110 protein-coding genes and 1 pseudogene (2 of these 111 cut by a window edge) are annotated in these 111074 nt (G+C 61.5%); 55 read left to right on the top strand and 56 right to left on the bottom strand.

Annotation, left to right across the window (positions count from 1 at the left end; all coding sequences use genetic code 11):
- From AC3WKX_RS00780 to AC3WKX_RS00755, 6 genes are all read right to left on the bottom strand, one after another.
- Window positions 1-464, bottom strand: the 5' portion of a protein-coding gene (locus AC3WKX_RS00780) for a CDP-6-deoxy-delta-3,4-glucoseen reductase (protein WP_003213981.1). Its footprint begins 505 nt before the window's first position; 464 of the gene's 969 nt are visible here — the first part of the coding sequence; it begins with the start codon at window positions 462-464; its stop codon lies off the left edge, out of view.
- Window positions 464-1930, bottom strand: coding sequence for a 4-hydroxy-3-polyprenylbenzoate decarboxylase (gene ubiD, locus AC3WKX_RS00775; RefSeq protein ID WP_008438879.1), 1467 nt, complete (start codon window positions 1928-1930; stop codon window positions 464-466). Before ubiD ends, AC3WKX_RS00780 begins: the two co-directional genes overlap by 1 nt.
- 89 nt (window positions 1931-2019) lie before the next feature.
- Complete coding sequence (locus tag AC3WKX_RS00770) at window positions 2020-4005, bottom strand: acyltransferase family protein (protein ID WP_102604079.1); 1986 nt, start codon at window positions 4003-4005, stop codon at window positions 2020-2022.
- A gap of 156 nt (window positions 4006-4161) precedes the next feature.
- On the bottom strand, window positions 4162-5421 hold the full coding sequence (gene rho, locus AC3WKX_RS00765; protein ID WP_008438874.1) for a transcription termination factor Rho: 1260 nt from the start codon (window positions 5419-5421) through the stop codon (window positions 4162-4164).
- 234 nt (window positions 5422-5655) lie between these two features.
- On the bottom strand, window positions 5656-5985 hold the full coding sequence (trxA, locus tag AC3WKX_RS00760; RefSeq protein WP_003213989.1) for a thioredoxin TrxA: 330 nt from the start codon (window positions 5983-5985) through the stop codon (window positions 5656-5658).
- Window positions 5986-6106: 121 nt separating this feature from the next.
- Complete coding sequence (locus tag AC3WKX_RS00755; RefSeq protein ID WP_008438871.1) at window positions 6107-6802, bottom strand: FadR/GntR family transcriptional regulator; 696 nt, start codon at window positions 6800-6802, stop codon at window positions 6107-6109.
- Between the two features lie 255 nt (window positions 6803-7057).
- Between AC3WKX_RS00755 and AC3WKX_RS00750 the strand changes: the two genes are divergently transcribed.
- The 4 genes from AC3WKX_RS00750 to AC3WKX_RS00735 are packed head-to-tail and all read left to right on the top strand — an operon-like array spanning window position 7058 to window position 9905.
- Entirely contained in the window at window positions 7058-7843 is a 786-nt protein-coding gene (locus tag AC3WKX_RS00750) for a transporter substrate-binding domain-containing protein (protein ID WP_003213993.1), read from the top strand.
- 22 nt (window positions 7844-7865) lie between these two features.
- Window positions 7866-8534: an amino acid ABC transporter permease gene (locus tag AC3WKX_RS00745; RefSeq protein WP_003213995.1), complete on the top strand. Its 669-nt coding sequence runs from the start codon at window positions 7866-7868 to the stop codon at window positions 8532-8534.
- A complete protein-coding gene (locus AC3WKX_RS00740; protein ID WP_003213996.1) occupies window positions 8531-9181 on the top strand; it encodes an amino acid ABC transporter permease in 651 nt (216 codons plus the stop codon). Before AC3WKX_RS00745 ends, AC3WKX_RS00740 begins: the two co-directional genes overlap by 4 nt.
- A complete protein-coding gene (locus tag AC3WKX_RS00735; protein ID WP_003213999.1) occupies window positions 9168-9905 on the top strand; it encodes an amino acid ABC transporter ATP-binding protein in 738 nt (245 codons plus the stop codon). Before AC3WKX_RS00740 ends, AC3WKX_RS00735 begins: the two co-directional genes overlap by 14 nt.
- 4 nt (window positions 9906-9909) lie before the next feature.
- Here AC3WKX_RS00735 and AC3WKX_RS00730 read toward each other — a convergent pair whose 3' ends face one another.
- The 4 genes from AC3WKX_RS00730 to AC3WKX_RS00715 form a co-directional block, all read right to left on the bottom strand.
- Window positions 9910-10500 (bottom strand): DUF1120 domain-containing protein, encoded by a 591-nt coding sequence (locus AC3WKX_RS00730; RefSeq protein WP_102604078.1) that lies wholly within the window; start codon window positions 10498-10500, stop codon window positions 9910-9912.
- Window positions 10466-12895 (bottom strand): fimbria/pilus outer membrane usher protein, encoded by a 2430-nt coding sequence (locus AC3WKX_RS00725; protein ID WP_488656211.1) that lies wholly within the window; start codon window positions 12893-12895, stop codon window positions 10466-10468. The genes AC3WKX_RS00730 and AC3WKX_RS00725 overlap by 35 nt, the downstream gene beginning before the upstream one ends.
- Before the next feature lie 82 nt (window positions 12896-12977).
- Window positions 12978-13694: a fimbria/pilus chaperone family protein gene (locus AC3WKX_RS00720; RefSeq protein WP_207241471.1), complete on the bottom strand. Its 717-nt coding sequence runs from the start codon at window positions 13692-13694 to the stop codon at window positions 12978-12980.
- A 123-nt stretch (window positions 13695-13817) separates the two neighbouring features.
- Complete coding sequence (locus tag AC3WKX_RS00715; protein ID WP_102604076.1) at window positions 13818-14477, bottom strand: DUF1120 domain-containing protein; 660 nt, start codon at window positions 14475-14477, stop codon at window positions 13818-13820.
- Between the two features lie 472 nt (window positions 14478-14949).
- On the opposite strand from AC3WKX_RS00715, the gene ppx reads away from it, so the two are divergent.
- Entirely contained in the window at window positions 14950-16452 is a 1503-nt protein-coding gene (gene ppx / locus AC3WKX_RS00710; protein WP_003214007.1) for an exopolyphosphatase, read from the top strand.
- 186 nt (window positions 16453-16638) lie between these two features.
- On the opposite strand, the gene ppk1 is transcribed toward ppx, so the two are convergent.
- Both ppk1 and hemB read right to left on the bottom strand, forming a co-directional pair.
- Complete coding sequence (gene ppk1 / locus AC3WKX_RS00705; RefSeq protein ID WP_003214009.1) at window positions 16639-18867, bottom strand: polyphosphate kinase 1; 2229 nt, start codon at window positions 18865-18867, stop codon at window positions 16639-16641.
- Window positions 18868-18885: 18 nt separating this feature from the next.
- A complete protein-coding gene (hemB, locus tag AC3WKX_RS00700; protein WP_003214011.1) occupies window positions 18886-19899 on the bottom strand; it encodes a porphobilinogen synthase in 1014 nt (337 codons plus the stop codon).
- A gap of 229 nt (window positions 19900-20128) precedes the next feature.
- On the opposite strand from hemB, the gene AC3WKX_RS00695 reads away from it, so the two are divergent.
- A complete protein-coding gene (locus tag AC3WKX_RS00695; RefSeq protein WP_003214015.1) occupies window positions 20129-20767 on the top strand; it encodes a DedA family protein in 639 nt (212 codons plus the stop codon).
- Here AC3WKX_RS00695 and AC3WKX_RS00690 read toward each other — a convergent pair.
- Window positions 20748-21983 carry a sterol desaturase family protein gene (locus tag AC3WKX_RS00690; protein ID WP_003214017.1) on the bottom strand — a complete coding sequence of 412 codons (1236 nt, stop codon included), beginning with the start codon at window positions 21981-21983 and terminating at the stop codon, window positions 20748-20750. The genes AC3WKX_RS00695 and AC3WKX_RS00690 overlap by 20 nt on opposite strands.
- Window positions 21984-22098: 115 nt before the next feature.
- Between AC3WKX_RS00690 and elbB the strand changes: the two genes are divergently transcribed.
- A complete protein-coding gene (gene elbB / locus AC3WKX_RS00685; RefSeq protein WP_003214018.1) occupies window positions 22099-22764 on the top strand; it encodes an isoprenoid biosynthesis glyoxalase ElbB in 666 nt (221 codons plus the stop codon).
- Here the strand turns inward: elbB and AC3WKX_RS00680 are convergent.
- Together AC3WKX_RS00680 and AC3WKX_RS00675 are read right to left on the bottom strand one after the other, a co-directional pair.
- Window positions 22761-23213 carry a YaiI/YqxD family protein gene (locus AC3WKX_RS00680; protein ID WP_003214020.1) on the bottom strand — a complete coding sequence of 151 codons (453 nt, stop codon included), beginning with the start codon at window positions 23211-23213 and terminating at the stop codon, window positions 22761-22763. The genes elbB and AC3WKX_RS00680 overlap by 4 nt on opposite strands.
- Window positions 23214-23215: 2 nt before the next feature.
- The gene (locus AC3WKX_RS00675; protein WP_008439302.1) at window positions 23216-25111 is read right to left on the bottom strand and encodes a cytochrome c/FTR1 family iron permease; all 1896 of its coding nucleotides are present in this window, start codon (window positions 25109-25111) and stop codon (window positions 23216-23218) included.
- 306 nt (window positions 25112-25417) lie between these two features.
- Here AC3WKX_RS00675 and AC3WKX_RS00670 point away from each other — a divergent pair, with 306 nt between their 5' ends.
- From AC3WKX_RS00670 to AC3WKX_RS00655, 4 genes are read left to right on the top strand one after another with little or no spacing between them, the layout of a single operon-like run.
- Complete coding sequence (locus tag AC3WKX_RS00670; protein ID WP_003214023.1) at window positions 25418-26815, top strand: COG3014 family protein; 1398 nt, start codon at window positions 25418-25420, stop codon at window positions 26813-26815.
- A gap of 10 nt (window positions 26816-26825) precedes the next feature.
- On the top strand, window positions 26826-27197 hold the full coding sequence (locus AC3WKX_RS00665; RefSeq protein ID WP_003214024.1) for a YcfL family putative periplasmic lipoprotein: 372 nt from the start codon (window positions 26826-26828) through the stop codon (window positions 27195-27197).
- Between the two features lie 35 nt (window positions 27198-27232).
- Window positions 27233-27820: a penicillin-binding protein activator LpoB gene (gene lpoB, locus AC3WKX_RS00660; RefSeq protein WP_003214026.1), complete on the top strand. Its 588-nt coding sequence runs from the start codon at window positions 27233-27235 to the stop codon at window positions 27818-27820.
- A gap of 3 nt (window positions 27821-27823) precedes the next feature.
- Entirely contained in the window at window positions 27824-28567 is a 744-nt protein-coding gene (locus AC3WKX_RS00655) for a penicillin-binding protein activator LpoB (RefSeq protein WP_102604075.1), read from the top strand.
- Window positions 28568-28709: 142 nt separating this feature from the next.
- Here the strand turns inward: AC3WKX_RS00655 and AC3WKX_RS00650 are convergent, their stop codons facing one another.
- The 3 genes from AC3WKX_RS00650 to AC3WKX_RS00640 all read right to left on the bottom strand — a co-directional run bounded on the left by AC3WKX_RS00650 (window position 28710) and on the right by AC3WKX_RS00640 (window position 31931).
- Entirely contained in the window at window positions 28710-29342 is a 633-nt protein-coding gene (locus AC3WKX_RS00650; RefSeq protein WP_008439306.1) for a LysE family transporter, read from the bottom strand.
- Between the two features lie 115 nt (window positions 29343-29457).
- Window positions 29458-30021 (bottom strand): mechanosensitive ion channel family protein, encoded by a 564-nt coding sequence (locus AC3WKX_RS00645; protein WP_008439307.1) that lies wholly within the window; start codon window positions 30019-30021, stop codon window positions 29458-29460.
- Window positions 30021-31931: an ATP-binding cassette domain-containing protein gene (locus AC3WKX_RS00640; RefSeq protein ID WP_003208841.1), complete on the bottom strand. Its 1911-nt coding sequence runs from the start codon at window positions 31929-31931 to the stop codon at window positions 30021-30023. Before AC3WKX_RS00640 ends, AC3WKX_RS00645 begins: the two co-directional genes overlap by 1 nt.
- Before the next feature lie 50 nt (window positions 31932-31981).
- Here AC3WKX_RS00640 and AC3WKX_RS00635 point away from each other — a divergent pair, with 50 nt between their 5' ends.
- Complete coding sequence (locus tag AC3WKX_RS00635; protein ID WP_102604074.1) at window positions 31982-32443, top strand: TIGR02444 family protein; 462 nt, start codon at window positions 31982-31984, stop codon at window positions 32441-32443.
- Here AC3WKX_RS00635 and AC3WKX_RS00630 read toward each other — a convergent pair.
- Window positions 32440-33552, bottom strand: coding sequence for an AlgP family protein (locus AC3WKX_RS00630; RefSeq protein WP_102651161.1), 1113 nt, complete (start codon window positions 33550-33552; stop codon window positions 32440-32442). The two genes, AC3WKX_RS00635 and AC3WKX_RS00630, sit on opposite strands and share 4 nt — an antisense overlap.
- Before the next feature lie 192 nt (window positions 33553-33744).
- Here AC3WKX_RS00630 and AC3WKX_RS00625 point away from each other — a divergent pair, with 192 nt between their 5' ends.
- Window positions 33745-34410, top strand: a complete 666-nt coding sequence (locus AC3WKX_RS00625) for an FKBP-type peptidyl-prolyl cis-trans isomerase (protein ID WP_008439319.1) — start codon at window positions 33745-33747, stop codon at window positions 34408-34410.
- A gap of 53 nt (window positions 34411-34463) precedes the next feature.
- On the opposite strand, the gene rsd is transcribed toward AC3WKX_RS00625, so the two are convergent.
- The 7 genes from rsd to AC3WKX_RS00590 form a co-directional block, all read right to left on the bottom strand.
- The gene (rsd, locus tag AC3WKX_RS00620; protein WP_102604072.1) at window positions 34464-34922 is read right to left on the bottom strand and encodes a sigma D regulator; all 459 of its coding nucleotides are present in this window, start codon (window positions 34920-34922) and stop codon (window positions 34464-34466) included.
- 206 nt (window positions 34923-35128) lie between these two features.
- Complete coding sequence (locus AC3WKX_RS00615; protein WP_102604071.1) at window positions 35129-35650, bottom strand: disulfide bond formation protein B; 522 nt, start codon at window positions 35648-35650, stop codon at window positions 35129-35131.
- Window positions 35651-35887: 237 nt separating this feature from the next.
- Window positions 35888-37129: a heme biosynthesis protein HemY gene (locus AC3WKX_RS00610; RefSeq protein WP_003208828.1), complete on the bottom strand. Its 1242-nt coding sequence runs from the start codon at window positions 37127-37129 to the stop codon at window positions 35888-35890.
- A 5-nt stretch (window positions 37130-37134) separates the two neighbouring features.
- Entirely contained in the window at window positions 37135-38253 is a 1119-nt protein-coding gene (locus tag AC3WKX_RS00605) for a uroporphyrinogen-III C-methyltransferase (protein WP_003208826.1), read from the bottom strand.
- 18 nt (window positions 38254-38271) lie between these two features.
- A complete protein-coding gene (locus AC3WKX_RS00600; protein WP_102604070.1) occupies window positions 38272-39039 on the bottom strand; it encodes a uroporphyrinogen-III synthase in 768 nt (255 codons plus the stop codon).
- Complete coding sequence (hemC, locus tag AC3WKX_RS00595) at window positions 39036-39977, bottom strand: hydroxymethylbilane synthase (RefSeq protein ID WP_008439333.1); 942 nt, start codon at window positions 39975-39977, stop codon at window positions 39036-39038. The genes AC3WKX_RS00600 and hemC overlap by 4 nt, the downstream gene beginning before the upstream one ends.
- A gap of 138 nt (window positions 39978-40115) precedes the next feature.
- On the bottom strand, window positions 40116-40862 hold the full coding sequence (locus AC3WKX_RS00590) for a LytR/AlgR family response regulator transcription factor (RefSeq protein WP_003208820.1): 747 nt from the start codon (window positions 40860-40862) through the stop codon (window positions 40116-40118).
- A gap of 562 nt (window positions 40863-41424) precedes the next feature.
- On the opposite strand from AC3WKX_RS00590, the gene argH reads away from it, so the two are divergent.
- Window positions 41425-42819, top strand: a complete 1395-nt coding sequence (argH, locus tag AC3WKX_RS00585) for an argininosuccinate lyase (RefSeq protein ID WP_102604069.1) — start codon at window positions 41425-41427, stop codon at window positions 42817-42819.
- A gap of 145 nt (window positions 42820-42964) precedes the next feature.
- On the opposite strand, the gene AC3WKX_RS00580 is transcribed toward argH, so the two are convergent.
- Window positions 42965-43624, bottom strand: coding sequence for a glutathione S-transferase family protein (locus tag AC3WKX_RS00580; protein ID WP_102604068.1), 660 nt, complete (start codon window positions 43622-43624; stop codon window positions 42965-42967).
- A 125-nt stretch (window positions 43625-43749) separates the two neighbouring features.
- Here AC3WKX_RS00580 and AC3WKX_RS00575 point away from each other — a divergent pair, with 125 nt between their 5' ends.
- The 3 genes from AC3WKX_RS00575 (at window position 43750) to AC3WKX_RS00565 (ending at window position 47437) form a co-directional block, all read left to right on the top strand.
- Complete coding sequence (locus AC3WKX_RS00575; protein ID WP_003208814.1) at window positions 43750-44034, top strand: hypothetical protein; 285 nt, start codon at window positions 43750-43752, stop codon at window positions 44032-44034.
- Window positions 44035-44182: 148 nt separating this feature from the next.
- Window positions 44183-44431 (top strand): TIGR02647 family protein, encoded by a 249-nt coding sequence (locus AC3WKX_RS00570; RefSeq protein WP_003208812.1) that lies wholly within the window; start codon window positions 44183-44185, stop codon window positions 44429-44431.
- A gap of 168 nt (window positions 44432-44599) precedes the next feature.
- Window positions 44600-47437 (top strand): class I adenylate cyclase, encoded by a 2838-nt coding sequence (locus AC3WKX_RS00565; protein WP_102604067.1) that lies wholly within the window; start codon window positions 44600-44602, stop codon window positions 47435-47437.
- On the opposite strand, the gene rnk is transcribed toward AC3WKX_RS00565, so the two are convergent.
- The 3 genes from rnk to cyaY form a co-directional block, all read right to left on the bottom strand.
- Window positions 47434-47844, bottom strand: coding sequence for a nucleoside diphosphate kinase regulator (gene rnk, locus AC3WKX_RS00560; protein ID WP_003208808.1), 411 nt, complete (start codon window positions 47842-47844; stop codon window positions 47434-47436). The two genes, AC3WKX_RS00565 and rnk, sit on opposite strands and share 4 nt — an antisense overlap.
- A 131-nt stretch (window positions 47845-47975) precedes the next feature.
- Window positions 47976-48194, bottom strand: a complete 219-nt coding sequence (locus AC3WKX_RS00555; protein ID WP_003208805.1) for a DUF1289 domain-containing protein — start codon at window positions 48192-48194, stop codon at window positions 47976-47978.
- Window positions 48195-48196: 2 nt separating this feature from the next.
- Complete coding sequence (cyaY, locus tag AC3WKX_RS00550; protein WP_003208803.1) at window positions 48197-48529, bottom strand: iron donor protein CyaY; 333 nt, start codon at window positions 48527-48529, stop codon at window positions 48197-48199.
- Window positions 48530-48768: 239 nt separating this feature from the next.
- Here cyaY and lptM point away from each other — a divergent pair, with 239 nt between their 5' ends.
- The 6 genes from lptM to AC3WKX_RS00520 are packed head-to-tail and all read left to right on the top strand — an operon-like array spanning window position 48769 to window position 53349.
- Window positions 48769-48930 carry an LPS translocon maturation chaperone LptM gene (gene lptM / locus AC3WKX_RS00545; RefSeq protein WP_003208801.1) on the top strand — a complete coding sequence of 54 codons (162 nt, stop codon included), beginning with the start codon at window positions 48769-48771 and terminating at the stop codon, window positions 48928-48930.
- Window positions 48931-48939: 9 nt separating this feature from the next.
- Window positions 48940-50187: a diaminopimelate decarboxylase gene (gene lysA / locus AC3WKX_RS00540; protein WP_008439346.1), complete on the top strand. Its 1248-nt coding sequence runs from the start codon at window positions 48940-48942 to the stop codon at window positions 50185-50187.
- 4 nt (window positions 50188-50191) lie between these two features.
- Window positions 50192-51022 carry a diaminopimelate epimerase gene (dapF, locus tag AC3WKX_RS00535; protein ID WP_008439347.1) on the top strand — a complete coding sequence of 277 codons (831 nt, stop codon included), beginning with the start codon at window positions 50192-50194 and terminating at the stop codon, window positions 51020-51022.
- Between the two features lie 13 nt (window positions 51023-51035).
- Window positions 51036-51752 (top strand): DUF484 family protein, encoded by a 717-nt coding sequence (locus tag AC3WKX_RS00530; protein ID WP_003208796.1) that lies wholly within the window; start codon window positions 51036-51038, stop codon window positions 51750-51752.
- 2 nt (window positions 51753-51754) lie between these two features.
- Window positions 51755-52654, top strand: a complete 900-nt coding sequence (gene xerC / locus AC3WKX_RS00525) for a tyrosine recombinase XerC (protein WP_008439350.1) — start codon at window positions 51755-51757, stop codon at window positions 52652-52654.
- A complete protein-coding gene (locus tag AC3WKX_RS00520; protein WP_102604066.1) occupies window positions 52651-53349 on the top strand; it encodes an HAD family hydrolase in 699 nt (232 codons plus the stop codon). Before xerC ends, AC3WKX_RS00520 begins: the two co-directional genes overlap by 4 nt.
- Window positions 53350-53604: 255 nt before the next feature.
- On the opposite strand, the gene sutA is transcribed toward AC3WKX_RS00520, so the two are convergent.
- The 4 genes from sutA to glnK form a co-directional block, all read right to left on the bottom strand.
- On the bottom strand, window positions 53605-53931 hold the full coding sequence (gene sutA, locus AC3WKX_RS00515) for a dormancy-specific transcriptional regulator SutA (RefSeq protein WP_003208791.1): 327 nt from the start codon (window positions 53929-53931) through the stop codon (window positions 53605-53607).
- Between the two features lie 103 nt (window positions 53932-54034).
- Window positions 54035-54460, bottom strand: coding sequence for a secondary thiamine-phosphate synthase enzyme YjbQ (locus tag AC3WKX_RS00510; protein WP_003208787.1), 426 nt, complete (start codon window positions 54458-54460; stop codon window positions 54035-54037).
- A gap of 209 nt (window positions 54461-54669) precedes the next feature.
- A complete protein-coding gene (locus tag AC3WKX_RS00505) occupies window positions 54670-56010 on the bottom strand; it encodes an ammonium transporter (RefSeq protein WP_008439352.1) in 1341 nt (446 codons plus the stop codon).
- A 34-nt stretch (window positions 56011-56044) separates the two neighbouring features.
- Entirely contained in the window at window positions 56045-56383 is a 339-nt protein-coding gene (gene glnK / locus AC3WKX_RS00500) for a P-II family nitrogen regulator (protein WP_002555808.1), read from the bottom strand.
- A 422-nt stretch (window positions 56384-56805) separates the two neighbouring features.
- Between glnK and AC3WKX_RS00495 the strand changes: the two genes are divergently transcribed.
- On the top strand, window positions 56806-57066 hold the full coding sequence (locus AC3WKX_RS00495; RefSeq protein ID WP_003208783.1) for an accessory factor UbiK family protein: 261 nt from the start codon (window positions 56806-56808) through the stop codon (window positions 57064-57066).
- A gap of 52 nt (window positions 57067-57118) precedes the next feature.
- Here the strand turns inward: AC3WKX_RS00495 and cfa are convergent, their stop codons facing one another.
- A complete protein-coding gene (cfa, locus tag AC3WKX_RS00490) occupies window positions 57119-58201 on the bottom strand; it encodes a cyclopropane fatty acyl phospholipid synthase (protein ID WP_003208781.1) in 1083 nt (360 codons plus the stop codon).
- 263 nt (window positions 58202-58464) lie between these two features.
- On the opposite strand from cfa, the gene AC3WKX_RS00485 reads away from it, so the two are divergent.
- The gene (locus AC3WKX_RS00485; protein WP_003208779.1) at window positions 58465-59373 is read left to right on the top strand and encodes a LysR family transcriptional regulator; all 909 of its coding nucleotides are present in this window, start codon (window positions 58465-58467) and stop codon (window positions 59371-59373) included.
- Between the two features lie 97 nt (window positions 59374-59470).
- Window positions 59471-60967 (top strand): YifB family Mg chelatase-like AAA ATPase, encoded by a 1497-nt coding sequence (locus AC3WKX_RS00480; RefSeq protein ID WP_087693705.1) that lies wholly within the window; start codon window positions 59471-59473, stop codon window positions 60965-60967.
- Here the strand turns inward: AC3WKX_RS00480 and AC3WKX_RS00475 are convergent.
- Window positions 60954-61538 (bottom strand): TetR/AcrR family transcriptional regulator, encoded by a 585-nt coding sequence (locus AC3WKX_RS00475; protein ID WP_003208775.1) that lies wholly within the window; start codon window positions 61536-61538, stop codon window positions 60954-60956. The two genes, AC3WKX_RS00480 and AC3WKX_RS00475, sit on opposite strands and share 14 nt — an antisense overlap.
- Window positions 61539-61652: 114 nt before the next feature.
- Between AC3WKX_RS00475 and AC3WKX_RS00470 the strand changes: the two genes are divergently transcribed.
- Window positions 61653-62576 carry an ABC transporter six-transmembrane domain-containing protein gene (locus AC3WKX_RS00470; protein ID WP_008439408.1) on the top strand — a complete coding sequence of 308 codons (924 nt, stop codon included), beginning with the start codon at window positions 61653-61655 and terminating at the stop codon, window positions 62574-62576.
- Window positions 62577-62693: 117 nt separating this feature from the next.
- Here the strand turns inward: AC3WKX_RS00470 and AC3WKX_RS00465 are convergent, their stop codons facing one another.
- Both AC3WKX_RS00465 and AC3WKX_RS00460 read right to left on the bottom strand, forming a co-directional pair.
- Window positions 62694-64670: a methyl-accepting chemotaxis protein gene (locus AC3WKX_RS00465; protein ID WP_008439409.1), complete on the bottom strand. Its 1977-nt coding sequence runs from the start codon at window positions 64668-64670 to the stop codon at window positions 62694-62696.
- 178 nt (window positions 64671-64848) lie between these two features.
- Window positions 64849-65769 carry a LysR substrate-binding domain-containing protein gene (locus AC3WKX_RS00460; protein ID WP_003208769.1) on the bottom strand — a complete coding sequence of 307 codons (921 nt, stop codon included), beginning with the start codon at window positions 65767-65769 and terminating at the stop codon, window positions 64849-64851.
- Between the two features lie 152 nt (window positions 65770-65921).
- Here AC3WKX_RS00460 and AC3WKX_RS00455 point away from each other — a divergent pair, with 152 nt between their 5' ends.
- Window positions 65922-67325 carry a NorM family multidrug efflux MATE transporter gene (locus tag AC3WKX_RS00455; protein ID WP_102604065.1) on the top strand — a complete coding sequence of 468 codons (1404 nt, stop codon included), beginning with the start codon at window positions 65922-65924 and terminating at the stop codon, window positions 67323-67325.
- A gap of 128 nt (window positions 67326-67453) precedes the next feature.
- On the opposite strand, the gene AC3WKX_RS00450 is transcribed toward AC3WKX_RS00455, so the two are convergent.
- Window positions 67454-69124 carry a putative bifunctional diguanylate cyclase/phosphodiesterase gene (locus tag AC3WKX_RS00450; RefSeq protein WP_008439412.1) on the bottom strand — a complete coding sequence of 557 codons (1671 nt, stop codon included), beginning with the start codon at window positions 69122-69124 and terminating at the stop codon, window positions 67454-67456.
- Between the two features lie 267 nt (window positions 69125-69391).
- Between AC3WKX_RS00450 and rep the strand changes: the two genes are divergently transcribed.
- Window positions 69392-71401: a DNA helicase Rep gene (rep, locus tag AC3WKX_RS00445; RefSeq protein ID WP_008439414.1), complete on the top strand. Its 2010-nt coding sequence runs from the start codon at window positions 69392-69394 to the stop codon at window positions 71399-71401.
- Window positions 71402-71458: 57 nt separating this feature from the next.
- Window positions 71459-72031, top strand: coding sequence for a xanthine phosphoribosyltransferase (locus AC3WKX_RS00440; protein ID WP_008439415.1), 573 nt, complete (start codon window positions 71459-71461; stop codon window positions 72029-72031).
- A gap of 130 nt (window positions 72032-72161) precedes the next feature.
- Here the strand turns inward: AC3WKX_RS00440 and AC3WKX_RS00435 are convergent, their stop codons facing one another.
- The 6 genes from AC3WKX_RS00435 to dadA all read right to left on the bottom strand — a co-directional run bounded on the left by AC3WKX_RS00435 (window position 72162) and on the right by dadA (window position 78267).
- The gene (locus AC3WKX_RS00435; protein WP_003208758.1) at window positions 72162-74084 is read right to left on the bottom strand and encodes an acetyl-CoA hydrolase/transferase C-terminal domain-containing protein; all 1923 of its coding nucleotides are present in this window, start codon (window positions 74082-74084) and stop codon (window positions 72162-72164) included.
- Between the two features lie 135 nt (window positions 74085-74219).
- Complete coding sequence (locus AC3WKX_RS00430) at window positions 74220-74636, bottom strand: c-type cytochrome (protein ID WP_003208757.1); 417 nt, start codon at window positions 74634-74636, stop codon at window positions 74220-74222.
- A gap of 182 nt (window positions 74637-74818) precedes the next feature.
- A complete protein-coding gene (locus AC3WKX_RS00425; RefSeq protein WP_003208755.1) occupies window positions 74819-75367 on the bottom strand; it encodes a cupin domain-containing protein in 549 nt (182 codons plus the stop codon).
- Window positions 75368-75483: 116 nt separating this feature from the next.
- Window positions 75484-76560 (bottom strand): alanine racemase, encoded by a 1077-nt coding sequence (gene alr, locus AC3WKX_RS00420; RefSeq protein ID WP_003208753.1) that lies wholly within the window; start codon window positions 76558-76560, stop codon window positions 75484-75486.
- An 80-nt stretch (window positions 76561-76640) separates the two neighbouring features.
- Window positions 76641-76994, bottom strand: a complete 354-nt coding sequence (locus AC3WKX_RS00415; RefSeq protein ID WP_003208752.1) for a RidA family protein — start codon at window positions 76992-76994, stop codon at window positions 76641-76643.
- Entirely contained in the window at window positions 76966-78267 is a 1302-nt protein-coding gene (dadA, locus tag AC3WKX_RS00410; RefSeq protein WP_003208750.1) for a D-amino acid dehydrogenase, read from the bottom strand. The genes AC3WKX_RS00415 and dadA overlap by 29 nt, the downstream gene beginning before the upstream one ends.
- Window positions 78268-78423: 156 nt before the next feature.
- On the opposite strand from dadA, the gene AC3WKX_RS00405 reads away from it, so the two are divergent.
- On the top strand, window positions 78424-78912 hold the full coding sequence (locus AC3WKX_RS00405; RefSeq protein WP_003206849.1) for an Lrp/AsnC ligand binding domain-containing protein: 489 nt from the start codon (window positions 78424-78426) through the stop codon (window positions 78910-78912).
- A 38-nt stretch (window positions 78913-78950) separates the two neighbouring features.
- Here AC3WKX_RS00405 and AC3WKX_RS00400 read toward each other — a convergent pair whose 3' ends face one another.
- The gene (locus AC3WKX_RS00400) at window positions 78951-79304 is read right to left on the bottom strand and encodes a YkgJ family cysteine cluster protein (protein ID WP_008439419.1); all 354 of its coding nucleotides are present in this window, start codon (window positions 79302-79304) and stop codon (window positions 78951-78953) included.
- Between the two features lie 115 nt (window positions 79305-79419).
- Between AC3WKX_RS00400 and AC3WKX_RS00395 the strand changes: the two genes are divergently transcribed.
- Window positions 79420-80712: an NAD(P)/FAD-dependent oxidoreductase gene (locus tag AC3WKX_RS00395; protein ID WP_003208746.1), complete on the top strand. Its 1293-nt coding sequence runs from the start codon at window positions 79420-79422 to the stop codon at window positions 80710-80712.
- A 1-nt stretch (window position 80713) separates the two neighbouring features.
- Here AC3WKX_RS00395 and AC3WKX_RS00390 read toward each other — a convergent pair whose 3' ends face one another.
- Window positions 80714-80950 carry a DUF1127 domain-containing protein gene (locus tag AC3WKX_RS00390; protein WP_102604064.1) on the bottom strand — a complete coding sequence of 79 codons (237 nt, stop codon included), beginning with the start codon at window positions 80948-80950 and terminating at the stop codon, window positions 80714-80716.
- 165 nt (window positions 80951-81115) lie between these two features.
- Here AC3WKX_RS00390 and AC3WKX_RS00385 point away from each other — a divergent pair, with 165 nt between their 5' ends.
- Both AC3WKX_RS00385 and AC3WKX_RS00380 read left to right on the top strand, forming a co-directional pair.
- A complete protein-coding gene (locus AC3WKX_RS00385) occupies window positions 81116-82540 on the top strand; it encodes an aminotransferase-like domain-containing protein (RefSeq protein WP_008439421.1) in 1425 nt (474 codons plus the stop codon).
- Window positions 82541-82602: 62 nt separating this feature from the next.
- A complete protein-coding gene (locus AC3WKX_RS00380; protein WP_102604142.1) occupies window positions 82603-84165 on the top strand; it encodes a phospholipase D family protein in 1563 nt (520 codons plus the stop codon).
- 124 nt (window positions 84166-84289) lie between these two features.
- Here the strand turns inward: AC3WKX_RS00380 and AC3WKX_RS00375 are convergent, their stop codons facing one another.
- Window positions 84290-85432 carry an MFS transporter gene (locus AC3WKX_RS00375; protein ID WP_102370161.1) on the bottom strand — a complete coding sequence of 381 codons (1143 nt, stop codon included), beginning with the start codon at window positions 85430-85432 and terminating at the stop codon, window positions 84290-84292.
- 156 nt (window positions 85433-85588) lie between these two features.
- Window positions 85589-87082, bottom strand: coding sequence for an aldehyde dehydrogenase (locus tag AC3WKX_RS00370; RefSeq protein WP_003213259.1), 1494 nt, complete (start codon window positions 87080-87082; stop codon window positions 85589-85591).
- A gap of 230 nt (window positions 87083-87312) precedes the next feature.
- On the opposite strand from AC3WKX_RS00370, the gene AC3WKX_RS00365 reads away from it, so the two are divergent.
- Window positions 87313-87675 carry a cupin domain-containing protein gene (locus tag AC3WKX_RS00365; protein WP_003213261.1) on the top strand — a complete coding sequence of 121 codons (363 nt, stop codon included), beginning with the start codon at window positions 87313-87315 and terminating at the stop codon, window positions 87673-87675.
- Window positions 87676-87745: 70 nt separating this feature from the next.
- Here AC3WKX_RS00365 and rpmG read toward each other — a convergent pair whose 3' ends face one another.
- Together rpmG and rpmB are read right to left on the bottom strand one after the other, a co-directional pair.
- Window positions 87746-87901 carry a 50S ribosomal protein L33 gene (gene rpmG / locus AC3WKX_RS00360; protein WP_003176906.1) on the bottom strand — a complete coding sequence of 52 codons (156 nt, stop codon included), beginning with the start codon at window positions 87899-87901 and terminating at the stop codon, window positions 87746-87748.
- Window positions 87902-87912: 11 nt separating this feature from the next.
- Entirely contained in the window at window positions 87913-88146 is a 234-nt protein-coding gene (gene rpmB, locus AC3WKX_RS00355; RefSeq protein ID WP_003213263.1) for a 50S ribosomal protein L28, read from the bottom strand.
- A 458-nt stretch (window positions 88147-88604) separates the two neighbouring features.
- Between rpmB and AC3WKX_RS00350 the strand changes: the two genes are divergently transcribed.
- Complete coding sequence (locus tag AC3WKX_RS00350) at window positions 88605-90197, top strand: ABC transporter substrate-binding protein (RefSeq protein WP_008439424.1); 1593 nt, start codon at window positions 88605-88607, stop codon at window positions 90195-90197.
- 28 nt (window positions 90198-90225) lie between these two features.
- Here AC3WKX_RS00350 and radC read toward each other — a convergent pair whose 3' ends face one another.
- Entirely contained in the window at window positions 90226-90900 is a 675-nt protein-coding gene (gene radC, locus AC3WKX_RS00345; protein WP_087693709.1) for a RadC family protein, read from the bottom strand.
- Window positions 90901-91030: 130 nt separating this feature from the next.
- Between radC and coaBC the strand changes: the two genes are divergently transcribed.
- The 4 genes and pseudogenes from coaBC (at window position 91031) to argB (ending at window position 95299) form a co-directional block, all read left to right on the top strand.
- A complete protein-coding gene (coaBC, locus tag AC3WKX_RS00340; protein ID WP_008439425.1) occupies window positions 91031-92239 on the top strand; it encodes a bifunctional phosphopantothenoylcysteine decarboxylase/phosphopantothenate--cysteine ligase CoaBC in 1209 nt (402 codons plus the stop codon).
- Between the two features lie 5 nt (window positions 92240-92244).
- On the top strand, window positions 92245-92700 hold the full coding sequence (dut, locus tag AC3WKX_RS00335; RefSeq protein WP_003213270.1) for a dUTP diphosphatase: 456 nt from the start codon (window positions 92245-92247) through the stop codon (window positions 92698-92700).
- 252 nt (window positions 92701-92952) lie between these two features.
- Window positions 92953-94374, top strand: a pseudogene (locus AC3WKX_RS00330) (phosphomannomutase/phosphoglucomutase); the annotation flags it as partial.
- 19 nt (window positions 94375-94393) lie between these two features.
- On the top strand, window positions 94394-95299 hold the full coding sequence (gene argB, locus AC3WKX_RS00325; RefSeq protein WP_003213275.1) for an acetylglutamate kinase: 906 nt from the start codon (window positions 94394-94396) through the stop codon (window positions 95297-95299).
- A 168-nt stretch (window positions 95300-95467) separates the two neighbouring features.
- Here argB and pyrE read toward each other — a convergent pair whose 3' ends face one another.
- A complete protein-coding gene (gene pyrE, locus AC3WKX_RS00320; protein ID WP_003213276.1) occupies window positions 95468-96112 on the bottom strand; it encodes an orotate phosphoribosyltransferase in 645 nt (214 codons plus the stop codon).
- A gap of 82 nt (window positions 96113-96194) precedes the next feature.
- Between pyrE and crc the strand changes: the two genes are divergently transcribed.
- Window positions 96195-96974, top strand: coding sequence for a catabolite repression control protein Crc (crc, locus tag AC3WKX_RS00315; protein WP_003176915.1), 780 nt, complete (start codon window positions 96195-96197; stop codon window positions 96972-96974).
- 58 nt (window positions 96975-97032) lie between these two features.
- On the opposite strand, the gene AC3WKX_RS00310 is transcribed toward crc, so the two are convergent.
- Both AC3WKX_RS00310 and rph read right to left on the bottom strand, forming a co-directional pair.
- Window positions 97033-97401: a DUF4870 domain-containing protein gene (locus AC3WKX_RS00310; RefSeq protein WP_003213278.1), complete on the bottom strand. Its 369-nt coding sequence runs from the start codon at window positions 97399-97401 to the stop codon at window positions 97033-97035.
- A gap of 22 nt (window positions 97402-97423) precedes the next feature.
- Window positions 97424-98146 (bottom strand): ribonuclease PH, encoded by a 723-nt coding sequence (rph, locus tag AC3WKX_RS00305; protein ID WP_003213280.1) that lies wholly within the window; start codon window positions 98144-98146, stop codon window positions 97424-97426.
- Window positions 98147-98363: 217 nt separating this feature from the next.
- Between rph and AC3WKX_RS00300 the strand changes: the two genes are divergently transcribed.
- The 6 genes from AC3WKX_RS00300 (at window position 98364) to AC3WKX_RS00275 (ending at window position 103668) form a co-directional block, all read left to right on the top strand.
- Window positions 98364-99227, top strand: coding sequence for a YicC/YloC family endoribonuclease (locus AC3WKX_RS00300; protein WP_102604063.1), 864 nt, complete (start codon window positions 98364-98366; stop codon window positions 99225-99227).
- A gap of 11 nt (window positions 99228-99238) precedes the next feature.
- The gene (gene gmk / locus AC3WKX_RS00295) at window positions 99239-99859 is read left to right on the top strand and encodes a guanylate kinase (RefSeq protein WP_003213284.1); all 621 of its coding nucleotides are present in this window, start codon (window positions 99239-99241) and stop codon (window positions 99857-99859) included.
- A gap of 167 nt (window positions 99860-100026) precedes the next feature.
- Window positions 100027-100290, top strand: coding sequence for a DNA-directed RNA polymerase subunit omega (rpoZ, locus tag AC3WKX_RS00290; protein ID WP_003176920.1), 264 nt, complete (start codon window positions 100027-100029; stop codon window positions 100288-100290).
- A 60-nt stretch (window positions 100291-100350) separates the two neighbouring features.
- The gene (gene spoT, locus AC3WKX_RS00285; protein WP_008439435.1) at window positions 100351-102456 is read left to right on the top strand and encodes a bifunctional GTP diphosphokinase/guanosine-3',5'-bis pyrophosphate 3'-pyrophosphohydrolase; all 2106 of its coding nucleotides are present in this window, start codon (window positions 100351-100353) and stop codon (window positions 102454-102456) included.
- Between the two features lie 24 nt (window positions 102457-102480).
- Window positions 102481-102861 carry a RidA family protein gene (locus AC3WKX_RS00280; protein ID WP_003213288.1) on the top strand — a complete coding sequence of 127 codons (381 nt, stop codon included), beginning with the start codon at window positions 102481-102483 and terminating at the stop codon, window positions 102859-102861.
- Between the two features lie 63 nt (window positions 102862-102924).
- Window positions 102925-103668, top strand: coding sequence for a hypothetical protein (locus AC3WKX_RS00275; protein ID WP_003213290.1), 744 nt, complete (start codon window positions 102925-102927; stop codon window positions 103666-103668).
- A gap of 43 nt (window positions 103669-103711) precedes the next feature.
- Here AC3WKX_RS00275 and AC3WKX_RS00270 read toward each other — a convergent pair whose 3' ends face one another.
- On the bottom strand, window positions 103712-104563 hold the full coding sequence (locus AC3WKX_RS00270) for an SDR family oxidoreductase (protein WP_102604062.1): 852 nt from the start codon (window positions 104561-104563) through the stop codon (window positions 103712-103714).
- 188 nt (window positions 104564-104751) lie between these two features.
- Between AC3WKX_RS00270 and exbB the strand changes: the two genes are divergently transcribed.
- From exbB to recG, 8 genes are all read left to right on the top strand, one after another.
- Complete coding sequence (exbB, locus tag AC3WKX_RS00265; RefSeq protein ID WP_102604061.1) at window positions 104752-105738, top strand: tonB-system energizer ExbB; 987 nt, start codon at window positions 104752-104754, stop codon at window positions 105736-105738.
- A gap of 6 nt (window positions 105739-105744) precedes the next feature.
- On the top strand, window positions 105745-106170 hold the full coding sequence (exbD, locus tag AC3WKX_RS00260) for a TonB system transport protein ExbD (protein WP_003213296.1): 426 nt from the start codon (window positions 105745-105747) through the stop codon (window positions 106168-106170).
- Window positions 106167-106916, top strand: a complete 750-nt coding sequence (locus AC3WKX_RS00255; RefSeq protein WP_003213297.1) for a TonB family protein — start codon at window positions 106167-106169, stop codon at window positions 106914-106916. Before exbD ends, AC3WKX_RS00255 begins: the two co-directional genes overlap by 4 nt.
- Before the next feature lie 167 nt (window positions 106917-107083).
- Complete coding sequence (locus tag AC3WKX_RS00250; RefSeq protein WP_003213299.1) at window positions 107084-107419, top strand: cupredoxin domain-containing protein; 336 nt, start codon at window positions 107084-107086, stop codon at window positions 107417-107419.
- A 3-nt stretch (window positions 107420-107422) separates the two neighbouring features.
- Window positions 107423-108241: an FTR1 family iron permease gene (locus tag AC3WKX_RS00245; RefSeq protein WP_008439439.1), complete on the top strand. Its 819-nt coding sequence runs from the start codon at window positions 107423-107425 to the stop codon at window positions 108239-108241.
- A 19-nt stretch (window positions 108242-108260) separates the two neighbouring features.
- Window positions 108261-108791 (top strand): iron transporter, encoded by a 531-nt coding sequence (locus AC3WKX_RS00240; protein WP_003213303.1) that lies wholly within the window; start codon window positions 108261-108263, stop codon window positions 108789-108791.
- A gap of 114 nt (window positions 108792-108905) precedes the next feature.
- Entirely contained in the window at window positions 108906-109826 is a 921-nt protein-coding gene (locus AC3WKX_RS00235; protein WP_003213305.1) for a hydrogen peroxide-inducible genes activator, read from the top strand.
- Window positions 109827-109834: 8 nt separating this feature from the next.
- Window positions 109835-111074, top strand: the 5' portion of a protein-coding gene (recG, locus tag AC3WKX_RS00230) for an ATP-dependent DNA helicase RecG (protein WP_102604141.1). Its footprint extends 836 nt past the window's final position; the window shows 1240 of its 2076 coding nt (coding positions 1-1240); its start codon is at window positions 109835-109837; its stop codon lies beyond the right edge, outside the window.

Raw genomic sequence — 111074 nt, 5'->3', positions numbered from 1 at the left:
TGCAATTCCAGCTCGCGCCCGGCGTGGGGCGCCGAGGCCAGGGAGAACGCCGACTTCTCGCCGTTTTCCCGCTCGATCATCAGGTATTGCCCGGCGTGGTAGCGCACCGCCTTGCCGGCTGGTGCCCGCAGGCGTACGCGCCATACGTCACCGCCCACCTCGACGCATTCACTCAGTTGGCAAGACAGTTTGCGCACCGGCAATTCTCCCGGCGCCAGCACGCCATCCCACAACACAATGCAATCTTCCAGCGGTTCGGCAATGCAGGTATAGAACTCGCCATGGTCACGCACCTCACCGGCTTGCTGCACCCGGCCTTCCACCAGCAGCGCCGCGCACACGTGGCACACGCCATTGCGGCAGGCCTGGGGGCAATCGTAGCCCAGGCGGCGCGCGCCCTCGAGGATCCGCTCGCCGGGCGTCAGTTCAAGTACCGCACCGGAAGGCTGCAGGGTTACACGCATCAATCTATTCCTAATTCTTTCCAGAGCGCATCGACACGGGCAGTGACCGCTTCGTCCTTGACGATCACGCGGCCCCATTCGCGGGTGGTTTCACCCGGCCATTTATGGGTGGCGTCCAGGCCCATTTTCGAGCCGAGGCCCGATACCGGGGAAGCAAAGTCGAGGTAGTCGATCGGTGTGTTGTCGATCATCACCGTGTCGCGCTTGGGGTCCATGCGCGTGGTGATAGCCCAGATCACGTCGTTCCAGTCCCGGGCGTTGATGTCGTCGTCGGTGACAATAACGAACTTGGTGTACATGAACTGTCGCAAAAACGACCACACACCCAGCATTACCCGCTTGGCGTGGCCGGGGTACGACTTCTTCATCGTCACGATGGCCATGCGATACGAGCAGCCTTCGGGCGGCAGGTAGAAATCAGTGATTTCCGGAAACTGCTTTTGCAGGATCGGCACAAACACTTCGTTCAACGCCACGCCGAGGATCGCCGGCTCATCCGGCGGACGGCCGGTGTAGGTGCTGTGGTAGATCGGCTTGATCCGGTGGGTAATGCGCTCGACGGTGAACACCGGGAAGCTGTCGACTTCGTTGTAGTAGCCGGTATGGTCGCCGTAGGGGCCTTCATCGGCCATCTCGCCGGGGTGAATCACGCCTTCGAGGATGATTTCGGCGGTGGCCGGCACTTGCAGGTCGTTACCGCGGCATTTCACCAGCTCAGTGCGATTGCCGCGCAACAGGCCCGCGAAAGCGTACTCGGACAGGCTGTCGGGCACTGGCGTGACGGCGCCGAGGATGGTCGCCGGGTCGGCGCCCAGGGCCACGGAAACAGGGAATGGCTGGCCGGGATGCTTTTCGCACCACTCACGGAAATCCAGCGCGCCGCCACGGTGGCTCAGCCAACGCATGATGACCTTGTTGCGGCCAATCACTTGCTGACGGTAGATGCCGAGGTTCTGGCGGTCCTTGTTCGGGCCCTTGGTGACGGTCAGGCCCCAGGTGATCAGCGGGCCGACGTCGCCAGGCCAGCAGGTCTGCACGGGGAGCATGCCGAGGTCGACATCCTCGCCTTCGATCACCACTTCCTGGCAAACCGCGTCTTTCACGACCTTGGGGGCCATGGCGATGATCTTGCGGAAGATGGGCAGCTTCGACCAGGCGTCCTTGAGCCCCTTGGGTGGCTCAGGCTCCTTGAGGAAGGCCAGCAGCTTGCCGATCTCGCGCAGTTCGCTGACCGACTCGGCGCCCATGCCAAACGCCACGCGGTCGGGAGTGCCGAACAGGTTGCCGAGCACCGGGATATCAAAGCCCACCGGGTTTTCGAACAGCAGCGCCGGGCCCTTGTTGCGCAAGGTGCGGTCGCAAATCTCAGTCATCTCCAGGACCGGGGAAATCGGCACCTGGATACGTTTCAACTCTCCGCGCTGCTCAAGTTGCTGCACGAAATCCCGAAGATCCTTGAATTTCATTAACCATGCCACCCGTAAAATAGGCGTACATCCTACCTGCTCTTACGGTCGCTGGCAGCTTATTGAGCAGCATTGCCGACGACACAGACTCAAAGAGCCGATGCCTGGGTTTCATCGCGCAAGGCTTTGAACAAGGGTTCAAGAAACGCCTCGACATACCGCGAACCAACCGCCGAGAGGTGATTGTCGTCGGTGTACAGCGACTGACCGTCCAGTTCCACCCGGCACCAGTCATTCGCACTGCATAACTTGGGCGCCGGATCCATGACCTTTACCCCGGGATCAGCCGCCGCCATGCGCTCGAATACGCTACTGATATAGGCCTGGCGCTGGAGGTGCTCATCCAGGGGCATGCCTTCTTTGTCGGTGGGCCGGCCGAGCATCGCCAGGCGACTCAGGCGGTAAGGCGGACTGAATTCCTGCAGGGGGACTTCCTTGACCAGCCACACCCGATGGCCGCTGGCGCGCAATTGCTGCACAAGGGCGCCGAGACTTTCAGCGAAGCGCCGCTCGGCGAAGGCGCGGTCATAGGTTCCGGTCGCCGGGTCCAGCAACGAAGCCTCGGTATCACCATCGCGCTGCCCATAGACATACAGGCTCCAGCGCGCCACCAGCACCACGTCGCTAAAGGTTTCCTTGCCGAGCAGTTGCGTGACCTGCTGGTTAAAGGCCAGGCAGCCCGGAACGCTTTCCTTGCGATTAAACGGCAGGCAACCGGCATAACCTGCCTGCGTGACGCTGACACCGTACTTGCTGGCGCCGTCTCGCAACGCCGGAACCAGCGCCGTGGCATGGCTATCGCCCCAGACCAGCGCGCGCGTCGGCGCGGACTGAGGCCCGAAATGACAAAATCCATGGTGGCGATTTTTCCCACCATCCACCAGGCAGGCCATAAGGTCCGGGCTCCACTCGCGCGCCTGGGCAAATTGCAGCGCCTCGGGCGACAGGCGCCAAGGCAAGCCCTTCGTCAAGACCAGGCCTTTGCCGAGCAGTCCCACCCCAAGCAGCGCGATACCCGCCGCCACCAGGATTTGCTTGCGCCCTGCCAACAGCCGACGTTCACGGAACGGCGCCTCGACAAACCGCCAGGACGCATAACCCAGCACCAGGCTCAACACAAACAGTGCACCAAGCTCCCACGGGCCCAGCCCGTCGACACTGGCGTACTTGCCAAACACGTACACCGGCCAGTGCCACAGGTACCAGGAGTAGGAGATCAGGCCAATCCCCACCAGCAAGCGGCTACCCAGCAGCTTGCTCATCAGGGTAGTTTGCTGGCCGTTGGCCCAAATCAGGCAGACCACGCCCACCACCGGCAACAGCGCTGCGGCGCCGGGAAACGGCGTGCTCGGGTCATACGCGAAGACCGCCAGCAGGATCAGGCCGAGGCCGGCAAGGCTGACGGCCTGCGCCAACGCCGGGCTGGCGCGGTACTCGCGTACCGGCATTACCGCCAGCATTGCGCCCGCCAACAGCTCCCAGGCACGCATCTGCAGCAGGAAAAAGGCTCTTTCCGGAGCGTGGGCCACCGCCCATGTACTCATGCCGAATGACACCAGCAACAATACGAACAGCGCCGTGCGCCAATATTTGAGCCGGCTCGACAGCAGTGTCAGCAGCAGTGGGAAGAGGATGTAGAACTGTTCTTCAACCGACAATGACCAGGTATGCAGCAACGGTTTGATATCGGAGGCCACATCAAAGTAACCGTCCTGACGCATGAAAAACAGGTTGGAGATAAACACCACCTGGTTATGTATCGAGCGCCCCAACTCGCTGTAATCCTTGGGCGCCAGCAGGAACCAGCCCACCACCAGCGCGCCGAGCATCATCACGAACAGTGCCGGCAGGATACGCCGCGCTCGCCTGGCCCAGAAGCTGACAAAACTGAAACGGCCGGCCTCACGCTCGCGCCAGATGATCGAGGTGATCAAGTAGCCGGAGATCACGAAAAACACGTCGACGCCGACAAAGCCGCCGGTAAAGCCCGGTACACCAAAATGAAACAGCACAACAGCGAGCACAGCTATGGCACGCAGGCCGTCAATGTCCCTGCGATAAGCGAGAATGGTCATAAAATCTTGTAATTTGCCTGATCGGATGGACAGCGAGTGTAGTCACACACGCGAATTTGTTTCTAAACAGACACACACTAAAGCCAAACCTCCTTTTCCAGAAACAAAAAAAATGGCGCCCCATGGGGCGCCATCCTTTTTGACCGAAGCGTCGTGTTACTTGCGCTTCATCGACAGGAAGAACTCGTCGTTGGTCTTGGTGGTTTTCAGCTTGTCGATCAGGAACTCGATGGCCGCAACTTCGTCCATCGGGTGCAGCAGCTTGCGCAGGATCCACATGCGCTGCAGTTCGTCATCGGCGGTCAGCAACTCTTCGCGGCGCGTGCCGGAACGGTTGATGTTGATGGCCGGGAACACCCGCTTCTCGGCGATACGACGGTCCAAAGGCAGTTCCATGTTGCCGGTACCTTTAAACTCTTCGTAGATCACTTCATCCATCTTCGAACCGGTTTCAACCAGTGCGGTGGCGATGATGGTCAGCGAGCCGCCTTCTTCGATGTTCCGCGCAGCGCCGAAGAAACGTTTCGGTTTCTCCAGGGCGTGGGCATCGACACCACCGGTGAGCACCTTGCCGGAGCTTGGGATCACGGTGTTGTAGGCACGGGCCAGACGGGTGATGGAGTCGAGCAGGATCACCACATCTTTCTTGTGTTCGACCAGGCGCTTGGCCTTCTCGATCACCATTTCGGCAACCTGCACGTGGCGGGTTGGCGGCTCATCGAACGTCGAGGCAACCACTTCGCCGCGCACGGTGCGCTGCATTTCGGTTACTTCTTCCGGACGCTCATCGATCAGCAACACGATCAGGTGAACTTCAGGGTTATTACGGGCGATGTTCGCTGCGATGTTCTGCAGCATGATGGTCTTGCCGGCTTTCGGCGGGGCCACGATCAGGCCGCGCTGGCCTTTGCCGATCGGGGCACACAGGTCGATGACACGACCGGTCAAGTCTTCGGTGGAACCGTTGCCGGCTTCCATCTTCATGCGCACGGTCGGGAACAGCGGCGTCAGGTTCTCGAAGAGAATCTTGTTTTTCGCGTTCTCGGGACGATCGTAGTTGATCGTGTCGACCTTGAGCAGAGCGAAATAACGCTCGCCTTCCTTTGGAGGGCGGATCTTGCCAACGATGGTGTCACCGGTGCGCAAGTTGAAGCGACGGATCTGGCTCGGCGAGACGTAGATATCGTCTGGGCCGGCGAGATAGGAAGCGTCTGCAGAGCGGAGGAAGCCGAAGCCGTCCTGGAGAATCTCCAGCACGCCATCACCGGAGATTTCCTCGCCGCTTTTCGCGTGCTTTTTCAGCAGGGAGAAAATCACGTCCTGCTTGCGCGAACGGGCCATATTTTCTATGCCCATCTGTTCGGCCAATTCGAGCAGTTCGGTAATCGGCTTTTGCTTGAGTTCAGTCAGATTCATATAGGAATGACGTAATCATTTATGGAGGGGGGGAAATTAAGCTTTTGGCTTAATGAGGCCGCGCCGCAGAGAAGGCGACAGGATCGCGTACTAATCGAAAAGGAGAGCGTCGGCGACGGCTTGCAGGGGGCAGTGGAGAAACCAGTGCGGGGCCGAATGTACCACCTGAGTTTCAGAGCGTCTAGCCCTGTTTCACGAAAAAGCCCCGCAAATTGCGGGGCTTTTTGAGGACGCTTAGATATTGGCGTCGAGGAAAGCTTGCAGCTGGGACTTCGACAGCGCGCCGACCTTGGTGGCCTCGACGTTGCCGTTCTTGAACAGCATCAGGGTCGGGATACCACGCACGCCGTGCTTGGCCGGAGTTTCCTGGTTGTCGTCGATGTTCAGCTTGGCAATGGTCAACTTGCCTTCGTAAGTGGTGGCAATGTCGTCCAGGACCGGAGCGATCATTTTGCAAGGACCGCACCACTCAGCCCAGTAGTCAACCAGCACCGGGCCCTGGGCCTTCAGTACTTCGGCCTCGAAGGTCGCGTCGGTGACGTGCTTGATAAGATCGTTGCTCATGGATGTCTCCGGGTTGTAAGCAAAAAAAACGTTGCCCATCATAGCCGCCCTTCCCGCGTTCAGGAAGCTGCAGCTGATTGACTCTTCCTATGATGGCGCATGAGTTTGGGTATAGCCCAACTCATGGGGTTACGGGAGTGATGAAGGCAATCCCTGTACGCAACGCCGCGTTACGCACATGTTCCTGCATGCTTTTCTGCGCCGCCCCGCTGGCGCGTCGGGCCAGGGCACGGAGGACCTTGCGGTGCTCCTGCCAGGTCTCCATGGCCCGCTCCGGCCGGATGAACGGTAGTTTCTGGCTCTCCAGGAACACCTCGGCACTGGCGCTGAGGATGCTCACCATCGCCTGATTGCCGCTGGCCAGCAGGATGCGCCGGTGGAATTCGAAATCCAGCCGGGCGGCTGCCTCGAAATCACCGGCCTTCAGCTCCTTGCGCATCGCCTCGACGTTATCTTCCAGGATGTCCAACTCCCCGGTGGTCAGCGTCACCGCCGCCAGCCCCGCCGCAAAACCTTCCAGCGCGTAGCGCAGTTGAAAGATATCCAGCGGCGTCGCCTGCGCCGTAAACGGCCAGGCCAACCCCGGCAGCTCTTCGACTGCTTGCACGAACACGCCTTTGCCCGGCTGCACACTTACCACGCCCAAGGCACTGAGTGACGACAAGGCTTCACGCAAAGAGGCCCGGCTCACGCCCAATTGCAGCGCCAGATCGCGCTGGGAGGGCAACGCATCACCCGGCCCGAAGCCCTCGTCAGCGATCAATTTGCGGATGGCCTGTAGCGCCACTTCCGGTACGGCTTGGGCGATGGAATTCATAAGAAACTCAGGTTTCCAGTCAACTGAGCGGCTAGTTGTAAAGCTATTCGCAGCGCCCGGCAAGCCACGCCCCAAAGGGGCTCGCGCGGTTTTGACGGCGCTCGAAAAGGGTGCAGAAAACCCAGTAACTGTTCAGACCAGTAAGACCGCCAAGACTCAACAGCCACCGGCTCTGGCGCGAAATACGGCGGTGCTGGCATGGGCTGTGCACTGGCAAAAACCGGAAAATCCTTTCGTCCTTTTCGGAGAGTCGCCATGACCAAGCGTTGCAGCGCCCTGCTCACTGCCCTGTTTGCCAGCCTGATGCTGAGCCAGGCGCCCGCCCAGGCCAACGGTCTGGACGATATCGTCGCCCGTGGCACCCTCAAGGTGGCCGTGCCTCAGGATTTCCCGCCGTTCGGCTCGGTCGGCCCGGACATGAAGCCCCGCGGCCTGGACATCGACACCGCAAAGCTTTTGGCCGACCAGCTCAAGGTCAAGCTTGAACTGACCCCGGTCAACAGCACCAACCGCATCCCGTTCCTCACCACCGGCAAGGTCGACCTGGTGATTTCCAGCCTGGGCAAGAACGCCGAGCGCGAGAAGGTCATCGACTTCTCCAAGGCCTACGCGCCCTTCTACCTCGCCGTATTCGGCCCTCCCGATGCGCCGATCAGCACCGTTGACGACCTCAAGGGCAAAACCATCAGCGTGACCCGTGGCGCCATCGAAGACATCGAGCTGACCGCCGTGGCGCCTAAAGAGGCGACGATCAAGCGCTTTGAAGACAACAACTCGACCATCGCCGCCTACCTCGCCGGCCAGGTGGACCTGATCGCCAGCGGCAACGTGGTGATGGTGGCCATCAGCGAACGCAACCCCAAGCGCGTGCCGGCACTGAAAGTGAAGCTCAAGGACTCGCCGGTGTACGTGGGCGTGAACAAGAACGAGCCGGCGCTGCTGGACAAGGTGAACCAGATCCTGGTCGCGGCCAAGGCCGACGGCAGCCTGGAAAAGAATGCATTGCAGTGGCTCAAAGAGCCGCTGCCGGCTGATCTCTGAGCGCGGTAACGAGGGTTAGCCTATGGCCTATCAATTCGACTTTGTGCCGGTCCTGGCCAATACCGATCTGTTGCTGCGCGGCGCGCTGTTCACACTTGAACTGACCGCCATCGGTGCAGTACTGGGCGTGGCGCTGGGAATCGTCGGCGCCGTGGTGCGGGCGTGGAAGATCCAGCCGTTCAGTTGGATCTTCGGCGTGTACGTCGAGTTGATCCGCAACACGCCGTTTCTGGTGCAGTTGTTTTTCATCTTCTTCGGCCTGCCGTCCCTCGGCCTGAAAATCACCGAATGGCAGGCGGCAGTGCTGGCGATGGTGATCAACCTGGGGGCGTACTCCACCGAGATCATCCGCGCCGGGATCCAGGCGATCCCCCGCGGGCAACTGGAAGCGGCGGCCGCGCTGGCGATGACACGTTTCGAGGCGTTCCGCCATGTGGTGTTGCTGCCCGCGCTGGGCAAGGTCTGGCCGGCCCTGAGCAGCCAGATCATCATCGTGATGCTCGGCTCGGCGGTCTGCTCGCAGATCGCCACCGAGGAACTGAGCTTTGCCGCCAACTTTATCCAGTCGCGCAACTTCCGCGCCTTTGAAACCTATGCGCTGACGACCCTGGTCTACCTGTGCATGGCGCTGATGATCCGCCAATTGCTGAACTGGATCGGCCGGCGCTATGTCATGAGGAACGCCCGATGAGTGATTTTTCGTTCTGGGACATCGTGCGCAACCTGCTCACCGGTTTGCAGTGGACCTTGCTGCTGTCGCTGGTGGCGTTCATCGGCGGCGGCGTGATCGGTTTGCTGGTGATGACTATGCGCATCAGCACCAAGGCGTTCCCGCGCAATGTCGCCCGCACCTATATCGAACTGTTCCAGGGCACGCCGCTGTTGATGCAACTGTTCCTGGTGTTCTTCGGCATCGCCTTGCTCGGCGTGGACATTTCGCCCTGGCTGGCGGCGGCGATTGCCTTGACCCTGTTCACCAGCGCCTACCTGGCCGAAATCTGGCGTGGCTGCGTCGACTCCATCGCCCACGGCCAATGGGAGGCGTCCGCGAGCCTGGCCCTGAACCCGCTGGAGCAATTGCGCTACGTGATCCTGCCCCAGGCCCTGCGCATTGCCGTGGCGCCAACCGTGGGTTTCTCGGTGCAAGTGGTCAAGGGCACCGCCGTGACCTCGATCATCGGCTTCACCGAGCTGACCAAGACCGGCGGCATGCTCGCCAACGCTACCTTCGAACCCTTCATGGTCTATGGCCTGGTGGCGCTGGGTTACTTCCTGCTCTGCTACCCCTTGTCCCTCAGTGCGCGCTACCTGGAAAGGAGACTGCATGCCTCTGCTTAGAATTTCCGCCCTGCATAAATATTACGGCGATCACCACGTACTCAAGGGCATTGACCTGAGTGTCGAAGAAGGCCAGGTGGTGGCGATCATCGGTCGCAGCGGCTCGGGCAAATCCACCCTGCTGCGCACCCTCAATGGCCTGGAGTCGATCAACGACGGCGTGATTGAAGTCGACGGCGAATACCTCGACGCCGCCCGCGCCGACCTGCGCACCCTGCGGCAGAAAGTCGGCATGGTGTTCCAGCAGTTCAACCTGTTCCCACACCTGACGGTGGGCGAAAACGTCATGCTTGCGCCGCAAGTGGTGCAGAAAGTGCCGAAAGCCAAGGCCGCACAATTGGCGCGACAAATGCTCGAGCGCGTTGGGCTGGGGGAGAAGTTCGACGCGTTCCCCGATCGTTTGTCCGGCGGCCAGCAGCAGCGGGTAGCAATCGCCCGGGCACTGGCGATGTCGCCCAAAGTGCTGCTGTGCGATGAAATCACATCGGCCCTGGACCCGGAGTTGGTCAACGAAGTGCTCAGCGTAGTGCGCCAACTGGCCAAGGATGGCATGACACTGATCATGGTCACCCATGAGATGCGTTTTGCCCGGGAAGTGGGTGACAAGCTGGTGTTCATGCACCAGGGCAAGGTGCATGAAGTGGGCGACCCGAAAATCCTGTTTGCCAATCCGCAGACCGCCGAGCTGGCCAACTTCATTGGTTCGGTGGAGCGCACGGACTGAGGCATCAAGCCCCGGGCGCCCACTCAAAACCGCCCTGCCCCTCAAATGTCGTTTCATCCCTGACGGCCAGCAAAGCCTCAGGCAGGTAGGTCTCGACGTTGACCAGGGCGGTGAAGCGGCGCCCATGCACCGGCATACCCGCTACGTGTGCAACAAGCCTATGGCCCGGCAGCAATCGTCCGGTCGCCGGCTCTTCAGACAGGTGCGGCATTACCAGCTCAACGGATTTTCCATCGACTTGAGCGGACTGCAGGCTCAGGGTGAAATGCCCCTGGCGCCCAAACCGAAAGCCCTCCAGGCCTGCGGGTACGCCCGTAAAGCGCAGCGCCATGGATACCGGCACCTCACAGGCCATGCTCAGGCGAAGCGTGCGCTTGCCCAGCGCGATCTGTGGGTGGCCCCGCTCGGCTTGGCGAACCAGACCGTAATCAACCCGGGGCTGGCTCAAGGACACCTGGCAGTTATCTGCCCGCGCCTCATTGGCCAACACCACGACAAACAGCAGCAGGTAAAGGATAAGCCCATGACGCAGGCGTCCACCGTCAAAAGGCCCCACCGGCTCAGAGGGTACGGCAGACCGCCGAACCTGTTTCATAGAATTTGTCGTCATTGGATTCTGGCTCAAGGTTCAGTTGCAACAAGCAGGTGCTTGAATCTGGCAAGGAGATGTTCAGCGCTCGCGACTCATCCAGGCTGTTAAGGAAGACCATGCCCTCGCCCACGACGCTGGTCAGGAAAGCATTGTTGCTGTCGAAAACCGAGGCTCCCTGGGGCAAGGGTTGGCCGTGCGCGTCACGGACCTCAAGCAATACACGGCGCACTTTCACTACTTCGAAATCGATCGTGTTGAAAGAACCGCGTCCGGCCGCAAGGACCTTGGTGCCGTTTTTCAGATCGATGCGCTTGGGCAGGGATTGGGTTTGCACCTCGACATTGCTGCTGCGGTAGGCAGGCAGGCTGGCGATCACCGCCTGCCCGCGGTAGTCAGTCCAGACCGGCCCCTGCGGCGTCGAAACCTTGGCTGCCCCGACATTACCCACCGAGACAATTCCAAAGGTGTCCTGGACGGCATAGGGCGAGAACGTCATGCCTCTGTCGTGGACCACCACGCCGCCCTGCAATTGGCCGGTATACCCGGTGCTCAATGAATCATGTCGCACACCCAACCCTATCTGGGTGTAACGCGGCATGGCATTCACGCGGGCGTGAACAGCCTGTGTACGGCTCGCCTGCTCACGCGCAACCCCCACTTCATAGTTCACATAGTCGTTGACCCGATCGCTGAAGGCGGTCCCAAGATCGAACCTGTCGCCCCGCCGACTGGCATACGAGGTGACGCGGCGATCCCCACCGAACGGCACGGTGACCTGCAACCGAAGCGAAAGCCCCTTATCCGACACATCGCTGCGCTCGTCTCGAACGGTGTTCTTGACCTTGCGCGGTCGAGAGCCGCCCACCCGGGAATCCGCAATCAAAGCCACCTGGGTGCCATTGAACTGCTGGTTCCATGAGGCGAATACGTGTTCGGCGGAGCGATCATCAAATTGCGAGCTGCGGGAATAACTGACGGAAAAGCCTCCCAGGGACGGGTCGACCCAACTCAAACCTACCGTGTATTGGTCCTTGAAGCGGGCATCCCGCTGGTCACGCCGCGTCGACTGCCCCACTTCCAGTACTTCGCGATAATCCCGCGTCTGGGTAGTGGCACTCGACGTCATTTCAATGCCGGCGAACAGCGGACTTCCCACGGTGACTGAGCTGCGAGCCCCGGTAACTTCGTCCCGGCCATCGCGAGACAGGTTCTGGCGCACGCCAACCGAAAGGTGCTGGAAAAAAACACTGCTCCACACGCCACCCGCCGCCTGGTATTCGTCGGTACTCAACAGGCCGAATCCCAGTGACGAGTTGCGCCCCAATCCCCAGGTCCCACTGCCCATCGCCACGACCGGAGGCTCCCCGGCACCCGGATTTGCCCCGCGCACCTTGCCCAGGGAGAAGTAATAACCGGGCTCTATCGGTACCGCCCCCGCAAAGGACGCGGCAGGGACGGTGAACCCATGCCTGCCACCGCGAGTGCCAATGACACTGACCTCAAGATCGCTGGTGCCATTGAGTATGGGTAATCCGGTCAACGTGAACGGGCCTTCCGGTACCAGTGTGGTATGGATCAACACCCCGGCCTGGCGCACCTCGACCCGGGATGGGCTCTGGGCCAAACCTTCGACCACCACGCTGCTGCCACCCGGACTGCGCGATTGGCCATCCGGCGAGAGCTGGAAACCCGACAGCTGTAACCCACCGAACACCGGGTTGTTGCTGGAAATCTGCCCGACCTGGAAGGTCGACTTCAGGGGCGCGAAATCGCGTTGGGCGTAGGCATTCACATGCTCGCTGCTGCGCTTGCCGTTATCGGAGACAAAGAATTGGCGGCTTCGGACGATCCAGTTGCCGATATTGAATCCCGCCTCGGTGTAGGCCGAAACCGAGCGGGAAGAGCCGCTGTTGAAGCGCTCTTCGAATCCCTGCACATCGTAATTGAACAAGGCTGCCGTGCCGCCCTGGGAGAAACTGCCGACATCCCATTCGGCCTCGCGCATTGACTGAGTAGGCACCACCAGCGATACCTCATCGCTGCCGGGGCGCAACTTGACGATGGTCGCGGGGTAAGCACCGAGAAAGTCATGACACGCCTGGTCGGGCGCGATACCCGGCCGAATAATCGCGGCTGGCAACCGCAACCCGGCCTTGTCCAGCAGGACCGGGGTAAAACACAACTGCCCCTGGTAGTCGAAGCGTGCCTCCACCAGGCCCAATGAGGTGCCGTTGACCTGCAGCCCCACCACGTGCACGCCCTCGCGGAATCGCGCAGCACTGCGAAAATAATGGGCAACCTTCGGGTCGATCCCGTTCGCCGACAAGACCGCCAGATCAAAACCCGATCCGAGCTCCAGCGCGTAGGCGGGAAGGCTCCACAGCGTTGCCAGGCCGATACAAGTCCGGGAAACCGAGGTTCGAATGGGTCGTACAGAGAGGCTCCAATCGTTTGCATGGGTAGCATTTCTCATAGACCGCTCAACCCGCCTCGACAACAACGGAGGCTTCGTAGGCGGTTGCCGAATACCCGTAGACCGTCGCCGGCTGAATCTCGACACCACTGACCTGGGCCACCGCCTCTTCGATGCGGGTCGATAACACTTCGCCAGGCAGGATATAGGTGCGCGGCAATATCGCCGGGTGCCTCGACGGCAGCAGGTGCACCTCCAGCCCCATCCGGACCACGTAGGCACTGTCGTTATGAACCGTCAGCCGATTACCCCGCAGCTTCCACTTCAGCAACTTCCATGGCTCCTGATGCCGCGGCAAGCCCTGGGGATGCAGGATCAGCGGTAAGTCCTGTCGAATGGTCACTCCAATGGTCGAGCGCCCTTCGGCGCGCGCCTGCGGAATACCTTCAAAGGTGACGCGCTTCAATCGCTGAGTCTTGAGCGGCTGCTTCAAGGTACTGATAAACCGCACAAGTTGTGTTTCGCCCGGTTCGACACGGGCGATAGGAGGCGTAACGATCAAGAGTGTCTCCGGATCTTCCGGGACGTTTTGAATGACTGTGTGAAGTAAAGCAGGGCCAGCGTCCGTATTTTTTACGTTGATCGTCGCTTCACCGTTCTCTTCATAAAGAATAACAACGGATGTTTCCGGCTCCATTCCATCCGCTCTTACACTGCCAGAAACCAAAAAATAAAGATTCGCACACCAGAACAGAGCATTAACTGTATTTAAAAGACGACTCATCGAACTCTACCCGCAACCAGATAACGCACCGTTGACAATCACGAAATACCTATACGCATATAAAGAGCCAGCACGAAGCCACGGTGCGCGACCGCCTGCTAAATGCTGGCCATGTTTATAGAGTTAGATTCGAGTTACTACCAAAGTAGCAGCTCCATTCAATTGAATATCCCTGCTGAGATCCAGTGCATCGCCGCGATTGATCACAGCCTTGACTACGAGAGTGCCGGTAACGGAAGAGACCGCGGCTGGAGTTGTGTTGTTATTACGGCTCCAGGAGTGCTGGTAAGGAGATTTTTCGACCTTGCCGTCACTGGTGCTCCAGGCACCGCCGGAGCTTGTCCTTCTAAGCGGGTACAGCGTAGCGCCGACAGTGGTCAAGGTGGCGAGCCTGATCGAATAGCCACCGGTATTCCTGGTTCCGACCGCGCCAAGACCAAAGTTGTGGTTGTCGGTGAAGCCGGTTCCCAGGATCCCCCTTACGACACTGTTTGTTTGTGAGTCAGTAACGGACAGTGCCATCTGGGCAGCCGCCGCACCACAGTTGACGTTTAACGGCAGCGACTTTTCCGGCAGAGGATAGAAAGAGGTCAGCGGAATGCTCGACGCATTGATCGTACCGTAATCAACGGTGCCGCCTGTGGCGCCGAGGTTTACCGTGCATGCAGCTGGTTTAATGGTTCCGGTGACTCTCAGGTTCCCGGCACCACTTGTATTTGCTTGAGCACCCATGCTTACCGCCAGGCCAACGACCACTATTGCCAAACCAAATGTTCTGTTCATGTTCATCCTGTCACTGAAGTTCTCAGGTGCATGTGGTTCGCCGGGCTATCCCATGCCCAACTGCTATCAACCTTGATAGGCAAACTACAAATAGTTAACACCACGGCTTAATTGCCGAGTGACAGTCTCTCTCGTAAACACCCGAAGAAAGAATGAGACGACGCCTGAACTAGTGTCAGAGCGGTAAAAAAACAATGTCCCCTTAGATCATCCTTGCAGTAGTCCTGACTTAATTATCGACTGGAACAAATAACCCAGCCATGTAGGCATATTCAGGAAGCCTATTAAAGCTGGAGATTTCCATTACTCCACTTGCCCTACGGAACAATCGCCAGGCGCATCAAGAATCGCCCTACATATCCTGCAGATTTTCCTCCAAGACACCGATGAGCGAATTCCGGAAGCACTACGCGTTGGCGTCAGCGGTTGATCGTGGCACGATGGCGAGGTTATCGACCGAGACCCCTTAACCATGCCGCAATCCCAAGCCAAGAATCTGTCCCTGATCGCCGCCATCGACCTGGGCTCCAACAGCTTTCACATGGTCGTGGCCAAGGCCCAGAACGGCGAAATCCGCATCCTTGAGCGGCTCGGCGAGAAAGTACAGCTGGCTGCCGGGATCGACGACGAGCGTCAGCTCAATGAAGAATCCATGCAGCGCGGGCTCGATTGCCTGAAGCGCTTTGCCCAACTGATCAACGGCATGCCCCCGGGCGCCGTGCGGATCGTCGGCACCAACGCCCTGCGCGAAGCCCGCAACCGGGGCGAGTTCATCCGCCGCGCCGAGGAGATCCTCGGGCACCCGGTAGAGGTCATCTCCGGCCGCGAGGAAGCACGCCTGATCTACCTCGGCGTGTCCCACACCCTGGCCGACACTCCGGGCAAGCGCCTGGTGGCCGACATCGGCGGTGGCAGTACCGAATTCATTATTGGCCAGCGCTTCGAGCCGCTGCTGCGCGAAAGCCTGCAAATGGGCTGCGTCAGCTACACCCAGCGCTATTTCAAGGACGGCAAGATCACCCCGGCCCGCTACGCCCAGGCTTATACGGCGGCGCGGCTGGAGATCATGAGCATCGAGCACGCCCTGCACCGCCTGACCTGGGATGAGGCCATCGGTTCGTCCGGCACCATCCGCGCCATCGGCCTGGCCCTCAAGGCCGGCGGCCATGGCACTGGCGAGGTCAACGCCGAAGGCCTGGCCTGGCTCAAGCGCAAGCTGTTCAAGCTGGGGGATGCCGAGAAGATCGACTTCGAAGGCATCAAGCCTGATCGCCGCACCATTTTCCCGGCGGGCCTGGCGATTCTCGAAGCGATTTTCGACGCCCTCGAACTGCAACGCATGGACCACTGCGATGGCGCCCTGCGTGAAGGGGTGCTCTACGACCTGCTGGGCCGTCATCATCATGAAGACGTCCGTGAGCGCACCCTCAGCTCGTTGATGGAGCGTTACCACGTCGACCTGGAACAGGCGGCGCGGGTTGAACGCAAGGCGCTGCATGCTTTCGACCAGGTCGCAGCGGACTGGGACCTGGAAGACGGCGTGTGGCGTGAACTGCTGGGCTGGGCGGCCAAGGTCCATGAAGTGGGGCTGGACATCGCCCACTACCATTACCACAAGCACGGCGCCTACCTGATCGAGCACTCGGACCTGGCGGGTTTCTCCCGTGAAGACCAGCAGATGCTCGCGCTGCTGGTACGCGGCCACCGCCGCAACATCCCCCGGGACAAGTTTGCCGAGTTCGGTGCCGAGGGCATCAAGCTGATTCGCCTGTGCGCGCTGCTGCGGTTTGCGATCCTGTTCCACCACATCCGTGGTACCCAGGAAATGCCGCAAGTGGTCCTGCGGGCCAATGCCGACAGCCTGGACGTGGTATTCCCGAAGAACTGGCTGGATGAAAACCAGCTGACCCAGGCGGATTTCGCCCAGGAAGCCGAGTGGCTGACGCGGGTTGGGTTCACGCTGAACGTGCGCTGATATGAGTGGGTGACGCGGAGCGTCACAGGATGTATTCCCACGCAGAGCGTGGGAACAATCCAACGCCACAAAACAAATGTGGGAGCGGGCTTGCTCGCGAAAGCGGAGTGTCAGTCAACAGATTCATCGACTGATCCACCGCTTTCGCGAGCAAGCCCGCTCCCACATTTTTGACCGCGTCGGTTTTTAGTTCACCGTCAGAATCGGGCTGCCCAGCTTCTCCAGCAACGTCGCCTGGGCGCTGCGCGGGTTCTGGTTGCCGGTCGGGGTGTTGCGCACGTAGCGCCCGTCCGACTGCAGGCTCCAGCTGTGGGTGTTATCGGTGAGATAACTTTCCAGCTCCTTCTTGACCCGCATGATCAGTTTCTTGCCTTCCACCGGGAAGCAGGTCTCCACACGCTTGTCGAGGTTGCGCTCCATCCAGTCGGCACTGGAGAGGAACATCTGCTCCTCGCCGCCATTGAGGAAGTAGAACACCCGCGTGTGCTCCAGGAAGCGCCCGATGATCGAACGCACGTGGATGTTATGGGATACCCCGGCGATGCCCGGCCGCAGGCAGCACATGCCACGCACCACCAAATCGATACGCACACCCGACTGGCTGGCCTTGTACAGCGCGCGGATGATCTTCGGATCGGTCAGCGAGTTGAACTTGGCGATGATGTGCGCCGGCTTGCCTTCGAGGGCGAACTGGGTCTCGCGGGCAATCATGTCGAGCATGCCCTTCTTCAGGGTGAACGGCGCGTGCAGCAGTTTCTTCATGCGCAAGGTCTTGCCCATGCCGATCAACTGGCTGAACAGCTTGCCGACGTCTTCACACAAGGCGTCGTCGGAGGTCAGGAGGCTGTAGTCGGTGTAGAGCTTGGCGTTGCCGGCGTGGTAGTTGCCGGTGCCCAAGTGGGCGTAGCGCACGATCTCACCGGCTTCGCGGCGCAGGATCAGCATCATCTTGGCGTGGGTCTTGAAGCCGACCACGCCGTAGATCACCACCGCACCGGCGGCTTGCAGACGGCTGGCCAGTTGCAGGTTGGACTCTTCGTCGAACCGCGCCCGCAGTTCGATCACCGCCGTCACTTCCTTGCCGTTACGCGCGGCGTCTACCAGCGCATCGACGATTTCCGAGTTGGCGCCGGAGCGGTACAGGGTTTGGCGCACAGCCAGCACGTGCGGGTCCTTGGCGGCCTGGCGCAGCAGGTCGACCACCGGGGTGAAGGACTCGAACGGGTGCAGCAGCAGAATGTCCTGCTTGCTCACCACACTGAAGATGTTCTCGCTGTTTTGCAGCAGTTTCGGGATCTGCGGGGTGAACGGCGTGTATTGCAGCTCCGGGTGGCTGTCCAGACCAGTAATGCTGAACAGGCGCGTCAGGTTCACCGGGCCATTGACCTGGTACAGCTCGGTCTCGCTCAGGTTGAACTGCTTGAGCAGGTAGTCGGACAGGTGTTTCGGACATGTGTCCGCCACTTCCAGGCGCACCGCATCACCGTAGCGACGGGAGAACAGCTCGCCGCGCAGGGCGCGGGCCAAGTCTTCGACGTCTTCGGAGTCCAGCGCCAGGTCGGCGTTACGGGTCAGGCGGAACTGGTAGCAGCCCTTGACCTTCATGCCCTGGAACAGGTCATCGGCGTGGGCGTGGATCATCGACGAAAGGAATACATAGTTATCGCCAGCGCCCCCCACCTCTTCCGGTACCTTGATGATCCGTGGCAACAGGCGCGGTGCCGGAATGATCGCAAGGCCCGAGTCGCGACCGAAGGCATCGATACCTTCCAGCTCGACGATGAAGTTCAGGCTCTTGTTCACCAGCAGCGGGAACGGGTGCGTCGGGTCGAGGCCGATGGGGGTGATGATCGGCGAGATTTCGTCGCGGAAGTAGCGGCGCACCCAGGTCTTGATCTTGGTGGTCCAGTGCCGGCGCCGGATGAAGCGCACGTGATGCTTTTCCAGTTCCGGCAGCAGGATGTCATTGAGGATCGCGTATTGGCGGTCCACGTGGCCGTGTACCAGCTCGCTGATGCGGGCCAGGGCCTGATGCGGTTGCAGGCCGTCGGCACCGGCTTGTTCACGGGCGAACGTGATCTGCTTCTTCAGGCCGGCGACACGGATCTCGAAGAACTCGTCCAGGTTGCTGGAGAAGATCAGCAGGAATTTCAGCCGCTCCAGCAACGGATAGGACTCATCCAGTGCCTGTTCCAGCACGCGGATGTTGAATTGCAGTTGTGACAGCTCGCGATGGATGTACAGGCTGCTGTCATCCAGGTTGGTAACCGCAACCACCGGTACCGGCGCGGCAGCGGGCGCTTCGGCCACCACGGCAGGCGGGGCCGGCTCCAGCTCCGGCGGGGTCTCGGTAGCTTGTTCGACCACCGGGTGAGCGTCTTTTACGGCAACTTCTGTGAGTCCTTCGGTATTCATCGAGTGTTCCTGTGAGGGCTAGTGTTGCTCTCTAAGCAATTGGGCAGCGCGGGCGGCGAAGTAAGTCAGGATGCCATCAGCACCCGCGCGTTTAAAGGCAGTCAGGGATTCAAGGATCACCCCTTCACTCAACCAACCATTCTGGATCGCGGCCATGTGCATGGCGTATTCACCGCTGACCTGATAGACAAAGGTCGGCACCTTGAATTCCTCTTTGACCCGATAAAGGATGTCGAGGTACGGCATCCCGGGCTTGACCATCACCATGTCGGCGCCTTCGGCCAGGTCCGCGGCCACTTCGTGCAGGGCTTCGTGGCTGTTGGCCGGGTCCATCTGGTACGAGGCCTTGTTGGCCTTACCCAGGTTCAGCGCCGAACCCACCGCATCGCGGAACGGGCCGTAATAGGCGCTGGCGTACTTGGCCGAGTAGGCCATGATGCGCACGTTGACGTGACCGGCCAGCTCCAGGGCTTCGCGAATCGCCTGGATGCGACCGTCCATCATGTCCGAGGGGGCCACCACCTGGGCGCCCGCTGCGGCGTGGGACAAGGCCTGTTTTACCAGCGCATCAACGGTGATGTCGTTCTGAACATAGCCTTCTTCGTCGAGAATGCCATCCTGCCCGTGGGTGGTGAACGGGTCCAGCGCCACATCGGTAATCACCCCCAGCTCCGGAAAGCGTTCACGCAAGGCGCGGGTGGCGCGCTGGGCGATGCCGTCGGGGTTCCAGGCTTCGGCGGCGTCCAGGGACTTGAGCCCGGACGGCGTGACCGGGAACAGCGCCAGCGCCGGAATCCCCAGTTCAACCCAGCTCGCGGCCTCTTCGAGCAGCAAATCAATGGTCAAGCGCTCCACGCCCGGCATCGACGCCACCGCTTCCCGACGATTTTCACCGTCCAGCACAAACACCGGCAGGATCAGATCATTCACCGTCAGCACGTTTTCACGCACCAGGCGCCGGGAAAAATCATCACGACGGTTGCGACGCAGACGAGTGGCGGGAAACAGGCGGTTGGCGGGGGTAAAGCTCACGGCAGACTCCTGAGCCCGGCTTGACGGGCGAGCGTGACAGTTATAAGCGGCCATTATGACGAAGGAATTACAGTTGTGGTTAGCTCATGCGCCGTAAGGCAACCGGCGTGCGACCTGTAGTCGCATTCGTCGTTTATGTAGGAATTGTTCACTTCGTGACACATCTCGATACTTTCATGAATGTTCACGAAGGCGTAGGCTGCGCGTTCATTTCGCCAGCACCCAGACCATGCTTCAACAATTTCTGCATGACTTCGGCTACTTTGCGCTGTTCCTAGGCACCTTCTTCGAAGGCGAAACCATCCTGGTTCTCGCAGGCTTCCTGGCGTTCCGTGGATACATGGATATCAACCTGGTGGTGGTCGTTGCCTTTTTCGGCAGCTACGCCGGCGACCAGTTGTGGTACTTCCTGGGACGCAAGCACGGCCGCAAACTGTTGGCGCGCAAGCCGCGCTGGCAACTGCTGGGCGACAAGGCCCTGGAGCATATTCGCAAGCACCCGGACATCTGGGTGCTGAGCTTCCGGTTTGTCTACGGTTTGCGCACGGTGATGCCGGTGGCCATTGGTTTGTCGGGCTACCCGCCGGGCCGCTACCTGTTGCTCAACGGGATTGGCGCCGCCGTGTGGGCCGCTGCGCTGGGCGCTGCGGCTTACCATTTCGGCGCGGTACTGGAAGGCATGCTGGGCAGCGTCAAGAAATACGAGCTGTGGGTGCTGGGCGCACTGCTGGTGCTGGGCCTGGGCTTGTGGATTCGCCGGCGCGTCAAGAACGCCCGCCTGACCCGCGAAGCCTGTGCCGCCGAGAAGGTTCGCCTGGCGGCCGGCGAACCTGAAAAAGCCGAAAAGCCTACGACGCCAGTCGAGTAAGCCGGTCTCTGCAACAGTAGAGGCCGATGCCGCTGAGCAAGCTGTAACTGACCAGCCCCAGCCAGCCCAACGCGCTGGCCGGCCACAGCCCCACCAGCGGCGCCAGCCACACCAAAGGCACATTCAGTGCCAGGCGCACCAGCTCAGCCTTCAACGCCCACGGGCGATTCTCCAGCGCCACCCCCAGGGTGAACAACCCCAATGCCATCGCGCTCCAGCCCAACACCAGGGCAGCGGTCGGCAAGCCCTCGCCGAAATTCATCAGGTAGCTGCCAAAACCCACGTACGCGGCAAACTGCAGCGCGATGTAAATCTGTTGGCGCCCATCCAGCGGCACCTCGAACTTGCGGAACTGGCTCAAGTCCGGCTTGGCCATCGGGTACTTTGCCGCCACATCCGCCGGGCGCCAACCGGTGCGCATGAACCAGATCCGCAGCTTGTCCCACCCACTTTCGGTGCGCCGTGCATCACTCCACAGCTGCGCATAAAACTGCAGGTTGGCCCACAGCGGGTTCCAGCTGGCCAAGGGCGTGGTCACGCCAAAGATTACCGGCTCGTTATCGTCTTCTTCCTGGAAGGAGCCAAACAGGCGGTCCCAAATAATGAACACCCCGCCGTAGTTGCGATCCATGTAGAGAGCGTTCTGTGCATGGTGGGCCCGATGATTGGACGGCGTGACGAAAAACCACTCGTACCAGCCGAGCTTCGGCACATGCCGCGTGTGCACCCAGAATTGATACAGCAGGTTGAGGGACGCCACGCTGATAAACACCACCAGCGGCACGCCCAACACGGCCAGCGGCAAGTAGAAGATCCAGCTCAGCAGGAAGCCGGTGCTGGTCTGGCGCAAGGCGGTGCTGAGGTTGTAGTCCTCGCTCTGGTGATGCACGGAATGCGCGGCCCAGAGGATGTTGCGCTCATGGCCCATGCGATGCAGCCAGTAGTAGCAGAAGTCATAGAACACAAAGGCGAACACCCAGGTCCAGACGCTCTGGGCCGACAGCTCGATGATCGCCAGGTGCTTGAGGGCGAAGGCGTAGGTGAGGATGCCCACCCCTTTGGTCAGCAGCCCTGTGGTGGTGGACAGCACGCCGGTGCTGAGGCTGTTGATGGCGTCGGCCACCCGGTAGTTGCGTTGGCCGCGCCGGTAGTCGGCCAGCAGCTCGACCACGATCAAGGCAATGAAAAACGGTACCGCGTAAGGGACGAAGTCCATGGGCAAGTCCGGTCAATTATTGTTACATCTAGAGTAGGTGTAGCGGCTGGATATCCCATTGGCAATGAGTGACAAATGAGTAGACATTTAACGCCATGAATCAGGAGAAATGCCCATGAGCAAAAAGATTGCAGTGATCCTTTCCGGCTGTGGCGTGTACGACGGTGCCGAGGTTCATGAAAGCGTGATCACCCTGCTGCGCCTGGACCAGCGCGGCGCCGAGGTGCAGTGTTTTGCGCCGAACATTGCCCAGTTGCATGTGATCAACCACCTGACGGGCGAGGAGATGCCCGAGTCGCGCAATGTGCTGGTGGAGTCGGCGCGCATTGCCCGTGGCGAGGTGAAGGATATTCGTGAGGCCAACGCCGAGGATTTCGACGCACTGATCGTGCCCGGGGGGTTTGGCGCGGCGAAAAACCTGTCGAACTTTGCCGTGGAAGGCGCCGGGTGCAGCGTCAACCCGCAGGTGCTGGAACTGGCCGAGGCGTTTGCCGAAGCGGGCAAGCCCGTCGGGCTGATCTGCATCTCGCCGGCGCTGGCAGCGAAGATCTATGGCCCAGGCGTGACCTGCACCATCGGCAATGACGCCGACACCGCAGCCGCCATGGACAAGATGGGCGCCACCCACCAGGAATGCGCGGTCGACGACATCGTCGAAGACAAGGCGCGCAAGCTGGTGAGTACCCCGGCCTACATGCTGGGCAAACGTATCAGCGAAGTGGCGTCAGGCATCAACAAGCTGGTGGACCGGGTGCTGGAACTGACCCACGAGAACGATTAGGCCTTCATCAGCCGGGTCAGAATCCGATCCAGCGAATTGGCAAACGCCTGCTTGTCCTTGTCCCCATGGGGCGGCGGGCCACCGCCCATCTGGCCCTGTTCCCGCAGATCGGTGAACAGGTTACGCACCGCCAGCCGCTCGCTCATGTTCTGCGGGCTGAACTCCTTGCCTCGTGGGTCGAGCGCAGCCACGCCATTCTTCACCAAGCGGTCGGCCAACGGCACATCGCTGCAGATCACCAGGTCACCGGGCACGGCGTGCTCCACCAGGTAGTCATCGGCCGCGTCCGGGCCGCTGGGCACCACGATCAACTTCACGCACGAGAAGCTCGGCTTGATCTGGCTCTGCCCGGCCACCAGCACCACTTCGAACTGGCGCTTGAGGGCGAACTTCACCACCTGATCCTTGGCTGCCCGGGGGCAGGCGTCTGCATCGATCCACACGCGCATGGTTAAGCCACCACCCGGCGCTTTTCAGCCAGCCGGCTGCGACCGTACAGCACCACAATCGCCAGGATCGCCACAGCCTGGGCGCTCAGGGAATAGGCATCGGCGTGAATGCCCAGCCAGTCGAAGTCAAAGAACGCGACCGGCCGGGTGCCGAAGATCCCGGCTTCCTGCAACGCCTTGACGCCATGCCCGGCGAATACCACCGACAGCGCGCACAGCAACGCCGCGTTGATGCCGAAGAACAGCGCCAGCGGCAGTTTCGCCGAGCCCCGCAGAATCACCCAGGCCAGGCCCACCAACAGCACCAGCGCCGTGGCGCCACCGGCCAATACCGCGTTGTGCCCGGCAGGGCCGGCCTGCAACCACAGGGTTTCGTAGAACAGGATCACTTCGAACAGCTCGCGGTACACCGAGAAGAACGCCAGCATCGCAAAACCGAAGCGCCCGCCACCGCCTACCAGGCTGCTCTTGATGTAGTCCTGCCAGGCGGCCGCGTGACGGCGGTCGTGCATCCACACCCCGAGCCACAGCACCATCACGCTGGCAAACAGCGCCGTGCAGCCTTCCAGCAACTCGCGCTGGGCGCCGCTGACGTCGATCACATAAGCCGCCAACGCCCACGTCGCCAAGCCGGCCAACAGCGCCAGGCCCCAGCCGACGTTGACGCTGCGCACCGCCGATTGCTGGCCGGTGTTACGCAGGAACGCGAGAATCGCCGCCAACACCAGGATCGCTTCCAGGCCTTCGCGCAGCAGGATCAGCAAACCGGAGATGTAGCTCAGGGACCAGCTCAAGCCATCGCTGCCCAGCAGGCCGGCCGACTCGGTGAGCTTGCCCTTGGCCACATCCAGGCGCTGCTGCACTTGCTCGATCGGCAAGCCGTCCTGCAATGACTGCCGGTAGGCCATCAGGGCCTTTTCGGTGTCCTTGCGCACGTTGGCATCAACGTTATCGAGGGAGCTTTCAACCAGCTCGAAACCTTCCAGGTAGGCGGCTACCGACAGGTCGTAGGCCTGCTCGTGCTCGCCATTGCGGAACGCGGCGAGGCTTTTGTCGAGGGTGGCCGCGGTGTAATCAAGCAACTGCGCCGGGCCACGCTTGACCTGCGGCGGTTGGGCGCGCTGGGCGCGGAAGGTGGCAACTGCGCCGGGACCTTCGGCAGCCAGCACTTCGTTGGGGGTCTGGCGCGCGAGGTCGGCGAGGTTGAAGGACTTTTCACTGTTCGCGGCAGCCGGGTCGGCGGTGAAGCCGGCGATATAGGTCGCCAGGTCCCAGCGCTGGCGGTCGTCCAGTTGATCGGCAAACGACGGCATGTCGGTGCCTTCCACGCCCAGACCCAGGGTGTTGTAGATCGCGTAGAGGCTCAAGCGATCGAGGCGTGCAGCGTCCCGCAGGTTGGCGGGCGGCGGCGTCATGCCCACGCTTGCGGGGCCATCGCCGGCGCCTGTGGCGCCGTGGCACACCGAGCAGTTCTGCGCGTACAGCGGCGCACCGCGCGTCGGATCGGGGGTAATGGCCGGGGCCTGGCTGACTTCATAGGCCACTGCCAACTTGGCGCCCAATTGCCGGGCCTGGTGCGCAACCACCGCGCCGTCCTGATGGGCCGTTACGGCGGCCAGCAGTTCATCCACGCCTTTGATCAGTTCGGCGCGCTCGGGCTTTTCCGGTAGATCGGCCACAAGCCCCTGCAACACCCCGAGAAACTCTACCTGTTCACGATATTCGGAATCATCGATAACCTTGCCCGCCTCCACTGTCGGGGGGTAGTCCGCACCGATGTAGTCCAGTAAATGCAGGGCTTGGGGCGCGCCCTCGGCAGTTGCAGCCAGCAGGTTGAAACTGCACGACATCAACGCCGGCAGCACCAGCCAGGCAAGAAAACGGAAGGGGGCAATCATGAATGGATCTCAAATGGAAATACGAAGTAACACATTGTCAAACCTTACGGGGTTTGACTCAAGTTGTAAGTGATGTGGGCCTGGGTTTACCAAGAGGCGGATGATGGCCTCGTTACCGGAAAATGGATCCAAAAGGCCATTGTTTTGCCAGTAATCGGGCTTATAATGCCGCGCCTTCGTTATTGCGAAATGGCATTTACGCTCCTCTTTTTATGAGGAATTGGCAGGATGCAACGCCTTCCTGCCATTGGTGATTCGGCCCGACCAGCACATTCGGCCGATTACGTTCAGGGAAGAAGCTCTTCGATGGCATCTCGCGCCTTTACCTCGCTCGCGCTCGCGGCAGTGACCTTGCTGTCCGGTTGTTCGATGTTTCGCAGCTACGACACCGAGCTGCAAGCCACCAATCAGCAGTTGGCCACCGGCAACGTCGACGCCGCGCTGACCCTGCTTGAGAAGAACAACACCGGCGACGACAAGGACCTTCTCTACTACTTCGAAAAGGGTGAGTTGCTGCGTGCCAAGGGCGACCTGACCGGCAGCCAGGTCGCCTGGCGCAGCGCCGACCTGCAAGTCTACAAGTGGGAAGAGTCGGTCAAGTTCGACACCGACAAGTACCTCGCGCAGTTCGGCGCCTTCCTGGTCAATGACAAGGTCCGCCGTTACGAAGGCTACGACTACGAAAAGGTCATGCTGACCACCCAGATGGCCCTCAACCTGCTGGCGCTGAATGACTTCGACGGTGCCCGCACCGAGATCAAGAAGACCCACGAACGCGAAGCGGTGATTGCGGACCTGCGGGACAAGGAATACCTCAAGAGCGAAAACGAGGCCGAGCGCCAGGGCATCGCAACCCAGTTCAAGGACCTGCGCGGCTACCCGGTGGAAAGCCTCAACGCCCCTGAAGTGGTAGGCCTGAAGAACAGCTACCAGAGCGCGTTCAGCCACTATCTGGCCGGCTTCGTCTACGAAGCCCTGGGCGAAAAAGACCTGGCCGCACCGGGTTATCGCAAGGCCGCCGAACTGCGCCCCAACACACCGCTGCTGGAACAGGCCCTGCTCGACCTGGACAAATCCAAGGTCGGTGCGGACGAGACTGACGTGCTGATCGTGGTGCAAAGCGGCCTGGCGCCGGCCCGCGACTCGATTCGCCTGCCGTTGCCGATCCCCATCGACGGCCACCTGGTGATCACGCCACTGTCGTTCCCGGTGATCAAGCCCGACACCTCGACCGCGCCCTTCGCCCAGATCGGTGTCGACGGCCGGCAACAGAACCTCACTGCCCTCAACAGCACCACCGCCATGTCCCGCCGCGCCCTGCGGGATGACATGCCGGGGATCATCCTGCGCACCACCGTGCGCGCCGTCACTCGCGGCATCACCCAGAACAACCTGAACAAGACCAACCCGATGGCGGGCCTGGTACTCGGTATTGCCTCGGCCGTCACCGAAGGCGCCGACACCCGCACCTGGCGCACCCTGCCGGACATGACCCAGGTGACACGCCTGCGCCTCAAGCACGGCGAGCACCAGGTCAGCCTGCCCAACGCACTGGGCGGCACGCTGGTGACGGTCAAGGCCGATCAGCGCTACCAGGTGATCACCCTGCGCGTGGTCGGCAACCAGGTCTTCGCCGGCGGTCTTGCAGCCCACGTGGTGCAGAACAATCCGCCCCAGGCCGTCGCCACTCTCAAACAACCTTAAGGAGCACGCTATGCGTCATTTCATCCTCGGCGCCCTGGCGCTGATCCTGCTGGCCGGTTGCGCCACCCCGCCACCGCCGGAACCCGGAAGCGCCGCGAGCAAGATCGTGGTGATGGGCAAGTTCAAGGGCATCGCCGTCGGCGCCATCCGGGTCGCCCGGGAAAACGGCTTCCTGACCGCCAAGGTGCAGTTGAGCAACATCACCAGCAGCAACCAGATGATGTATTACCGCTTCGCCTGGCTGGGTGCCGACGGTTTCCCGGTGGGTGATGAAGAGACCTGGAAGGTGCTGAACCTCTACGCAAACCAGGCGACCTTCCTGCCGGCCATCGCCAACCTGCCCCAGGCTGCCGACTTCCGCCTTGAAGTGAAGACGCCTTGATCCACCCACTCATTCAGTTTCAGAGAGACATCCCCATGTTTGCACGCTTCTCGTTCCTCGCCGTGGTGGCCGTCCTGGCCAGCGGCTGCGCCAACACCTCGCCAGTCCTGGGCGGTAAAAACATCAGCTACGGCGACAGCAAGGCCGTGGAACTGGTGACCAACGAGTTCGGCTCCACCGACCTGCAGATGATCGCCGAAAGCATGACCCGCTCCCTGGCCCAGTCCGGCATCCTGCAAGGCCGCCCGGTGGTGCAGGTGTATGACGTGAAGAACAAGACCAGCGAGTACATCGATACCCGCGAGATCACCACGTCGATCAAGACCCAGCTGATGAAGACCGGCACCGCCCGCTTCGCCAGCGACAACACTGACATGCAAAGCCAGGTCGACCAGCTGAAGCTGCAGAACCAGAGCGGCCTGTATAAGAAGTCGACCGTCAGCAAGACCGGCAACATGGTCGCCGCCAAGTACCGCCTGGAAGGCTCCATCAGCTCCATCGTCAAGCGCAGCTCGGACTACAAGGACGTGTTCTACAAGTTCAGCCTGCAACTGGTCGACGTCGAAAGCGGCCTGGCCGAATGGATGGACGAAAAAGAAATCCGCAAGACCACGGAGCGCTAAGCAATGCGTGCATGGATCGGCATGATCGGCCTGCTGTGCGCCTTTGGCGCCTCGGCCGCACCGAAGATCGCGGTAACCGACCTGGCCTACGAGGCTCGCGTGGAGGAGTACATCCACCAGGTCGCGGCCAGCAATAATTTCCAGGCCAGCGCCTACAACGCCAGCGGCGCCTCGAGCTACAGCGAATACGAAAGTCGTACTAGCTACATCGAGCAGACCGAGCTGCGCAAGTTCAGCGGCGACATCAAGGGGGAAATCCTCAAGTCGCGGCAGTTCCAGCTGGTGCAGGGCACGCCTTACACCGCGGACGCCAAGGGCGATGTGTATGACGTGATCAAGCGGATCAAGGCCGGTAACTTCAAGGGTGCGGACTACGTGCTGTTCGGCACCTTGTCGGATATCGACTTCACCCAGGACGTCAACGCGCTGGACCACACCAACAGCTACTCGGCGGTGCTGGGCCTGACGCTGGTGGCGGATTTCAGCCTGATCAACACCCGCACCTTTGAGATCACCTCGGCGTTTACCGCCATGGGCGAAGGCCAGGACACCAAGCTGGTGAACAACCGTGACGTGCGCGTGAGCCTGAACCGGCCTCGCGTGGTGCGGGAAGTGTCGAAGGCGTTGGGCGAGGATGTGGCGCGGCAGTTGGCCGAACAACTCGGCGGTGGTTATCAGGAAGCACCTGGACAGCCTGCATTGCGCAATAACCTGCCACGGGATGAAGCGCCGAAGATCCTGCGCTGAACGAAAATCCCGCTACCGACATAAAACCAATGTGGGAGCGGGCTTGCTCGCGAATGCGGTGGGTCAGTCAATACATCTGGTGACTGACACTGCGCATTCGCGAGCAAGCCCGCTCCGACATTTTTTGATCCGGTTTCGTCAGTTACGCCGTTGCGCGATGCAGACTTGCGAGAAAGCCCGCCGCACCAACAAACAACCCGGCAAACGTACGGTTCATGCGTTTCTGCTGCTTTGGTGTGCGCAACAGGCGCAACACTTTCGAAGCCAGCCCGGTGTAGCCGGCCATCACGATCATGTCCACGCAGATCATGGTCGCGCCCAGGATCAGGTATTGGTTCAGCAGCGGCGCCTGCGGGTTCACGAACTGCGGCAGCACCGCCAGCATGAACACCAGGGCCTTGGGGTTGCTGGCGTTGACCAGGAACCCGCGGAACATCATCGCCATCGGCTTGCCGATCGGGCGAATCGCCCCGTCATCGCTCAGGTCGGTTGGCAGCGCGCGCCATTGCTTGATGGCCAGGTACACCAGGTACGCTACGCCAAACCATTTGATCGCATAAAACGCGGTGGAGGATGCGGCAAGAATCGCCCCCAGGCCGCCAGCGACCACGGCGATTTGCATCGCCAGGCCCAGTTGCAGGCCCAGGGCATTCCAGTAACCACGCAGGAAACCGTATTGCAGGCCGCTGGACATCGACGCAATGGCACCGGCGCCAGGGGAAAGACTGATGATCCAACTGGCCAGGAAAAAGGCCAGCCATGTGTCGAGCGCCATTACACACCTCAGAGCTTAGTTTGCTGAATGTTTCTAAACTAACGCTGCCGGCTGAGAAATGGCTAGAAAAATTTTGGGGTGCGCCTTTGTGGCGAGGCAGCTCCCTCGCCACAGGTTAAGGCAGCACGTCGCTGCCGCGCCAACGGCGCACCGAGCGCTGGAAGAACAGGCTGTTGGGCACTTGCACCATGACACTGCCGGTTCCGGCCTCTTCCACTTCGATCAGCGTGGTGTAGAGCAGGTTGATCGCCACCACCCGGCCTTTGACGCCGGGCTTGTCGACGGTGTCCACCAACTCGACCACATCGCCCAGGCGGAACGGCCCGACGGTGAAGATCAGGATGGCGCACAGCAGGTTGGACAACACCGACCACATGGCGAAGAACGCCACCGCGGCCACCGCCACAAAACCCGACAACGCCGTCCACAACACCGTGGCAGAGACGCCCAGGCGCTCCAGCACGAAGATCAGCGCGCTGCCCATGATCAGCCAGCGCAGGCCGCCGCGCAGCGGCATCAGCAACTGCGGCGGGAACGGATAACGTTCCCCCAGGCGGTTCAGGCATTTGGCGACGAAACGCTGGGCGAGATAGCCGGCCAGCAGGATCAGCAGAATCTGTACGGCCACCCAGATCGGCGCGATCCATTGGGCCGGCAGCGGCAGTTGCAGCGCTTCCATCAGGACAGCGCCTCCAGCTCCGCTTGCAAGGATTCCAGCAGTTCGAGGGCTTCCATCCAGGTCTCCTCCAACTGCGCTTCACGTACCTTGAGCTTGGCCTGTTCGGCCAGCAGGTCGCGCAATTCATCCTTGCGGGCCGGCTCGTAGACGGCGCTGTCACCCAGGCTGGTTTCGATCTTCGCCAGCTTCTCGTGGATCTTGCCCAATTCGGCTTCCAGCTTGTCCGCTTCACGCTTGTGCGGGGCCAGTTGCTGACGCAATGCAGCCGCGGCCTGGCGCTGGGCCTTCTTGTCGGTCTTGTCCGGGTTGACCGGCGTGTTGCTGACCGGCGCGTTGCGCAGGCGGTAGTCCGACAGCCAACGGGCATAGTCTTCCAGGTCGCCGTCGAATTCCTCGACCTTGCCGTCAGCCACCAGCAGGAAGTTATCCGTGGTGCTCTTGAGCAGGTGGCGATCGTGAGACACCACCAGTACCGCGCCGCTGAATTCCTGCAGGGCCATGGTCAACGCCAGGCGCATTTCCAGGTCGAGGTGGTTGGTCGGTTCGTCGAGCAGCAACAGGTTTGGCCGGTCCCAGGCGATCAGGGCCAGGGCCAGGCGGGCCTTTTCGCCACCGGAGAAATTCAGCACCGGCTCGTCAATGCGCGCACCACGGAAGTCGAAACCACCGAGGAAGTCCCGCAGGGTCTGTTCGCGTTCGGTCGGCGCCAGGCGCTGCAGGTGCAGCAGCGGGCTGGCCTTGGCGTCGAGGGAATCCAGCTGGTGCTGGGCGAAGTAGCCCACCACCAGGTTCTCACCGCGCACCAGGCGGCCGGCCAGGGGCTGCAATTCGCCCGAGAGGTTTTTGATCAAGGTCGACTTGCCCGCGCCATTGGGGCCAAGCAGGCCGATCCGCGCGCCAGGGGTGAGCTGCAACTTGACCTTCTCGAGGATGGTCTTGTCGCCATAGCCCAGGCGGGCATCGGAAAGGTCCAGCAACGGGCTGGAGATTTTCACCGACTCGCGGAACACAAAGTCGAACGGTGAATCGACGTGGGCCGCCGACAGTTCTTCCATGCGCTCCAGGGCCTTGATCCGGCTCTGGGCCTGACGGGCCTTGGTGGCCTGGGCCTTGAACCGGGCGATGTAGCTTTCCATGTGCGCGCGCTGCGCCTGCTGCTTCTCGTAGGCCTGCTGTTGCTGGGCCAGGCGTTCGGCACGGGCGCGTTCGAAGGCGCTGTAGCCACCGCGGTACAGGGTGATTTTCTTCTGGTCGACGTGGGCAATGTTGTCCACCACGGCGTCGAGGAAATCCCGGTCGTGGGAAATCAGCAGCAAGGTGCCCGGGTAGCTTTTCAGGAAGTCTTCCAGCCACAGGATCGCATCGAGGTCCAGGTGGTTGGTCGGTTCATCGAGCAGCAACAGGTCCGAGGGGCACATCAGCGCCTGGGCCAGGTTCAGGCGCATGCGCCAGCCACCGGAGAAGTCGGCGACCGGGCGGTCCATCTGTTCGTTGGTAAAGCCAAGGCCGGCAAGCATCTTGCGCGCACGCGCGTCGGCGGTGTAGCCGTCGGCGCTGTCCAGTTCCGAGTGCAGGCGGGCCTGTGCGGCGCCGTCCTGGGCTTTCTCGGCCTCGGCGAGGTCGTGTTGCACCTGGCGCAGGCGCAGGTCGCCATCGAGCACGTAGTCGATCGCAATGCGGTCGAGGGTGTCGATCTCCTGGCGCATATGGGCGATGCGCCAGTCGGCCGGCAGCAGACAATCCCCGGAGTCGGGAGTCAGCTCACCCAGCAGCAAGGCGAACAACGTGGATTTGCCGGCGCCGTTGGCACCGATCAGGCCGGCTTTGTGACCGGCGTGCAGGGTCAGCTCGGCGTCTTCGAGAAGACGTTGCGGGCCACGCTGTAATGTTAGGCTTTGAAGTCGGATCATAATGGCGGCGGAGTCTACCAGCTTCGTTGGCCGCTGGCTTGGGTGTGAATATGTGCGCTGACCTGTGGAGCTTTGCCCTCTCGACCTACGCCCGCTCGGGCGTCGAGGACGCGTGCCTGCGCTTGCAGGCGCAAGGGGCTGATGTGTGCCTGGTGTTGTGCGGGTTGTGGCTGGAGCAGCGGGGTGTGGCGCCGGAAACGTCGCGTTTGCAGGCACTGCGGCAGATCGCCGGGCCGTGGCAGGCGGAGGTGGTCGGGCCGCTGCGGCAAGTACGCACGCAATGGCGGGCCATGGCGCAGCAGGATGTTGAGCTGGGAGCGTTACGGGAGCGGGTCAAGGCTTTGGAATTGGATGCAGAAAGGCTGCTGCTATCACGCCTGGAAGGTGTGGCGCAGCATTGGCCGATGGCCGAGGTGAATCATCAAGCATGGGTTGAAGGACTGGCGGCCGAAGCCGCCAACCTTGACCACGACGCGCTGCATCAGCTGCGCGCCGCGGTTACCGGCACTTAGGAAGCGCTGGTTGGGGTGACGCTTGGCGCTGCCGGTGCAGGCGTGCTGCTGGCCGGAGCGGTTGGCGCTGTGGTGCTGGCAGCAGGTGCAGCCGGGGTCGCAGGCTTTGCAGCTGGAGTAGCTGGTTTGGCTGGTGCTGGCTTGGCGGCGGCTGGTTTGGCAGCTGGTTTGGCAGCAGCAGGTTTGGCGGCCGGCTTGGCAGCTGGTTTCGCAGCAGCAGGTTTAGCGGCCGGCTTCGCGGCTGGTTTTGCAGCAGCAGGTTTAGCGGCTGGCTTCGCAGCTGGTTTTGCAGCAGCAGTTTTAGCGGCTGGCTTGGCAGCTGGTTTTGCAGCAGCAGTTTTAGCGGCTGGCTTCGCGGCAGGTTTTGCAGCAGCAGGTTTAGCGGCTGGCTTCGCAGCTGGTTTCGCAGCAGCAGTTTTAGCAGCTGGCTTGGCGGCTGGTTTCGCAGCAGCGGTTTTAGCAGCTGGCTTCGCGGCTGGTTTTGCAGCAGCGGTTTTAGCGGCTGGTTTGGCAGCTGGTTTTGCAGCAGCGGTTTTAGCAGCTGGTTTTGCAGCTGGTTTTGCAGCAGCAGTTTTAGCCGCTGGTTTGGCAGCCGATTTAGCCGGTGCTTTTGCCGCAGGCTTGGCCGCAGCTTTCGCAGGTGCCTTGGCGGCGACTGCTTTGCTGGCTGGCTTCTTCGCTGCGCTGGCTGCAACGGCCTTAGCCGGAGCACGGGTGCTCAGCACTTTGCCTACAGCTTCCTTCACACGACCAACACCCTGGGCCAATTTCAGGCTCTCGGAAGCATCACGCTTGAGTTGGGAAATGTAGGTGCGGGTTTCGGATTGACGATCCTTGAGGGCGTCGAGCAAGTCCTCAAGTTCTTTGACGGCGTCCTTGGCCTTGGCTTGTGCCTTGGCTTTGCCAGCGGTCGCTGCGCCTTGCAGTTTGGTGCGGGATTTGTGCAGTTTTTCCTGAGCCTTGCCGCGTTGTTTTTCAAGCTTGGCGAGCAACTTCTCAGCATCAGCCAAGGCTTGTGAACAGGCGCTTTCCAAATGTTCGAGCAGGCTGCCCGAAAGTTGTTGGAGCAAATGCAACGGGGTATTTACAGGCTTCTGTTTGGCCGACATGGTTTACCTCCTGGCTGACGTGGGTGCGGCTCATACTAGCCCTCTGCTCTTACCGCCGCTAGGGCATGTTGACAGTATCGATTGGCTTGCGTTGCACCGCACGAAAATTCTTATTGATATAACGAAAATCCACGCCACTTTTTAAGCATTCACACTGGCATAATCCATCGCACTTTCGGCTGGAGAACGCCCATGTCGCGTTACCTTTTTTTAGTGTTGAGCGTGGTGCTTTGCGTGGCCAACGCAAGCGAGAAATCCCCCTCCAAAGATGACCACGACCTGGCCTACAGCCTGGGCGCGAGCCTGGGTGAGCGCCTGCGCCAGGAGATGCCTGGGTTGCAGGTAGAGGCGCTGATCGACGGACTCAAACAGGCCTATCAAGGTAAGCCACTGGCCCTGGACGACACACGCATCGAACAGATCCTTGCCCAGCACGAAGCACAAAACGCGCCGGACAATCGAGCACCACAAAGTGAAAAGGCACTCGCTGCCGAGCAACAATTTTTAGCCAGTGAGAAATCCAAAAGTGGTGTGCGTGAATTGGCAGACGGCATCCTGCTGACCGAACTGACCCCTGGCAGCGGGAAGAAACCGGCGGCCGATGATCGCGTGCAAGTGAATTATGTTGGGCGGTTACCCGACGGGACCGTCTTCGACAAGAGCACACAACCTCAGTGGTTTCGCCTGGACAGTGTGATCAGTGGCTGGCGCAGTGCGTTGCAACAGATGCCGGTGGGCGCGAAGTGGCGCCTGGTGATTCCATCCGACCAAGCCTATGGCGCTGATGGCGCAGGCGAACTGATCCCGCCTTATACGCCGCTGGTATTCGAGATCGAATTGCTGAAGGCGGGCGCCTGAGCCCAAACGAAAAACGGTGCGCAATGCGCACCGTTTTCTTGTGTCGGGGGGAGTCAGGCCTTAGCCGTCAACTCTTCCTTGTGAGCGTTGTGCAGCACTTCGATCAGGCAATCTTCCAGCTCGAAACGCTCGTGAAGCAAACCACCCAGCTCTTTGAATTTTTCTGCAACGCACTGGCCGGCATCACACAGGTCGTTGAACGCCAGCAGCTTCTCGGTGATGACATCGATGCGCGGGTAAATCGTCTCCGCCAAATCGAGGCCACGTTGATCGTCGAAAGCCTCGGCCTCTTTGGTCAACTGCTCGTAGACACCGAAGTGCCCCGCCGATACGTAGTCCACCAATACGCCGCAGAATTCCTGCAATGGCTTGCGGTTCTCGCTGAGCGCTTCGGGCTTGGCACCGAGAGCATCAAAGGCCCGAACCAGTTCGTGACGCGCTTTCAACCAACCATCGATCAGCTTGTGCACCCCACCCCAGCGTTCCTGAGCATTCTGACAACTTTCCAGCATGATGATCTCTCTTCCCTATAGGGGCGCCGCACGCTGCCCGCGCAACACTTCAAGGTTAAAGCGGCAACCGGGCAAAGGTGCATCGAACAGTCTGTTTCAATAACGCGTGCGGGCCAGATTATGCCCGCACGACTATGTCATCAAGGTACGCAGGAGAGAAAGTTCATACAAGTGTTTAATCCCTTCCTACAACCTGCGGTTACCTGTCAGTGCCGTGCAAGGCCAAAACGCTGGCTCAGCAGCAACCGCGAGAACTGCGCGATGCCAAGGATCAGCATCGCCACGAAGAACAGCAGGCTCCACTCGGGAATACTCAAGTCGAACAGCGTCCAGTTGATTTCCACGCAGTCGACGGTGCCCTTGAAGATCAAGGCCAACGTCTCTCTCAGCGACAGGTTCTCGATCATGGATTGAAGGCCGGGCCAACAGGCAGGCAACTGTTCCGGCGGCGTATTTTGCAGCAGCACCTGGCGTACGGCGGTAATGGCGCCCAGCACTGCACACCCCATGCTCGCCGCCCAATACAGGTAGATCCCGGACCGCTTCGGCCCATGAATCGCCGCCACGAGATTGATCAGCGTGAAGGCAGCCACAAGAATTCGTTGCACCTGGCACAGGAAACAAGGCCGCAAAAACGCGGCGTATTCCAGGTAAAAGGACGCGCCCAGCGTCAGCGCACCAGCCAGGAACGCCAGGAGGAACAGGGAGCGTGAGGGGGCCAAAGACATTGTTTATCCGCAACGCAAGAGATAGGTAGTTACGGTAGAGGAAAGACCTTACCCCTTTCAATACGCCCCAGAGCAGACGATTCCGCGAGAGCGTAGGGATATCCCGTCAGAAGGCGAGCGATTAAACGCGCGTCTACGTAGGAGTTTACTACAAGCCGTATTGACTACAGCTATTGGGCGTTATTGAAGGGTTGGCCACCAGACAATTCTGAGGCAACCCTTACTCTGTTTCCTACTTCAAACCCGTGCCGGCACCGGCAGCGGTGACGCCAGCAAACGCTTGTCCAGCAAGCCCAGGCCTTCCTGGAACAACTGGTTGCTGCGCTCGGTGTCGCCCAACTGCGCCAGCAGGCGTGCCAGCTCGGCGCAGGCCTCAGGGTTGCGCTGCACCTGCAGGCTGCTTTCAAGGTAGTCCCGCGCCTTGCCCCACAAGCTGTTTTGCAGGCACAGGCGCCCCAGGGTCAGCAGCAGGCTGGCATCGCCTGGATGGTCCTTGAGCCAGCCTTCGGCGAACTTCAACTGCTTCGCCGGATCGCTGCCACGCAGCAGCCCGTAGAGCCGGATCAGATGACTGTCGTACTCGCGCTTGAGGGCACCGCGCAGCACTTCTTCGGCCTTGGCGTCCGCGCCCAACTGGCGCAGTTGTTCGGCGTACGCCAGCACCAGTTGCGGCTCCTGGCGCTGGGCCGAAGTCAGTTGTTGCCAGGCCAGCTCCAGGGATTGCTGCCCGGCCTCGCCCTGCTCTTCGCGCTGGGCAGCCAGGGTCAGGTTCTCGCCCCAGGCGCGTCGCTCCAGGTCGGCCAACTCGGCAGGCGGCAACACCTTGTCCTTGCGCAACTCCGGCAACAGCCGGATTACCGAAGACCAATCGCCACGCTGTTGATACAGCCGCTGCAGTTGGCGCAATACCTGGACGTTATGCGGATGACGCTCATGCATGGCCTGCAGGGTGACCAGGGCGCCATCGGTGTCACCGCGGTCCATCTGCAACTGCGCATGACTCAAGGCTACCGCGAGTTCGGCCTGGGGCTGGCGCTCAAGCGCGCGTTCCAGCAGGCCATCCGCTTCCTCATAACGGCCCTGTTCGTTGGCCGCACGGGCCGCGCCGAGGTAGTAGAGCAATGGCTGGCGTTCGGCTTCGGCCGCACGGTGCAAGTGGCGCTCGGCACTGGCCCAGCGCCCTTCGGCGAGGTCCATCTGGCCCTGCTCGATGGCAACCTGGACCCGACGGCTGCGGTTGCGCCGCGACCACGGATTGACCACGCCACCCGAGGTCAGCACCAGGCCCAGCAGCACCCTGGCCAAATAGATCACCAGGCCGATGGCAAACAACGCCACCAGCGTCGACCACAGCCCGGACTCGTAATGCAGCACATGGGGATAGGTAATCAGCACGTAGCCGGTATGTTTCGAAATGCCCACGGCCAGTGCCAGGGCGATCGCAATCGCCAGCACCAGGATCACATAGAAGCGCTTCATCGGCTTTACTCCTGGGTCGCCGGCTTGCCAGCGGAAGCCTTGGCTTCCTCGGCAGACAGGTGGCGACGGTCAAGGTAAGCCTGCACGGCAGCCAGGCTCGCGGCCAGGTCCGGCGTGACCACCGAGACGGCCTTGGGCTCAAGCTCGGCAATACGGGCCAGCATGGCTTTGCTTTGCGGGTTGTCTTGATTGAAGTTGTCCTGCAACACGCTGCGAGCCTCGCCCAGGGATCGGCTGTACACCGCCGGCTCGCCGTTGAGCGCCGCCCATTGCGCCTGCTCAAGTGCAAGGCTCAGGGCCAGGCGCACCTGGTTCAGGCCTTGCCCTGCCAGGAGCGGGCGAATGTTGTCATCAGGATTGAAGTCGATGCGGAAATACCGCGAGATCTGCGCCCACCACTGACTCCAACGGCTGTCCGTGTCGGTGGTCGGACGCCCATCATTGGCCGCTTCAGGGAGTTGGTATTCCGGCGCGATGGCCGCCAACTGCACGACCTGATCGCGCAATGCCGCCAGTTGCAGGTACAGCCCGGTACGGTCCGGCTGTTCGATATTGCGCAACGCGGCGAGGCTCTTGGCCAACTGCTCACGGGCGGCGTAGGAGCCAGGGTCACTTTGTTCGCGGAGGATTTCGTCAGCGCCCTGGACCAGTGCCTGGGCACTGTTGATGTCCTGCAAGGCGGAAAGACGCAGGCTGGCCAGGCGGATCAAGTGCTCGGCCTCGGCCAGGCGCCAGTCCTGGCGGCTGGCCCCCAGCACGGTTTCCAGGCGCTGGCTCAGGCGTTGTTGATCACCCTGCAATTGCGCCACCAGCCGGCGACGCTCTTCCAGCTCATCGGCGCCGGGCAGTTGCCCCAGACGGGCCGACAGCTGCTGCTGGCTCTGCTTGAGGCTCTGGGATTGGTCGTCCAGGGTTTGCACTTGGCCCAGCTGTTGCTGGCTGCTCGCCTGCAGTGCGCGGACCTGCCAGATCCCCCAGCCACCGGCGGCAACGCCGGCGGCGCCGAGCAACAAGGCCACGATGGCCAGGCCGTTGCCACGGCGCGGGGCGGTGGTGACCGGTGTCTCAACAGGCGCATCAAGCGCGGGCTGAGCTTCATCTTTAGGCAAGGCTGTTTCGCTCACGTATCCATCCTTTGCGTATTAGAGAGTGGGAACGGAAACACTCCGTAACGCCACTAACAAAGCCGCGGCACTGGCGCCACGACAATCCACAACTTCTTGCGCGCCAGCGGCACGCGCCATCTCGGCGACTCGCGGGCTGGGCACGAACAACGGCAGCTGTGCCACCTGGGGCCAATCTGTACCGGCCAGCGCTTGCAGGTGTAAAAAACCCTGCCCACTGCTGACCACCACGCCGTTCAAGCGTTCCACGTTTATGCGCTGGGTCAGCGTTGCACGGTCGTAGTCCGGCAGGAAACGGCGATACAACTCCAGATAGTCGACACTAGCACCTTGCTCGCGTAAACGCTCAGCCAGCAGCTCTCGCCCGCCCTCGCCCCGCAGGATCAGCACCCGGGCGCCGGGCTTCGAGATAGCCTCGCGCAAGGCGACCAGTTCAAGCAAGGCTTCACTGTCGTCGCCGTCGTGGGGATAACTGACATCAAGGCCATGCTCGGCCAACACCTGCGCCGTAGCAGCGCCGACACTGAACCACGGTAACGCCGGCGGTTGCGGCCAGTGTTGAGCCAACAACTGCAAGCCCAGGCGCGCGGCCGGCTTGCTCACCACGATCACCGCGCAATAGCGGTCCAGCTCGCGAAAGACCGCCTGTTGTTCAGGCGTGACAGGCAGCGCTTCAATCTCCAGCAACGGCAGGCTGCTGCTGAAAATACCTTCTTCGGATAACGTCGCCGCCAGGGCCGCCGACTCCTCGGCAGGCCGCGTCAGCAGCACACGCCATTGCATCACTGCGGCCCGGCCTCGCCGTACACCGCTTGCAGAATGGCACCGGCGCCTTTTTCCAGCAGTTCCTCGGCGACCTTGATACCCAGGCTGGTGGCCTCGCTTTGCGGCCCGCGAATCTCTGCGGTGAGCAACAACCCACCACTCGGGTCGCCCACCAGGCCACGCAGCCAGAGGTTCTCGCCCTCAAGCACGGCGTAACAGGCGATCGGTACCTGGCAGCCACCGTTGAGGTGCTTGTTCAGGGCACGTTCGGCGGTGACGCGAATTTCGGTGTCCTGGTGATCCAGCGGCTTGAGCAGCGCATGAATTTCGCTGTCGGCGGTGCGGCATTCAATGCCCACAGCGCCCTGCCCGCCGGCCGGCAAGCTGTCTTCGACGCTGATGGCCGAGGTGATGCGGTCTTCAAAGCCCAAGCGGATCAAGCCGGCTGCCGCGAGAATGATCGCGTCATATTCACCGGCGTCGAGCTTGGCCAGGCGAGTATTGACGTTGCCCCGCAGGAAGCGGATTTGCAGGTCCGGGCGGCGGGTCAGCAACTGCGCCTGGCGACGCAGGCTGGAGGTGCCGACGACGCTGCCCAGCGGCAGCTCATCCAGGGAGGCGTAGGTATTGGAAACGAAGGCATCGCGGGGGTCTTCGCGCTCGCAGATGCAAAAAAGGCCCAGGCCTTCGGGGAAGTCCATGGGCACATCTTTCATAGAATGCACGGCGATGTCGGCTTCGTTCTCCAGCAGAGCGGTTTCCAGTTCCTTGACGAACAGGCCCTTGCCGCCGATTTTCGACAATGGCGAATCAAGCAGCTTGTCGCCGCGACTGACCATGGGCACCAGGGACACCTTCAGGCCAGGATGAGCCTGCTCAAGGCGTGCTTTGACGTATTCGGCCTGCCATAAGGCCAGGGCGCTTTTACGGGTGGCGATGCGGATTTCGCGAGAGGACATGGATCAATCCGTACTGAATAGATACGGCAGATAATAACAGCTCAGGCAAATGCGCTTTGATTTGAATCAGCAAGTGCGGGGCCTCCCTGGCCGCGTCGCACCGGGATATGGGCGGTGAAGCTCGCCTCGGCCCTCGGGCTAAAGCTGCTGCATCATCTTGCGCACGCCGGCGACATGGCGCCGGCTGACGATCAACGCGTCACCGTTGAGGCCCTTCAGGAACAGCTGAAAATGCCCAAGCGGCGTGCGCTGCAGGCGCTCGATGCGCTCCCGTGCCACCAGCGCATTGCGGTGGATGCGCACAAAGCGGTCGCCAAATTCGTCTTCCAGCGCCTTGAGTGGCTCATCGAGCAGCACTTCACCAGCCTCGTGACGCAAGGTCACGTACTTGTGATCGGCGATGAAGTAGACCACCTGGTCCAGGGGAATCAACTCGATGCCCTTGCGGGTACGGGCGCTGATATGGCTGCGTGGCCCATTGCCGCCCTGGGCTGCGGGCTGGGTCAAGGCTGCCAGTTGGACACGATTGGGACGCTCGGCCTTTTTCAAGGCGCGAAGCAACGCATCGGCATTGATCGGCTTGACCAGGAAACTGGCGCCGCTGGCATCCAGGGCCTCGGAAGAGAACTCATCCTGGGAGGCGCACAGCACCACCGAAGGCGGCGATTCTCGCTCGCTCAGGCGGGCAGCCACCTGCAAGCCATCAAGGCCCGGCATGCGGATGTCGAGCAACACGACGTCCGGCTTGAGGCTGTCAATAAGGGCCAAGGCTTCCTCGCCACTGGTGGCGCTCGGCTCAAGGACATTGTAACCCTCGAGTTCACTGACCAAACGGCTCAGTCGCTCGCGGGCTTGGGGTTCGTCATCAACGATCAGGACATTCATATTGCGCTGGATTCCTGCGTGAGTCTCGCACAAGGATAGCGTAGACAGGTGCGGTGACTTCCGTCACGGCGATCCACGCTAAGACTAGCGCGAGCGGCAAAAAGTGCCCCGAGAGTGGCACCAATATTTACCCGGACCTGTTCAATCGCGCCCAAAGCCTGCTGCCTTCGGGCATCGTCGTAGGGTTTGCTGATACACAATACGAACACCCCCTCTCTAATGGATAGCCTGGAGTTCGACCTCATCGCCCGGCATTGGTGCAGTGCACCTTCTGTCAGCGCGAAGCTCTATCAGTGCAACTGTAGACGCTGGCGAAGACGATATTGCTCAATCGTCAAATATCGTTTCAATAAACACGCTTTGTTTGACCAAGGACCGCAAGTTTCCCCCCCGATCGGTCCTGGCTCCAGTCTCGTCCTGCGCGAGTCCGGGGGCAAGGCACTTAGCCATCTTGGAAACAAATAAAAATGCCCCGCCCCGGCATCGTCGCCTCCGGGGGCAACCCTGTTATTATCGGCGCCACACTTTCATGCCCTCTTTCCAGCAGATCACGAGCGAATCCATGAGCACCGACAAGACCAACCAGTCCTGGGGCGGCCGCTTCAGTGAACCCGTCGACGCCTTCGTCGCGCGCTTCACCGCCTCCGTCACTTTCGACCAGCGCCTCTACCGCCACGACATCATGGGCTCGATCGCCCACGCCACGATGCTGGCCAAGGTCGGCGTGCTGACCGACGCCGAGCGCGACAGCATCATCGACGGCCTGACCACCATCCGTGGCGAGATCGAAGCCGGTACCTTCGACTGGCGCGTCGACCTGGAAGACGTGCACATGAACATCGAGGCCCGCCTCACCGACCGCATCGGTGTGACCGGCAAGAAACTGCACACCGGTCGCAGCCGTAACGACCAGGTGGCTACCGATATCCGCCTGTGGCTGCGGGACGAGATCGACCTGATCCTGGCAGAAATCACCCGCCTGCAAAAAGGCCTGCTGGAGCAGGCAGAGCGTGAGTCCGGCACCATCATGCCCGGCTTCACCCACCTGCAGACCGCACAGCCTGTGACCTTCGGCCACCATCTGCTGGCCTGGTTCGAAATGCTCAGCCGCGACTACGAGCGCCTGGTGGACTGCCGCAAGCGCGCCAACCGCATGCCTCTGGGCAGCGCTGCACTGGCTGGCACCACCTACCCGATCGACCGCGAATACACCGCGCAGCTGCTGGGTTTCGACGCCGTGGGCGGCAACTCCCTGGACAGCGTGTCGGACCGTGACTTCGCCATCGAATTCTGCGCCGCGGCCAGCATTGCGATGATGCACTTGTCGCGCTTCTCCGAAGAGCTGGTGCTGTGGACCAGCGCGCAATTCCAGTTCATTGACCTGCCGGACCGCTTCTGCACCGGCAGCTCGATCATGCCGCAAAAGAAAAACCCCGACGTGCCGGAGCTGGTACGCGGCAAGAGCGGCCGTGTATTCGGTGCGCTGATGGGCCTGTTGACCCTGATGAAAGGCCAACCGCTGGCCTACAACAAGGACAACCAGGAAGACAAGGAACCGCTGTTCGACGCCGCCGATACCCTGCGCGACTCGTTGCGTGCCTTTGCCGACATGATCCCGGCGATCAAGCCCAAGCACGCCATCATGCGTGAAGCGGCCCTGCGCGGTTTCTCCACCGCCACCGACCTGGCGGACTACCTGGTACGCCGTGGCCTGCCGTTCCGCGACTGCCACGAGATCGTCGGGCATGCCGTGAAGTACGGCGTGGACACCGGCAAGGACCTGGCGGAAATGAGCCTGGAAGAACTGCGCCAGTTCAGCGACCAGATCGAGCAGGACGTGTTTGCGGTGCTGACCCTGGAAGGCTCGGTGAATGCCCGTAACCATGTCGGCGGGACTGCGCCGGCGCAGGTGAAGGCTGCCGTGGTTCGCGGCCAGGCATTGCTCGCCAGCCGCTAACCCAAAGGTAAGTACCCCGGCAAACAAGGGCGAACACTGAACCTGTGGCGAGGGAGCTTGCTCCCGTTGGACTGCGCAGCAGTCCCATTTTTGGGGCCGCTCCGCTGCCCAACGGGAGCAAGCTCCCTCGCCACAAAAGCAGTTTTTATTTCTTCGCAGCAATCATCGCCATAAACGCCGGCATCGCCGCTTCCTTGTCCGCCGCCACCCGCTGGGCATTCGGCAGCGCCTGCAAGCGCTCCAGCAACGCCTTGGCCTTCGGCAACTCAGCCAACAGATCCAGCCCGAACAGCTTCCCGGCCACGGCACAGGCCAGGTCCACGCTGTACACAAAATACAAATCCGCAATCGTGAAACTGTCCCCCGCCACATACGGCGCAAACTTCCCGTGCCGCCCCAGCGATGCGATCCCCAGCAATAACTCCGCCCTGGACTTTTCCTTGATCGCCTCCGGCACCGGCATTCCGAAAAACGCCTCGGCAAAACACGCCCGGGCCGGCAACTCGATGTACAGCTCGATTTCCCTGCACAACGCCAGCACCTGGGCGCGCTGGAACGGCTCGTTCGGCAGCAGCGATCGCCCGCCCTGGGTCTGTTCGAGGTATTCGAGGATCACGCTGGTTTCGTTGATAAACCCTTGCTCGACACCCAGCACCGGCACCTTGCCCCGCGGGCTCACGGCCAGCGCTTCCGGGGTTTGGCCTGCGTAGAACGGCACCTCTTCGAAGGGCAGCCCTTTCTCCAGCAGCGCCAGTTTGACCATGTTGTAGTAGTTGCTGACCGAAAATCCATAAAGCTTGAGCATCACAAAGCCTCCAGGCCGTGTACGGGGTTGGCAGCAGTGGTTATAGATCGGGAGGCCGCGCCTGGCCAGCAGCATCAGCCGAGTGAATGGGGGTAGACTGGCGCCCTTTCCTCCAGGAGCCTGCCATGAGCGAGCCAACCGATATCGACAACGACGAAGAAGAGTTCGCCGAGACCACCTTGATTGAAGCGATCGAAAACCAGATCGAAAGCGACAACCCGCCCGCCGCCAAGGCCACGTTCAACAAGCTGACCCTGGTGGGCTACGAGCGCGAAGACATCCTGCAAATGATGGCCCACGTCCTCGCCATCGAAATTGACGCGCTGCTCGAAGAAGATCGCGCCTTCAATACCGAATGGTATGAAACTGCGTTGCGTGCGCTGCCGGAGCTGCCGCCCGAGAAGCAATAAGCCTCACACCGCGCTGGCCAGCAAACTCTTGCTGGCCACAATCCTGCCCCACATCAACACCGCATGAGTTCCGACTGGACAGCTCGCCCAAGTGCGTTCACCTTATGGCTGCTAACGTCTAAAAATTCCTAGAAAGTCTGGAGTCCTTATGTCGTATACCCCTGAGTTGGTTGCCGAACTGGAAATCCTTGCACTCTTCAACCTGGGCAGCTCCCAGGAAGGTCTGAAAGTTCATCAGACTGCCGCTCCCACTGCCATTGCCGCCGCCCGGCGCCTGTTTGATAAAGACCTGATCGACCAGCCAGACGGTGGTTACCTCACCAGCCTCGGCCGGGACGCTGCCGAACACGCACAAAGCCTGCTGACTATTCTGACGACCGCCAAAGAAGCCGCCTGACACCTCGTATCGCCCACGGGATCCTCTTTTCACGGATTCCGCGGGCATTCCCGCGCCCGGGATAAAATTCCGGCGTCAAAAACAAATTCCCTCTAAACCTCCTACGCTACTGGCTGTAAACTCCCACACGGCCGCCCACGTCGGGCCCTGCGAGCCACCGAGTTCGACATGACCCGCACCCACGAAATCCGCCCCGACCTGGACGAAGGCATCGACCGCAAGGTGCTGGCCCAGTTGCGCGCGCGGTTTCTGGCCCTGAACGAAGGCCGCATGGCCCGGGCCGTCGAAGGGCTGACGCCACGCCAGCAAAGCGTGTTGACCCTGCTGCCGCTGTTTTTCCACGTGAATCACCCGCTGTTGCCGGGCTATGTGTCGGGCAGCACGCCGGCCGGCCTGTCGAATTTTGAACCCGACGCGCAAGCCTTGGCCGAGGCCCAGCGCCTGACCCGCACGTTTTCCTACAAGCCCCGCCACGGCAACCCACCGCGGCCGATTCATGGCCTGTTCCTGATGGGCAGCCTGGGCACCCTGGCCCAGGCCGATCAAAGTGATATGGACGTGTGGGTCTGCCATGCGGCCGATCTCAGCGAGAACGAGCTGGCCGAGTTGCGCAAGAAATGCCAACTGCTCGAAACCTGGGCCCTGAGCATGGGCGCCGAGGCGCACTTCTTCCTGATCGAGCCGACGCGGTTTATCCAGGGCGAGCGCGACACCCAACTGAGTTCAGAAGACTGCGGCACCAGCCAGCATTACCTGCTGCTGGACGAGTTCTACCGCACGGCCATCTGGCTGGCCGGGCGCACGCCGATCTGGTGGCTGGTGCCGGTGTACGAAGAAACCCGCTATGCCGACTTCACCCACGCGCTGATTTCCAAACGCTTTATTCGCGCCGATGAAACCCTCGACCTGGGCCACCTGGCACACGTCCCGCCGGGTGAATTTATCGGTGCCGGCTTGTGGCAGTTGTTCAAGGGCATCGAATCGCCCTACAAATCAGTACTGAAACTCCTGCTGACCGAGGTCTACGCCAGCGAGCACCCGAAGGTGCAGTGCCTGAGCCTGCGCTTCAAGCGCGCTGTGTTTGCCAATCAGCTGGACCTGGACGAGCTGGACCCGTACATCGTCGTCTACCGCCGGATCGAGGAGTACCTCAAGGCCCGTAATGAGCCGGAACGCCTGGAACTGGTGCGGCGCAGCCTGTACCTGAAGGTCAACCGCAAGCTCAGCGCGGGCCAGCGCACCGGGTGGCAGCGTTTGCTGCTGGAGCGCCTGGCCAGCGAATGGGGTTGGGACCAGCGCCAACTGGCCCTGCTGGACAGCCGCAGCCAATGGAAAGTCCGCCAGGTGGCCTCCGAACGCCGGGCGCTGGTCAACGAGCTGAACTACAGCTATCGCTTCCTGACCCAGTTTGCCCGAACCGAACAGACCGTCAGCCTGATCAACAAGCGCGACCTCAATGTGCTGGGCCGGCGCCTGTACGCCGCCTTCGAGCGCAAGGCCGGCAAGGTCGAGTTCATCAACCCCGGCATTGCGCCCGACCTTGCCGAAGACACCCTGACCCTGGTGCAGTCGCCCAACCGCAAAGAGCCCGGCCAGCATCATTGGGGCTTGTACAACGGCAGCCTGACCGCCCTGGAATGGGAGCACTTCGCGCCGATCAAGCGCAGCCGCGATTTGCTGGAAATGCTCACCTGGTGCCACCGCAACGGCGTGATCGACAGCAGTACCCGCCTGGCGCTGCATCCCGGCAGCAGTGACATGACCGAATTCGAGCTGTTCAACCTGCTGGGCAGCCTGCAACAAACCGTCGTCCTGCCCCTGGCCAGCGTCGATGAAGACCGCCTGCTGCGCTCGGCAGTGCCCGAGGAAGTGCTGCTGCTGATCAACGTCGGCGTCGACCCGCTCAAGCATCACCGGGACTTGAACATCCTGATGACCACCGAGCGCACCGACTCCCTGAGTTACGCGGGTGTACGGGAAAACCTGGTGCTGACCCTGGACCAGGTCACGCTCAACAGTTGGAACGAGGTGATGGTCAGCCGCTATGACGGCTCCCACGCGCTGCTCGATTGCCTGCGCGACTACCTCAATCAGCTACCGCCCAATCACTTGCCGCGCTTGCGGGTGCGCTGTTTCTGCCACAACCGCGCGCAGTTCATTGCCCAGCGCGTGGAAGAAATCTTCGACACTGCGCAAAACCTGCTGCTGGGCCAGGAAAACCATCGCTACCTGGTGCAGGTGCAGCAGCACTACCACGTGATGGAGCTGACACCCGGCCAGGCCAACCATGTGTCACTGGCGACCCAGGACGCGCTGATCGCCTACCTCAGTGAGGAACTGGCCAGCTACAGCCCGCTGCACCTGGACACCATGGCCCTGGAAGACCACGACCTGGCGCTGCTGCTGCCCATGGGCCTGCCCGACTGTGTGCAGGTGTTCTACCGGATCAACGACGGAGTTGCCGAGCTGTACGTGCTGGATGAGTTCAACGCGCTCTGGCAGCAGCGCCTGCCGTTCCACGACGAGCAAAGCCTGTTGGTGCCGTTGCAGCGCTTCCTGCAGTCGATCATTTATCGCCGCGACGCGCTGCTGCCGCTGGACCCGCAACAGCCCTTCGGCGCGGTGCAAATCCTGTATTACCAGCTGTTGCCGTCAGGCAGCGGCCGTGCACGGCGGGCCGAACCGCGCCCAGCGCCGCAAACCCCGGCCAACAAGCCGTTCTACGACGTGCAGGCGATTATCGGCAAGGCAGCACCGGGCCAGGTGGGGATCACCTTGTACTGCAATCAACGGGAGTTTTCCGAGCTGGAATTTGGCGACCAACTGTTTGCGGTGGTCGCCCAGCAAATCGTCGGGCAACGCCGGGAAGCCGAGCGTTACCGCTGCTACATCACCGATCTGGACCTGTCCGGCCTGCTCGGTGATGTTCAAAGCCCGAGCAATCTGTACCTGCGCTACAAGGCTGATCTGGAACTGGCGCTCAATGAAGCGCTGAACCAGGTTTAGAGAGGAAAGGCGCCACCGTCTTTCGGCTGGCCTTCGACGCCGAGCAATTCAAGCTTGAGGGTCTTGCCACCCGGTGCTGGCCAGTCGATGTGCTGGCCGACTTGCAGGCCCAGCAATGCACTGCCCACCGGCGCCAGGATCGAGATTTTGCCTTCGTCGGCGTTCGCGTCCTTGGGGTAGACCAGGGTCAGGTGATAGTCCTTGCCACTGCCTTGTTCACGGCAATGCACGCTGGAGTTCATGGTCACGACAGATGCAGGCACTTCATCGTGGCCAACCACTTCTTCGGCGCGGTCGAGTTCGTGTTGCAGGGCTTCAACGCCCGGCGACGCCTCGCCGACACGGTCGATCAGTTGCTCAAGACGCTGCACGTCAAGACGGGTGAGGATGATGGAAGGTGCGGTCATGATTCAGGCAGACTCCTTTTTTCTGCACAAAAAAGCAAAACCCCGCCAGGAAAAGGCGGGGTTCTCACGGACCTCGATGAGTTGAGGTGTATCCGGACACTACCACAGCACAATAAATAAACAAGACGGCCTCAGGCGCAGGTCCTGCGCTGCTCGGCCTGGGCGACGATCACGCGGCGTCGCGCATCGTCGGCAGAGCGCCATTCGCGGATGTCTTCCACATGACGGAAGCAACCGAGGCAGACTTTGTGCTCATCCAGCCGACATAAACTGATACAAGGTGACGGCACCGCCGGGCTGACATTGCTGAACAGCGGCTTGGGCGGGCGTACGGGAACGGGCTGCGTCACGATCAGATCTCGTCGAAGTCCAGCTCGACGCCGGCTTGTTCCTGGGTGAGACGCGCGAGCATTTCGCTCAGCAGCTCATCGGTGGTGTCGTGGGTCCAGCGTTTTTCTTCTTCATCGTAATCGAAGTGAAAACCACCGGAACGCGCCGCCAGCCATAGCTGACGCAGGGGCTCCTGGCGGCTGAAAATCAATTGGGTGCCATTTTCAAACTTGACGGTGAGCACACCGGCCGAGTTCTCCAGGTCCACATCCAGACCGCTGTCGTCGAAAATATCCTCCAGCGCTTGCTGGGTCGCATCCACCAGGTCGTGAAAACGCGCTTCGGTCAAACTCATTGTGGGAACCTCGAAAAGTGTCTGGTCTCGCTCAAGCGCCGCACAATACGGACGCGCCATCATGATTGCAAAGGATACCGATTTCATTACCCGCAGCTGCGTGAATTATCCCTGATTGGTGTAAGCACAATCGCGACAAACTCGGCAAAGCCCCGCCGGACGGGTATTTCGGCGCATAGGCAATCCGGCGGGTGGTCGGTATACTCGGGCGCAATTAATGCATATTCAAGGATTTCGCCATGAAGCGCCTGATCTCTTCCCTTGCTGCGCTCGTCGCGGTCGCTTGCCTCGTTAGTGCCTGTGGTCAAAAAGGCCCGCTGTATCTGCCCGATGACAGCAAAGACCCGAATGAACAGGCGCAATCGTCGCAAACCAAAGCGCACAAGCACGACACCTACTAAGGGAACATCATGGACGCTTTTAACTACCGGGACGGCGAGCTGTTCGCGGAAGGTGTCGCGCTGTCCGCCATCGCCGAGCGCTTTGGTACCCCGACCTACGTGTACTCCCGTGCCCACATCGAAGCGCAATACCGCTCCTTTGCCGATGCGCTGGAAGGCACGCCGAGCCTGGTGTGCTTCGCCGTAAAAGCCAACTCCAACCTGGGTGTACTCAATGTCCTGGCGCGCCTGGGCGCCGGTTTCGACATCGTGTCCCGGGGCGAGCTTGAGCGTGTACTGGCCGCCGGCGGCAAGGCTGACAAAATTGTGTTCTCCGGTGTCGGCAAGAGCCGCGAAGACATGCGCCGCGCCCTGGAAGTTGGCGTGCACTGCTTCAACGTCGAATCCACCGACGAGCTGGAGCGCCTGCAAGTGGTGGCCGCCGAGATGGGCGTTCGCGCGCCGATCTCCCTGCGGGTCAACCCGGACGTCGACGCCGGCACTCACCCGTACATTTCCACCGGTCTCAAAGAGAACAAGTTCGGCATCGCCATTGCCGACGCCGAGGACGTGTACATCCGCGCCGCGCAGTTGCCGAACCTGGAAGTCCTGGGTGTCGACTGCCATATCGGCTCGCAACTGACCAGCCTGCCACCGTTCCTCGACGCCCTCGACCGCCTGCTGGCGCTGGTCGACCGCCTCGGCGAGTGCGGCATCTACCTGCACCACATCGACCTCGGTGGCGGCGTGGGTGTGCGTTATCGCGATGAAGAGCCGCCGCTGGTGTCCGACTACATCAAGGCCGTGCGCGAGCGCCTCGAAGGCCGCGACCTGACGCTGATGTTCGAGCCGGGCCGCTACATCGTCGCCAACGCCGGCCTGCTGCTGACCCAGGTCGAGTACCTCAAGCACACCGAGCACAAGGATTTCGCCATCGTCGACGCGGCGATGAACGACCTGATCCGTCCGGCGCTGTACCAGGCCTGGATGAATGTGACGGCCGTCAAGCCACGCGCAGGCGAAGGCCGCAGCTACGATATCGTCGGCCCGATCTGCGAGACCGGCGACTTCCTGGCCAAGGAACGTCAGCTGGCCCTGGAAGAAGGCGACCTGCTGGCCGTGCATTCGGCCGGTGCCTATGGGTTTGTCATGAGCTCCAACTACAACACCCGCGGGCGTACCGCCGAGGTGCTGGTGGACGGTGATCAAGCGTTTGAAGTGCGTCGCCGCGAGACGGTAGCCGAGTTGTTTGCTGGCGAAAGCCTGCTGCCGGAGTAAGGTCATGTTGCTGCGTTTTACCAAGATGCACGGGCTGGGCAATGACTTCATGGTCCTCGACCTGGTCAGCCAGCACGCGCACATCCTGCCCAAGCACGCCAAGCTGTGGGGCGACCGGCACACCGGTGTCGGCTTCGACCAATTGTTGCTGGTGGAAGCGCCAAGTAACCCGGAAGTGGATTTCCGTTACCGGATCTTCAACTCCGATGGCTCCGAAGTGGAACAGTGCGGCAATGGTGCCCGCTGTTTCGCCCGTTTTGTGCTGGACAAGCGCCTGACCGCCAAGCGGCAGATTCGCGTCGAGACCAAAAGCGGCATCATCGAGCTGGATATTCGCAGCGACGGCCAGATCGGCGTCAACATGGGCGCGCCACGGCTGGTGCCGGCGGACATTCCGTTCCAGGCCACCGAGCAAGCCCTGAGCTACCCGGTGGACGTGGACGGCAAGACCGTCAACCTGGCTGCCGTGTCCATGGGCAACCCCCATGCCGTGCTGCGGGTGGATGACATCAACAACGCGCCGGTGCATGAACTGGGGCCGAAGATCGAAAACCACCCGCGCTTTCCCGCGCGGGTCAATGTGGGCTTCCTGCAGGTCATCGACCGTTCCCGTGCGCAGTTGCGCGTCTGGGAACGCGGGGCCGGCGAAACCCAGGCTTGCGGTACCGGCGCCTGCGCCGCTGCCGTAGCCGCGATCAGCCAGGGGTGGATGGATTCGCCGCTGCTGATCGACCTGCCCGGTGGACGCCTGTCCATCGAATGGGCAGGCCCCGGCCAACCGGTGAAAATGACCGGCCCGGCCACCCGCGTCTACGAAGGACAGGTCCGTCTATGAGTGAGCAAATCTAATGACTGATAAGCCTCAAGTACCCGCGCAAGCATCCCCAAGCGAAAGTCTGGAGGCCGCAGCCGTTGCGGCGTATCTGGAGGCTAACCCGGACTTCTTCGTCGAACACGAAGAACTGCTGCCGGCCCTGCGTATTCCCCACCAGCGCGGCGATACCGTGTCGCTGGTGGAGCGGCAGATGAAGATCCTGCGCGAGCGCAATATCGAAATGCGCCATCGGCTCTCGCAGCTGATGGATGTGGCCCGCGACAACGACCGCCTGTTCGACAAGACTCGCCGCCTGGTCCTGACCCTGATGGACGCCGCCAGCCTGGAAGAAGCGGTGATCGCCGTCGAAGACAGCCTGCGCCAGGACTTCCAGGTGCCCTTTGTCAGCCTGATCCTGTTCAGCGACAACCCGATGCCGGTGGGTCGCTGGGTCAGCGGCAGCGATGCCCAGACCGCGATTGGCGGCCTGCTGTCCGAAGGCAAGACCATCAGCGGCACCTTGCGCGAGCATGAGCTGGACTTCCTGTTTGGCGCCGAGCAGCGCCAGCAGATCGGCTCCACCGCCGTGGTTGCCCTCAGTCATCAAGGTTTGCATGGCGTGCTGGCCATCGCCAGCCGTGATCCGCAGCATTACAAAAGCTCGGTGGGCACGCTGTTCCTGAGCTACATCGCCGAAGTGCTGGGCCGCGTCCTGCCACGCTTCACCAGCGCATTGCGCGCGGTGCGCTAGCCATGGAACGACAACTGGACGCCTACTGCGCTCACCTGCGCAGCGAGCGCCAGGTGTCGCCGCATACCCTGGAAGCCTACCGGCGGGACTTGAACAAGGTCCTGGCGTTCTGCGAGAAACAACACATCGGCAGCTGGAAGGCCCTGGACATCCAGGGTCTGCGCAGCCTGATCGCCCGCCTGCACCAGCAAGGCCAATCCTCCCGCAGCCTGGCGCGCCTGCTGTCGGCGGTACGCGGCCTCTATCACTACCTGAACCGCGAAGGCCTGTGCGACCACGACCCGGCCAACGGCCTGGCGCCGCCCAAGGGCGAACGCCGCCTGCCCAAGACCCTCGACACGGATCGCGCCCTGCAATTGCTCGATGGCGCCGTGGAGGACGACTTCCTGGCCCATCGCGACCAGGCAATCCTCGAACTCTTCTACTCCTCGGGCCTGCGCCTGTCGGAGCTGACCGGGCTTAACCTCGATCAACTGGACCTGGCGGATGGCCTGGTGCAAGTGCTCGGCAAAGGCAGCAAGACCCGCGTATTACCGGTGGGCAAGAAGGCCCGCGAAGCCTTGCTACTGTGGCTGCCCCTGCGCGCCCTGGCCAACCCGGCGGACGACGCGGTGTTTATCAGCCAGCAAGGCCGGCGCCTCGGGCCCCGGGCCATACAAGTGCGGGTCAAGGCCGCCGGCGAGCGCGAGCTGGGGCAGAACCTGCACCCGCACATGCTCCGGCACTCCTTTGCCAGCCACTTGCTGGAGTCCTCCCAGGACCTGCGTGCGGTGCAGGAACTGCTGGGCCACTCCGACATCAAGACCACCCAGATCTACACCCACCTGGACTTCCAGCACCTGGCAACGGTGTACGACAGCGCCCATCCACGGGCCAAACGCATTAAGGGCAGTGACTCATGAGCATCAAGCTGATCACCTTCGACCTGGACGATACGCTCTGGGATAACGTGCCGGTCATCATCAGCGCCGAGGCATCGATGCGCGAGTGGCTGGCGACCCACGCCACCAAGGTGGGCGACTTGCCCCTGGAGAAGTTTGCCAGCCTGCGCCAGCAGGTGCTGGAGCGTCATCCCGAGCTGAAATATCGCATCAGCGTGTTGCGTCACAAGGTGCTGCAATACGCCTTCGAGGAAGCCGGGTACCCGCTGCCGGAAGCGGCGCAGATGGCGGATGTGTGCTTTGAAGCGTTCATCCATGCCCGGCATCAACTCACGGTATTCCCCGAAGCGGAACCGATGCTGCAAGCACTGCGCCGCGACTATCTGCTGGGGGTGATTACCAACGGTAATGCCGATGTGCAACGTGTGGGGTTGGCGGACTACTTCCACTTTGCACTCCGGGCTGAAGACATGGGTATTGCCAAGCCGGATGCGCGGTTGTTTCAGGAAGCCTTGCAGCGCGGTGGCGTAGCGCCGGGCGCGGCAGTGCATGTGGGTGACCATCCAGGGGATGACATTGACGGTGCGCAGCAGGCGGGGCTGCGGGCGGTGTGGTTCAACCCGGCAGGCAAGGCCTGGGAGGCCGAGAAATTGCCGGATGCCGAGATTCGCAGCCTGACCGAGCTACCCGACGTGCTAGCCCGCTGGAATGCATAACCTGATGATGAAGGGCTTTTGTGGCGAGGGAGCTTGCTCCCGCTGGGCTGCGAAGCGGCCCCTGAACCAGCCACGACGGCCTTTCTGAAAGACCGCGTCGACCCAACCAGGGGCCGCTTCGCGCCCCAACGGGAGCAAGCTCCCTCGCCACACACGCTCTTCATCCTTGGATGGGTGTTGGCCCTGACCATTTTGTAGCGCCCATGAAAAAGCCCGCAGCGACGGCGGGCTTTTTCAGCAAGCAAACAGCAGGCCTTAGATAGGCCGGCTGCCGTACTTGTTATCCGGCTTCTTCGGTGGATCTGCCACCACGTTAGCCTCGACTTCCTGCACTTTGCCGCCTTTGGCGAGGAATTCTTCCATCGCCCGGGCCAGCGCATCGCGCTCTTTGTTCTTGGCTTCTACGCTCGGCAACTCGTCAACCGACACTGCAGCCTTGGCCTTGCCCTTGGCTGCCGGGACCGGTGCATCGTCGCCACCGTCGTCGTCAGCCACGTCTTCGGCAGCCGCCTCAAGACCTTCTTCGGTTTCGTCGTCGTCGCCTACTTCGAGGTCGTCGTTTTCCAGATCATCGTCGCTCATGTTCTACCTCATGACTTGCGAAAAGCAGATTAGTTATAGCCCAGCTTCGCCGCCTGTCGACGGCCGCCGGAAAAAAATCAACATCCACCGGTTAACCAGTGGCTTATGCCCCATCACCGTGCAAGGTGGCGAGGACTTTACGAGCACCGCCATGATCACGGTGCTCGCCCAGATAAACACCTTGCCAGGTCCCCATCGCCAAGCGGCCGGCCCTTACCGGCAAACTCAGCTGACAGCCCAGCAGACTGGCCTTGAAGTGCGCCGGCAGATCATCCGGACCCTCGTCGTTGTGTTCATATCCCGCCGTGCCTTGCGGCACCAGCGCATTGAAAAAACGCTCGAAGTCACGGCGAACCGCCGGGTCGGCATTCTCGTTGACCGTCAACGAGGCCGAGGTGTGCTGCAGCCACAAATGCAACAGTCCCACCCGACAGGCCTTCAATTCAGGCAGGCCGGCGAGCAACTCGTCCGTCACCAGATGAAAGCCCCGGGGCTTGGCCCGCAGGGTTATCAGGGTCTGTTGCCACATACAGTTCTCCGCCTATCGGCGCGCATTCTAGCGCGCTCAGGGAAAAAACAAAGTGCCGAATACGCCTACATGCCTGTAAGACATTCGCACACTGAAAAGTGCAGTGCGGATCCCATCACAAAGTCGCAAAAAAACCCATACACCTTTAGCCACAGACAAACCCAAGGCAAAAAAATGCCCGGCAAGCCGGGCATCTTTTTTTCGCGTACTTACAAGTTGTAGCCGCGCTCGTTGTGTTGCGCCAGATCGAGGCCAACCGCCTCTTCTTCTTCGGTCACCCGCAGGCCCATCACCACGTCCAGCACCTTGAGGATGATGTACGTCACGATAGCGGTGTAGATGACGGTGAAGCCGACGCCTTTGGCCTGAACCCAGACCTGTGCGGCAATGTCGGTAGTAGCGGCGTTGAAGCCACCCATCGACGGTGCGGCGAACACGCCGGTCAGGATCGCGCCGAGGATACCGCCGATACCGTGCACGCCGAAGGCGTCCAGGGAGTCGTCGTAGCCCAGTTTGCGTTTCAGGGTAGTGGCGCAGAAGAAGCACACCACACCGGCAGCCAGGCCGATCACCAGGGCGCCCATCGGGCCCACGGTGCCAGCGGCTGGGGTGATTGCCACCAGGCCCGCAACCACACCCGAGGCGATGCCCAGTGCGCTTGGCTTACCGTGGGTGACCCACTCGGCGAACATCCAGCCCAGGGCCGCAGCAGCGGTAGCGATCTGGGTCACCAGCATCGCCATGCCGGCAGTGCCGTTGGCCGCAGCAGCGGAGCCCGCGTTGAAGCCGAACCAGCCGACCCACAGCATCGCCGCGCCCACCAGGGTGTAACCGAGGTTGTGCGGGGCCATTGGGGTGGTTGGGAAGCCTTTACGCTTGCCGAGTACCAGGCACGCTACCAGGCCGGCCACACCGGCGTTGATGTGCACCACGGTGCCGCCTGCGAAGTCCAGCACGCCCCAGTCGCCCAGCAACGAACCCGGACCGCCCCACACCATGTGGGCAATCGGTGCGTAGACCAGGGTGAACCAGACGCCCATGAAGATCAGCATCGCGGAGAACTTCATCCGCTCGGCGAATGCACCGACGATCAGCGCCGGGGTGATGATCGCGAAGGTCATCTGGAAGGTCACGAACACGGCCTCAGGGAACAACGCCGCCGGGCCGGTGATGCTGGCCGGGGTCACACCCGAGAGGAACAGTTTGGACAAGCCTCCCACAAACGAGTTGAGGTTGACGACGCCTGCTTCCATACCGGTGGTGTCGAACGCCATGCTGTAGCCGTACACGAACCACAGGATGGTGATCAGGCCGGTGATGGCAAAGCACTGCATCATCACGGAAAGAATGTTTTTGGAGCGAACCATGCCGCCGTAGAACAGCGCGAGGCCTGGAATGGTCATGAACAGCACCAGCGCGGTGGACGTGAGCATCCACGCGGTGTCGCCGGAATTGAGGACTGGAGCAGGTACTGGGTCCGCCGCCATGGCCAGGGCCGGCATTACGAGGGACAACAGGGCTCCTAGCCCTGCGAATTTACGCAGAGTCATATTGTTTTCTCCTGGGGCGTTGGGGTTTGGCGGCTTAGATTGCGTCGGTATCGGTTTCGCCGGTACGGATGCGAATAGCCTGTTCCAGATTGACCACGAAGATCTTGCCGTCACCGATCTTGCCGGTGTTGGCGGCCTTGGTTATCGCCTCGATAACCCGGTCAAGATCCTTGTCGTCAATGGCGACATCAATCTTCACCTTTGGCAGGAAATCGACCACGTATTCCGCGCCGCGATACAGCTCGGTGTGACCCTTCTGCCGACCGAAGCCTTTGACCTCAGTAACGGTAATGCCCTGCACGCCGATCTCGGACAGTGACTCGCGTACATCGTCCAACTTGAACGGCTTGATGATGGCAGTGACTAGCTTCATGAAAACTCTCTCCCGAATTGGTGGACTTGCCCCAGGAAAACAAACCCGTCTCAAGTCTAAGCGCAGTGCCTGGCTTTGTAACGCTTCGTCGCCCTGGCATTTGCCATTGCGACGCTCGCTAACCACTGGTGACGAAACATGTACCGCTGGTCCGTCGGCGCACTGCATCGTCACAGCGACTGCATCAGTGCATGGGTCATGATCGTCTAAGCAGAAAGCTTGCCAGCTCCGTAAAAATCACTGAAATCAGTCCTTTGTTCGCCTGTGCCCACCTACCGGGCGCCACGACAGCGAAGATACGCACGAAAACGGTGCGCGACCGCCCGTCCTCATGCGCGAAAAGCGTGCGCCGCAGGGGCTGGAAAAGACTATAGACGCTGCGTGATACACTGCCGGCCAACAGATTTTCCGGACTATTTCCCATGCTCGCGCCCAAAGACCTCCTCGACGCCCTGAGCGGCCACGCCTCCCGCCTGTTCAGCAGCGACACGCCGCTGCCACGCAATGAAATTGAAAGCCAGTTCAAGGCGCTGCTGCAAAGCGGTTTCAGCAAGCTGGACCTGGTAAGCCGGGAAGAGTTTGATAGCCAGATGGTGGTGCTGGCGCGCACTCGGGCGCGGTTGGAAAGCCTTGAGGCCAAGGTGGCGGAGCTGGAAGCGCGATTGACGCCTGCCGCCGAATAAGCCGGCCCAACCGGGGCAGGTTTCACCTGTCCCCGTTAAACCGTTGCAACCCTCAGCTCACCCGCTGATACCCGCCGACAACCCCCTTCTTCGACAATACCCACTGCCACAGCTGGATATCCCGCGCGCGAAACGCCCCTGCACACGACAGCAGGTAATAGCGCCACATCCGGTAGAAGCGCTGGCCAAAGGTGTCTGCGAAATCCGGCCACGCCAGTTCGAAGTTTTCGCACCAGGCCATCAGCGTCTTGTCGTAGTCGGCGCCAAAGTTGTGCAAATCCTCGGCAACAAATAACCCGTCCATGGCGTCGCCGATCTGCCCGATCGAGGGCAAATCACCGTTGGGAAAGATGTATTTGTCGATCCACGGATCCGGCGTGCTGTTGCGTTGGTTCTTGCCGATAGTGTGTAGCAGGAACAACCCATCGTCTTTCAGGCAGCGGTTGGCGACCTCCATATACGCCCGATGGTTCTTGCGCCCCACATGCTCGAACATGCCGACACTGGCGATATGGTCGAACTGCTCGTCGATATCCCGATAGTCCTGCAGACGAAACTCGATCGGCAGATGTGAATACTTGGCCCGCCCCCACTCCGCCTGCTCCTTGGAGATGGTCACGCCGACACACTCGACCCCGTAGTGCTCGGCCGCATGGCTCATGAAACTGCCCCAGCCACAGCCGATATCCAGCACGCGCATGCCCGGCTTGAGCCCCAGTTTTTTACAGATCAGGTCCAGCTTGGCGAACTGCGCCTGCTCCAGGGTGGTGGCATCTTTCCAGTAGCCACAGGTGTAGGTCATGCGCGAGTCGAGCATGCGCGCGTAGAAGTCATTGCCGAGGTCGTAATGTGCTTCGCCGACTTGCCAGGCGCGTTTCTTGTTTTGCAGGTTCAGCCAGCGGGAGCTGAACGCGTGAAACAACAAGGTGGCCGGGTTGGCCTGGTCGATCACGCCGGAGCGCATGAGGCGGAAAAAAAACTCATCCAGCGCCTCGGCGTCCCAGCCGCCATCCATGTAGTCTTCGCCAAGGCCCAGATTGCCCTTGGCCAGGGCGAGATCAAATGTGGCACTGTGGTGCAGTTGCATATCGGCAGCCGATGGCCCGTTGACCTCGATCTGCGCCTGCGCCAGCAACTCCTTAACGAAGCGCGCTCCCTGAGACATCTCATCAGAACCGGAAAAAGAATGACGCGTTTTGTTAAGCACAGTTGCTCTCCAGAAATAGCGTTGCCTTTGATTCATACACTGCGAGAAATCTGGCCATGGAAGCGTCTGGCAAGGCCCTTAAGGCGTCATGGAAGCGCTGGCTGGGAACAGATGTAACAAATCTTATCCAGCCATTTTTTAAAGATATAATGAATTAATATTATGAAAACCATGCAAAATTGGAATGCAAGATGGACATCCGGGCGCTCCGTTATTTCGTAGAAGTCGTCGACCAGCAGAGCTTTACCAAAGCCGCTGTGAAGCTGCACCTGACCCAGCCAACAGTCAGCAAGATGGTGCAGCAATTGGAGTCGAGCCTTGGCCTGAAGCTGCTCGACCGCATGGGAAAACGCTTCACCCTGACGGACGCCGGGGAAATTGTGCTCAAGCGCGCCAAGGAAATGATCGCGCTGCACGATGAAATGACGGTAGAGCTGCAAGACTTGCAGCATGTCGGGCGCGGCGCCCTGCGCATGGGGCTTTCGCCCTCTACCCACCTCGCACTGGCGCCGATCTTTGCGGAGTATCACGCCCGTTACCCGAAGATCGAACTGAAACTGTTTGAAAGCGGCGGCAATATCACCATCCAGGATCTGCGCCAGGGCACGCTGGAGTTCGGCACCATCCTGGACTCGCCGCGCGTGGCGGACATCTGGTCCGAATTCGAATCCATGCCCTTGTTCGAATCGCCACTGTGCCTGCTCGCGCCCCATGACTCGCCCTGGCAAGGCCGCAGCTCGGTGGAGCTGAGCGAACTGCAAGCCTGCGAATTCATCTTTTACGATGACACCTTCACCCTGAACCAATTCGTACTTGATGCCTGTGCACAAGCCGGTTTTGAGCCGCGGATCAGTGGCCGCAGCAGCCAATGGGACTTTATTGCCTCCCTGGTACGACTGGGCGTGGGCATCACCCTGCTGCCCCGGGCATTCTGCGAAACCCTTGATGCGAGCCAGTTCAGCATCGCGGAAATACAGTCGCCGGCCCTGAACTGGCGACTGATGCTGGCGTGGCGGCGCCAGTGCAAATTGTCGTTTGCGGCGCAGGCGTGGTTGACGTTGGCGAAGGAGTTTCTGTGTGTGCCGCCGTCGGACCGCTAGCGCGATACGTTCTGTAAAACCTCGCCGCCGCGCGTCGCCATCACTCAACTACCCTTGAAAAACCGCAGGAAGCGGCCACTCATTTCAAGGAACCAGCATGTCCCTCGCCATCGTCCATAGTCGCGCCCAGATAGGCGTCGAAGCGCCCGCCGTCACCGTCGAGGTGCACATGGCCAACGGCTTGCCGTCGCTGACGCTGGTGGGCCTGCCGGAAACCGCCGTCAAGGAAAGCAAAGACCGCGTGCGCAGCGCCATTCTCAATTCTGCGCTGCAATACCCGTCCCGCCGCATCACCCTCAATCTCGCACCCGCCGACCTCCCCAAGGACGGCGGGCGTTTTGATTTGGCGATTGCCCTGGGGATTCTCGCCGCCAGCGTGCAGGTACCGGCGCTGACCCTCGACAACGTGGAATGCCTGGGCGAGCTGGCGCTGTCCGGTGAGGTGCGGCCGGTGAAAGGTGTGTTGCCGGCAGCCCTGGCGGCGCGCAAGGTCGGGCGCACCTTGATCGTGCCACGGGCCAATGCCGAGGAAGCCTGCCTGGCTTCGGGGTTGAAGGTGATTGCGGTGGATCATCTGCTGCAAGTGGTGGCGCACCTGAACGGTCACGTGCCGATCGAGCCCTTCGTCTCCAGCGGCCTGATGTACTTGAACAAACCCTACCCGGACCTGAGTGAAGTGCAGGGCCAACTGGCAGCCAAGCGTGCGCTGTTGATCGCTGCGGCGGGCGCCCACAACCTGTTGCTCAGCGGGCCACCGGGCACCGGTAAGACGTTGCTCGCCAGCCGTCTGCCGGGGTTGTTGCCGCCCTTGAGTGAACAGGAAGCGCTGGAGGTGGCGGCGATTCAATCGGTGGTCAGCCTGGCGCCGCTGAGCCATTGGCCACACCGGCCATTTCGCCAGCCGCATCATTCGGCATCCGGCCCGGCGCTGGTGGGCGGCGGCTCGAAACCGCAGCCGGGGGAAATCACCCTGGCCCATCACGGTGTGTTGTTTCTCGACGAGTTGCCGGAGTTTGATCGCAAAGTCCTGGAGGTGCTGCGTGAGCCGCTGGAGTCCGGGCATATCGTGATTTCCCGCGCTCGCGACCGGGTGCGTTTCCCGGCGCGCTTTCAGTTGGTGGCGGCGATGAACCCCTGCCCTTGCGGCTATGTGGGCGAGCCCAGTGGGCGCTGTCGCTGCACGCCGGAGCAGATTCAGCGCTATCGCAACAAACTCTCGGGGCCGCTGCTGGACCGGATCGACCTGCACGTGACCGTCGCCCGGGAAAGCACCGCGCTGAACCCGGGCATACAGTCCGGTGATGACACCGCCAGCGCCTCCGTCCTCGTCGCCGATGCCCGGGACCGCCAACAACGGCGCCAGGGCTGCGCCAATGCGTTTCTCGACCTGCCGGGGCTACGCCAGCACTGCAAACTGAAAAAGGCTGATGAAGGCTGGCTGGAAAGCGCCTGCGAACGGCTGACGCTGTCGTTGCGGGCGGCCCATCGCCTGCTCAAGGTCGCCCGCACCCTGGCCGACCTGGAACAAGTGGAAGCCATCGCACGCCATCATCTGGCGGAGGCCTTGCAGTACCGCCCTGCTAGCGCGTCCTAGGCAACGCCAGAAGCAGCCCCGCCACTTCCATCACCTCATCCATCACCGCTTCAGCTGACTCAACGGAGGGTTTGAGCAACAAGTCATCGGCATAGCCCATCGCTACGGCAAAGAGTTGTCGCGCAGCGCGCTTGGGCGACTCACAGCGGAACACTTTGGCCGCCACACCTTGCTCGATGATCTCGGCGAGCATGGCTTGCCATTGGGCGTTGATCACCAGGTAGGCCTGGGCCAATGGCTCGTCATGCATGGCTTCGTCCCAGGCATCCAGCCATAGCGCCCAACCGGCGTCTGCCGTGGAGGGCAGGCAGTCACGCAGGAAACCTTCGAGGGCTTCCAATGGTGGCAGATCCACCAGCGGCGCCCTCACCTCGTCCAGTTGCTCGTTGGCGAACCGCACGAACGCTTCGCGGCGCAGCTCTTTCCAGTCGCTGAAGTAGTGATAGACGTGGCTGCGGGACAGCCCGGCATGCTCCGCCAGGTCGCGGGTGGAAACATCGGCAAACCCTTTGCTGCGAAACAGCTCCAGGGCGGCGGCGATGATCTGGTCTTTACGGTCGATACGCGACATGAGGCTTTTCCTTCAGGCACCGGCAGATCGACGGCGCTTGCTTTTTGAGCGGTCGCTCAAGGATACTTGAGCAGTCGCTCAATAATAGCGTTTATCTCACTCTCGGTGCACCCCATGTCATCCGTAACACCCCAGATCCTGATCGAAGAAAGCAAAAAGATCGGGCAACAATCCGCCAGCCAAACCCTCAAGGCGATCGCCAAGGCCTATCCCGGCAAGTTGTTCTGCACCTTGTCGCTGGTGGCCCTGGAGAACGCATTGCTGCTGGCCTACCCACTGTTTGCGGGGTTCGCGGTGGACTCGATCATCCGCGGCGATGCCGGCAGCGCGCTGTTCTACGCCGCCGTGGTGCTGGCGTTCTGGGTGGTCGGGGCGGCGCGACGGGCGCTGGATACACGCACCTTCACCCGCATCTACGCGGACCTTGCGGTGCCGGTGATTCTCAACCAGCGCCTGCAAAACCACAGCACTTCCCGGGCGGCAGCGCGGGTGGTGCTGGCGCGGGACTTTGTCGACTTCTTCGAAAAACACGTGCCGATCATCGCGACGGCGCTGGTTTCCATCGTCGGTGCGGCAGTGATGCTGTTGGTGATCGAGCCGTGGATCGGCCTGGCGTGCCTGACCGCGCTGGTGCTGTGCACTACCTTGTTGCCACGTTTCGCCCGGCGCAATCAGGAACTGCATGAGCGCTTGAATGACCGCCTGGAAAAGGAAATCGGCCTGGTGGAAAAGGTCGGCGCACAGACCTTGCAGCGCCACTACCAGGTGCTGTCACGCCTGCGCATCTGGCTGTCGGACCGCGAGGCCGCAGCGTTCCTGTTTATCGGCACGCTGGCGGCGCTGTTGTTTGTGGTCGCCATCAGCCAGTTGGCGCTGTCGCCGGCGGTCAAGGCCGGCCATGTGTATGCGGTGATGACTTACCTGTGGACCTTTGTCAGCAGCCTGGATGAAGCGCCAGGGATGGTTGATCAACTGGCGCGACTCAAGGACATTGGCAAGCGTGTGGACCCGGGGCTGGGCGACCGATCCGACGTTTGAGGCGTCGAATCGGCCGTCATCGCGGGCAAGCCCGGCTCCCACAGTGGACCGCGTACTCCAGAACAACACGGTCAACTGTGGGAGCGGGCTTGCCCGCGATGAGGCCCGAACAGTCAATCAACGAAACCGGTCAACCTCATGCCGCAAGCCCGCCGCCAGGGTCTCCAGTTCCTTGGCGGTGATCGCAAGGTTGGACACCACTTCACGCTGCTCGCTGTTGGCCAGGGCGATGCTCTGCAAGTTGCTGCTCAGCAGGGTCGCCGTGCTGCTCTGCTCCTGGGTCGCCGTGGTAATGGCCGCAAACTGCTGGCCCGCCGAGCGGCTTTGCTCGTCGATCCGCGCCAGCGCAGAGGCGACGTCAGCGTTGCGAGCCAGGCCTTCCTGCATCAGCACGTTGCCTTGCTCCATGGTGCTGATGGCGTTGCCGGTTTCCTGCTGGATACTCTGGATCATCCCGGAAATCTCATCCGTGGCCTGACGAGTGCGCGATGCGAGGTTGCGCACTTCATCGGCCACCACCGCAAACCCACGCCCCTGCTCACCGGCCCGCGCCGCTTCGATGGCTGCGTTGAGCGCCAGCAGGTTGGTCTGTTCGGCAATCGCGGTAATCACGCCGACAATCCCGCCGATTTCCTGGGAGCGCTGGCCCAGGGTGTTGATCACCGTGGCCGTGCTGTTCAGCGCAGTGGCGATGTGTTCCAGGGACGACGACGCTTCTTGCATCGAGGTGCGGCCGATCCTGGTTTGCTGGGCATTGTCCTGGGCCAGGCGTTCGGTGTTGCCCATGTTGTCGGCAATATTCAGCGAGGTGGCGCTGAACTCTTCCACCGCGCCGGCCATGCTGGTGATCTCGCCGGACTGTTGCTCCATGCCTTCGTACGCACCGCCGGACAACCCCGACAGTGCCTGGGCGCGGCTGTTCACGTCTTCAGCCGCCTTGCGGATATGCGACACCATGGTCGACAGCGCTTCGCCCATCTGGTTGAAACTGCGGGCTAGTTGGCCGATTTCGTCATGGCTGGAAACGTTCAGCCGTGCGCTCAAATCACCGGCGCCCAGGGCTTCGGCCTGACGCACCAGGTCGCCCAATGGCTGCAACTTGCTGCGCAGCAACCAGACCGCCGCGCCCACCGCCAGCAGCATCGCGAGCAAGCTGCCGATCGCCAGGCGAATCCCCACCGACCAGGTCACCGCGCGAATTTCGGCTTTCGGCATGCTCGCCACCACCGACCACGGGCCGCCTTCAAACGGCACGGCAACGCTGTAGAAGTCTTCGTTTTTGTCGCTCCAGAAACGGCCTTTTCCAGGTTTGGCGGCCAGGTCGAGCATCACCGGAATCGACTGATCCAGCGCCTGCACGCCAGCGGGCGGTACCAGCCAGTGCTTCTGCTCGTCCAGCAGCGCCAGGGAACCGGTCTGGCCGATGCGGAAGCGCTTGAGGTTGTCGAACTGGGCGTTCTGCGCATCGGTGTAGTCGAAGCCGACAAACAGCACCGCAATCACTTTGCCGCTGGCATCACGCACCGGGCTGTACTGGGTCATGTAGGAGCGATCGAACAACACCGCACGGCCAACGTAGCCCTGCCCGCCCAGCAAGCGTTGGTAGGCCGGATGCTGGTGATCCAGCGCCGTACCGATGGCGCGGCTGCCATCCTGCTTGGTCAGGGAGGTGCTGACGCGGATAAAGTCCTCGCCGCTGCGTACGAACAAGGTCGCCACGCCGCCGGACATCTGCTTGAACTCATCGACTTCAGCGAAGTTGTTGTTGAGCACTTCCTCGCCCAGGTACAGGCCCGGCGTCTGCACGCCCGCCACCGTCACCGGTTGCTCAGGGCGCGTACTCAAGCCGGCGCTGAAGCGCTTTTCAAACAGCCCGCTCAAACGCTGGGTACTTTCGCGCAAGGTGCTGTGGAAGGTATTGAGTTGGTCGGCCAGCAAGCGGGCCTCGCTGGCCAGGTGCTCCTCGCGGGTGTCGAGGTTGGCGGAGTCCAGCGAACGCAACGCGAATACCGTGCTGCCGCTGATGACGACAGCCAGTATCACGGCGAGGGCAAGCCCCAGTTGAGAGGCAATCCGGGCGCGAGGTTGAGACATGAAGGCTCCTGGCCGAGGCCAGGATCATCCTGATCTCATAGCGCTGCTCGGCAAAATTCTAATAGGGGAAACGTTGCAGAACGGTAGTTCCAACAACCCTACTTCGGCGGGTAGGCTCAATACTTGAGCGAATCACAGGGGTATCGCGCAAACGATTGCTGGCCGGTGCGCAATCCACTCAGTCGAGGCGCTCGACCTGGGGCAATTCCATGGCCTGCACTTCGCCCTGGAGAAAGTCACCCAGCCGTCGCAAACGCTCGCCACCCGGCCGGGTCTTCGGCCACACCAGATAGTAATTTTCCCCACTGGCCACAGCGGTGGGCCATGGCAGACTCAGGCGGCCCTGGGCCACGTCTTCGGCCACCATCAGCAAGTCGCCCATGGACACGCCGTACCCTCGGGCGGCGGCGATCATGCCCAACTCCAAGGTGTCGAACACCTGCCCGCCCTTGAGCGAAACCTGGGATGACAGCCCCATGCGCTCCAGCCAGTTGCGCCAGTCACGCCGGTCCGGCGTCGGGTGCAGCAGCTCGGCAGAGGCCAGGCGTGCAACGTCCCAGGGTCCGTCGCTCAACAGGTTCGGCGCGCCCACCGGAATCAGCAACTCCGGAAACAGGTAGCTGGCTTCCCAGTCCGGCGGGAAATGCCCGTTGCTCAACAACACCGCGCAATCGAATGGTTCCTGGTTGAAATCCACCTCATCGACGCTCATCCAGGCGCTGGTCAGTTGCACTTCATTGCCCGGCTGCAGGTGCCGGAAGCGACTGAGGCGCGCCAGCAGCCAGCGCATGGTCAGGGTGGACGGCGCCTTCATGCGCAGGATGTCGTCCTCGGCATTCAAGGTATGGCAGGCGCGCTCCAGGGCCGCAAAGCCTTCACGCACGCCCGGCAGCAACAGGCGCGCCGCCTCTGTGAGTTGCAAGGTGCGGCCGCTGCGCTGGAACAGGCGGCAGGCGAAATGCTCTTCCAGGGTACGAATGTGCCGGCTCACCGCACTTTGGGTAATCGACAACTCTTCCGCCGCCCGGGTGAACGAGTTGTAGCGGGACGCAGCTTCAAACGCGCGCAAGGCGTAAAGAGGAGGAAGACGACGAGACATGGCGAAAACTCCGACGGCGCAATATCGAAACCCTACCAGAATCATTCAGGCATGAGTTTTAATCATGCGAACCATCGGATTTATCCCTTTGTGCAATGCGCTGTGGGCGCCGAGAATCAACCCTTCCACCCTTCCCTGACTTTTTGAGCGTGATGATCATGCAGCATCCGGCACGTACCGAACTCTGGGCCATTCTGCGGCTGTCAGGGCCGCTGATTGCCTCACAGTTGGCCCACATGCTGATGGTGCTGACCGACACCCTGATGATGGCCCGCCTGAGCCCCGAGGCCCTGGCCGGCGGAGGCCTGGGTGCGGCGAGCTATTCGTTCGTGTCGATTTTCTGCATCGGCGTGATCGCTGCCGTGGGCACGCTGGTCGCGATCCGCCAGGGCGCCGGCGACATCGAAGGCGCCACCCGCCTGACCCAGGCCGGGCTGTGGCTGGCCTGGTTGATGGCGCTGGTGGCTGGTTTGCTGCTGTGGAACCTCAAGCCAGTGCTGCTGATGTTCGGCCAGACCGAAACCAACGTCGCGTCCGCCGGCCAGTTCCTGACCATCCTGCCGTTCGCCCTGCCCGGCTACCTGACGTTCATGGCGCTACGCGGCTTCACCAGCGCTATCGGCAAGGCCACGCCGGTGATGGTGATCAGCCTGTGCGGCACGGTGATCAACTACCTGCTCAACCACGCGTTGATCGAAGGCATGTTCGGCCTGCCGAAACTCGGGCTGGTGGGCATTGGCCTGGTCACCGCCATCGTTGCCAACTGCATGGCCCTGGCGCTGATCTGGTACATCAAATACAACCGTGCGTACGACGCCTACCCGCTGCGCAAGGGCCTGCTGCGGCCCAACCTGCATTACCTGAGGGAACTGTGGCGCCTGGGCCTGCCGATTGGTGGCACCTATGCGGTGGAAGTCGGGCTGTTTGCGTTCGCCGCGCTGTGCATGGGCACCATGGGCAGTACGCAATTGGCTGCGCACCAGATCGCCCTGCAGATCGTGTCGGTGGCGTTCATGGTGCCGGCGGGCATGTCGTACGCGATCACCATGCGTATCGGCCAGCATTATGGTGCCGGGCAGTTGCTGGAAGCGCGGCTGGCCGGGCGAGTTGGCATAGGCTTTGGCGCGGTGGTGATGCTGGGCTTTGCAGCGGTGCTGTGGTTGTTCTCGCACCCACTGATCAGCCTGTTCCTCGACCAGCATGACCCGGCGTTTCGCGACGTGATCAACCTCGCCGTCAGCCTGCTGGCGGTGGCCGCATGGTTTGAGCTGTTCGACGGCGTGCAGACCATCGCCATGGGCTGCATTCGCGGGCTCAAGGATGCCAAGACCACCTTCCTGGTCGGGCTGGGCTGCTACTGGCTGATCGGCGCACCGGCCGCATGGTTGATGGCGTTCAATCTCGGCTGGGGGCCGACGGGCGTTTGGTGGGGCCTGGCCCTGGGCCTGGCGTGCGCGGCAGTCAGCCTGACCTGGGCGTTTGAACGGAAGATGAAGCGGATGATTCGCCAGGAGCCTGAAACCCACCAAGGATTTCAAGCCGCGCAGCCGGAGTAACGGCTGTACTCGGTCAAATGTGGGAGCGGGCTTGCTCGCGAATGCGGTGGGTCAGCCATGAATTGGTTGGCTGAAATACCGCATTCGCGAGCAAGCCCGCTCCCACATTTTTGATCGGGTTCACAACATCAGATCACGCCGCCCACCAGTTCCTGGCTGTCACCAAACGTCAGGTAGTCCACCAGTTCCGCCAACGGCAACGGCTTGCTGATCAGGTAACCCTGGGCCTGATCGCAGCCGAACAACCGCAGCAACGCCAGTTGCTCGGCGGTTTCCACGCCCTCGGCGACCACTTCCAGGTTCAGGTTATGAGCCAGGTTGATCATGGCGTGCACCAGCTTGCGATTCTCTTCGCGCTCTTCCATGCCGCCGACAAAGCTCTTGTCGATCTTCAGCAAGGCAATCGGCAGGCTGTTGAGGTGCACGAACGACGAAAAGCCGGTGCCAAAGTCATCCAGGGAAAAGCGCACACCCAGGCGGCCCAGCGCATCCATGGTCTGCTTGACCAGGTCGCTGCGGCGCATCACGGCGGTTTCCGTCAGCTCAAATTCCAGCCACTGGGCTTCCACGCCGCGCTCGGCAATCAGCCGGCTGAGGGTGCTGAGCAGTTGGCTGTCCTGAAACTGGCGGAACGACAGGTTGACCGCCATGTGCAACGGCGCAATCCCGCGTTCGCGCAGGTCCTGCATGTCGCGCAGGGCCCGGGAAATCACCCAGTAGCCCAGCGGCACGATCAAGCCGCTCTGCTCGGCCAGCGGCACAAACTCGCTCGGCGGCAACAGGCCGCGCTCACCGTGGCGCCAGCGCACCAGCGCTTCCAGGCCGACGATATGCCCATCGTCGAGGTCCAGGCGGGGCTGGTAATGCAGTTCCAGTTCGTCACGGCGCAACGCCCGGCGCAGTTCGCTCTCAAGGTCGGCGAGGCTGCGGGCATTGCGGTTGATGCGTTCGTTGAAGATATGAAAGGTGCAGCCCTGGGTGCTTTTGGCTTGCTGCATGGCGATGTGGGCGTGCCACATCAACGGGTCGGCGCCAGCCTTGGCGCGGGCATGGGCCACGCCGAGGCTGCAACCGATCAGCAGGCTTTCGCCATCGACCCAATAGGGTTCGGCCATGGCTTCGACGATGCGCTCGGCCATCCATTCGGCGCGCTGGGGCGCACGGCGGGTATCGATCAGCAGGGCAAATTCGTCGCTGCCCAGGCGCGCCAGTTGATCGCCGGCCTCCAGCTGGCTCTTGAGCCGCGAGACCACTTGCAGGATCAGCCGGTCGCCGGCCTGGTGGCCGAGGGCGTCGTTGGCGTGACGGAAGTTGTCCAGGTCGAGGTGGCCGAGGGCAACGCCACGGCCTTCGTTTTCCGCCAGGCGGGCGGTCAGCAGGGTCTGGAAGCCCTGGCGGTTGGCGATACCGGTCAGCGGGTCCTGTTCGGCCAGGCGTTGCAGGGTGTTTTCCAGTACACCGCGCTCGCGCACATGCCGCAGGCAACGGCGCAATGTATCGACATCCAATGCATTCAGGATCAGCCAGTCGCTGACGCCGAGGGGCGAAACCAGGGGTTCCTCTTCCAACAGCAATACCGTTGGCAAGCTGCAGCGACCGGGGCCGGGCTGAAGGTTGGCCGTGGTCAATAGCACCGCGCTGTGATCGTCGTCGAACAGGTTGCTCACAGACTCCCAGTTTGGCGCGCTGATCAGCACAGCTCCGTCGCCCATCGGCGCCAGGCACTCGCGCAATAACGCTGCCCACGCTGGCTCATCGGCCAGTAGCAGCAAACGCAAGGGTTCGACAGGCGTAGACAAGCTAGCTCCCTAGACTCTGCAAAATTTCGTTGGCGGCGGGCATTATGACGTGCGCCCCGATAATGACCAATGATATGGGTTATCAAATGCGCACTGTGCAGCTCTAGACCGAACAATAGTCCTAAATACCCTGCACATCCTGCGGCAAAGTAACAAAACCGGCAAATTTAGATCGAGTGGTACGTCACACTGTCGTTCAGAGGCAGCAGAATCTTGCCAGCCTGTTAAAATGCCCGCCCTTTTGATCAATGACCTCCTGAATTTCGTATGTCCCGACTCAATCCCCGGCAGCAAGAAGCCGTGAACTACGTCGGCGGCCCTCTATTGGTGCTCGCCGGTGCCGGTTCCGGCAAGACCAGCGTGATCACCCGCAAGATCGCGCACCTGATCCAGAGCTGCGGCATCCGCGCCCAGTACATCGTCGCCATGACCTTTACCAACAAGGCGGCGCGGGAAATGAAAGAGCGCGTCGGCACCCTGCTCAAGGGTGGCGAAGGCCGTGGCCTCACCGTGTGTACCTTCCACAACCTGGGGCTGAACATCATCCGCAAGGAGCACGTGCGGTTGGGCTACAAGCCGGGCTTCTCGATCTTTGACGAGACAGACGTCAAGGCGCTGATGACCGACATCATGCAGAAGGAATACGCGGGCGACGACGGCGTCGACGAGATCAAGAACATGATCGGCTCGTGGAAAAACGACCTGATCCTGCCCGCCGAAGCCCTGGAAGCTGCGCGCAACCCCAAGGAGCAGACTGCCGCCATTGTCTACACCCACTACCAGCGCACGCTCAAGGCGTTCAACGCGGTGGACTTCGACGACCTGATCCTGCTGCCGGTGAAGCTGTTCCAGGAACATGCCGACATCCTCGAAAAGTGGCAGAACAAAGTCCGCTACCTGCTGGTGGACGAATACCAGGACACCAACGCCAGCCAATACCTGCTGGTGAAGCTGCTGATCGGCAAGCGCAACCAGTTCACCGTGGTGGGCGATGACGACCAGTCGATCTACGCCTGGCGCGGCGCCCGCCCGGAAAACCTGATGCTGCTCAAGGACGACTACCCGTCCCTGAAAGTGGTGATGCTGGAGCAGAACTACCGCTCCACCAGCCGCATCCTGCGTTGCGCCAACGTGCTGATCTCCAACAACCCCCACGAGTTTGAAAAGCAACTGTGGAGCGAGATGGGCCACGGCGACGAGATCCGCGTGATCCGCTGCCGCAACGAAGACGCCGAAGCCGAGCGCGTGGCCGTCGAACTGCTCACGCTGCACCTGCGCACCGACCGGCCCTACAGCGATTTCGCGATCCTGTACCGCGGCAACTACCAGGCCAAGCTGATCGAGCTGAAGCTGCAGCACCACCAGATTCCTTATCGCCTGTCGGGCGGCAACAGCTTTTTCGGACGCCAGGAAGTGAAAGACCTGATGGCCTACTTCCGGCTGATCGTGAACCCGGACGACGACAACGCCTTCCTGCGGGTGATCAACGTCCCACGCCGGGAAATCGGTTCGACTACCCTGGAAAAGCTCGGCAACTACGCCACCGAACGCAAGATCTCGATGTACGCCGCCACCGACGAAATCGGCCTGGGCGAGCACCTCGACACTCGTTTCACCGACCGCCTGGCGCGCTTCAAGCGCTTCATGGACAAGGTGCGCGAGCAGTGCGCCGGCGAAGACCCGATCAGCGCCCTGCGCAGCATGGTCATGGACATCGACTACGAGAACTGGCTGCGCACCAACAGCTCCAGCGACAAGGCTGCCGATTACCGCATGGGCAACGTGTGGTTCCTGATCGAGGCGTTGAAAAATACCCTGGAGAAGGACGAAGAAGGCGAGATGACCGTCGAGGACGCCATCGGCAAGCTTGTGCTGCGGGACATGCTTGAACGCCAGCAGGAAGAGGAAGACGGCGCCGAAGGCGTGCAGATGATGACCTTGCATGCGTCCAAGGGCCTGGAATTCCCCTACGTGTTCATCATGGGCATGGAAGAGGAAATCCTCCCGCACCGCTCCAGCATCGAAGCCGACACCATCGAGGAAGAACGGCGCCTGGCCTACGTGGGCATTACCCGCGCGCGTCAGACATTGGCCTTCACCTTTGCCGCCAAGCGCAAGCAGTACGGCGAGATCATCGATTGTGCCCCCAGCCGGTTCCTCGACGAACTGCCGCCGGACGACCTGGCCTGGGAAGGCAACGACGACACACCGACCGAAGTCAAAGCCGTTCGCGGCAACACCGCCCTGGCGGATATACGCGCGATGTTAAAGCGCTAGAATCGACTACTTTTTAATCTACTTTCGGCGCGTGTTGCGCCAACAGAGGAAGCTTTCGTGGAAGCACTGCACAAGAAAATTCGCGAAGAAGGCATCGTGCTTTCCGATCAGGTACTCAAGGTCGACGCCTTTCTGAACCACCAGATCGACCCGGCGCTGATGAAACTGATCGGTGACGAGTTTGCTGCGTTGTTCAAGGATTCGGGGATCACCAAGATCGTCACCATCGAAGCCTCGGGCATTGCACCGGCGATCATGACCGGCCTGAACCTCGGCGTGCCGGTGATTTTCGCCCGCAAGCAACAGTCCCTGACCCTGACCGAAAACCTGCTGTCGGCGACGGTGTATTCCTTCACCAAGAAAACCGAAAGCACCGTGGCGATTTCCCCGCGCCACCTGACCAGCAGCGACCGCGTGCTGATCATCGATGACTTCCTGGCCAACGGTAAGGCGTCCCAGGCGCTGATCTCGATCATCAAACAGGCCGGCGCGACCGTTGCAGGTTTGGGGATTGTGATCGAGAAGTCGTTCCAGGGCGGCCGTGCGGAGCTGGATGCCCAGGGTTACCGGGTTGAGTCGCTGGCGCGGGTGCAGTCGTTGGCGGGTGGGGTTGTGACCTTTATCGAGTAATCGGTGCGGGCACGGTTAAACATGTGGGAGCGGGCTTGCTCGCGAAAGCGGTGTGTCAGTCACCGGATAGGTCGACTGATCCACCGCTTTCGCGAGCAAGCCCGCTCCCACATTTGATCTCCTGTGTTTTCTAGTGCGCGGTAGCTTGTAGGCCCGCTAGCAACAGGCGCTGATACAAGTCCTCCTTCAACCCCTCCGGCTTATCCAGTCGCATCCGTACCAAATGCTCGGGAAACGCTTCCGGCTCCGGTGCATCCAGCGCTGCCTTGCCCAGCTCCAGAATCTCCGTCAGCTTGAATTTGCTCTTGAGCCAGTTCAACGCCCGCAACAAATCCCGCTCTTCATCCGTGAAGTCACTGCCCAGCGGATACTCCGGGAACAGCCGTGGATGCCGCGCCTGAATCCCCTGCAGACGCTCCGGCGTGTTGTCGGCAAACCGCGGATCCAGCTGGAAATCCTTCGGCAACTTCCCGGCCTTTTGCGCCTGCTCGATCAAATCTTCCTGGAACCGTGAGTCGGTGATATTCAGCAGCGCCTCGATCACCCTGGCATCAGTCTGCCCGCGTAAATCCGCGATGCCGTATTCGGTGATGACGATGTCTCGCAGGTGCCGGGGAATCGTGCAGTGCCCGTATTCCCAGACGATATTGGAACTGACCTCGCCGCCCGATTCGCGCCAGCTGCGCAGGATCAGGATCGAGCGCGCGCCTTCCAGCGCATGGCCCTGGGCGACAAAGTTGTATTGCCCGCCAACACCGCTGAGCACGCGGCCGTCTTCCAACTGGTCGGCCACGCCCGCGCCCAACAGGGTCACGGTAAACGCGCTGTTGATGAAGCGCGCATCCAGGCGCTGCAAACGCTTGAGTTCTTCCTGGCCGTACAGCTCGTTGATGTAGCTGATGCGGGTCATGTTGAATTCCAGGCGCTTGCTCTGTGGCAAGTCCCGCAAACGCTCGTAAAAGCTACGAGGCCCGAGGAAGAAGCCGCCATGCACCGAGATGCCGTCGGTCTGTGCCGCTTCGTCCAGGGTGCCGGCGTTGGCCCGCTCCTGGGTCGCGACGTCCGGGTATACCTTGCGCCGCACAATCCCGGCATCGGCCAGCACCAGCAGGCCATTGACGAACATTTCGCTGCAACCGTACAGCCCACGGGCAAACGGCGCGACTCCGCCTTCGTGGCTGATCAGCGGTGCCCATTGGTACACATCCAGGTCGGTGAGCAACAGGCGATACGCCTCGTTATCGGCCTGGCGCGCCAGCAAGGCCGCAGTCAGTGCATCGCCCATGGAGCCGATGCCGATCTGCAAGGTACCGCCGTCGCGCACCAGGGTGCTGGCGTGCAAACCGATAAAGTGATCCTGGAAACCCACCGGCATGTTCGGGGTGGAGAACAGCGTGGTGCTGTCCTTCTCGTCGATCAGGAAGTCGAACTCATCCATGCCCAGCTCGGCGTCGCCGGGCATGTAGGGCAAATCACTGTGAACCTGGCCCACCACCAGGATGGTTTCACCGGCCTCGCGGCGCTTGGCGATCATCGGCAACAGGTCGAGGGTGATGTCGGGGTTGCAGCTCAGGCTCAGGCGATCCGGATGTTCGGCGCTGCTGGCCACCAATTGCGCGACGAGGTTCAGGCCGGCGGCATTGATATCACGGGCAGCGTGGCTGTAGTTGCTGCTGACGTAATCCTGCTGCGCCGAAAGGCTGTGAAGCAAACTGCCGGGCTGCATGAAGAACTGCTGCACGTGAATGTTCGACGGCAGGCTGTCCTTGCGCAGTGCGGCGAGGAAGTCCAGCTCGGGATAGTCACCGAAGACCCGTTCGATAAAGGGCTCGAGAAAGCGCTTCTGCAAACCATCGCCCAAGGTAGGGCGACCCAGGGCCAGGGCTGTGTAGATGGTCAGCGCCCGGTCCGGCAACTTGGCGATACGCCGGTACAGCGCGTTGACGAACAGGTTGGGTTTGCCCAGGCCCAGGGGCATGCCCATGTGAATATGCGCCGGCAGCCGTGCCAGTACGTCGTCGACTGCTTGCTCGATTGAACACAACTGCACCATCCGACTTCTCCCGAACATTCCATGAATTGGGGTTGGACCGAGCTTGCCGGGTCTTTGCTGCAAAGAACAGCCTCAAAAGGCAAATCGCGGGCACAAAAAAGCCGCTGGTCAGCGGCTCTTTTGGCGAAGATCGGTTTATTTCAGACCCGACATCTTCTCGATCGCGCCTTTAAGCTCGGCATCCGAGCAATCGGCGCAGGTGCCTTTTGGCGGCATGGCGTTCAGACCGGTAATGGCCTTGGCCAGCAGGCCATCGAGGCCACCCTGATGGTCCGCGCGGTCTTTCCAGGCGGCGGTGTCACCGATTTTCGGTGCGCCCAACAGGCCGGTACCGTGGCAAGCGTTGCAGTGCTTGGCGATTACGTCATCCGGCGATTTCGCACCGCCGCCGCCGCCCGCAGCCACTGCCACTTCCATCCCCTTGCACTCTTGCCCCTGGACGCACACCTGGCCTACAGGCTCCAGGCGCTTGGCAATTTCATCATTGGTCGCAGCTTGAGCGCTGACAGCCCATAGGGCCAGTACGGTTGCTGGTGCAGCCAGCATTTTCATAATTAGGTTCACGCGTTCACCCTCAATGGTGGCTATTCACGCCTGCGGCCACGGTTTCGCAGGCGGCGAAAGTATAACGGTTAGCCCGCCCCGCCGAAACAACCCTATTAACCAAGGGGAGATTCAGCAAGACAGAATGCTGCTACGGGCGTCTCTGCGACATAGGCAGGACGCCTCTTTTCTTAAAAGTTCGCGGGTGTGGCTGCGCTGATTAGTCGCGCCGGCACTTCGAACGGATTGCGAAAACGGTGCGGCTTGGTGCTTTCAAAGTAGTAGCTATCGCCGGCTTCGAGCACAAAAGTTTCAAGGCCGACCACCAGCTCCAGGCGACCTTCCACCAGGATCCCGGTTTCCTCGCCCTCGTGGGTGAGCATCTCTTCGCCGGTATCAGCACCTGGCGGGTAGATCTCGTTTAGGAACGCAATCGCCCGGCTCGGGTGCGCGCGGCCCACCAGTTTCATGGTGACGGCGCCGTCGGAGATATCGATCAGCTCATTGGCTTTATAGACGATCTGGGTCGGTTTTTCCTGGAGGATCTCCTCGGAAAAGAACTCCACCATCGACATGGGAATGCCGCCCAGCACCTTGCGCAAGGAGCTGATGGAGGGGCTGACACTGTTTTTTTCGATCATCGAAATGGTGCTGTTGGTGACGCCCGCGCGCTTGGCTAGCTCACGCTGGGAAAGACCTTTCAGTTTACGGATGGATTGCAGTCGTTCGCCGACGTCCAATGCAGGAGCCTCCTAGGATTCAGGCGTTGTTGTAATTGAGCGTTATCATGGCGACAGCGTTCAGTATTTACAACACTTTGGCCTAAATCCCGGGATCTGCCATTCGTGGGTGCCGCTCAAGCGCCGGAATAGAGCCGTGGCACTCGGCGCAGGTTGCAGAAGATCTGGTACGGAATGGTGTCGGCGGCGGTGGCAACGTCACTGGCGAGGATGTTTTTGCCCCACAATTCGACGGTGGAACCGAGCCCGGCCTGGGGCACGTCGGTCAGGTCGACACACAGCATGTCCATCGACACACGGCCCAGCAACTGGCTGCGCTGGCCGGCCACCAGCACCGGGGTGCCGGTGGGTGCGTGGCGCGGGTAGCCGTCGGCGTAGCCCATGGCAACTACCCCGATGCGCATCGGTTTCGGGGTAATGAACCTGGCGCCGTAGCCCACAGGTTCGCCGGCCGGCAGTTCACGTACGCAGATGACTTTCGATTCGAGGGTCATCACCGGCTGCAAACGCGCGGCGATGGCCTGGCCTTCGCCAAACGGCGTGGCGCCGTAGAGCATGATGCCCGGGCGTACCCAGTCACTGGAAACGTTCGGCCAGCCCAGCACCGATGGCGAATTGCGCAGGCTGACCTGGGCCGACAAGCCCTGGCGCGCCGCTTCAAACACCGCCACTTGCTCTTCGCTGCTGGTACTGTCCAGCTCATCGGCACGGGCGAAGTGGCTCATCAGCACGATCTTCGCGACTTTGCCGCTGGCCAGCAGGCGCTGGTAAGCGTCGTGATAATCCTTGGGATGCAGGCCGACGCGGTGCATGCCCGAATCAAGCTTGAGCCAGACGGTCAGCGGCTTGCTGAGTTGCGCCTGTTCAATCGCGTCCAGCTGCCACAGCGAATGCACCACGCACCAGAAATCATGCTCGATGATCAGCGGCAGCTCGTCGGCTTCGAAAAAACCTTCGAGCAACAGCACCGGCCCGCGAATCCCGGCGGCCCGCAGCTCCAGCGCTTCCTCGATGCAGGCCACGGCAAACCCGTCCGCCTCGGCTTCCAGCGCCTGGGCAACACGCACGGCACCGTGGCCGTAGGCATCGGCCTTGATCACGGCGAGGGCCTTGGCCCCACCCGTGACTTCACGGGCCAGTTGGTAGTTATGGCGCAGGGCTTGGAGGTCGATCAGGGCACGGGCAGGACGCATGGCGGCAGGCTTCTAGGCGGCGGTGGGAAGAAAAAACCGGTACCCGCTGACAACGCAGGCACCGGGAGAGGATTTTTTGCTTACGGCAGAGCGGCCACAACCGACAGCTCCACCAGGATTTCCGGTTCGCAGAGTTTCGCTTCAACCGTGGCACGGGCCGGCGCGACGCCTTTTGGCAGCCACTTGTCCCATACCGCGTTCATCCCGGCGAAATCGGCGTCGATGTCTTTCAGGTAGATGGTCACCGACAGCAGCTTGGTCTTGTCGGTACCGGCCAGGTCCAGCAAACGCTCGATATTGACGAGTGTTTCGCGGGTCTGCTGTTCAATCCCGGCACTCATGTCGTCGCCGACCTGCCCTGCCAGATACACGGTACCGCTGTGAACAACGATCTGGCTCATGCGCTCATTGGTGAGCTGGCGCTGGATTGACATGTTTTGCAGACTCCTGGTGGTTGCCATAACGGGAAATATCGAGGCCTTCGGCACTGATCTGCGGAGTTTTCTTCGCCATCAAATCGGCCAGCAAACGACCAGAGCCACAAGCCATGGTCCAACCGAGGGTGCCGTGGCCGGTGTTCAGGAACAGGTTTTTGAACGGGGTAGCACCGACAATCGGCGTGCCGTCTGGCGTGGTCGGGCGCAGGCCGGTCCAGAAACTGGCCTGGCTCAAATCACCGCCCTGAGGATAAAGGTCGTTGACGATCATCTCCAGGGTTTCCCGCCGACGCGGGTTCAGCGACAGGTCAAAACCGGCTATCTCAGCCATGCCACCGACGCGAATACGGTTGTCGAAACGGGTGATCGCGACCTTGTAGGTCTCATCGAGAATGGTCGAGGTCGGGGCCATCGCCGGGTTGGTGATCGGCACGGTCATCGAGTAACCCTTGAGCGGGTACACCGGCGCCTTGATTCCCAGCGGCTTGAGCAATTTCGGCGAGTAGCTGCCGAGGGCCAGCACGTAGCGGTCGGCAGTTTCCAGCTTGCCGTCGATCCACACGCCGTTGATCCGGTCACCGGCGTAGTCCAGGCGCTGGATATCTTGCTCGAAGCGGAATTCGACACCCAGTTGCTTGCACATGTCGGCAAGGCGGGTGGTAAACATCTGACAGTCGCCGGTTTGGTCGTTCGGCAGGCGCAGGGCACCGGCAAGAATATCGGTGACGCTCGCCAGGGCCGGCTCGACGCGGGCAATCCCGGCGCGGTCCAGCAGCTCGTAAGGCACACCGGACTCTTTCAATACCGCGATGTCCTTGGCAGCACCGTCCAGCTGAGCCTGCGTACGGAACAGTTGGGTAGTCCCCAAAGTGCGCCCTTCGTAGGCGATGCCGGTCTCGGCACGCAGCTCGTCGATGCAATCGCGGCTGTATTCGGACAGCCGCACCATACGCTCCTTGTTCACCGCATAACGGCTGGCGGTGCAGTTGCGCAGCATCTGCGCCATCCACAGGTACTGGTCGATATCGGCGGTGGCCTTGATCGCCAGGGGCGCGTGGCGCTCCAGCAGCCACTTGATGGCCTTGAGCGGCACACCCGGCGCAGCCCATGGCGAGGCGTAGCCTGGCGAGATCTGCCCGGCGTTGGCGAAACTGGTCTCCATGGCCACAGCCGGCTGACGGTCGACCACGACCACTTCAAAACCAGCTCGTGCCAAATAGTAGGCACTGGCCACGCCAATGACACCGCTACCCAAGACCAGAACGCGCATTTTTATTCCCTCATCACGGCTTGACCGCTGACGTTTGTTGTTCAGCACAAAGATGTGGGCAGTATAAAAAGCAATCACCAGTGCATTTCACTATATAACTGCCTATATTTGGCGACAATTCTCGGCAAAAACCCTTTTCACGGAGGAGCATCCCCTATGCGGACCAACACTCAGACCAAGCGGGAGCTGGACAAGATCGACCGCAACATCCTGCGCATCCTGCAGGCCGACGGGCGAATTTCGTTTACGGAGCTGGGGGAAAAGGTCGGGCTATCGACCACGCCCTGCACCGAGCGGGTCCGGCGCCTGGAGCGCGAAGGGATCATCATGGGCTACAACGCCCGGCTCAACCCGCAGCATTTGAAGGGCAGCCTGCTGGTGTTTGTCGAGATCAGCCTCGACTACAAGTCCGGCGACACCTTTGAAGAATTCCGACGCGCCGTGCTGAAACTGCCCCACGTGCTGGAGTGCCACCTGGTGTCGGGGGATTTCGACTATCTGGTGAAGGCGCGCATTTCGGAGATGGCGTCGTACCGCAAATTGCTCGGCGATATCCTGCTCAAGCTGCCCCACGTACGGGAGTCCAAGAGCTATATCGTGATGGAAGAGGTGAAAGAGAGCCTGAACCTGCCGATCCCGGATTAAGACAGCACCACAGGCCAATGTGGGAGCGGGGACATCCGCTAGACCAATACCTGACGCGTCGACGCCATGTACGCATGAATCTGCTTTTCCACCCGTGGGTGGATCAACTCCACCGGGCGGCGGTCGTTGGGGCATGGCAAGGTTGGCGTGGTGCCGAACAAGCGGCAAATCAGCGGGCGCTCGTCGTACACGGTGCAGCCATTGGGGCCAAGGTGCACGCAGTTGAGCTCGTCCATCGCCGCTTCCTGCTCGGCAGCGGTCTTGCGCGGCAGGCGCGACATTTCCTCGGTGGACGTGGTCACCGGCCCACAGCAGTCGTGGCAACCCGGGACACACTCGAACGAGGGAATCTGCCGGCGCAGCGCGTTGACTTTCTGACTGTTGCAACTCATCGACACAGGGACCGAACGGCGAATAGGCGTGGATTCTGCCCTAAAAGCCCCCGGTGAGACAGCTTCGCCCGACCGCTGTATCCTGCGTCAAATTTTCCAAACAGGGATGCTCCCCATGACCGCCAGCGCCCGGCACGCCAATTCCTACTACGCCGCCAGCAGTTTCCCGCAGCCTGATTATCCGGTGCTGACAGGTGAAATCGTGGCCGATGTGTGCGTGGTCGGCGGCGGCTTTTCGGGGCTCAACACCGCTCTGGAACTGGCTGAACGGGGTTTCAGCGTGGTCCTGCTGGAAGCCCGCAAGATTGCCTGGGGCGCCAGCGGGCGCAATGGCGGGCAACTGATTCGTGGCGTCGGTCATGGCCTGGATCAGTTCACCAACGTCATCGGTACCGAGGGCGTGCGCCAGATGAAATTGATGGGCCTGGAAGCCGTGGAAATCGTGCGCCAGCGGGTCGAACGTTCGCAGATCGCCTGCGACCTGACCTGGGGCTACTGCGACCTGGCCAACAAACCCCGCGACCTGGAACACCTGGCCGCCGACGCCGAAGAGCTGCAAGGCCTTGGCTATCGCCATGAAGTGCGCCTGCTGCAAGCCAGCGAGATGCGCAGTGTGATCGGCTCCAACCGCTATGTTGGCGGCATGATCGACATGGGCTCCGGCCACCTGCACCCGCTGAACCTGGCCCTCGGCGAGGCAGCCGCTGCACAGCAGTTGGGCGTCCAGTTGTTCGAGCATTCCGAGGCGGTGCGGATCGATTACGGCCCGGAGGTCAACGTACACACCGCCCAGGGCAATGTGCGCGCCAAGACCCTGGTGCTGGGCTGCAATGCTTATTTGAACGGCCTCAACCCGCATCTGAGCGGCAAGGTGCTGCCCGCCGGCAGCTACATCATCGCCACCGAGCCCTTGAGCGAAGCCCAGGCAGCCGAGTTGCTGCCGCAAAACATGGCGGTGTGTGACCAGCGGGTGACGGTGGATTACTTCCGGCTGTCAGCCGACCGACGCTTGCTGTTCGGCGGTGCCTGCCATTACTCCGGACGGGATCCGAAGGACATCGGTGCCTATATGCGTCCGAAAATGCTGCAGGTGTTCCCACAACTGGCCAACGTGAAAATCGACTACCAGTGGGGTGGGATGATCGGCATTGGCGCCAACCGCCTGCCGCAGATTGGCCGGCTGGCCGACCAGCCCAATGTGTATTTCGCCCAGGCCTATGCCGGCCATGGCCTCAACGCCACCCACCTGGCAGGCAAACTGTTGGGCGAAGCCATCAGCGGCCAGCAAAGCGGGCGCTTTGATCTGTTTGCCAAGGTGCCGCACATCACTTTCCCGGGCGGCAAGCATTTGCGCTCGCCGCTGCTGGCGCTGGGAATGCTCTGGCACCGATTGAAAGAACTGGTCTGAATCAGCCGCGCCAGAAGGACTTCAAGCCTTCCCGGCGCGCCTGCTCGGCACTCAAGCCTACGTCTCGCAGTTGCTCGGGGGTCAGCTCCAGCAAGGTTTTGCGCGTATGCATGCGGTGCCAGAACAACGCCCATGAACTGAGTGTGGGGGCCTTGGTACGCGCCGCCATGCGCCGCTCCTGCCCGGCTTCCAGTTCCTGACTGTGTAACGCCAACCGCACATCGCTCATACCGCTCATTTTCCTGCCCCTCATTAACGTGTTGCCATGAGTACGTAGGATGAGCCGGCGCGTAAAACCATGACAGATTCAACCACCCTGTATTAAATCCATACAGATACTGCCTATCGGCCGCTGAATCCTGTATTTTCGGCCTATCTGTACTGGTAACCGGGAAGCACCGCCATGACCCTATACGTCAACCTCGCCGAACTGTTGGGCACGCGCATCGAGCAGGGCTTCTATCGCCCGGGCGACAGATTGCCGTCAGTTCGGGCCTTGAGTGTGGAGCATGGGGTCAGCCTGAGCACCGTGCAGCAGGCCTACCGCGTACTGGAAGACAACGGCCTGGCGATGCCCAAACCCAAATCCGGCTACTTCGTACCGGTGGGCCGCGACTTGCCGGCATTGCCCGCCGTAGGCCGCCCGGCCCAGCGCCCGGTGGAAATTTCCCAGTGGGACCAAGTGCTGGAGCTGATCCGCGCGGTGCCACGCAAAGACGCCATACAGTTGGGCCGGGGCATGCCGGATGTATTGTCGCCGACCATGAAACCCCTGCTACGCAGCCTCGCCCGGATCAGTCGGCGCCAGGACATGCCGGGGCTGTATTACGACACTATCCACGGCAACCTGGACCTGCGTGAACAGATTGCCCGCCTGATGCTCGATTCAGGCTGCCAACTGACGCCCCAGGACCTGGTGATCACCACCGGCTGCCACGAGGCCCTGTCCGCCAGCATCCACGCCATTTGCGAGCCCGGCGACATCGTTGCCGTCGACTCGCCAAGCTTCCACGGCGCCATGCAAACCCTGAAGGGCCTGGGCATGAAAGCCCTGGAAATCCCCACCGACCCACTCACCGGTATCAGCCTGGAAGCGCTGGAACTGGCACTGGAACAATGGCCGATCAAAGTCATACAGTTGACCCCCAACTGCAACAACCCACTGGGCTACATCATGCCGGAGTCGCGCAAACGCGCACTGCTGACCCTGGCCCAGCGCTTTGACGTGGCGATCATCGAAGACGACGTGTATGGCGAACTGGCCTACAGCTACCCGCGGCCACGCACCATCAAGTCCTTCGACGAAGATGGCCGCGTCGTACTGTGCAGCTCTTTCTCGAAGACCCTCGCACCCGGCCTGCGGATTGGCTGGGTCGCACCCGGTCGCTATCTGGAGCGTGTGCTGCACATGAAATACATCAGCACCGGCTCCACCGCGACCCAGCCGCAGATCGCAATTGCCGAGTTTCTGAAAGGTGGACATTTCGAGCCACATTTGCGGCGGATGCGCACGCAATACCAGCGCAATCGCGACCTGATGCTCGATTGGGTCAGCCGCTATTTCCCGGCGGGCACCCGCGCCAGCCGCCCCCAGGGCAGTTTCATGCTGTGGGTGGAACTGCCGGAAGGCTTCGATACCCTGAAACTCAACCGGCTGCTGGTGGATGAAGGTGTACAGATTGCAGTGGGAAGTATCTTTTCCGCCTCCGGCAAGTACAGGAACTGCCTGCGCATGAACTACGCTGCCAAACCAACGCCGCAGATTGAAGAGGCTGTACGCAAGGTCGGCGCGACCGCCATCCGGTTGCTGGCCGAAGCGATGGACTGACCTTTTACGGGAAATAGCCGTCATATGCCGACAATCGCCCTGATTCGGAACCCATGTCATTGATGACCCACCGGCTATTACCGTTTTTCCTGCTGGGCATCCTGGCCCTGGGCGGCTGCGCCACCATCGACGCGCCACGCACACCCAGCGAGGCGCTGCCGGCCAGCGAATCTTCCTTCGGCCGCTCGATCCAGGCCCAGGCCGCACCCTACAAAGGCCGCTCCGGGTTCCGCCTGCTGCCCAACAGCAGCGAAGCCTTCATGGCCCGCGCCGAACTGATCCGCAACGCCCAGACCAGCCTCGACTTGCAGTACTACATCGTCCACGACGGCATCAGCACCCGCATGCTCGTGGATGAACTGCTCAAGGCCGCCGACCGTGGCGTGCGCGTGCGCATCCTGCTGGACGACACCACCAGCGACGGCCTGGACCAGATCATCACCACCCTCGCCGCCCACCCGCAGATCCAGATTCGCCTGTTCAACCCGCTGCACCTGGGCCGCAGCACCGGCGTGACGCGGGCCATGGCGCGGCTGTTCGACCTGTCGCTGCAACACCGGCGCATGCACAACAAGCTGTGGCTGGCAGACAACAGCGTGGCCATCGTCGGCGGGCGCAACCTGGGGGATGAGTATTTCGACGCCGAGCCCAACCTCAACTTCACCGATATCGACATGCTCAGCGTGGGCCCGGTGGCCGAGCAACTGGGCCACAGTTTCGATCAGTACTGGAACAGTGCCCTGAGCAAACCCATTGGTGACTTCGTCAGCAGCGCTTCCAAAGGCGACCTGGCCAGTGCCCGCGTACGCCTGGAAGATTCCCTTGCCGAGTCTCGCCAACAAAACCATGCCCTGTACAACCGCCTGCGCACCTACAAGACCCAGCCGCGCATGGACATCTGGCGTCGCGAGCTGATCTGGGCCTGGAATCAGGCGCTGTGGGATGCGCCGAGCAAGGTGCTGGCCAAGGCCGATCCGGATCCACGGCTGCTGCTGACCACCCAACTGGCGCCCGAGCTGGAAGGTGTCAGCCATGAGCTGATGATGATTTCGGCTTACTTCGTTCCAGGCCAGCCTGGCCTGGTGTACCTGACCGGTCGCGCGGACGCCGGCGTATCGGTGAGCCTGCTGACCAACTCCCTGGAAGCCACCGACGTACCGGCCGTGCACGGCGGTTATGCGCCCTATCGCAAGGCGCTGCTGGAACACGGGGTGAAGCTATACGAGTTGCGTCGCCAGCCGGGAGACGGTGGCGGCAGCGGCCCTCATCTGTTCCGCAAAGGTACATTCCACGGTTCGGATTCCAGCCTGCACAGCAAGGCGATCATCTTTGATCGGGAGAAATCCTTCATCGGCTCATTCAACTTCGACCCGCGCTCGGTGCTGTGGAACACCGAAGTCGGGGTGCTGGTGGACAGTCCCGAACTGGCGGAACACGTGCGCAACCTGGCACTGGAGGGCATGGCGCCCCCGTTGAGCTACCAGGCGAAGCTGCAGGATGGCCAGGTGGTATGGGTGACCGAAGACAACGGCCAACTGCACACCCTGACCCGCGAACCCGGCAGTTGGTGGCGTCGGTTCAATGCCTGGTTTGCTACATCCGTCGGGCTGGAACGCATGCTTTAAGAACAGCGACAGGACCTGTGGGAGCTGGCTTGCCTGCGATGGCGGAGTGTCAGTTTACGTATCCGGTGCTGACACTCCGCCATCGCGGGCAAGCCCGGCTCCCACAGGTGATCGCATTTCAAGTTCAGGCGGGTTGTGCGGCGCCGAACGCACCTTGGCGCAGCAACAGGATCACCAACCCCAACGCCCCCGCCGCCATCAACAACGGCAACGCATGCCCGCTGATCCACTGGCTGCCGGCACCGGCCACCAGCGGGCCGATCAGGCAGCCAATGCCCCACAGCTGCGCGATATGCGCATTGGCGCGCACCAGCGCGTCGTCGCGGTAGCGCTCGCCAATCAGGATCAGCGACAGGGTGAATAACCCGCCGGCGCTGGCCCCGAACAGCACCCACACCGGCCAGATCATCAGCGTATCGAGCAACAGCGGAATCGCCAGGCTCGTCACCAGCAGCATCAGCGCGCAGCCGAGAAACAGCGTGCGCCGAGGCAGGTAGTCCGCCAGCGCGCCAATCGGCAGTTGCAGCAACGCATCACCGACCACCACCGTGCTGACCATCGCCAGAGCAATCTCGGCGGTGAAACCCTGTTGCAGGCAATACACCGGCAACAACGTAAGAATCATCGCCTCGAATGCGGCGAACAACGCCACCGCCCAGGCAATCGCCGGCAATCCCTGGCAGAAGCGCAGCAGGTCGCCAAAGGTCACGCTGAAAGACTCGGCAGTCGGCGCACCGGAACGGCCCAGCAGCAGGATCGGCGAGCACGTCAGCAGGCCGACACCCACCCAGAAGCCAATATCGTTGTCCGTACCCAGCGCGCCCAGCAGCAACGGGCCCGACAGCTGGCTCAAGGCATAGCTGCAGCCATACAGCGCCACCAGACGGCCGCGCCAGCGTTCGATCACCAGTTGGTTGATCCAGCTTTCGCCGAGGATAAACACGATGGTCAGGATCACCCCGATCATCAGCCGCAACACCAGCCATACCGGGTAGCTGGGCAATACCGCCAGCAAGCCGATGGAAATCGCCCCCGCCCACAGGCACAGGCGCATCAGGTTCGCCGTGCCCAGGCGCGAGGCCAGGCCGCTGGAGACCTTGGCACCCAGTAGCACACCGAAGGCCGGCATCGCCGCCATGACTCCGATGGCGAAGCTGCCATAGCCCCAGCTTTCCAGGCGCAGGGACACCAGCGGCATGCTCACGCCCAAGGCCAGGCCCACGCTCAAGACCGACGCCAACACGGCGAAATAGGTCGCCCAACGCATTTCCACGCTCCTGTGGATGATTTGGAGATCACACAAAACAGTGTGGGAGCGGGCTTGCTCGCGAATGCGGTGTACCAGTCAATACATCAGCGACTGTGATACCTCATTCGCGAGCAAGCCCGCTCCCACATTTTTTACAGCGGTGTTCCTGGAGGCTTACAACTTGATCCAGGTCGCCTTCAGCTCGGTGTACTTGTCGAACGCGTGCAGCGACTTGTCGCGGCCGTTACCCGACTGCTTGAAACCACCGAACGGTGCGGTCATGTCGCCGCCATCGTACTGGTTAACCCACACGCTGCCGGCACGCAGTGCCTTGGCGGTCAGGTGTGCCTTGGAGATGTTCGACGTCCACACCGCAGCGGCCAGGCCGTATTGGGTGTCGTTGGCGATCGCAATGGCTTCTTCCACGCTGTCGAAGGCAATCACCGACAGCACCGGGCCGAAGATTTCTTCCTGGGCGATCTTCATTGCGTTGGTCACGCCGTCGAAAATCGTCGGCTCGACATAGGTGCCACCGCTTTCCTGCAGCGTGCGCTTGCCGCCGGCCACCAGCTTGGCGCCATCGGCATGCCCGGCTTCGATGTACGACAGCACGGTGTTCATCTGCTGGGTATCCACCAGCGCACCGACCGTGGTGGCCGGGTCGAGCGGGTTGCCCGGCTTCCAGGCCTTGAGGGCCTCGATCACCAGCGGCAGGAATTTATCCTTGATCGAACGCTCCACCAGCAGGCGCGAACCGGCGGTGCACACTTCGCCCTGGTTGAAGGCGATGGCGCCAGCCGCGGATTCGGCGGCGGCTTGCAGGTCCGGGGCATCGGCAAACACGATGTTCGGGCTCTTGCCGCCAGCTTCCAGCCAGACGCGCTTCATGTTCGACTCGCCGGAGCGAATCAGCAGTTGCTTGGCGATCTTGGTGGAACCGGTGAACACCAGGGTGTCGACGTCCATGTGCAGCGCCAGGGCGTTGCCCACGGTATGGCCATAACCCGGCAGCACGTTGAACACGCCTTTCGGGATGCCGGCCTCAACCGCGAGGGCAGCGATGCGGATGGCGGTCAGCGGTGATTTTTCAGACGGCTTGAGGATCACCGAGTTACCGGTGGACAACGCCGGCCCGAGTTTCCAGCAGGCCATCATCAGCGGGAAGTTCCACGGCACGATGGCCGCAACAACGCCGACGGGCTCACGGGTCACCAAGCCCAGCTGGTCGTGAGGGGTGGCTGCGACTTCATCGTAGATCTTGTCGATGGCCTCGCCGCTCCAGCTCAGCGCTTGCGCCGCGCCTGGGACGTCGATGTTCAGGGAGTCGCTGATCGGCTTACCCATGTCCAGGGTTTCAAGCAGTGCCAGCTCTTCGGCGTTGGCCTTGAGCAGGCCGGCGAAACGGATCATGGTGGCTTTGCGCTTGGCTGGCGCCAGGCGCGACCAGGCACCGGAATTGAACGTGGCACGGGCGTTTTCTACGGCACGCTGGGCGTCGGCGACGTCACAGCTGGCAACGGTTGCCAGCAGGCGGCCATCGACTGGGCTCAGGCATTCGAACGTGTCGCCGGAAACGGCGGCGGTGTATTCGCCATTGATGTAGGCGCGGCCTTCGATCTTCAGATCCTTGGCGCGTTGTTCCCAGTCGGCACGGGTCAGGGTGGTCATGCGAGTGTCCTCCTCTTATTGAATACAAGGGCCGGGCGATGTACCCAGGCACCTTCGAAGAATTCTTGCCCGGCCAGCCAGCTGTTCGGCTCAAGGCAGCTGCCACCCTAAACCAGCGGCGATGGATGTTTCAATATATTTGACATAACGGCAGCAAACGCCCTTGCGATGTTCATTTTAATAAACATAGACTTTGAGCTCTCCAACCGCAGGCCAGACGGGACACGCCCATGAACATCCAGAATATCGTCGACTTCAGCCAGGCCAGGACCGAGCCTGATCGCTACCGTCCGGCTGCGGAGAAAATCCTCAAGGGCGACCCGGAGCAAACCGTCTACAACCACTACAACAGTCCGTGCGGCCAGATGAGCGCCGGGGTCTGGGAAGGTGAAGTCGGACAGTGGAAGGTCAACTACACCGAGCATGAGTATTGCGAGATCGTGCAGGGTGTTTCGGTGTTGCGCGATGCCGACGGCAACGCCAAGACCTTGCGGGCCGGTGATCGCTTCGTCATTCCGGCCGGCTTCAGCGGCACCTGGGAAGTGCTGGAACCCTGCCGCAAGATCTACGTGGTGTTCGAAGAAAAGGCCTGATCATTTATCAGGCACAAAAAAAAGCCCGCATCGTGAGATACGGGCTTTTTTTCACAAGAAAGAAAACCAATTACTTGATTTTGCCTTCTTTGTAGATCACGTGCTTGCGAACGCGCGGGTCGAACATTTTCTTTTCGAGCTTGTCCGGGGTAGTACGCTTGTTCTTGTCGGTAGTGTAGAAGTGACCAGTACCGGCGCTAGAGATCATTCGAATCAATTCACGCATGATTTAGCTCCTTAGATTTTGCCGTCGCGGCGCAGTTCGGCCAGCACGACAGTGATGCCGCGCTTGTCGATAACACGCATGCCTTTGGCAGATACGCGCAGACGAACAAAACGTTTCTCTTCTTCAACCCAAAAGCGGTGATGCTGCAGGTTTGGCAGGAAACGACGACGGGTTTTGTTGTTTGCGTGGGAAATGTTATTCCCAGTCACCGGACCCTTACCGGTAACTTGACAGACTCTCGACATGCCTCAGCCCTCTAAAACCACATGCCCAACCCGGCATGGGTTGGCCGCTTAATCTCTCAGTCATTTGGCGCCAGGCGCCGCGTTTCTTTAGGGTCTTACCGGCTACACCTACTAGCGAAGGAACCGGGCCCCTAGAAAAGAGCGCTGCTTTATACCAGAAAGACCCCAGTGCAACAACAGGCCGTGTACTTTTATACGCGTAAATCCAGGCCATGGACGCCTGAACCGTTGCCAGGGTGGGCCGCTATAGAAGCTAACCGCTCGTCGCACAGAATGATTTACAGCGCCCGCGCGCACTGCAAAGTGCTCGGCAAAACGACCTGAGGCGCCATCAAAACAGTATTTGCGGCAAAAGCACAGGCAAAAATGGGCTAGTCATTTGTCAATCAGCCCACTACGGTAGGACTTTTCCAGACTGCACTCGCAGATGGGCCTTCGATCTGCAAAGGAAACCGAATATGCGCCTCGCTGCCCTACCGCTATTGCTAGCCCCTCTTTTTATTGCTGCACACGCCCAGGCGGCCACTACCCTGAGCGTCTGCACCGAAGCCAGCCCCGAAGGCTTCGACGTGGTGCAATACAACTCGCTGACCACCACCAACGCCTCGGCAGACGTATTGATGAACCGCCTGGTGGATTTCGACGCCACCAGCGGCAAGCTGGTCCCGAGCCTCGCGGACAGCTGGGAAGTGTCGCCGGACGGCCTCACCTACACCTTCAAGCTGCACCCGGACGTTAAATTCCACCGTACCGACTACTTCACGCCAAGCCGCAGCCTGACCGCCGAAGACGTGCGCTTCAGCTTCGAGCGCATGCTCGACCCGGCCAACCCCTGGCACAAGATCGCCCAGAGCGGCTTCCCCCACGCCCAGTCGCTGCAGTTGCCCACGCTGATCAAGAAGATCGACGCCCTCGACCCGCTGACCGTGCGCTTCACCCTGGACCACGCCGATTCGACCTTCCTCGCCGCCTTGAGCATGGGCTTTGCCTCGATCTACCCGGCGGAATATGCCGACAAACTGCTCAAGGCCGGCACCCCGGAGAAGCTCAACAGCCAGCCTATCGGCACCGGGCCGTTCATTTTCGGGCGCTTCCAGAAGGACGCGACGATTCGCTACAAGGCCAACCCGGATTACTTCGCCGGCAAGCCTGCGGTAGATAACCTGATCTTTGCGATCACCCCGGACGCCAACGTGCGCCTGCAGAGACTGCGTCGCGACGAGTGCCAGATCGCCTTGTCGCCCAAGCCCCTGGATATTGATGCCGCCCAGAAAGACGCCGACCTGAAGATCGAGAAAACCGCGGCCTTCATGACCGCGTTTGTCGCCATCAACAGCCAGCATCCGCCACTGGACAAGCCGGAAGTTCGCCAGGCGATCAACCTGGCCTTCGACAAGGCCAGCTATCTGAAGGCCGTATTCGAAGGCACCGCCGAAGCCGCCAACGGCCCTTACCCGCCCAATACCTGGAGCTATGCCAAGGACCTGCCGGGCTATCCGCAGGACATTGCCAAGGCCAAGCAACTGCTGGATCGCGCCGGGCTCAAGGATGGCTTCAAGACCACGATCTGGACCCGGCCGTCGGGCAGCCTGCTGAACCCCAACCCCAGCCTGGGCGCACAACTGCTGCAGGCGGACCTGGCCAAGGTCGGCATCCAGGCTGAAATCCGTGTGATCGAGTGGGGCGAACTGATCCGCCGCGCCAAGGCCGGCGAGCACGACTTGCTGTTCATGGGCTGGGCCGGTGACAACGGCGACCCGGATAACTTCCTGACGCCGCAGTTCTCCTGCGCGGCCGTGAAGTCCGGCACCAACTTCGCCCGCTACTGCGACCCGGCGCTGGACAAGCTGATCAGCGCCGGCAAGACCACCAGCGAACAAGGCGTGCGCAGCAAGCTGTACCAGCAGGCCCAGGCGCAGATCCAGCAACAGGCGCTCTGGCTGCCACTGGCGCACCCGACCGCGTTTGCGCTGACCCGCAAGAATGTCGAGGGGTATCAGGTGAGCCCGTTCGGGCGCCAGGATTACTCCAAGGTCAGCGTCAAGCCCTGACCCCTGCCAGGGGCTGGCATGCCAGCCCCTACATCCACCCAAATTCCGCCATCGACAGCGGGTCACCCTCCCCCACAATGATGTGGTCCAGCACACGCACGTCCACCATCTCCAGCGCCTTTTGCAGCACCTTGGTCAATTTTCGATCAGCGATGCTGGGCTCGGGGCTGCCGGAAGGATGGTTGTGGCAGAGGATCAGCGCCGCAGCGTTGTAGTCCAGCGCGCGCTTCACCACTTGTCGCGGGTAGACGATGGCGTTGTCGATGGTGCCTTGAAACAGCTTTTCGAAGCCCAGCACTCGATGCTTGGCGTCGAGAAACAGGCAGCCGAATATCTCGTGAGGCTCGTGGCGCAGCAGTGCCTTGAGGTAGTCGCGCACGGCCTCCGGGCTTTCCAGCACCGAATCGTTGCGCAGGCGTTCAGCCAAATGGCGGCGCGCCATCTCCAGTACGGCTTGAAGCTGGGCGAACTTCGCCGGCCCCAACCCCAAATGCTGGCTGAACACCGGCTGCCTCGCCTCCATCAGCGCCCGAAGGCTGCCAAATTGCGCCAGCAGATGGCGCGCCAGGTCCACGGCACTTTTGCCTGACACCCCGGTGCGCAGGAAAATCGCCAGCAATTCCGCGTCGGAAAGGTTCTCCGCTCCCAGCTCCAACAGCTTCTCCCGCGGACGCTCTGCCGCAGGCCAATCGCGAATACTCATGGCACCTCCGTGTGCATGTGCGCCGCTGTTGCATGGCGGACGCTGTGGTATCTTAGGCCATCTTTTTGCGTGCGATTTCACCTGGGGAGGGGGCATCGCAACGCCATCACTGAACTGGAAAGGCAAGCCAATGCAGCGTCTGTATCGGAAACGCATCGTTCTCGGCGTCGGCGGCGGCATTGCCGCCTACAAGAGCGCAGAGCTGGTTCGCAGGCTTCTCGACCAAGGCGCCGAAGTGCGCGTGGTCATGACCCGTGGCGGCAGTGAATTCATCACCCCGTTGACCATGCAGGCCTTGTCCGGCCACCCGGTTCACCTCGACCTGCTGGACCCTGCGGCCGAAGCCGCCATGGGCCACATCGAGCTGGCCAAGTGGGCCGACCTGGTGCTGATCGCCCCGGCCACCGCCGACCTGATCGCCCGCCTGGCCCAAGGCATTGCCGACGACCTGCTGACCACCCTGGTACTGGCCACCGACGCCACCGTCGCGATCGCCCCGGCCATGAACCAGGCCATGTGGCGCGACCCGGCCACCCAGGCCAACACCCAACTCCTGCAAAGCCGCGGCCTCAAGGTTTTCGGCCCGGCCTCCGGCAGCCAGGCCTGCGGCGACGTGGGCATGGGCCGCATGCTCGAAGCCACCGACCTGGCCCACTGCGCCGCCGACTGCTTCCAGCACCTGGCCCTGACCGGCAAGCACGTGCTGATCACCGCCGGCCCGACCCAGGAAAACATCGACCCGGTGCGCTACATCACCAACCATAGCTCAGGAAAAATGGGCTTTGCCCTGGCGGAAGCGGCGGTCGAGGCAGGCGCCCGTGTGACGCTGATCACCGGCCCGGTGCATCTGCCGACCCCGGATCGCGTCACCCGAATCGACGTAGTCAGCGCCCGCGACATGCTGGCGGCCTGTGAAGCGGCGATTCCCTGCGACCTGTTCATCGCTTCGGCTGCGGTAGCGGACTACCGCCCCGAGGTGGTTGCGCCGCAGAAACTCAAGAAAGACCCTACAAGCGGCGACGGCCTGCTCCTGCAAATGGTCCGTAACCCGGACATCCTGGCGACCATCGCCACCCGTGAGGACCGCCCGTTCAGCGTCGGTTTTGCCGCCGAAACCGAGCATTTGCTGGACTATGCCGCACGCAAATTGAAAGACAAAAACCTCGACCTGATTGTCGCCAACGATGTCGCCAACCCGAGCATCGGCTTCAACAGTGAGGAAAATGCCATCAGCGTGATCGACCGCGAGTTGCACGCTACCGTTTTCGCCCAGACCAGCAAGGGCAAGATTGCCCGCCAACTGATCTCTTTTATCGCCCAACGGCTGAACCAGGTTTAATTTCCATGCACGCTTTGCAAGCCAAGATCCTCGACCCCCGCATCGGCAACGAATTCCCGCTGCCGGCCTACGCCACACCAGGCTCCGCCGGCCTCGACCTGCGTGCCATGCTCAAGCAGGACACCGTGCTTGAACCAGGCCAGACCATTCTGATTCCGACAGGCCTGTCGATCTACGTGGGCGACCCGGGCCTGGCGGCGCTGATCCTGCCGCGCTCCGGCCTGGGCCACAAACACGGCATCGTCCTCGGCAACCTGGTGGGGCTGATCGACTCGGACTACCAGGGCGAGTTGATGGTTTCCTGCTGGAACCGTGGCCAGACCGCGTTCAATATCGCCGTCGGCGAGCGCATTGCCCAACTCGTGCTGGTACCGGTGGTGCAGGCGCACTTCGAGCTGGTCGAAGAGTTCGACGAAACACAACGCGGCGCAGGTGGCTTCGGGCATTCCGGCAGCCACTGACTAAGCTGAATTGACTTAGCCGAACAAGCCGGGTGCCTCACCCGGCCTGATGCCAACGCATGGCCTTTCAGGATGAAGAATGCGCGGAACTTACCAGCAAGGTTTCCCCAGTGAAATCAGGGCATTAAGGGGGCAAAAGGGCGGAGCTTCGGCGCCGATGGCACTTTTGCACCACGAACTCTATGCCAAAAACGCCGTCTTACCCTTCAGTTTGAGCCTGCCGGTCAGCACCCTTGAGGCCAGCCCAGCCCCTTATCGATGGAGTTCCCCCCCGCAATGAGCAACCCAGCCCGAGTCGCCCCGACATTTCCCGACAGCATTTTCCGCGCCTATGACATTCGTGGCGTGGTCCCCAAGACCCTGACCGCCGAGACCGCCTACTGGATCGGCCGCGCCATTGGCTCCCAGAGCCTGGCACAGGGCGAGCCCAACGTTTCCGTAGGCCGTGATGGCCGCCTGTCCGGTCCCGAGCTGGTCGAGCAACTGATCCAGGGTCTGGCCGACAGCGGTTGCCACGTCAGCGACGTGGGCCTGGTGCCGACGCCTGCGCTGTACTACGCAGCCAACGTACTGGCCGGCAAGTCGGGCGTGATGCTCACCGGCAGCCATAACCCGTCGGACTACAACGGCTTCAAGATCGTCATCGCTGGCGATACCCTCGCCAACGAACAGATCCAGGCCCTGCACACCCGCCTGAAGACCAACGACCTGACCAGCGGCGAAGGCAGCGTCACCAAAGTCGACATCCTGCAGCGCTACTCTGACCAAATCACCGGCGACGTCAAACTCGCGCGCCGCCTCAAAGTGGTGGTGGACTGCGGCAATGGCGCGGCCGGCGTGATCGCCCCGCAACTGCTCGAAGCCCTGAACTGCGAAGTGATCCCACTGTTCTGTGACGTAGACGGCAACTTCCCGAACCATCACCCGGATCCAGGCAAGCCCGAGAACCTGGTGGACCTGATCGCCAAGGTCAAGGAGACCGGGGCTGACGTCGGCCTGGCCTTCGACGGTGACGGCGACCGCGTTGGCGTGGTGACGGACACCGGCGAAAACGTGTTTGCGGACCGCCTGCTGATGCTGTTTGCCCGTGACGTGGTTGCGCGCAACCCAGGTGCCGAAATTATCTTCGACGTGAAGTGCACCCGCCGCCTCACACCGCTGATCAAGGAATACGGCGGTCGCCCGCTAATGTGGAAGACTGGCCACTCGTTGATCAAAAAGAAAATGAAAGAAACCGGCGCGCTGTTGGCCGGCGAAATGAGCGGCCATGTGTTCTTCAAGGAGCGCTGGTTCGGCTTTGACGACGGCATTTACAGCGCCGCTCGTCTGCTGGAGATCCTCAGCAAGGAAAAATCGACCGCGCAGGAGCTGTTCCAGACCTTCCCGAATGATATTTCTACGCCAGAGATCAATATCCATGTGACCGAGGAGAGCAAATTCAGCATCATTGACGCACTGCACGATGCGCAATGGGGCGAAGGCGCCGACCTGACCAGCATTGATGGTGTGCGAGTCGATTACGCCAAAGGCTGGGGCCTGGTTCGCGCATCCAACACCACACCGGTGCTGGTGCTGCGTTTCGAGGCGGATACCGAGGCTGAGTTGCAGCGCATCAAGGACGTGTTCCACGCCCAGTTGAAACGTGTTGCCCCTGATCTCCAATTACCGTTCTGATTTTTTACCGGAGCCCTGAATGACCCTCGAACGCGAAGCCGCCGCCAATACTGCCAAGGTCCTTTCCGAAGCGCTGCCTTACATTCGACGCTACGTCGGCAAGACGCTGGTGATCAAGTACGGCGGCAATGCCATGGAAAGCGACGAGCTGAAAACCGGCTTTGCCCGCGACATCGTGTTGATGAAAGCCGTCGGGATCAACCCGGTGGTGGTACACGGTGGCGGCCCGCAAATCGGTGACCTGCTCAAGCGCCTGTCCATCGAGAGTCACTTCATCGACGGCATGCGTGTGACCGACGCCCAGACCATGGACGTGGTAGAGATGGTCCTGGGCGGCCAGGTGAACAAAGACATCGTCAACCTGATCAACCGCCATGGCGGCAGCGCCATCGGCCTGACCGGCAAGGACGCCGAACTGATCCGGGCGAAGAAGCTCACCGTGACCCGCAAGACCCCGGAGATGACCCAGCCGGAAATCATCGACATCGGCCAGGTGGGCGAAGTGATCGGCATCAACACCGACCTGCTGAACCTGCTGGTGAAAGGCGATTTCATTCCGGTGATCGCGCCGATCGGTGTCGGTGCCAACGGTGAGTCCTACAACATCAACGCCGACCTCGTGGCCGGCAAGGTGGCCGAGGCGCTGAAGGCCGAGAAGCTGATGCTGCTCACCAACATCGCCGGCTTGATGGACAAGGAAGGCAAGGTCTTGACCGGCCTGACGACCCAGCAAGTGGACGACCTGATCGCCGACGGCACCATCTACGGCGGCATGCTGCCGAAGATCCGCTGCGCGCTGGAAGCAGTGCAAGGCGGCGTTGGCAGCTCGTTGATCCTGGATGGCCGGGTGCCGAATGCGATCCTGCTGGAAATCTTCACCGATACCGGTGTGGGTACCCTGATCAGCAACCGCAAGCGCCCCTAAGCGCTGGTAAACAAAAAGGCCCCGTTCAATTCGATTGAACGGGGCCTTTTCTATGTACTCGGTCTAAAAATGTGGGAGCGGGCTTGCTCGCGAAAGCGGCGGGTCAGTCGACACATATATCAACTGACAAGCCGTATTCGCGAGCAAGCCCGCTCCCACATGGATCTTCTAAACGCCGAACTGCTCGCGATAAGCCTTGACCGCCGGCAAATGCTGCTTGAGCTGCGGATCATCTTCCAGGAACTGCAACACCTGGTTCAGGGACACGATGCTCACCACTGGAATCGCGAAATCACGTTCCACTTCCTGGATCGCCGACAATTCACCGTTGCCGCGCTCCTGGCGGTTCAGCGCGATCAACACGCCGGCCGCCTTGGCGCCGTCCTGGGAAGCGATGATCTGCATCACTTCGCGAATCGCCGTACCGGCAGTGATCACGTCGTCGATGATCAGCACGTCGCCCTTGAGCGGCGCACCCACCAGGCTGCCGCCTTCGCCGTGGGCCTTGGCTTCCTTGCGGTTGAAGCACCAAGGCAGATCCAGCTCGTGATGTTCAGCCAACGCCACGGCGGTCGCGGCCGCCAGGGGGATGCCTTTGTAGGCAGGGCCGAACAGCACGTCGAAGGAAATGCCGCTTTCAACGATGGCGGCCGCATAGAAACGACCCAGCTGCGCCAGGGCAGAACCCGAGTTGAAAAGGCCGGCATTGAAGAAGTAAGGGCTGGTGCGCCCGGACTTCAAAGTGAACTCACCGAAGCGCAATACGCCGCGATCGATGGCAAAACGAATAAAATCGCGTTGATACGCCTGCATGAAAAAAGCCTCAGATACCACGGATTTAGCTAATTAGGTAGACGGCGTGTATCATACACGCACGCGATTTTTGGGGCCATTTATGCGGATCATCAGTGTGAACGTCAATGGTATTCAGGCTGCAGTCGAGCGTGGTTTGCTCAGTTGGCTGCAAGCCCAGAATGCCGACGTCATCTGCCTGCAGGACACCCGCGCCTCCGCCTTTGAACTGGACGACCCAGCCTTCCAACTGGATGGCTACTTCCTTTATGCCTGTGATGCCGAAGTTCCCGCCCAAGGCGGCGTGGCTTTGTATTCGCGGTTGCAACCCAAGGCGGTCATCAGCGGCCTCGGCTTCGAGACAGCCGACCGCTACGGGCGCTACCTGCAAGCCGATTTCGATAAGGTCAGCATTGCGACCTTGCTGCTTCCATCAGGGCAGAATGGCGATGAAGACTTGAACCAGAAGTTCAAGCTAATGGACGACTTCGCCCGTTATCTGGATAAACAGCGGCGCAAACGTCGCGAGTACATTTACTGTGGCTCGCTGTACGTGGCGCAACAGAAGCTGGATATCAAGAACTGGCGCGACAGCCAGCAATCCCCGGGCTTCCTGGCGCCGGAACGGGCCTGGATGGACGAGATTGTCGGCAACATGGGCTATGTGGATGCCCTGCGGGAAGTCAGCCGCGAAGGCGACCAGTACAGCTGGTGGCCGGATAACGAACAGGCCGAGATGCTCAACCTCGGCTGGCGTTTTGACTACCAGCTGCTGACGCCAGGCTTGCGTCGCTTCGTGCGCAGCGCACGTCTGCCACGCCAGCCGCGCTTCTCGCAGCACGCGCCGCTGATCGTGGACTACGACTGGACCTTGACCATCTAAGGTCTTTTTCCAGGCACAAAAAAACCGACATCACTGTCGGTTTTTTTGTGGGCGGTGGTTATTTGATCAACCGCAATGTCCACGGATAACGATAAGCCACGCCCTTGTTGGCCTTGATGCCCGCAATGATCGTCATCACCACCGCGCCGATCACCAGCACGGTCATCAACACGAAGCCGATCACGATAAAACCCAGCAGGAAGCAGACCGCCCAGGCAATGCCCACGGTGATCTGGAAATTCAGCGCTTCCTTGCCCTGGTCATCAATGAACGGGTCTGCATCCTTCTTCACCTGCCAGAGAATCAAGGGCCCCAGCAGGCTGCCGAACGGGAACATCAGCCCGAAGAACGCCGCAAAATGACAGAGCATCGCCCACTGGCGAACTTCCTTGGACGGTGTCGGCAGTGGAAGTTGGCTGTCACTCATGGCGTAGCTCCTTGGGGTTGAATCAGTCGGCCAGGGCGGCGTTCTGCAGTTCGAAGATCTCGGTCATGCCTTTCTGGGCCAATGCCAGCATGGCATTCAGGTCCGCCGGCTGGAATGGCGCGCCTTCGGCGGTGCCCTGCACTTCGATGAAACCACCGGTGCTGGTCATCACCACGTTCAGGTCGGTCTCGGCAGCCGAATCTTCAAGATAGTCCAGATCCAGCACTGGCTCGCCCTGATACATGCCGACCGATACAGCCGCGATCATCTGCTTGAGCGGATCGCCGCCTTTCAGGCCGCCACGTTTCTTGATGACTTTGAGCGCGTCGACCAGGGCAACCATGGCGCCGGTGATGGAGGCAGTACGGGTACCACCGTCGGCCTGGATCACGTCGCAGTCGACGTACAGGGTCACGTCGCCCAGCTTGGACATGTCCAGGGCTGCACGCAGGGAGCGACCGATCAGGCGCTGGATTTCCAGGGTGCGGCCGCCTTGCTTGCCACGGCTGGCTTCACGCTGGTTACGCTCGCCGGTGGCGCGCGGCAGCATGCCGTATTCGGCGGTCAACCAACCCTGGCCCTGGCCCTTGAGGAAACGCGGCACGCCGTTTTCGACGCTGACGGTGCAGATAACCTTGGTATCGCCAAACTCGACCAGTACAGATCCCTCGGCGTGTTTGGTGTAGTTGCGGGTGATGCGGATCGAGCGGAGCTGATCGGCAGCGCGACCACTTGGACGTTTCATAGGGGATACCTGTACGGAGGACGAAAAACTGCCGAGCATTATAGAGCCGCCAGCCCTGATCGGCACGGCTAAAAAATCCTGTTACAAACCCGGGCACCGAAGCCACTGTTTGGGGCCACCCGTCCCCTTGAGCTACAATCCTGCGCCTTCGCAGCCTGTCGGCTTCAATCTACCCATCAGCCCGCCTGTTTGCGGGACTGCATCGCGAGGTACCTCCATGGTGCACAGCATGACCGCCTTCGCCCGCGTCGAAAAAGCCGGCGTCCAAGGCACCCTGAGCTGGGAATTGCGCTCGGTCAACAGCCGCTACCTGGAGCCGCACCTGCGCCTGCCGGAATCGTTTCGCGACCTCGAAGGCGCGGTTCGTGAGGCACTGCGCCAGGGCATCTCCCGCGGCAAGCTGGAATGCACCCTGCGCTTTACCGAGGAAACCACCGGCAAGCCGTTGCAGGTGGATCGCGAGCGCGCCGCCCAATTGGTCGCCGCCGCCGAAACCATCGCCGGCCTGATCAAGCAGCCTGCCGCCATCAACCCGCTGGAAGTCCTGGCCTGGCCCGGCGTGCTGGTGGCCGATGCCACTGACCCACAGGCGTTGAACGCCGAGGCGCTGACCCTGTTCAACCAAGGCTTGAAAGAACTCAAGGCCGGCCGCGAGCGTGAAGGGGCCGAACTGGCCCGCCTGATCAGCGACCGCCTGACCTCCATTGAAGAAGACGTGGTGACCCTGCGCGAACTGGTGCCGCAGATGCTTGCCACCCAGCGCCAGAAGGTCCTGGACCGCTTCGCCGACATGCAGGCCGAACTGGATCCGGTGCGCCTGGAGCAAGAGATGGTCCTGCTGGCGCAAAAAAGCGACGTGGCCGAAGAACTCGACCGCCTGAGCACCCACATCCTGGAAGTGCGCCGCGTGCTCAAGTCTGCCGGTGCCGCCGGTCGGCGCCTGGACTTCCTGATGCAGGAACTCAACCGCGAAGCCAATACACTGGGCTCCAAAGCCTTTGATCCGCGCAGCACCCAGGCTGCGGTCAACCTCAAAGTGTTGATCGAGCAAATGCGCGAACAAGTACAGAATATCGAGTAAGGCACCCTGACATGACCCACAGCACCGGCACCCTTTACATCATTTCTGCCCCATCGGGCGCGGGCAAAAGCAGCCTGGTCAAGGCCCTGACCGACGCTGACGAGCAGATCCGCATCTCGGTATCCCACACCACCCGCGCCATGCGCCCGGGTGAAGTGAACGGCGTGCACTACCACTTCGTCGAGCGCACCGAGTTCGTCAAGATGATCGAGCACGGTGATTTCCTGGAGCGCGCCGAGGTCTTCGGCAACCTCTACGGCACCTCGCAAAGCCACCTGCAGCAGACCCTGGACGAAGGCCACGACCTGATCCTGGAAATCGACTGGCAGGGCGCCGAGCAAGTGCGCCAGTTGATGCCCAAAGCCCGCTCGATCTTCATCCTGCCGCCTTCGCTGGAAGCATTGCACCAGCGCCTGACCAATCGTGGCCAGGACAGCGACGAGATCATCGAAGGTCGCATGCGTGAAGCCGTCAGTGAAATGAGCCACTACGTCGACTACGACTACCTGATCATCAACGACGATTTCGCTCACGCGCTGGACGATCTGAAAGCGATTTTCCGCGCCAATCAGCTCCAGCAAAAGCGTCAGCAGCAGCGTTTCGGCAAATTATTGGCCGAACTGCTCGGCTGATTGGCTCTTCCCAAAACCGCTGCAGGGGCTTTACATTGGCACTTGTAGCGCGTTTGCGATGGCCTGCGAAAAATCAGCGCTTCCCTAAACGCTGGTGATTTTTTAAACTGTTCAGTCCGCTCGCCCAACCGGGCAGCGCGCATATTGCATTCGCTCCGAGGAATACCATGGCCCGCGTAACCGTTGAAGACTGCCTAGAACACGTGGATAACCGCTTTGAGCTGGTCATGCTCTCTACCAAGCGTGCCCGTCAACTGGCCACTGGCGGCAAAGAGCCCCTGGTCCAGTGGGAAAACGACAAGCCTACCGTTGTAGCCCTGCGTGAAATCGCTGAAGGCCTGATGAGCTACGAGTTCATCGCCAACGCCGAAATCGTTGAAGACGAACCGCTGTTTGCAGCGTTCGAGGACGAGTCCAACGAGGCCGTCTAAGCCTATGCCTGGTCGACGTAGCACGGCGCGGGGTCACAGCCAACGGCAGGAGTTAATACTTTGCCGAGCATAGACGCCCTCGCCGATCGCTTATCGACCTACCTCGGCCCAGACCAGGTCAACCTGGTCCGCCGAGCGTATTTCTACGCCGAACAAGCCCACGACGGCCAACGCCGCCGCAGTGGCGAGGCGTATGTCACGCATCCTCTTGCCGTGGCCAATATTCTTGCCGACATGCACATGGACCATCAGAGCCTGATGGCCGCGATGCTGCATGACGTGATCGAAGACACCGGCATTGCCAAGGAAGCGCTCAGTGCGCAATTTGGCGAAACCGTGGCCGAACTGGTCGACGGGGTCAGCAAACTGACCCAGATGAACTTCGAGACCAAGGCCGAAGCCCAGGCGGAAAACTTCCAGAAGATGGCCATGGCCATGGCCCGGGACATCCGGGTGATCCTGGTCAAGCTGGCCGACCGGCTGCACAACATGCGCACGCTGGAAGTGCTGTCCGGTGAAAAACGCCGGCGCATCGCCAAGGAAACCCTGGAAATCTACGCGCCCATCGCCAACCGGCTGGGCATGCACGCCATTCGTATCGAGTTCGAAGACCTCGGCTTCAAGGCCATGCACCCGATGCGTTCCGCGCGCATCTACCAGGCAGTGAAACGCGCCCGGGGCAATCGCAAGGAAATCGTCAACAAGATCGAAGAATCCCTGAGCCATTGCCTGGCGATCGATGAGATCGAGGGCGAGGTCAGCGGCCGGCAGAAACACATCTACGGCATCTACAAGAAGATGCGCGGCAAGCGCCGGGCCTTCAACGAGATCATGGACGTGTACGCGTTCCGGATCATCGTCGACAAGGTCGATACCTGCTACCGCGTGCTGGGTGCTGTACATAATTTGTACAAGCCCCTGCCGGGACGCTTCAAGGATTACATCGCGATTCCCAAGGCCAACGGCTATCAGTCGCTGCATACCACGCTGTTCGGTATGCACGGGGTGCCGATCGAGATCCAGATCCGCACCCGCGAAATGGAAGAGATGGCCAACAACGGCATCGCCGCCCATTGGCTGTACAAATCCACCGGCGACGAGCAGCCAAAAGGCACCCATGCCCGCGCCCGCCAGTGGGTCAAGGGCGTGCTGGAAATGCAGCAACGTGCCGGCAACTCCCTGGAATTTATCGAAAGCGTGAAGATCGACCTGTTCCCGGACGAGGTCTACGTGTTCACGCCCAAAGGCCGGATCATGGAGCTGCCCAAAGGCTCCACGGCGGTCGACTTTGCCTACGCGGTGCACACCGATGTGGGTAACAGCTGCATAGCCTGTCGGATCAATCGTCGACTGGCCCCGCTGTCGGAACCGCTGCAAAGCGGTTCCACGGTGGAGATCGTCAGCGCACCGGGCGCGCGCCCGAACCCGGCCTGGCTCAACTTTGTGGTCACCGGCAAGGCTCGCACCCACATCCGTCACGCCCTGAAACTGCAACGCCGTTCCGAGTCCATCAGCCTGGGCGAACGCCTGCTGAACAAGGTGCTCAACGGCTTCGACAGCTCACTGGACAAGATCCCGGCCGAACGCGTGCAGGCGATGTTGCACGAGTACCGCCAGGAACTGATCGAGGACTTGCTGGAAGACATCGGCCTGGGCAACCGCATGGCCTATGTGGTCGCGCGCCGCCTGCTGGGCGAAGGCGAACAGTTGCCAAGCCCCGAAGGCCCGCTGGCGATTCGCGGCACCGAAGGCCTGGTGCTCAGCTACGCCAAGTGCTGCACGCCGATCCCTGGCGACCCGATTGTCGGCCATTTGTCTGCGGGCAAAGGCATGGTGGTGCACCTGGACAACTGCCGCAACATCAGTGAAATCCGCCACAACCCCGAGAAATGCATCCAGCTTTCGTGGGCAAAGGATGTCACTGGCGAATTCAACGTCGAGCTGCGGGTCGAGCTGGAACACCAGCGCGGCCTGATTGCCCTGCTGGCCAGCAGCGTGAACGCGGCCGACGGCAATATCGAGAAAATCAGCATGGACGAACGCGATGGCCGCATCAGCGTGGTCCAACTGGTGGTCAGCGTGCACGACCGCGTGCACCTGGCCCGCGTGATCAAGAAACTGCGCGCCCTGACCGGGGTCATCCGCATCACCCGCATGCGCGCCTAGCCCATCCATTACAAGGAGTCATTCATGACCAAGACTGTTATCACCAGCGACAAGGCACCAGCAGCAATCGGTACTTATTCCCAGGCGATCAAGGCGGGCAATACCGTCTACATGTCCGGCCAGATTCCACTGGACCCAAAAACCATGGAGCTGGTTGAAGGCTTTGAAGCCCAGACCATCCAGGTCTTCGAAAACCTGAAGTCGGTTGCCGAAGCTGCGGGCGGTTCGTTCAAGGACATCGTCAAACTGAACATCTTCCTCACCGACCTGAGCCACTTCGCCAAGGTCAACGAGATCATGGGCAAATACTTCGAACAGCCGTACCCTGCCCGCGCCGCCATCGGCGTTGCCGCCCTGCCAAAGGGCGCGCAGGTTGAGATGGACGCCATTCTGGTCATCGAGTAAAACATCCGGCGCAGCGCTTCCACGGGAAGGCTGCGCCGAATTGGTTCTTGGAAGGATTTCGTAATGCGCAAAGCGCTCGTTGCCTCTTCGTTGCTCGCCCTGTTGCTCGGCGGCTGCGCCAGCAATCCCGCCGACCTGGATGTGAGCGGCACCTGGATCAACCAGGCCGCCATCGACGCGGCAGCCAAGGGCGGCCCTTTGCGTGAAGCCCTGCAGAGCTATGGTCCGAACCTCGAATGGGAGGTGAACACCAAAGCGTCCCAGGCCCGCTACTACAACGGTTTTGAAGTAGCTGAAGGCAAATTGCTGGGTGAAAAATCCGGCGCCTGGAGTGTCGATTTCTACGGCAGCTCCGCCACTGAACTCAAGCGTAAAGGCAAGCTGCTGCTGCAAGGGGCCAATGATAACGAGCCCGAGCAACTGTTCGCCCGTGCCAAGGATCCAGCCCCCGAAGGCGCGCCACTGGGTGCCAACTTCGAACGCACCCTGTACGCCGCCTACATGGGCGGCACCTGGAAAATCAGCAGCGGCACTGGCGAAGGCGCCACCGTACAGTTCCAGGCCAATGGCCAGGTGACCGGCTTGCCCGGCGCCGATCAGTACTCGCTGTGCCTGGCGGGCGATTGCGCCTCCATGAGCGGCGGCTACGACAGTATCTGGCTACAGTTGAACGGCCAGGGCAACCCGTGGATCTTTGCGCGCAAGGGCAAGCAACTGGAGATCTTCCAGGCGATCAACACCGCCCAGGCCGACGAGGTACCCTCGTTTACCCCCGGGCCACGACAGTGGTTGCTGGAAAAACAGTGACGCAAAAAAGGAGCCCTCAGGCTCCTTTTTCTTCACGCCGCGATCAACCCTCCAGGATCGCCGCATACCCTTCGCGATAACTCGGATAACGCGGCACCCAGCCCAACGCCTTGGCCCGGGCGTTGCTGCACTGCTTGCTACCGGCGCGTCGCACGCTGGCGTTCTCGGCCCATTCGGTCACGCCAAGGTACTCGCGCAACCAGGCAACCACCTCGGCCAGCGGGGCCGGAGCATCGTCAACGCCGATGTAGCACTTATCCAGCACACCGCCCTGCTCCACGTGCTGCAGCAAAAACGCCAGCAAACCCGCCGCGTCATCCGCGTGAATCCGGTTGCCATATAAAGGCGGATCAATCGCCACGCGATAGCCCTGGCGCACTTGGCTCAGCAGCCATTCCCGGCCCGGGCCATAGATACCGGTGAGGCGCACCACGCTCGCGGGAATGCCGCTATTCAACGCCACTTGCTCGGCTTCCAGCATGACTTGGCCGGAATAACCGCCTGCCTTGGTCTCGGAGCTTTCGTCGACCCACTCACCGTTCTGCTGCCCATACACACTGCTGCTGGACACAAACAGCAGGTGCCTGGGCTCCTGGCCGTAGTCGTTCAGCCACTCCAGCACATGCCGCAACCCTTGCACGTATGCCGCACGATAACCCGCCTCGTCGTGATCGGTGGCGGCCGCGCAATACACCAGGTAATCCACCCCGCCCACCGGCCAGGTATCGGGGCAGTCTTCATTGAACAGGTCGCCGGCAATCCCGATAACGCCCTTGGGAAGGCGCGAAATATCCCGCCGCAGGCCATGAACCTCCCAGCCCTGGGCCAGCAATTGGGTGGCCAGACGGCTACCGACATCGCCGCAACCGGCAATCACCACAGAAGGCGCAGACATCACAAAACTCCGTTCTTAAAGGTCAAGGTTAGCCCCCGCAGATGACCAGCGGCCAGCAAAACGACAAATAAAGTAACTGTATTACTTCTGTTAACAAGAATTACTTGCAATAATAACCGCCCATTTGTCCTCGACCCGTTACGGTCTGGAAGGACGCTCACTCATTTTTTCTCTCAGGTCCGGCCAGCATGACACGCAATACATCCCCCGCTTCGCCAACCAAGCCTCACAGCCCATCCCGCGCCTTGCGTGCGATTGCTGCAGTGCTGTTCAGCGTCCTGCTGGCACCGACCGCCGCGTTCGCCGACAACACCGCGCCGGCCGCCCCGCCTGCAGCGAGCGCGCCAGCTACAGAGCAAAACGCTCCTGCGCCAGCCGCTGCACCGGCCGCGACCGACCCGGCCCTGGCCGCCGAAGGCGCACCGGCTGACGATTCCGGCGTCGTGCTGGAAGAAGACAACAGCCTGGGCATGGCCCACGACCTGTCGCCGTGGGGCATGTACCAGAACGCTGACATCATCGTGAAGATCGTGATGATCGGCCTGGCCATCGCTTCGATCATCACCTGGACCATCTGGATCGCCAAGGGCTTCGAACTGCTGGGCGCCAAGCGTCGCCTGCGCACTGAAATCGTCCACCTGAAAAAAGCCACCACCCTGAAAGAAGCCAGCGAAAGCGCGGCGAAGAAGGGCACCCTGGCGCACCTGCTGGTTCACGACGCACTCGAAGAGATGCGCCTGTCTGCCAACACCCGTGAAAAAGAAGGCATCAAGGAACGCGTCAGTTTCCGTCTTGAGCGCCTGGTTGCCGCCTGCGGTCGCAACATGAGCAACGGCACCGGCGTGCTGGCCACCATCGGTTCCACCGCGCCCTTCGTCGGCCTGTTCGGTACCGTATGGGGCATCATGAACAGCTTCATCGGCATTGCCAAAACCCAGACCACCAACCTCGCCGTCGTGGCGCCCGGCATCGCCGAAGCCCTGCTGGCAACCGCACTGGGCCTGGTTGCCGCGATTCCTGCGGTGGTGATCTACAACGTCTTCGCCCGTTCGATCGCCGGCTACAAGGCGCAGGTGTCGGACGCTTCGGCAGAAGTCCTGTTGCTGGTCAGCCGTGACCTCGATCACCTGCCTACCGAGCGCAGCTCGCAACCGCACATGGTGAAAGTGGGGTAATCGGCCATGGGCCTGCATTTGAATCAAGGCGACGACGAGCTCGTCGAAAACCACGAAATCAACGTCACGCCGTTTATCGACGTGATGCTGGTGCTGCTGATCATCTTCATGGTGGCAGCACCGTTGGCCACCGTGGATATCAAGGTCGACCTGCCCGCTTCCAGCGCGAAACCTGCGCCGCGGCCGGAGAAACCGATATTCCTCAGCGTGAAGGCGGACCAGCGTCTGTTCCTGGGCGAAGAAGAAGTCAAATCCGACACCCTGGGCGCGGTGCTCGACGCCAAGACCCAGGGCAAGAAAGACACGACCATCTTCTTCCAGGCCGACAAGGGCGTGGACTACGGCGACCTGATGAGCGTGATGGATGCCCTGCGGGCAGCCGGCTACCTCAAGGTAGGCCTGGTCGGACTTGAGACGGCAGCCAAGAAATGATCACGACGCGCCACAAACTGACGCGTTATGGCACCAGCCTCGCCGTCGTGCTGGGCGTCCACGCCGTCGCGATCATCATCGCGCTCCAGTGGTCGGCGCCACATATGGTCCAGCTGCCTCCGGCCGCCATGGTCATCGACCTGGCACCGATGCCGGCGCCACCACCTCCGGCCCCGCCGAAGGTGATCACGCCGCCACAGCCGCCTGCGCCAGTCGAAGAGCTGCCATTGCCAAAACTGGCCGAGGCACCTAAGCCGACGATCCAGGTGCCAAAGCCGGTCAAGCCCAAGCCAAAACCACAGCCGCCCAAGCCTGTGGAGAAAAAGCCCGATCCGCCCAAGGAAAAACCTTCCGAAGAGCCGCCGAGCGAAACTCCGCAGAACAACGCGCCTACGGAAAAATCCGCCCAGCCACAACCGGGCCCTTCACCGCAGCAGATCGCGGCCAAGGCCACCTGGGAAAGTACCCTGCTGGGCCACCTGCAGAAGTACAAGAAGTACCCGCCGGGCGCCCAGGCGCGTGGCAAGGAAGGCCTGAACCGCCTGCGTTTCGTGGTGGATGCCGATGGCAACGTGCTGTCCTACGAACTGGTGGGCCGCTCCGGCAACGCCGACCTGGACCGCGCCACCCTCGACATGATCCGTCGTGCCCAGCCGCTGCCCAAGCCACCGGCCGACATGCTGAAAGGCGGAAGCATCGAGATCGTTGCACCGTTCGTTTACAACATCGAAAAACGTCGCCGCTAACCCCCACCGTGGGCACTCTCGGGTGCCCACGGCTGCTGTTCCCTCCCCGCGCATCACCGCAACCTGAACCAGGCTTGAACGAGTCGGCACCTAACTCGATCTTCACTTGTAACACTTAAAGACAACGCTAATTATCCGCGAATAGTTCTCATTAGCGGACATTCGGCATGCCCAACCTTGCCCGGCTGGCTCTCCTCCTACTGGCTTTACCCGTCGCTGCACAGGCGGATCAGCTAGTCACCCTGGTCATTCAGAACCACACCTTCAGCCCCTCGACGTTCGAGGTGCCGGCCGGTGAGCGCTTTCGCATCCAGCTCACCAGCCACGACGAAAGCGTCGACGAGTTCGAAAGCTACGACATGAAATTCGAAAAAATCATCGTCCCCGGCAACACCATCACGGTGTTTGCCGGCCCGCTGCATCCCGGCACCTACACCTTCTTCGATGACTACCACCCCGACCAGGCCAAAGGCACGGTCACCGCCGTCGCGGCCAAGGAGTAAGCCATGCTGGCCTGTCTGTTGATCGTGTTTCGAGAAGTGCTGGAAGCCGGGATTGTGGTGGGCATCGTGATGGCCGCCACCCAGGGCCTGGCAAGACGTGGGCTGTTCATTGGCGGCGGAATCGCAGCCGGCGTGCTCGGTGCCGGCATCTTGGCGCTGTTTACCGGCGCAATCACCCAGGCGCTGCAAGGCTTCGGCCAGGAAATTTTCAACGCGGCCATCCTGGTGGTCGCCGTGGTCATGCTGGGCTGGCACAACCTGTGGATGGCCAGTCATGGTCGCGAGCTGGCGACCCAACTGCGCAGCGCCGGCAATTCAGTACTCAAGGGTGAAAAATCACTCTGGGCCCTGGCCGTGGTCATCACCGTGGCCGTGCTGCGCGAAGGCTCGGAAATCGTGCTGTTCCTCTATGGCATCGCCGCCTCCAGCCAGACAGACCCACTGTCGATGCTGGCCGGCGGCGTGCTCGGCATCGTCGCCGGCGCCGCGCTGTCCTGGCTGATGTACCGCGGCCTGGTCGCCATCAGCCTCAAGCGCCTGTTCTCGATTACCGGCTGGATGATCGCCTTGCTTGCCGCCGGCATGGCTGGCCGGGCCGCCGCGATCCTCGCCGGTATCGACCTGATTCCCGCCTGGGGCTACCAGCTCTGGGACACCTCCTGGCTGGTCTCCGATGGCAGCCTCACCGGCCGCGCGTTGACCGCGCTGGTGGGCTACACCGACCGCCCCCTGGGCGTTCAATTGGTGGCGTGGCTCGTCACCCTCTCGCTCCTGGTGCTGGGTAACCGTTTACTGCATTCACGCCCGACACAATCACATTAACCGCCCCAGGAGCCCCACCATGAAACACCTGCGCAACCCCTTCGCCGCCGCACTGCTGCTCGTCAGCGCCGTGGCCGCTTCCGCCCTCGCCCAAGCCCGCGAATACCCGATTGGCGGACCGGTGCAGATCAATGACATGGAGATCGCCTCCTCGTACCTGGTGGGCATCGAAATGGCGCCCATGCCGCCAGGCATGGTGATGAGCAAGGACTCGGTACACCTTGAGACCGATGTGCACGCCACCGCCGACAACAAATACGGCCTGTCCAACGGTGAGTGGGTGCCCTACCTGACCATCAGCTACTCGTTGGTCAAGCAGGGCTCGCCCGACTACAAGGAAATCGGCACGCTGTTGCCGATGGTGGCCAAAGACGGCGCCCACTACGCCAACAACGTGAAAATGGACGGCCCCGGCACCTACACCGTGGTGCTGCGCTATGAAAGCCCACAGATCAAGGGCTTCTTCCACCATGTAGACAAGGAAACCGGCGTGCCTGAATGGTGGGCTCCCTTCACCGAAACCTTCACCTTCAAGTACCCGCAAAAGTGAAATACGGGGCGGCGATACCCGATTAACCGGTGTCGCGGCCCCTACGCTGTCTGATAACGTGCGTCTATCGATTGCAGCCGGTATGCTTGGCCCGCAACCTCATGGACGCCCGCTATGACTCTTACAGAATTACGCTACATCGTTACCCTCGCCCAAGAGCAGCACTTCGGCCACGCGGCCGAGCGTTGCCACGTCAGCCAGCCGACGCTGTCGGTGGGTGTGAAGAAGCTTGAAGACGAACTCGGTGTGCTGATTTTCGAGCGCAGCAAAAGCGCCGTGCGCCTGACGCCCGTCGGCGAAGGCATCGTCGCCCAGGCCCAGAAGGTTCTGGAACAGGCCCAGAGCATTCGCGAGCTGGCCCAGGCCGGCAAGAACCAACTGACCGCCCCGCTGAAAGTCGGCGCCATCTACACCGTCGGCCCGTACCTGTTCCCGCACTTGATTCCGCAACTGCACCGCGTCGCGCCGCAGATGCCGCTGTATATCGAAGAAAACTTCACCCACGTGCTGCGCGACAAACTGCGCAACGGCGAGCTGGACGCGATCATCATCGCCCTGCCGTTCAACGAGGCGGATGTGCTGACGCTGCCGCTCTACGATGAGCCGTTCTACGTGCTGATGCCGGCGTCCCACCCATGGACGCAGAAAGACACCATCGACGCGGGCCTGCTCAACGACAAGAGCCTGCTGTTGCTGGGCGAAGGCCATTGCTTCCGCGACCAGGTGCTGGAAGCCTGCCCGACCCTGACCAAGGGCAACGACGGCGCCAAGCACACCACCGTGGAGTCCAGCTCCCTGGAAACCATTCGCCATATGGTCGCCTCCGGACTGGGTATCTCGATCCTGCCGCTGTCGGCGGTCGACAGCCATCACTACGCCCCCGGCGTGATCGCCGTGCGCCCACTGACGCCGCCGGTACCGTTCCGCACCGTGGCGATTGCCTGGCGTGCGAGCTTCCCGCGTCCGAAAGCGATTGAAATCCTCGCCGACTCGATCCGCCTGTGTTCGGTGGCCAAGCCGCCTGCTGCGAGCTAATTAACGGTATGACTGAGCTGTCGCAGGTATCGGTGACGGCACTCAAGGGTGTCGGGGAGGCCATGGCCGAGAAGTTGGCCAAGGTCGGGCTGGAAAATCTCCAGGACGTGCTGTTCCACCTGCCCCTGCGTTACCAGGACCGCACCCGCGTGGTGCCCATCGGCCACTTGCGCCCTGGGCAGGACGCCGTGGTTGAAGGCACCGTCAGCGGCGCCGACGTGGTCATGGGCAAGCGCCGCAGCTTGGTGGTGCGCCTGCAAGACGGCACCGGCGGCCTGAGCCTGCGCTTCTACCACTTCAGCAACGCCCAGAAGGAAGGCCTCAAGCGTGGTACCCGCGTGCGCTGCTACGGCGAAGCCCGGCCCGGCGCTTCGGGGCTGGAAATCTATCACCCGGAATACCGCGCGATTACCGGCGACGAACCGCCGCCGGTAGACACCACCCTCACGCCAATTTACCCGCTCACCGAGGGCCTGACCCAGCAGCGCTTGCGCCAACTGTGCATGCAGACTCTGACGATGCTCGGGCCAAAAAGCCTGCCCGACTGGCTGCCCCAGGAACTGGCGCGCGACTATCAACTGGCGCCGCTGGATGATGCGATCCGCTACCTGCATCACCCACCCGCCGACGCCGACGTCGACGAGTTGGCTCTCGGGCATCACTGGGCCCAGCATCGCCTGGCGTTCGAAGAACTGCTGACCCATCAACTGTCCCAGCAGCGCCTGCGCGAGAGCATGCGTTCGCTGCGCGCGCCGGCCATGCCCAAGGCCAAGCGCCTGCCTGCGCAATACCTGGCCAACCTGGGGTTTGCACCGACGGGCGCCCAGCAACGGGTCGGCAATGAAATCGCCTACGACCTGAGCCAGAAAGAACCGATGCTGCGGCTGATCCAGGGTGACGTGGGCGCGGGTAAAACCGTGGTCGCCGCCCTCGCCGCGTTGCAGGCCCTCGAAGCCGGCTATCAGGTGGCGCTGATGGCGCCCACCGAGATTCTCGCCGAGCAGCACTTCATCACTTTCAAGCGCTGGCTCGAACCGCTGGGCCTGGAAGTCGCGTGGCTGGCCGGCAAGCTCAAGGGCAAGAACCGCTTAGCCGCCCTGGAGCAGATCGCCGCCGGCGCCCCGATGGTGGTGGGCACCCACGCGTTGTTCCAGGACGAAGTGAAGTTCAAGAATCTGGCGCTGGTGATCATCGACGAACAGCACCGCTTCGGTGTGCAGCAGCGCCTGGCCCTGCGCCAGAAAGGCG

The sequence above is a fragment of the Pseudomonas sp. GP01-A4 genome, from assembly GCF_058780865.1.
This window is presented reverse-complemented; position numbering and strand designations above follow the sequence as displayed.

What these genes read in the sequence shown, in the direction of transcription:
- AC3WKX_RS00750 (WP_003213993.1), top strand. Translation starts at nt 7,058, where the DNA reads ATGACCAAGCGTTGCAGCGCCCTGCTCACTGCCCTGTTTGCCAGCCTG.
- rnk (WP_003208808.1), bottom strand. Translation starts at nt 47,844, where the DNA reads ATGACCGCACCTTCCATCATCCTCACCCGTCTTGACGTGCAGCGTCTT.
- rpoZ (WP_003176920.1), top strand. Translation starts at nt 100,027, where the DNA reads ATGGCCCGCGTAACCGTTGAAGACTGCCTAGAACACGTGGATAACCGC.
- AC3WKX_RS00770 (WP_102604079.1), bottom strand. Translation starts at nt 4,005, where the DNA reads ATGACCATTCTCGCTTATCGCAGGGACATTGACGGCCTGCGTGCCATA.
- dapF (WP_008439347.1), top strand. Translation starts at nt 50,192, where the DNA reads ATGTTGCTGCGTTTTACCAAGATGCACGGGCTGGGCAATGACTTCATG.
- AC3WKX_RS00590 (WP_003208820.1), bottom strand. Translation starts at nt 40,862, where the DNA reads ATGAATGTCCTGATCGTTGATGACGAACCCCAAGCCCGCGAGCGACTG.
- AC3WKX_RS00375 (WP_102370161.1), bottom strand. Translation starts at nt 85,432, where the DNA reads ATGCGTTGGGCGACCTATTTCGCCGTGTTGGCGTCGGTCTTGAGCGTG.
- AC3WKX_RS00310 (WP_003213278.1), bottom strand. Translation starts at nt 97,401, where the DNA reads ATGAGTGACAGCCAACTTCCACTGCCGACACCGTCCAAGGAAGTTCGC.
- AC3WKX_RS00495 (WP_003208783.1), top strand. Translation starts at nt 56,806, where the DNA reads ATGCTCGCGCCCAAAGACCTCCTCGACGCCCTGAGCGGCCACGCCTCC.
- argH (WP_102604069.1), top strand. Translation starts at nt 41,425, where the DNA reads ATGAGCACCGACAAGACCAACCAGTCCTGGGGCGGCCGCTTCAGTGAA.
- pyrE (WP_003213276.1), bottom strand. Translation starts at nt 96,112, where the DNA reads ATGCAGGCGTATCAACGCGATTTTATTCGTTTTGCCATCGATCGCGGC.
- AC3WKX_RS00580 (WP_102604068.1), bottom strand. Translation starts at nt 43,624, where the DNA reads ATGCTCAAGCTTTATGGATTTTCGGTCAGCAACTACTACAACATGGTC.
- glnK (WP_002555808.1), bottom strand. Translation starts at nt 56,383, where the DNA reads ATGAAGCTAGTCACTGCCATCATCAAGCCGTTCAAGTTGGACGATGTA.
- rho (WP_008438874.1), bottom strand. Translation starts at nt 5,421, where the DNA reads ATGAATCTGACTGAACTCAAGCAAAAGCCGATTACCGAACTGCTCGAA.
- AC3WKX_RS00510 (WP_003208787.1), bottom strand. Translation starts at nt 54,460, where the DNA reads ATGTGGCAACAGACCCTGATAACCCTGCGGGCCAAGCCCCGGGGCTTT.
- AC3WKX_RS00615 (WP_102604071.1), bottom strand. Translation starts at nt 35,650, where the DNA reads ATGTCTTTGGCCCCCTCACGCTCCCTGTTCCTCCTGGCGTTCCTGGCT.
- AC3WKX_RS00280 (WP_003213288.1), top strand. Translation starts at nt 102,481, where the DNA reads ATGACCAAGACTGTTATCACCAGCGACAAGGCACCAGCAGCAATCGGT.
- AC3WKX_RS00275 (WP_003213290.1), top strand. Translation starts at nt 102,925, where the DNA reads ATGCGCAAAGCGCTCGTTGCCTCTTCGTTGCTCGCCCTGTTGCTCGGC.
- AC3WKX_RS00670 (WP_003214023.1), top strand. Translation starts at nt 25,418, where the DNA reads ATGGCATCTCGCGCCTTTACCTCGCTCGCGCTCGCGGCAGTGACCTTG.
- xerC (WP_008439350.1), top strand. Translation starts at nt 51,755, where the DNA reads ATGGAACGACAACTGGACGCCTACTGCGCTCACCTGCGCAGCGAGCGC.
- rpmG (WP_003176906.1), bottom strand. Translation starts at nt 87,901, where the DNA reads ATGCGTGAATTGATTCGAATGATCTCTAGCGCCGGTACTGGTCACTTC.
- rpmB (WP_003213263.1), bottom strand. Translation starts at nt 88,146, where the DNA reads ATGTCGAGAGTCTGTCAAGTTACCGGTAAGGGTCCGGTGACTGGGAAT.
- AC3WKX_RS00485 (WP_003208779.1), top strand. Translation starts at nt 58,465, where the DNA reads ATGGACATCCGGGCGCTCCGTTATTTCGTAGAAGTCGTCGACCAGCAG.
- AC3WKX_RS00665 (WP_003214024.1), top strand. Translation starts at nt 26,826, where the DNA reads ATGCGTCATTTCATCCTCGGCGCCCTGGCGCTGATCCTGCTGGCCGGT.
- sutA (WP_003208791.1), bottom strand. Translation starts at nt 53,931, where the DNA reads ATGAGCGACGATGATCTGGAAAACGACGACCTCGAAGTAGGCGACGAC.
- AC3WKX_RS00505 (WP_008439352.1), bottom strand. Translation starts at nt 56,010, where the DNA reads ATGACTCTGCGTAAATTCGCAGGGCTAGGAGCCCTGTTGTCCCTCGTA.
- AC3WKX_RS00380 (WP_102604142.1), top strand. Translation starts at nt 82,603, where the DNA reads ATGACCCACCGGCTATTACCGTTTTTCCTGCTGGGCATCCTGGCCCTG.
- ppx (WP_003214007.1), top strand. Translation starts at nt 14,950, where the DNA reads ATGCCGCAATCCCAAGCCAAGAATCTGTCCCTGATCGCCGCCATCGAC.
- AC3WKX_RS00570 (WP_003208812.1), top strand. Translation starts at nt 44,183, where the DNA reads ATGTCGTATACCCCTGAGTTGGTTGCCGAACTGGAAATCCTTGCACTC.
- AC3WKX_RS00680 (WP_003214020.1), bottom strand. Translation starts at nt 23,213, where the DNA reads ATGCGCGTGTGGATCGATGCAGACGCCTGCCCCCGGGCAGCCAAGGAT.
- AC3WKX_RS00640 (WP_003208841.1), bottom strand. Translation starts at nt 31,931, where the DNA reads ATGATCCGACTTCAAAGCCTAACATTACAGCGTGGCCCGCAACGTCTT.
- lpoB (WP_003214026.1), top strand. Translation starts at nt 27,233, where the DNA reads ATGTTTGCACGCTTCTCGTTCCTCGCCGTGGTGGCCGTCCTGGCCAGC.
- AC3WKX_RS00720 (WP_207241471.1), bottom strand. Translation starts at nt 13,694, where the DNA reads ATGAGTCGTCTTTTAAATACAGTTAATGCTCTGTTCTGGTGTGCGAAT.
- cyaY (WP_003208803.1), bottom strand. Translation starts at nt 48,529, where the DNA reads ATGAGTTTGACCGAAGCGCGTTTTCACGACCTGGTGGATGCGACCCAG.
- AC3WKX_RS00635 (WP_102604074.1), top strand. Translation starts at nt 31,982, where the DNA reads ATGTGCGCTGACCTGTGGAGCTTTGCCCTCTCGACCTACGCCCGCTCG.
- AC3WKX_RS00250 (WP_003213299.1), top strand. Translation starts at nt 107,084, where the DNA reads ATGCCCAACCTTGCCCGGCTGGCTCTCCTCCTACTGGCTTTACCCGTC.
- dadA (WP_003208750.1), bottom strand. Translation starts at nt 78,267, where the DNA reads ATGCGCGTTCTGGTCTTGGGTAGCGGTGTCATTGGCGTGGCCAGTGCC.
- AC3WKX_RS00370 (WP_003213259.1), bottom strand. Translation starts at nt 87,082, where the DNA reads ATGACCACCCTGACCCGTGCCGACTGGGAACAACGCGCCAAGGATCTG.
- exbD (WP_003213296.1), top strand. Translation starts at nt 105,745, where the DNA reads ATGGGCCTGCATTTGAATCAAGGCGACGACGAGCTCGTCGAAAACCAC.
- AC3WKX_RS00255 (WP_003213297.1), top strand. Translation starts at nt 106,167, where the DNA reads ATGATCACGACGCGCCACAAACTGACGCGTTATGGCACCAGCCTCGCC.
- AC3WKX_RS00235 (WP_003213305.1), top strand. Translation starts at nt 108,906, where the DNA reads ATGACTCTTACAGAATTACGCTACATCGTTACCCTCGCCCAAGAGCAG.
- AC3WKX_RS00650 (WP_008439306.1), bottom strand. Translation starts at nt 29,342, where the DNA reads ATGGCGCTCGACACATGGCTGGCCTTTTTCCTGGCCAGTTGGATCATC.
- AC3WKX_RS00715 (WP_102604076.1), bottom strand. Translation starts at nt 14,477, where the DNA reads ATGAACAGAACATTTGGTTTGGCAATAGTGGTCGTTGGCCTGGCGGTA.
- AC3WKX_RS00690 (WP_003214017.1), bottom strand. Translation starts at nt 21,983, where the DNA reads ATGGACTTCGTCCCTTACGCGGTACCGTTTTTCATTGCCTTGATCGTG.
- AC3WKX_RS00530 (WP_003208796.1), top strand. Translation starts at nt 51,036, where the DNA reads ATGACTGATAAGCCTCAAGTACCCGCGCAAGCATCCCCAAGCGAAAGT.
- rep (WP_008439414.1), top strand. Translation starts at nt 69,392, where the DNA reads ATGTCCCGACTCAATCCCCGGCAGCAAGAAGCCGTGAACTACGTCGGC.
- AC3WKX_RS00520 (WP_102604066.1), top strand. Translation starts at nt 52,651, where the DNA reads ATGAGCATCAAGCTGATCACCTTCGACCTGGACGATACGCTCTGGGAT.
- radC (WP_087693709.1), bottom strand. Translation starts at nt 90,900, where the DNA reads ATGAGTATTCGCGATTGGCCTGCGGCAGAGCGTCCGCGGGAGAAGCTG.
- rph (WP_003213280.1), bottom strand. Translation starts at nt 98,146, where the DNA reads ATGAAACGTCCAAGTGGTCGCGCTGCCGATCAGCTCCGCTCGATCCGC.
- AC3WKX_RS00740 (WP_003213996.1), top strand. Translation starts at nt 8,531, where the DNA reads ATGAGTGATTTTTCGTTCTGGGACATCGTGCGCAACCTGCTCACCGGT.
- gmk (WP_003213284.1), top strand. Translation starts at nt 99,239, where the DNA reads ATGACCCACAGCACCGGCACCCTTTACATCATTTCTGCCCCATCGGGC.
- AC3WKX_RS00430 (WP_003208757.1), bottom strand. Translation starts at nt 74,636, where the DNA reads ATGAAAATGCTGGCTGCACCAGCAACCGTACTGGCCCTATGGGCTGTC.
- AC3WKX_RS00610 (WP_003208828.1), bottom strand. Translation starts at nt 37,129, where the DNA reads ATGAAGCGCTTCTATGTGATCCTGGTGCTGGCGATTGCGATCGCCCTG.
- dut (WP_003213270.1), top strand. Translation starts at nt 92,245, where the DNA reads ATGCACGCTTTGCAAGCCAAGATCCTCGACCCCCGCATCGGCAACGAA.
- AC3WKX_RS00735 (WP_003213999.1), top strand. Translation starts at nt 9,168, where the DNA reads ATGCCTCTGCTTAGAATTTCCGCCCTGCATAAATATTACGGCGATCAC.
- AC3WKX_RS00455 (WP_102604065.1), top strand. Translation starts at nt 65,922, where the DNA reads ATGATCATGCAGCATCCGGCACGTACCGAACTCTGGGCCATTCTGCGG.
- trxA (WP_003213989.1), bottom strand. Translation starts at nt 5,985, where the DNA reads ATGAGCAACGATCTTATCAAGCACGTCACCGACGCGACCTTCGAGGCC.
- AC3WKX_RS00365 (WP_003213261.1), top strand. Translation starts at nt 87,313, where the DNA reads ATGAACATCCAGAATATCGTCGACTTCAGCCAGGCCAGGACCGAGCCT.
- rsd (WP_102604072.1), bottom strand. Translation starts at nt 34,922, where the DNA reads ATGCTGGAAAGTTGTCAGAATGCTCAGGAACGCTGGGGTGGGGTGCAC.
- AC3WKX_RS00480 (WP_087693705.1), top strand. Translation starts at nt 59,471, where the DNA reads ATGTCCCTCGCCATCGTCCATAGTCGCGCCCAGATAGGCGTCGAAGCG.
- coaBC (WP_008439425.1), top strand. Translation starts at nt 91,031, where the DNA reads ATGCAGCGTCTGTATCGGAAACGCATCGTTCTCGGCGTCGGCGGCGGC.
- AC3WKX_RS00470 (WP_008439408.1), top strand. Translation starts at nt 61,653, where the DNA reads ATGTCATCCGTAACACCCCAGATCCTGATCGAAGAAAGCAAAAAGATC.
- argB (WP_003213275.1), top strand. Translation starts at nt 94,394, where the DNA reads ATGACCCTCGAACGCGAAGCCGCCGCCAATACTGCCAAGGTCCTTTCC.
- AC3WKX_RS00395 (WP_003208746.1), top strand. Translation starts at nt 79,420, where the DNA reads ATGACCGCCAGCGCCCGGCACGCCAATTCCTACTACGCCGCCAGCAGT.
- hemC (WP_008439333.1), bottom strand. Translation starts at nt 39,977, where the DNA reads ATGTCCTCTCGCGAAATCCGCATCGCCACCCGTAAAAGCGCCCTGGCC.
- AC3WKX_RS00245 (WP_008439439.1), top strand. Translation starts at nt 107,423, where the DNA reads ATGCTGGCCTGTCTGTTGATCGTGTTTCGAGAAGTGCTGGAAGCCGGG.
- AC3WKX_RS00300 (WP_102604063.1), top strand. Translation starts at nt 98,364, where the DNA reads ATGGTGCACAGCATGACCGCCTTCGCCCGCGTCGAAAAAGCCGGCGTC.
- AC3WKX_RS00240 (WP_003213303.1), top strand. Translation starts at nt 108,261, where the DNA reads ATGAAACACCTGCGCAACCCCTTCGCCGCCGCACTGCTGCTCGTCAGC.
- lptM (WP_003208801.1), top strand. Translation starts at nt 48,769, where the DNA reads ATGAAGCGCCTGATCTCTTCCCTTGCTGCGCTCGTCGCGGTCGCTTGC.
- AC3WKX_RS00435 (WP_003208758.1), bottom strand. Translation starts at nt 74,084, where the DNA reads ATGGTGCAGTTGTGTTCAATCGAGCAAGCAGTCGACGACGTACTGGCA.
- AC3WKX_RS00730 (WP_102604078.1), bottom strand. Translation starts at nt 10,500, where the DNA reads ATGAAACAGGTTCGGCGGTCTGCCGTACCCTCTGAGCCGGTGGGGCCT.
- AC3WKX_RS00385 (WP_008439421.1), top strand. Translation starts at nt 81,116, where the DNA reads ATGACCCTATACGTCAACCTCGCCGAACTGTTGGGCACGCGCATCGAG.
- AC3WKX_RS00565 (WP_102604067.1), top strand. Translation starts at nt 44,600, where the DNA reads ATGACCCGCACCCACGAAATCCGCCCCGACCTGGACGAAGGCATCGAC.
- AC3WKX_RS00755 (WP_008438871.1), bottom strand. Translation starts at nt 6,802, where the DNA reads ATGAATTCCATCGCCCAAGCCGTACCGGAAGTGGCGCTACAGGCCATC.
- AC3WKX_RS00350 (WP_008439424.1), top strand. Translation starts at nt 88,605, where the DNA reads ATGCGCCTCGCTGCCCTACCGCTATTGCTAGCCCCTCTTTTTATTGCT.
- AC3WKX_RS00390 (WP_102604064.1), bottom strand. Translation starts at nt 80,950, where the DNA reads ATGAGCGGTATGAGCGATGTGCGGTTGGCGTTACACAGTCAGGAACTG.
- AC3WKX_RS00630 (WP_102651161.1), bottom strand. Translation starts at nt 33,552, where the DNA reads ATGTCGGCCAAACAGAAGCCTGTAAATACCCCGTTGCATTTGCTCCAA.
- ppk1 (WP_003214009.1), bottom strand. Translation starts at nt 18,867, where the DNA reads ATGAATACCGAAGGACTCACAGAAGTTGCCGTAAAAGACGCTCACCCG.
- AC3WKX_RS00415 (WP_003208752.1), bottom strand. Translation starts at nt 76,994, where the DNA reads ATGTCAATCCAGCGCCAGCTCACCAATGAGCGCATGAGCCAGATCGTT.
- AC3WKX_RS00400 (WP_008439419.1), bottom strand. Translation starts at nt 79,304, where the DNA reads ATGAGTTGCAACAGTCAGAAAGTCAACGCGCTGCGCCGGCAGATTCCC.
- AC3WKX_RS00405 (WP_003206849.1), top strand. Translation starts at nt 78,424, where the DNA reads ATGCGGACCAACACTCAGACCAAGCGGGAGCTGGACAAGATCGACCGC.
- AC3WKX_RS00270 (WP_102604062.1), bottom strand. Translation starts at nt 104,563, where the DNA reads ATGTCTGCGCCTTCTGTGGTGATTGCCGGTTGCGGCGATGTCGGTAGC.
- exbB (WP_102604061.1), top strand. Translation starts at nt 104,752, where the DNA reads ATGACACGCAATACATCCCCCGCTTCGCCAACCAAGCCTCACAGCCCA.
- AC3WKX_RS00745 (WP_003213995.1), top strand. Translation starts at nt 7,866, where the DNA reads ATGGCCTATCAATTCGACTTTGTGCCGGTCCTGGCCAATACCGATCTG.
- crc (WP_003176915.1), top strand. Translation starts at nt 96,195, where the DNA reads ATGCGGATCATCAGTGTGAACGTCAATGGTATTCAGGCTGCAGTCGAG.
- AC3WKX_RS00475 (WP_003208775.1), bottom strand. Translation starts at nt 61,538, where the DNA reads ATGTCGCGTATCGACCGTAAAGACCAGATCATCGCCGCCGCCCTGGAG.
- AC3WKX_RS00675 (WP_008439302.1), bottom strand. Translation starts at nt 25,111, where the DNA reads ATGATTGCCCCCTTCCGTTTTCTTGCCTGGCTGGTGCTGCCGGCGTTG.
- AC3WKX_RS00465 (WP_008439409.1), bottom strand. Translation starts at nt 64,670, where the DNA reads ATGTCTCAACCTCGCGCCCGGATTGCCTCTCAACTGGGGCTTGCCCTC.
- AC3WKX_RS00645 (WP_008439307.1), bottom strand. Translation starts at nt 30,021, where the DNA reads ATGGAAGCGCTGCAACTGCCGCTGCCGGCCCAATGGATCGCGCCGATC.
- AC3WKX_RS00460 (WP_003208769.1), bottom strand. Translation starts at nt 65,769, where the DNA reads ATGTCTCGTCGTCTTCCTCCTCTTTACGCCTTGCGCGCGTTTGAAGCT.
- AC3WKX_RS00575 (WP_003208814.1), top strand. Translation starts at nt 43,750, where the DNA reads ATGAGCGAGCCAACCGATATCGACAACGACGAAGAAGAGTTCGCCGAG.
- AC3WKX_RS00625 (WP_008439319.1), top strand. Translation starts at nt 33,745, where the DNA reads ATGTCGCGTTACCTTTTTTTAGTGTTGAGCGTGGTGCTTTGCGTGGCC.
- lysA (WP_008439346.1), top strand. Translation starts at nt 48,940, where the DNA reads ATGGACGCTTTTAACTACCGGGACGGCGAGCTGTTCGCGGAAGGTGTC.
- elbB (WP_003214018.1), top strand. Translation starts at nt 22,099, where the DNA reads ATGAGCAAAAAGATTGCAGTGATCCTTTCCGGCTGTGGCGTGTACGAC.
- AC3WKX_RS00655 (WP_102604075.1), top strand. Translation starts at nt 27,824, where the DNA reads ATGCGTGCATGGATCGGCATGATCGGCCTGCTGTGCGCCTTTGGCGCC.
- alr (WP_003208753.1), bottom strand. Translation starts at nt 76,560, where the DNA reads ATGCGTCCTGCCCGTGCCCTGATCGACCTCCAAGCCCTGCGCCATAAC.
- AC3WKX_RS00695 (WP_003214015.1), top strand. Translation starts at nt 20,129, where the DNA reads ATGCTTCAACAATTTCTGCATGACTTCGGCTACTTTGCGCTGTTCCTA.
- ubiD (WP_008438879.1), bottom strand. Translation starts at nt 1,930, where the DNA reads ATGAAATTCAAGGATCTTCGGGATTTCGTGCAGCAACTTGAGCAGCGC.